The 97,200-nt window shown below is 35.6% G+C and carries 87 protein-coding genes, 1 other RNA gene, 2 pseudogenes and 1 other annotated feature; of the genes and pseudogenes, 73 read left to right on the top strand and 17 right to left on the bottom strand.

Annotated elements, in window-relative coordinates:
- The first annotated feature begins 56 nt into the window (after positions 1-56).
- From JZO69_RS11220 to JZO69_RS11190, 7 genes and pseudogenes are all read left to right on the top strand, one after another.
- Positions 57-905 carry a MetQ/NlpA family ABC transporter substrate-binding protein gene (locus JZO69_RS11220; protein WP_207112959.1) on the top strand — a complete coding sequence of 283 codons (849 nt, stop codon included), beginning with the start codon at positions 57-59 and terminating at the stop codon, positions 903-905.
- Positions 902-1,972: a methionine ABC transporter ATP-binding protein gene (locus JZO69_RS11215; protein ID WP_207112958.1), complete on the top strand. Its 1,071-nt coding sequence runs from the start codon at positions 902-904 to the stop codon at positions 1,970-1,972. The genes JZO69_RS11220 and JZO69_RS11215 overlap by 4 nt, the downstream gene beginning before the upstream one ends.
- 26 nt (positions 1,973-1,998) lie before the next feature.
- Positions 1,999-2,679: a methionine ABC transporter permease gene (locus JZO69_RS11210; RefSeq protein WP_207112957.1), complete on the top strand. Its 681-nt coding sequence runs from the start codon at positions 1,999-2,001 to the stop codon at positions 2,677-2,679.
- Between the two features lie 24 nt (positions 2,680-2,703).
- A complete protein-coding gene (locus tag JZO69_RS11205) occupies positions 2,704-3,537 on the top strand; it encodes a MetQ/NlpA family ABC transporter substrate-binding protein (protein WP_207112956.1) in 834 nt (277 codons plus the stop codon).
- Between the two features lie 15 nt (positions 3,538-3,552).
- A complete protein-coding gene (locus tag JZO69_RS11200; RefSeq protein WP_207112955.1) occupies positions 3,553-4,755 on the top strand; it encodes an amidohydrolase in 1,203 nt (400 codons plus the stop codon).
- 123 nt (positions 4,756-4,878) lie between these two features.
- Positions 4,879-5,346 (top strand): NUDIX hydrolase, encoded by a 468-nt coding sequence (locus JZO69_RS11195; protein ID WP_207112954.1) that lies wholly within the window; start codon positions 4,879-4,881, stop codon positions 5,344-5,346.
- Positions 5,347-5,874: 528 nt separating this feature from the next.
- Positions 5,875-7,413, top strand: a pseudogene (locus tag JZO69_RS11190) (ABC-F family ATP-binding cassette domain-containing protein).
- 46 nt (positions 7,414-7,459) lie between these two features.
- Here the strand turns inward: JZO69_RS11190 and efaA are convergent.
- From efaA to JZO69_RS11170, 4 genes are all read right to left on the bottom strand, one after another.
- A complete protein-coding gene (gene efaA, locus JZO69_RS11185; protein WP_207112953.1) occupies positions 7,460-8,389 on the bottom strand; it encodes an Mn/Fe ABC transporter substrate-binding lipoprotein EfaA in 930 nt (309 codons plus the stop codon).
- Positions 8,386-9,243: a metal ABC transporter permease gene (locus JZO69_RS11180; protein ID WP_207112952.1), complete on the bottom strand. Its 858-nt coding sequence runs from the start codon at positions 9,241-9,243 to the stop codon at positions 8,386-8,388. The genes efaA and JZO69_RS11180 overlap by 4 nt, the downstream gene beginning before the upstream one ends.
- The gene (locus JZO69_RS11175) at positions 9,240-9,995 is read right to left on the bottom strand and encodes a metal ABC transporter ATP-binding protein (protein WP_207112951.1); all 756 of its coding nucleotides are present in this window, start codon (positions 9,993-9,995) and stop codon (positions 9,240-9,242) included. Before JZO69_RS11175 ends, JZO69_RS11180 begins: the two co-directional genes overlap by 4 nt.
- A gap of 160 nt (positions 9,996-10,155) precedes the next feature.
- Positions 10,156-11,328, bottom strand: a complete 1,173-nt coding sequence (locus JZO69_RS11170) for a serine hydrolase domain-containing protein (RefSeq protein ID WP_207112950.1) — start codon at positions 11,326-11,328, stop codon at positions 10,156-10,158.
- Positions 11,329-11,570: 242 nt separating this feature from the next.
- Here JZO69_RS11170 and JZO69_RS11165 point away from each other — a divergent pair, with 242 nt between their 5' ends.
- The 5 genes from JZO69_RS11165 (at position 11,571) to mnmA (ending at position 16,547) form a co-directional block, all read left to right on the top strand.
- Complete coding sequence (locus JZO69_RS11165) at positions 11,571-12,536, top strand: ribose-phosphate diphosphokinase (protein WP_207112949.1); 966 nt, start codon at positions 11,571-11,573, stop codon at positions 12,534-12,536.
- A 133-nt stretch (positions 12,537-12,669) separates the two neighbouring features.
- Positions 12,670-13,566, top strand: a complete 897-nt coding sequence (gene rarD / locus JZO69_RS11160) for an EamA family transporter RarD (RefSeq protein ID WP_207112948.1) — start codon at positions 12,670-12,672, stop codon at positions 13,564-13,566.
- An 83-nt stretch (positions 13,567-13,649) separates the two neighbouring features.
- The gene (locus JZO69_RS11155) at positions 13,650-14,795 is read left to right on the top strand and encodes an aminotransferase class V-fold PLP-dependent enzyme (RefSeq protein WP_207112947.1); all 1,146 of its coding nucleotides are present in this window, start codon (positions 13,650-13,652) and stop codon (positions 14,793-14,795) included.
- Between the two features lie 82 nt (positions 14,796-14,877).
- Positions 14,878-15,219, top strand: a complete 342-nt coding sequence (locus JZO69_RS11150) for a DUF1831 domain-containing protein (RefSeq protein ID WP_207112946.1) — start codon at positions 14,878-14,880, stop codon at positions 15,217-15,219.
- Between the two features lie 203 nt (positions 15,220-15,422).
- Entirely contained in the window at positions 15,423-16,547 is a 1,125-nt protein-coding gene (gene mnmA, locus JZO69_RS11145; RefSeq protein WP_207112945.1) for a tRNA 2-thiouridine(34) synthase MnmA, read from the top strand.
- A gap of 66 nt (positions 16,548-16,613) precedes the next feature.
- Here mnmA and JZO69_RS11140 read toward each other — a convergent pair whose 3' ends face one another.
- Positions 16,614-17,006 (bottom strand): hypothetical protein, encoded by a 393-nt coding sequence (locus JZO69_RS11140; RefSeq protein ID WP_207112944.1) that lies wholly within the window; start codon positions 17,004-17,006, stop codon positions 16,614-16,616.
- A gap of 224 nt (positions 17,007-17,230) precedes the next feature.
- Here JZO69_RS11140 and JZO69_RS11135 point away from each other — a divergent pair, with 224 nt between their 5' ends.
- The gene (locus tag JZO69_RS11135; RefSeq protein ID WP_207112943.1) at positions 17,231-17,596 is read left to right on the top strand and encodes a DUF1033 family protein; all 366 of its coding nucleotides are present in this window, start codon (positions 17,231-17,233) and stop codon (positions 17,594-17,596) included.
- Between the two features lie 303 nt (positions 17,597-17,899).
- Here the strand turns inward: JZO69_RS11135 and JZO69_RS11130 are convergent, their stop codons facing one another.
- Both JZO69_RS11130 and JZO69_RS11125 read right to left on the bottom strand, forming a co-directional pair.
- On the bottom strand, positions 17,900-18,091 hold the full coding sequence (locus JZO69_RS11130) for a helix-turn-helix transcriptional regulator (protein WP_242586737.1): 192 nt from the start codon (positions 18,089-18,091) through the stop codon (positions 17,900-17,902).
- A 99-nt stretch (positions 18,092-18,190) separates the two neighbouring features.
- Positions 18,191-18,904, bottom strand: a complete 714-nt coding sequence (locus JZO69_RS11125; protein WP_207112942.1) for a DsbA family oxidoreductase — start codon at positions 18,902-18,904, stop codon at positions 18,191-18,193.
- Positions 18,905-19,092: 188 nt separating this feature from the next.
- Between JZO69_RS11125 and JZO69_RS11120 the strand changes: the two genes are divergently transcribed.
- From JZO69_RS11120 to cydC, 7 genes are all read left to right on the top strand, one after another.
- Positions 19,093-21,174, top strand: coding sequence for a DNA topoisomerase III (locus tag JZO69_RS11120; protein WP_207112941.1), 2,082 nt, complete (start codon positions 19,093-19,095; stop codon positions 21,172-21,174).
- 127 nt (positions 21,175-21,301) lie between these two features.
- Entirely contained in the window at positions 21,302-21,787 is a 486-nt protein-coding gene (locus tag JZO69_RS11115) for a nucleoside deaminase (RefSeq protein WP_207112940.1), read from the top strand.
- A gap of 413 nt (positions 21,788-22,200) precedes the next feature.
- Positions 22,201-26,553 carry an Ig-like domain-containing protein gene (locus JZO69_RS11110; protein ID WP_207112939.1) on the top strand — a complete coding sequence of 1,451 codons (4,353 nt, stop codon included), beginning with the start codon at positions 22,201-22,203 and terminating at the stop codon, positions 26,551-26,553.
- 582 nt (positions 26,554-27,135) lie between these two features.
- The gene (locus tag JZO69_RS11105; protein ID WP_207112938.1) at positions 27,136-28,554 is read left to right on the top strand and encodes a cytochrome ubiquinol oxidase subunit I; all 1,419 of its coding nucleotides are present in this window, start codon (positions 27,136-27,138) and stop codon (positions 28,552-28,554) included.
- Complete coding sequence (gene cydB / locus JZO69_RS11100) at positions 28,551-29,576, top strand: cytochrome d ubiquinol oxidase subunit II (RefSeq protein WP_207112937.1); 1,026 nt, start codon at positions 28,551-28,553, stop codon at positions 29,574-29,576. The genes JZO69_RS11105 and cydB overlap by 4 nt, the downstream gene beginning before the upstream one ends.
- Positions 29,573-31,303, top strand: coding sequence for a thiol reductant ABC exporter subunit CydD (gene cydD / locus JZO69_RS11095; protein ID WP_207112936.1), 1,731 nt, complete (start codon positions 29,573-29,575; stop codon positions 31,301-31,303). The genes cydB and cydD overlap by 4 nt, the downstream gene beginning before the upstream one ends.
- Positions 31,303-33,063, top strand: coding sequence for a thiol reductant ABC exporter subunit CydC (gene cydC, locus JZO69_RS11090; RefSeq protein ID WP_207112935.1), 1,761 nt, complete (start codon positions 31,303-31,305; stop codon positions 33,061-33,063). The genes cydD and cydC overlap by 1 nt, the downstream gene beginning before the upstream one ends.
- 95 nt (positions 33,064-33,158) lie before the next feature.
- Here cydC and JZO69_RS11085 read toward each other — a convergent pair whose 3' ends face one another.
- Positions 33,159-34,139, bottom strand: coding sequence for a polyprenyl synthetase family protein (locus JZO69_RS11085; RefSeq protein WP_207112934.1), 981 nt, complete (start codon positions 34,137-34,139; stop codon positions 33,159-33,161).
- A gap of 118 nt (positions 34,140-34,257) precedes the next feature.
- Between JZO69_RS11085 and JZO69_RS11080 the strand changes: the two genes are divergently transcribed.
- From JZO69_RS11080 to rlmN, 8 genes are all read left to right on the top strand, one after another.
- Entirely contained in the window at positions 34,258-35,163 is a 906-nt protein-coding gene (locus JZO69_RS11080) for a prenyltransferase (RefSeq protein ID WP_207112933.1), read from the top strand.
- 31 nt (positions 35,164-35,194) lie between these two features.
- Positions 35,195-36,406, top strand: a complete 1,212-nt coding sequence (locus JZO69_RS11075; protein ID WP_207112932.1) for an NAD(P)/FAD-dependent oxidoreductase — start codon at positions 35,195-35,197, stop codon at positions 36,404-36,406.
- A 327-nt stretch (positions 36,407-36,733) separates the two neighbouring features.
- Positions 36,734-38,122 carry a Na+/H+ antiporter NhaC gene (gene nhaC / locus JZO69_RS11070; protein ID WP_207112931.1) on the top strand — a complete coding sequence of 463 codons (1,389 nt, stop codon included), beginning with the start codon at positions 36,734-36,736 and terminating at the stop codon, positions 38,120-38,122.
- 110 nt (positions 38,123-38,232) lie between these two features.
- On the top strand, positions 38,233-40,617 hold the full coding sequence (locus JZO69_RS11065; RefSeq protein WP_207112930.1) for an FtsK/SpoIIIE family DNA translocase: 2,385 nt from the start codon (positions 38,233-38,235) through the stop codon (positions 40,615-40,617).
- 269 nt (positions 40,618-40,886) lie between these two features.
- Complete coding sequence (locus JZO69_RS11060; RefSeq protein WP_207112929.1) at positions 40,887-41,588, top strand: GntR family transcriptional regulator; 702 nt, start codon at positions 40,887-40,889, stop codon at positions 41,586-41,588.
- Between the two features lie 107 nt (positions 41,589-41,695).
- On the top strand, positions 41,696-42,445 hold the full coding sequence (locus JZO69_RS11055) for an ABC transporter ATP-binding protein (protein ID WP_207112928.1): 750 nt from the start codon (positions 41,696-41,698) through the stop codon (positions 42,443-42,445).
- The gene (locus JZO69_RS11050; RefSeq protein WP_207112927.1) at positions 42,435-44,258 is read left to right on the top strand and encodes an ABC transporter permease; all 1,824 of its coding nucleotides are present in this window, start codon (positions 42,435-42,437) and stop codon (positions 44,256-44,258) included. Before JZO69_RS11055 ends, JZO69_RS11050 begins: the two co-directional genes overlap by 11 nt.
- A 213-nt stretch (positions 44,259-44,471) precedes the next feature.
- Positions 44,472-45,542 (top strand): dual-specificity RNA methyltransferase RlmN, encoded by a 1,071-nt coding sequence (gene rlmN / locus JZO69_RS11045; RefSeq protein WP_207112926.1) that lies wholly within the window; start codon positions 44,472-44,474, stop codon positions 45,540-45,542.
- 145 nt (positions 45,543-45,687) lie between these two features.
- Here the strand turns inward: rlmN and JZO69_RS11040 are convergent, their stop codons facing one another.
- The 3 genes from JZO69_RS11040 to JZO69_RS11030 form a co-directional block, all read right to left on the bottom strand.
- Entirely contained in the window at positions 45,688-46,617 is a 930-nt protein-coding gene (locus tag JZO69_RS11040) for a LysR family transcriptional regulator (protein ID WP_207112925.1), read from the bottom strand.
- Positions 46,618-46,691: 74 nt separating this feature from the next.
- The gene (locus JZO69_RS11035; protein ID WP_207112924.1) at positions 46,692-47,459 is read right to left on the bottom strand and encodes a DeoR/GlpR family DNA-binding transcription regulator; all 768 of its coding nucleotides are present in this window, start codon (positions 47,457-47,459) and stop codon (positions 46,692-46,694) included.
- Between the two features lie 15 nt (positions 47,460-47,474).
- Positions 47,475-48,239, bottom strand: a complete 765-nt coding sequence (locus tag JZO69_RS11030) for a hypothetical protein (protein WP_207112923.1) — start codon at positions 48,237-48,239, stop codon at positions 47,475-47,477.
- 195 nt (positions 48,240-48,434) lie between these two features.
- Here JZO69_RS11030 and ulaG point away from each other — a divergent pair, with 195 nt between their 5' ends.
- The 17 genes from ulaG (at position 48,435) to JZO69_RS10945 (ending at position 62,533) form a co-directional block, all read left to right on the top strand.
- Positions 48,435-49,499, top strand: a complete 1,065-nt coding sequence (ulaG, locus tag JZO69_RS11025; RefSeq protein ID WP_207112922.1) for an L-ascorbate 6-phosphate lactonase — start codon at positions 48,435-48,437, stop codon at positions 49,497-49,499.
- 15 nt (positions 49,500-49,514) lie between these two features.
- Positions 49,515-49,973 (top strand): PTS sugar transporter subunit IIA, encoded by a 459-nt coding sequence (locus JZO69_RS11020; protein ID WP_207112921.1) that lies wholly within the window; start codon positions 49,515-49,517, stop codon positions 49,971-49,973.
- Positions 49,974-49,988: 15 nt separating this feature from the next.
- Positions 49,989-51,467: a PTS ascorbate transporter subunit IIC gene (ulaA, locus tag JZO69_RS11015; RefSeq protein ID WP_207112920.1), complete on the top strand. Its 1,479-nt coding sequence runs from the start codon at positions 49,989-49,991 to the stop codon at positions 51,465-51,467.
- A 139-nt stretch (positions 51,468-51,606) separates the two neighbouring features.
- A complete protein-coding gene (locus JZO69_RS11010) occupies positions 51,607-51,906 on the top strand; it encodes a PTS sugar transporter subunit IIB (protein ID WP_207112919.1) in 300 nt (99 codons plus the stop codon).
- A 155-nt stretch (positions 51,907-52,061) separates the two neighbouring features.
- Positions 52,062-52,700, top strand: coding sequence for a 3-keto-L-gulonate-6-phosphate decarboxylase UlaD (locus JZO69_RS11005; protein WP_207112918.1), 639 nt, complete (start codon positions 52,062-52,064; stop codon positions 52,698-52,700).
- A 4-nt stretch (positions 52,701-52,704) separates the two neighbouring features.
- Complete coding sequence (locus JZO69_RS11000; protein WP_207112917.1) at positions 52,705-53,565, top strand: L-ribulose-5-phosphate 3-epimerase; 861 nt, start codon at positions 52,705-52,707, stop codon at positions 53,563-53,565.
- Positions 53,555-54,265: an L-ribulose-5-phosphate 4-epimerase gene (locus JZO69_RS10995; protein ID WP_207112963.1), complete on the top strand. Its 711-nt coding sequence runs from the start codon at positions 53,555-53,557 to the stop codon at positions 54,263-54,265. Before JZO69_RS11000 ends, JZO69_RS10995 begins: the two co-directional genes overlap by 11 nt.
- Before the next feature lie 175 nt (positions 54,266-54,440).
- On the top strand, positions 54,441-55,760 hold the full coding sequence (locus JZO69_RS10990; RefSeq protein WP_207112916.1) for an APC family permease: 1,320 nt from the start codon (positions 54,441-54,443) through the stop codon (positions 55,758-55,760).
- A 528-nt stretch (positions 55,761-56,288) separates the two neighbouring features.
- A complete protein-coding gene (comGA, locus tag JZO69_RS10985) occupies positions 56,289-57,251 on the top strand; it encodes a competence type IV pilus ATPase ComGA (RefSeq protein ID WP_207112915.1) in 963 nt (320 codons plus the stop codon).
- On the top strand, positions 57,205-58,251 hold the full coding sequence (gene comGB / locus JZO69_RS10980; RefSeq protein WP_207112914.1) for a competence type IV pilus assembly protein ComGB: 1,047 nt from the start codon (positions 57,205-57,207) through the stop codon (positions 58,249-58,251). Before comGA ends, comGB begins: the two co-directional genes overlap by 47 nt.
- Positions 58,248-58,538 (top strand): competence type IV pilus major pilin ComGC, encoded by a 291-nt coding sequence (gene comGC, locus JZO69_RS10975; RefSeq protein WP_430733258.1) that lies wholly within the window; start codon positions 58,248-58,250, stop codon positions 58,536-58,538. The genes comGB and comGC overlap by 4 nt, the downstream gene beginning before the upstream one ends.
- Positions 58,539-58,541: 3 nt before the next feature.
- Positions 58,542-58,991: a competence type IV pilus minor pilin ComGD gene (gene comGD, locus JZO69_RS10970; RefSeq protein WP_242586736.1), complete on the top strand. Its 450-nt coding sequence runs from the start codon at positions 58,542-58,544 to the stop codon at positions 58,989-58,991.
- Positions 58,966-59,289: a competence type IV pilus minor pilin ComGE gene (gene comGE / locus JZO69_RS10965; protein WP_207112913.1), complete on the top strand. Its 324-nt coding sequence runs from the start codon at positions 58,966-58,968 to the stop codon at positions 59,287-59,289. The genes comGD and comGE overlap by 26 nt, the downstream gene beginning before the upstream one ends.
- The gene (gene comGF / locus JZO69_RS10960; RefSeq protein ID WP_207112912.1) at positions 59,255-59,737 is read left to right on the top strand and encodes a competence type IV pilus minor pilin ComGF; all 483 of its coding nucleotides are present in this window, start codon (positions 59,255-59,257) and stop codon (positions 59,735-59,737) included. The genes comGE and comGF overlap by 35 nt, the downstream gene beginning before the upstream one ends.
- Positions 59,721-60,077, top strand: coding sequence for a competence type IV pilus minor pilin ComGG (gene comGG / locus JZO69_RS10955; protein WP_207112911.1), 357 nt, complete (start codon positions 59,721-59,723; stop codon positions 60,075-60,077). The genes comGF and comGG overlap by 17 nt, the downstream gene beginning before the upstream one ends.
- A gap of 235 nt (positions 60,078-60,312) precedes the next feature.
- Positions 60,313-61,320, top strand: a complete 1,008-nt coding sequence (locus JZO69_RS10950; protein WP_207112910.1) for a class I SAM-dependent methyltransferase — start codon at positions 60,313-60,315, stop codon at positions 61,318-61,320.
- Between the two features lie 25 nt (positions 61,321-61,345).
- Entirely contained in the window at positions 61,346-62,533 is a 1,188-nt protein-coding gene (locus JZO69_RS10945) for an acetate kinase (RefSeq protein ID WP_207112909.1), read from the top strand.
- A 56-nt stretch (positions 62,534-62,589) separates the two neighbouring features.
- Here the strand turns inward: JZO69_RS10945 and JZO69_RS10940 are convergent, their stop codons facing one another.
- The 4 genes from JZO69_RS10940 to JZO69_RS10925 all read right to left on the bottom strand — a co-directional run bounded on the left by JZO69_RS10940 (position 62,590) and on the right by JZO69_RS10925 (position 65,057).
- The gene (locus JZO69_RS10940) at positions 62,590-63,066 is read right to left on the bottom strand and encodes a universal stress protein (protein ID WP_207112908.1); all 477 of its coding nucleotides are present in this window, start codon (positions 63,064-63,066) and stop codon (positions 62,590-62,592) included.
- A 97-nt stretch (positions 63,067-63,163) separates the two neighbouring features.
- Positions 63,164-63,442: a hypothetical protein gene (locus tag JZO69_RS10935; RefSeq protein ID WP_207112907.1), complete on the bottom strand. Its 279-nt coding sequence runs from the start codon at positions 63,440-63,442 to the stop codon at positions 63,164-63,166.
- A 69-nt stretch (positions 63,443-63,511) separates the two neighbouring features.
- Positions 63,512-63,705: non-coding RNA, 6S RNA (ssrS, locus tag JZO69_RS10930), on the bottom strand.
- Positions 63,706-63,767: 62 nt separating this feature from the next.
- Positions 63,768-65,057: a replication-associated recombination protein A gene (locus tag JZO69_RS10925; protein ID WP_207112906.1), complete on the bottom strand. Its 1,290-nt coding sequence runs from the start codon at positions 65,055-65,057 to the stop codon at positions 63,768-63,770.
- 422 nt (positions 65,058-65,479) lie between these two features.
- On the opposite strand from JZO69_RS10925, the pseudogene JZO69_RS10920 reads away from it, so the two are divergent.
- From JZO69_RS10920 to JZO69_RS10835, 18 genes and pseudogenes are all read left to right on the top strand, one after another.
- Positions 65,480-66,218 (top strand): annotated as a pseudogene (locus JZO69_RS10920) (DNA-3-methyladenine glycosylase).
- Positions 66,115-66,600, top strand: coding sequence for a DUF3013 family protein (locus JZO69_RS10915; RefSeq protein ID WP_207112904.1), 486 nt, complete (start codon positions 66,115-66,117; stop codon positions 66,598-66,600). The pseudogene JZO69_RS10920 and the gene JZO69_RS10915 overlap by 104 nt, the downstream one beginning before the upstream one ends.
- A 14-nt stretch (positions 66,601-66,614) precedes the next feature.
- The gene (gene prmA, locus JZO69_RS10910) at positions 66,615-67,562 is read left to right on the top strand and encodes a 50S ribosomal protein L11 methyltransferase (RefSeq protein ID WP_207112903.1); all 948 of its coding nucleotides are present in this window, start codon (positions 66,615-66,617) and stop codon (positions 67,560-67,562) included.
- Between the two features lies 1 nt (position 67,563).
- Positions 67,564-68,313, top strand: a complete 750-nt coding sequence (locus tag JZO69_RS10905) for a 16S rRNA (uracil(1498)-N(3))-methyltransferase (RefSeq protein WP_207112902.1) — start codon at positions 67,564-67,566, stop codon at positions 68,311-68,313.
- 17 nt (positions 68,314-68,330) lie between these two features.
- Positions 68,331-68,978 carry a deoxyribose-phosphate aldolase gene (locus JZO69_RS10900; protein WP_207112901.1) on the top strand — a complete coding sequence of 216 codons (648 nt, stop codon included), beginning with the start codon at positions 68,331-68,333 and terminating at the stop codon, positions 68,976-68,978.
- 226 nt (positions 68,979-69,204) lie between these two features.
- Positions 69,205-71,418 carry a RelA/SpoT family protein gene (locus tag JZO69_RS10895; RefSeq protein WP_207112900.1) on the top strand — a complete coding sequence of 738 codons (2,214 nt, stop codon included), beginning with the start codon at positions 69,205-69,207 and terminating at the stop codon, positions 71,416-71,418.
- 11 nt (positions 71,419-71,429) lie between these two features.
- The gene (dtd, locus tag JZO69_RS10890) at positions 71,430-71,876 is read left to right on the top strand and encodes a D-aminoacyl-tRNA deacylase (protein ID WP_207112899.1); all 447 of its coding nucleotides are present in this window, start codon (positions 71,430-71,432) and stop codon (positions 71,874-71,876) included.
- A gap of 220 nt (positions 71,877-72,096) precedes the next feature.
- Positions 72,097-73,857 (top strand): choline/carnitine O-acyltransferase, encoded by a 1,761-nt coding sequence (locus tag JZO69_RS10885; RefSeq protein ID WP_207112898.1) that lies wholly within the window; start codon positions 72,097-72,099, stop codon positions 73,855-73,857.
- A 217-nt stretch (positions 73,858-74,074) separates the two neighbouring features.
- Positions 74,075-74,779, top strand: a complete 705-nt coding sequence (locus tag JZO69_RS10880) for a metal-binding protein ZinT (protein WP_207112897.1) — start codon at positions 74,075-74,077, stop codon at positions 74,777-74,779.
- Positions 74,780-75,027: 248 nt separating this feature from the next.
- The gene (gene folB / locus JZO69_RS10875) at positions 75,028-75,393 is read left to right on the top strand and encodes a dihydroneopterin aldolase (protein ID WP_207112896.1); all 366 of its coding nucleotides are present in this window, start codon (positions 75,028-75,030) and stop codon (positions 75,391-75,393) included.
- The gene (gene folK / locus JZO69_RS10870) at positions 75,390-75,878 is read left to right on the top strand and encodes a 2-amino-4-hydroxy-6-hydroxymethyldihydropteridine diphosphokinase (protein ID WP_207112895.1); all 489 of its coding nucleotides are present in this window, start codon (positions 75,390-75,392) and stop codon (positions 75,876-75,878) included. Before folB ends, folK begins: the two co-directional genes overlap by 4 nt.
- 4 nt (positions 75,879-75,882) lie before the next feature.
- Positions 75,883-76,449 (top strand): GTP cyclohydrolase I FolE, encoded by a 567-nt coding sequence (gene folE, locus JZO69_RS10865; protein WP_207112894.1) that lies wholly within the window; start codon positions 75,883-75,885, stop codon positions 76,447-76,449.
- Positions 76,450-76,452: 3 nt separating this feature from the next.
- The gene (locus JZO69_RS10860; protein WP_242586735.1) at positions 76,453-77,055 is read left to right on the top strand and encodes a non-canonical purine NTP pyrophosphatase; all 603 of its coding nucleotides are present in this window, start codon (positions 76,453-76,455) and stop codon (positions 77,053-77,055) included.
- Positions 77,055-77,861 carry a dihydropteroate synthase gene (folP, locus tag JZO69_RS10855; RefSeq protein ID WP_207112893.1) on the top strand — a complete coding sequence of 269 codons (807 nt, stop codon included), beginning with the start codon at positions 77,055-77,057 and terminating at the stop codon, positions 77,859-77,861. The genes JZO69_RS10860 and folP overlap by 1 nt, the downstream gene beginning before the upstream one ends.
- A gap of 90 nt (positions 77,862-77,951) precedes the next feature.
- Positions 77,952-78,159, top strand: a binding site (T-box leader).
- A gap of 247 nt (positions 78,160-78,406) precedes the next feature.
- Positions 78,407-79,705 (top strand): histidine--tRNA ligase, encoded by a 1,299-nt coding sequence (gene hisS / locus JZO69_RS10850; protein ID WP_207112892.1) that lies wholly within the window; start codon positions 78,407-78,409, stop codon positions 79,703-79,705.
- Positions 79,706-79,738: 33 nt separating this feature from the next.
- Positions 79,739-81,508 carry an aspartate--tRNA ligase gene (gene aspS, locus JZO69_RS10845; RefSeq protein ID WP_207112891.1) on the top strand — a complete coding sequence of 590 codons (1,770 nt, stop codon included), beginning with the start codon at positions 79,739-79,741 and terminating at the stop codon, positions 81,506-81,508.
- A gap of 141 nt (positions 81,509-81,649) precedes the next feature.
- The gene (locus JZO69_RS10840; RefSeq protein ID WP_207112890.1) at positions 81,650-82,573 is read left to right on the top strand and encodes a VPS10 domain-containing protein; all 924 of its coding nucleotides are present in this window, start codon (positions 81,650-81,652) and stop codon (positions 82,571-82,573) included.
- A complete protein-coding gene (locus tag JZO69_RS10835; RefSeq protein ID WP_207112889.1) occupies positions 82,563-83,435 on the top strand; it encodes a hypothetical protein in 873 nt (290 codons plus the stop codon). The genes JZO69_RS10840 and JZO69_RS10835 overlap by 11 nt, the downstream gene beginning before the upstream one ends.
- A gap of 189 nt (positions 83,436-83,624) precedes the next feature.
- Here JZO69_RS10835 and JZO69_RS10830 read toward each other — a convergent pair whose 3' ends face one another.
- A complete protein-coding gene (locus JZO69_RS10830; protein WP_207112888.1) occupies positions 83,625-84,524 on the bottom strand; it encodes an ROK family protein in 900 nt (299 codons plus the stop codon).
- Between the two features lie 372 nt (positions 84,525-84,896).
- Here JZO69_RS10830 and JZO69_RS10825 point away from each other — a divergent pair, with 372 nt between their 5' ends.
- The 9 genes from JZO69_RS10825 (at position 84,897) to JZO69_RS10785 (ending at position 95,445) form a co-directional block, all read left to right on the top strand.
- The gene (locus JZO69_RS10825; RefSeq protein ID WP_207112887.1) at positions 84,897-85,694 is read left to right on the top strand and encodes an ankyrin repeat domain-containing protein; all 798 of its coding nucleotides are present in this window, start codon (positions 84,897-84,899) and stop codon (positions 85,692-85,694) included.
- A 215-nt stretch (positions 85,695-85,909) separates the two neighbouring features.
- On the top strand, positions 85,910-86,785 hold the full coding sequence (locus JZO69_RS10820; RefSeq protein ID WP_207112886.1) for a YitT family protein: 876 nt from the start codon (positions 85,910-85,912) through the stop codon (positions 86,783-86,785).
- A 450-nt stretch (positions 86,786-87,235) separates the two neighbouring features.
- Entirely contained in the window at positions 87,236-88,273 is a 1,038-nt protein-coding gene (locus tag JZO69_RS10815) for a sugar-binding transcriptional regulator (protein WP_207112885.1), read from the top strand.
- Between the two features lie 40 nt (positions 88,274-88,313).
- Positions 88,314-89,315, top strand: coding sequence for a type I glyceraldehyde-3-phosphate dehydrogenase (gene gap / locus JZO69_RS10810; protein WP_025872307.1), 1,002 nt, complete (start codon positions 88,314-88,316; stop codon positions 89,313-89,315).
- Between the two features lie 127 nt (positions 89,316-89,442).
- Entirely contained in the window at positions 89,443-90,636 is a 1,194-nt protein-coding gene (locus JZO69_RS10805; RefSeq protein ID WP_207112884.1) for a phosphoglycerate kinase, read from the top strand.
- A 157-nt stretch (positions 90,637-90,793) separates the two neighbouring features.
- Positions 90,794-91,549, top strand: a complete 756-nt coding sequence (tpiA, locus tag JZO69_RS10800; protein WP_010763067.1) for a triose-phosphate isomerase — start codon at positions 90,794-90,796, stop codon at positions 91,547-91,549.
- Positions 91,550-91,797: 248 nt separating this feature from the next.
- Positions 91,798-93,096 carry a phosphopyruvate hydratase gene (gene eno / locus JZO69_RS10795; RefSeq protein WP_010763068.1) on the top strand — a complete coding sequence of 433 codons (1,299 nt, stop codon included), beginning with the start codon at positions 91,798-91,800 and terminating at the stop codon, positions 93,094-93,096.
- Positions 93,097-93,266: 170 nt separating this feature from the next.
- Positions 93,267-93,986 carry a hypothetical protein gene (locus JZO69_RS10790; protein ID WP_207112883.1) on the top strand — a complete coding sequence of 240 codons (720 nt, stop codon included), beginning with the start codon at positions 93,267-93,269 and terminating at the stop codon, positions 93,984-93,986.
- Between the two features lie 73 nt (positions 93,987-94,059).
- A complete protein-coding gene (locus JZO69_RS10785) occupies positions 94,060-95,445 on the top strand; it encodes an aldehyde dehydrogenase family protein (protein WP_207112882.1) in 1,386 nt (461 codons plus the stop codon).
- Between the two features lie 192 nt (positions 95,446-95,637).
- On the opposite strand, the gene JZO69_RS10780 is transcribed toward JZO69_RS10785, so the two are convergent.
- Positions 95,638-96,123 (bottom strand): DUF3955 domain-containing protein, encoded by a 486-nt coding sequence (locus JZO69_RS10780; protein ID WP_207112881.1) that lies wholly within the window; start codon positions 96,121-96,123, stop codon positions 95,638-95,640.
- A 309-nt stretch (positions 96,124-96,432) separates the two neighbouring features.
- On the opposite strand from JZO69_RS10780, the gene JZO69_RS10775 reads away from it, so the two are divergent.
- Positions 96,433-97,140: a DUF975 family protein gene (locus JZO69_RS10775; protein WP_207112880.1), complete on the top strand. Its 708-nt coding sequence runs from the start codon at positions 96,433-96,435 to the stop codon at positions 97,138-97,140.
- The last annotated feature ends 60 nt before the right edge of the window (positions 97,141-97,200 follow it).

Below are 97,200 nucleotides of genomic sequence, written 5' to 3'. Positions count from 1 at the left end.
ATACATTTGAGGACGCTTTTTTCTTTTTATAAATAACGATAATGGAGGGATGGTTTATGAAGAAAAAGTTATTAAGTATAGCGTTGATAGTAACAGGAATTGTTGGAATTGCAGCATGTGCTAACAATGACAAGGCTGCCTCGGATAAAGGTAAAGAAACCAAAGTTATTCGAGTCGGAACATCGCCTGGTCCTTATAGCGAATTATTTTTAGAAGCAGTCAAACCTATTTTAGAAAAAAATGGTTATCAAATAAAACAAACTGAATTTACAGAATTGATCCAAGCAGATGTAGCATTAACTGAAGGTGCCATTGATTTAAATGTTGATCAACACACAGCTTATCTAAATAACTTTAATGAAAATAAAGGCACTCACTTAATTGGTATCACTCCGATTCCAACTGTTCCAGCAGGGCTATTTCCCGGGAAAAGCAGTAAATTGGCTGAGGTGAAAGCTGGAGATAAAATCGGTATTCCAGACGATGCTTCAAATACGGCGCGAGCCTTCAACCTTTTACAAAAGGCGGGCTGGATCAAATTAAAAACAGGAATCGATCCTGTAAAAGCAACTAAAGAAGATATTGAGAGTAATCCGAAAAATTTAGAACTTATACAAATGTCATCGGCTCAAATTCCTAGAAGTCTAGCTGATTTGGATTATGCAGTGATTCCAGGAAGTATTGTTTACAGCGCAAAACTCGAACCTAAAGACAGTTTACTTTCTGAAGATGTCTTAAAAGAGTATGAATTAGTTGCAACGGTAGATGAAAAAAATAAAGACAGCAAGTGGGCGCAAGATGTCGTTAAAGCCTATCACTCAGTTGAATTCAAAAAATATTTAGAAGAACATAACCAAGGAAATTACTGGTTTATACCAAAAGAATTACAGGAGGAACCAAAATGATTGAATTAAAAAATATAGATGTCACCTTTTTTCAAAAAAAACAACAAATCGATGCAGTAAAGGATGTTTCTATAACGATTGAAAAAGAAGATGTATTTGGCATCGTGGGTTATTCTGGCGCTGGAAAAAGTACTTTAGTTAGAGTCATTAATTTACTACAGCGACCAACATCAGGTGAAGTCATTATCAACAACAAAAATATTCTTGGTTTTTCTTCAAAAGAACTAAGAGCACAGCGTAAAAAAATTGGAATGATTTTCCAGCACTTCAATTTAATGAAAGAACGCTCAATTTTCGAGAATGTCGATTTTTCACTAAAATATTCTGGATTAAAAAAAGAACAGAGAAGAGAAAAAATTGAAAAGCTGCTTGATCTTGTAGGTCTTTCAGATAAAAAAGATGCCTATCCAAGCCAATTATCAGGTGGTCAAAAGCAGCGAGTTGCAATTGCCAGAGCGTTAGCAAATGATCCAGAAATATTATTGTGTGATGAAGCAACTAGTGCATTAGATCCGAAAACAACCATCCAAATTTTGGACTTACTAAAGAAATTAAATAAAGAACTAGGATTAACCATTGTTTTGATTACTCATGAAATGCAGGTCGTTAAAGAAATTTGCAATAAAGTAGCCGTGATGGAAGATGGACAGGTAATCGAACAAAATGATATTGTTTCGATTTTCAGTCAGCCGCAAGAAGCCTTGACGAAGGACTTTATTCGGACGGCAACACATATCGATCAAGCGTTAGAAACAATTATTCAACATCCTAGTTTGTCTGATTTAGGTGGAAATGAAGTGTTAGTAGAAATCTCTTATGTAGGGGAACAAACAAGTGAGCCTCTGATTGCTCAGTTATACAGCAAATATCACGTTGTTACGAATATCTTATATGGAAATGTTGAAATTTTGCAGCAAGTACCAATCGGTAATTTAATCGTGATTCTTTCGGGAGAAGAACATCAACGAGAAAAAGCCTTAGACTTTTTGCAAAAACAAGGAGTAAAAATAAACGTTTTAAAAATAAGCAAACCAGATAAAATAGTCGTACCATTACATGTTATCTAAACAAAATAAGAAGAGGAGTGGAATAAATGCAGGGATTTTTACAAAATTATTTTCCAAATGTTCTACAATTAAAACAGGAATTTTTAAATAGCACGATTGAAACACTTTATATGGTTTTTTGGACAGCGATCATCGCTGGAATACTTGGAACATTGCTTGGCGTTATTATGGTTGCTGTAGGACCAGAAGGGATTTTAAAAAATAGTATTATTTACAATATTTTAGAAAAAATCATTAATGTTTGTAGATCCATTCCTTTTATCATCATGCTGGCGCTGATTCAGCCGATCACTCGTTTTTTAACAGGAACAACGATTGGCACAACGGCTGCTTTAGTGCCGCTGGTGATAGGAGTAATTCCATTTTTTGCACGTCAAATCGAGAACGCCTTATTAGAAGTTGATCCAGGTGTGATCGAGGCAGCTGAATCAATGGGAACAAGTCCATTAGGAATTATTTTTAGAGTATATTTAGTTGAAGGATTGCCAAGTATTATTCGCGTTTCGTCTGTTACGATTATCAACTTAATTGGATTAACCGCAATGGCTGGTGCAATTGGTGCTGGTGGTTTAGGGAACTTAGCGATTACCAGAGGCTATAATCGATTTCAGACAGATGTAACGATCGTTGCAACCTTGATTATCTTAGTTTTAGTTTTTGCTAGCCAGTTTATTAGTAACACATTGATCAAAAAAACATCACATTAAAAAAACGAAAAGAGGAAATATAAAATGAAAAAAACAATCAAAATTATCGGATTAGCCTTAACAATTGGGTTTGTATTAGCTGGATGTTCTGCTGGAAGTGCTAAAAGTGAAAAGAATGAAGTCGTAAAATTAGGAGTAGTTGGCGCCAATAATGAAGTATTAGAATCGGTTAAAGAACGTTTGAAAGATGATGGAATTGATCTTCAATTAGTTGAATTTTCCGATTATACACAACCAAATGCAGCTTTAGCTGAAAAAGAAATCGATTTAAATTCATTCCAGCATCAGATTTTTTTAGATAACTACAATGCAGAACATAAAACAGACCTAGTTTCCATCGGTAATACTGTTAGCGCACCATTAGGGATTTATTCGTCTAAAATCAAAGAGGTTAAAGAACTGAAGAATGGTGCTGAAATCGCAATACCGAATGATGCAACAAATGGTGGACGCGCGTTGTTACTCTTACAAAGTGCTGGGCTGATCAAAGTAGATCCAGCTAAGAAGCAAACACCAACAGTAAGTGATGTTAAAGAAAATAAATTAAACTTAAAAATCACAGAATTAGATGCATCCCAAACAGCCAGAGCACTTCAAGATATCGATGCTTCTGTGATCAATAGTGGAATGGCTGTAGATGCTGGTTTTGTCCCAGCAAAAGATGCGATTTTCTTAGAACCAGTGGATGAAACATCTAAACCTTATGTTAATATCATTGTTGCTCGTAAGGCTGATGAAGAGAATAAAACATACAATAAAGTAGTCGACACGTATCAACAAGAAGCAACGAAAAAGGTTATCGAAGAGACATCAAAAGGTTCAAGCGTTCCAGCTTGGGAAACATTTGGCAGAAAATAAAAGGAGGCTACTAAAATGACTACATTAACAAAACAATCGATTCAAGAAGAAATTCAGCAAAATTCAGATGACGTGATTGCATTAAGACGTCATTTTCATCAATATCCCGAAGCTAGTTTAAAAGAATTTGAAACGATCAAACGAATCAAAGAAGAGTTGAATAAGTTAGCAATCCCATTTGAAGAAGTCGGTGAAACGGGTGTTTTAGCAACTATCGAAGGTAAAAAAGGATTGGGAAAAAACATTATTTTAAGAGCAGATATCGATGCTTTGGAATTAGAAGATGCAACGGGAAAAGAGTACCAATCTAAACATCCAGGTTTAAATCATGCTTGCGGACACGATGGACATGCAGCAGCATTGTTAGGAGCCGCTAAAGTTTTAAAAAATCACGAAGCTGATTTTGCTGGTACGATCAAATTAGCATTTCAACCGGCAGAAGAAATCGGAGCTGGAGCTTGTCAATTTGTAGACGGCGGTTTTGTAGAAAATATTGATCAGGTTTTTGGCATTCATTTAGATTCAAATGTACCCATCGGCAAGTTAGTAGCAACGAAAGGCGCAACAAATGCATCTTGTGATATCTTTAAAATTGAAGTTGAAGGATTGAGCAGTCATGTAGCTCAGCCCAATGTCGGACGGGATGCGGTTTTAGCGGCGGCAAGTATTGTGGTTGAGTTGCAGAAAATAGCAGCACGAGAAGTCAGTCCTCTAGATCCTGTTGTCGTTGGAATCGGTGTACTTGATGCTGGAACCAGATATAACATCGTAGCTAACCATGCAAGAATCGAAGGAACAGTTCGAGCATTCAGTCATGAAACGCGGGCCTTTGTTTTAAAGCGTGTAGAAGAAATTTCCCGGCAAATTGCTGAAGCTCATCGCACTAAAATTGCCTCATTTCATATTCATGATGCGGCAGGTCCGCTGATCAATGATGATACGGCAACAGAATTGGCTCAAAAAGTAGCCGCAGAAATTGTTGGAAGTGAAAATGTCGTCACAGATTATACTAAGAGTTTGGGTGCAGATGATTTTGCAGATTTCTTACTTAAGGCACCTGGTGTTTATGGTCGAGTTGGCACTAGAAATTTAGATAATCCGGACACGCAATACGGTCATCACCATGAAAAATTTGATATTGATGAAGCTGGATTGGCGTTGGCAACAGAATTTCATGTGCGTTATGCCCTGACGTATTTAAATTCAATTGAATCGTAATTTATAAAAGTATAATTATCGAAGTGTAGTGGACTTTAATAATTATACTTTTTGATTTCCATTTGGTAAGAGGAGAAAGGTCATTTATAATAAAAAAAAGGATACAGATAAGGAGTTGGAAAAATGGATTGTACATTTCAAACAAAAAAAGGCAGATTCAATTATCGTGTAGGTGCGATTATTATTAGTGACTTAGGGCTATTAGTAGTGTCTAATTCAAAAGAACCATACTTTTATTCTGTCGGTGGTCGAGTAAAAATGCATGAAGCGCTGGATGATGCTATTGAAAGAGAAGTTTTAGAAGAAACAGGTAGTCAGATTGGAGAGAAGACGTTAGGTTTTATTCATGAAAATTTTTTTACATCTGAGTTAACCGGAGAAGTCTATCACGAAATTTCATTTTATTATTATGTAGAACTTCAAAACAACGCAGTTTCGTGCCATTCGCATAATGAATTTGATGAGCAGGAACAATTGCATTGGTTATCTTTTGAACAACTTCCTCAAGCGGATATAAGACCAGCATTTTTAAAAGAGCTGACCAAAGATACAAGTAAAACAATACAACATATCGTTGAAAAAAGTGTGTGAGACAAAGGTAAAAAGCACGTTTGTTTCACACACTAACTACGAATAAACACTTCTGTTCCATCCTCAATATTCTTGCTTTTCAAAACAATTATGTTAAACTATTTTTGTAAAGAAAGGTGATTAAGAATGTTTTTTCTTTCAGATAAATTTGTGAAAAGAAGCAGCTCCCGACAAATGAATGTGATGAAGCATTGTTGTGGAGCCTAATAAAATGAATGCTTCATCGTCTAAATAAATACTGAATTTTTGAGACTAAGCGATAGTCTTATTTAGTGTTGCTTTTGACGATGATCATGATTTTATAACGCTGATTAAAGGACAACGTGTTTCGTGCGTTGTCCTTTGTTGATAAAACAAGGGATAAGATAGGAGAGCCTATTTGATCACTTGTTTTTTGTTTTGAAAAAGAAAGCCTTTCTAATAAAACGTACGAAATTCGATGTCTGGAGCAACTTAAGTTACTGAACAGACAAACAAGTACTTAATACAATTTACAAACAATGAAACAAATAGAAAAGAGGAAGAAATATGAGTTTACTAACAATCGAACACCTAACCCAGCGTTTTGGTGAAAAAATTCTTTATGAAGATGCATCTCTTCGGGTCAATAAGGGAGATCATATGGGATTAACAGGTCAAAACGGTGTAGGAAAATCAACCTTAGTTAAGATTTTGACAGGAGAAATATTAGCAGATGATGGGACGATCACTTGGCAAAATAATACGAAAATTGGTTATCTAGATCAGTATGTGGAAGTGGTTGGTAACAGTACGATCAGCGAGTTCTTACATCAAGCCTACAAACCACTTTATGAAATCGAAGAAAAAATCAATGATTTATACACGGAATTTGGTGAGACTGGTGAAGAAAAATTATTAGAACGAGCAGGAAACTTACAAACACAGCTAGATGAAAGTGATTTTTATCAAATTGATACGATCATTAATGATCTTGCTAATGGTTTAGGAATTGAAGCAATTGGATTAGATCGAGCAATGAATGAATTGAGCGGCGGACAACGATCTAAAGTGATTTTAGCCAAACTTCTTTTAGAAGAACCTGATGTTTTACTACTAGATGAACCAACAAACTATTTAGATGATACACATATTCAATGGTTGATCAATTATTTGAACAGTTTTAGCGGCACGTTTATTTTAGTTTCTCACGATTACCACTTCTTAAACGCTGTGACCAATTGCATTTGTGATATTGAATTTGGGAAATTGACACGTTATACAGGAAATGTGGAAAAATCTTTCGCTCAAAAAGAACAAAACAAAGAAAGTTACTTAAAACAATACCACGCCCAACAAGCAAAAATCGAAAAGGCCGAAGCATATATCCGTAAGTACAAAGCAGGAAATCGCGCAACGATGGCAAAAAGTCGTCAAAAGCAATTAGACCGAGTGGAACGCATGGCGCCGCCAGGTAGCTTGATGAAACCACAGATTCAATTTCCGTATCAACCAATTGTTGCAAGTTTGGCGTTGATCACAGATGAATTAGTGATTGGTTACACTGAACCATTATTAGCTCCGATCAATTAATCCGTTCATACTGGCGAAAAAGTCGCAATCAAAGGCTTTAATGGAATCGGAAAATCTACATTGATCAAAACGTTAACAGGTAAAATCAAACCAATCAGTGGTGAATATCAATATCCAGCAAACACTAAAATAGCCTATTTTTCTCAAGACTTAACTTGGGAAAATGATTATTTGACGCCATTAGCCTATTTAAGCAACTGTTTCCCGAAAAAAACAGTTAAAGAAATCCGAACTTATTTGGCGAAATGCGGATTACCTGATAAATTAGTGAATCAACAGTTACGTTTATTGAGTGGAGGAGAGCAGACGAAGGTGAAGCTTTGTGAACTAACAATGGATTCTAGTAATATTATTTTCTTAGATGAACCAACGAATCATATCGATGTAGCGGCAAAAGAGAGTTTACGTCAAGCCATTCAACAATTTCAAGGGACGATTGTGATCGTTTCTCATGAAGAAGAATTTTATGTAGATATTACAGATCGCGTGATCAATATTGAAGAAATGATAAAATAAAAAACAGCTTCTGGCATTATTTAAAATGTCAGAAGCTGTTTTTTATTTATTTCATCAATCCATCGTGGATCTTATCTAAATTCCATTTCATCATGGCATAATAACTATCGCCATCTTCACCTTTTTTAGCAATAGAATCAGTAAAAATTGTGCTATAAATTGGTAAATTAGTTTCTTTTGAGACTCTTTCCATGCTACGTTTATCTACACTTGTTTCAACGAATAGTGCTGGAACTTTTGTTTTGTGAATCTGATCAATAATTTGTTTCATTTGATCAGGTGTTCCTTGACTTTCTGTATTGATTTCCCAGATGTAAGCAGCGGTTAATCCATAAGCTTTAGAGAAATATTTAAAGGCACCTTCACTAGTAACTAAGAGTTTTTTGTTTTCTGGAATATCTGCAAATTTTTCTTTGGCTTCTTTGTCTAAAGCAGCAAGCTTTTCGATATATTCTTTTGCATTTTTTTCATAAGTTTCTTTGTTTTTTGGATCTTTTTCACTTAAAGTATCTCTGATAGATTCTACATACATGATCCCATTTTGAATGTCTAGCCATGCGTGAGGATCTTGTTCATTTTCTTGACCGGCACTTGTTAAGTACATTGGTTCAACTTTTTTACTTACGGAGAAGTAATCTTGATCTTCTTTTTTCTTGGCAGTTTCCATCAACTTACTGAACCAGCCATTTCCGCCAGTTTCTAAATTCAATCCATTGAAGAATAAAACATCTGCTTCTGACGCTTTGGCAACATCTTCTGGTAAAGGTTCATACTCATGTGGATCGGTGCCAACTGGGACAATGCTGTGTAAGTTGACTAAATTTTTCCCAACATTATCGACCATATCGGCAAGAATCGAGTTGGTAGCGACGACATTGATTTTATCTTTGTCTGCGCTGTTTTCTGATTTTGATTGGCAGGCAGCTAGCAGAAATAAACTAGCTAAAGCTGTGATAACAAGTATTTTTTTTCTCATAATGTAGGTTCCTCCGTTTTCTGTTTATTGACAAAAAATAGTCCTTTTTTAGGTGAAAATAGAAATGCTAAAATGAAAAAGGCTGCAGCAGTTAAAACAATTGTAGCGCCTGACGCTAAGTTATAAGAATAGCTAAAGAATAATCCAATGATCGAACTTAATATTCCAAAAAGGGAAGCTAAGGTAATCATTGTAGGTAAGTGATTCGTCAGCAAGTAAGCAGTAGCTGCTGGGGTGATCAACATTGCAATCACTAAAATCGTTCCAACGGTTTGTAAAGATGAAACAGCAACTAAAGTTAGTAAGAACATCAAAGCATAATGGAAAAATTGAACATTAAGCCCATAAGCTTGTGCCATTGTTGGATCAAAAGAGGTAATTTGTAATTCTTTATAAAAAAGACCAACAAAAATCAAAACAATGATTCCAACGATTGCAGTAATCAAAATATCAGAGTCACGAACAGCTAGAACATTTCCAAAGAGAATGTGATAAAGGTCGGTCGAGCTTTTTGCAAATGAGATCATAATGATTCCTAAAGCGAAAAATGAACTGAAAACGACACCGATGGCAGTATCATTTTTTAACTGACTTTTTTGTGTAATAAAGCCGATCAATAAGGCTGCCAAGATACCAAATATCGAAGCACCAAAGATATAATTGACACCAAACATATAAGAAGCTGCCACGCCAGGCAAGACTGCATGTGAAATCGCATCTCCCATCAAAGACATTCCCCGTAAAACGATAAATGAGCCAATGATTCCTGAAACCAAACCAACAATGATCGAAGTAATCAAAGCGTTTTGTAAAAACTGGTACCGAATCAAACCATCAATAAAATTTGCAATCATGCGTCAGCCACTCCTTTAATAATGATGTCACCCATTGTTTCACCATAAGCTAATTGAATATTTTTGTTCGTAAATGTTGTTGAAACAGGACCACAAGCAATCAATTGTTTCTTTAGGATGATCACATCATCAAAGTAATGAGCAACTTTGTGCAGATCATGATGAACGATCAAAATTGTTTTTCCAGCTTCTTTTAGTTGTTTTAGAATATCCATAATCACTTTTTCACTGGTCATGTCGATGCCTACGAAAGGTTCATCTAAAATGATAATATCCGCTTCTTGGGCAAGAACCCGAGCGATAAATACTCGCTGTAGTTGCCCGCCAGATAATTCACCAATTTGACGTTTGGCAAATTCTTCTAGCTGAACCGTTTTAAGTGCTGTTAATGCTTGTTCTTTTTCCTCTTTTTTAGGGCGTTTCATAAGTCCTAATTTTGGGTAGGTCCCTAAAAGAACGACTTCCATAACATTAATCGGAAAAGAAAGGTCTAATGCACTGCGTTGTTCTACATAAGCGATGCGTTTCTTTTGAGTATCGATCGATTGTTCACCAGCCAAAACAGTTCTGGAATCTGTTTTGATTAATCCTAGCAGTCCTTTTAGAAATGTGGATTTTCCTGCACCGTTAGGACCGATGATACCAGTGATTTTTCCTGCAGGTATTTGTAGAGAGATATCGTCTAAGGCTTTGTGGCCTTGATAACTAACAGTTAACTGTTTGATTGTAAGAGTATTATTATTTATAGACATGAAAAAACCTCCTTTTTAGGTTTGCCTTAAAATTAGTATATGATAAAATAAAATTAAAATCAATCCATTTTTTAGGGTTACCTAAAAATATGCAAAGAAATAGGCTGAGATACAACTATTAGAGTTATATCTTAGCCTTTTATGCTGTAATTATTTAATTTTAATAGGAACCTAACAAATCAAATATTTCTTTACCAAGCGCCGTATACGTTTGATTTTTAGGATTTTGATTTGTAAATAAGATCACTGCATTTTGTTTATCTTTTGAAATATAAGCATTTGGTTCAAAACCTTCTTCGACTCCATGACCGCGAATATAGTTTTTATAATTATAAATACCACCAGTATAATTTTCTTGTGTTTCAGGTGTCCATAGTGAATTGAGTGTGTCTTTGTCAACGATGTTTCCTGATAAAAGTGTTGAGAAAAATACGTATAGATCACCAACAGTCATGCCAATGCTACCAGTGCCAATTTCTTGTTTGAAAAGCAATGGTTTATCGGCAATTTCTGAACCATAATCTTTACCTTCGACTCTTTCATATGCGTATGTTCTTTCATTTGAGTTTAAGAAATCACTATAAAATAAAGTATGATTTAAATGTAGTTTTTGAATAAAGGTCTGATTAAATAAGGTGCAATAAGATGTTCCTGTTAATTGTTCTAAAATCCCAACTAAAAGATAGTAGTTGATTGCATCATATTTATATTGACCATAAGTACTCATTGTTGCATTAGAGATCGCAAATTGAAGAAAAGCATCGTCAGACATCATAATATTAGGTTTAATTTTTTGATATAATCCTGAATTCATTGAAAGTAATTGCCGGATCGTTATTTTTTGACTGTCTTGAACACTTGGGTAAAAACGATTCAATGTATCATCTAGTGAAAGCTTTTGAGCTTGAACTTGCTGTAGCACAAGTGCGGCTGTCAAAGCTTTTTGAATGGAGCCGATTTGAAAAAGTGACTGATAAGTATTTGGCTGACTTTTAGCAAAATTTGCATAACCAAAGCCTTTTTGTAGAATGATTTGTCCATTTTGTATCACTAAAGCAGTTCCGATAAACCGTTTATCTTCTAGTTTTTGGTTTATTTGTTTAGCCAAATCAGAAGAAGGAGAGACTTCTTGATTAAAATTGTCTGCTTGTTGTGCATCATGTGTAAGAGCTGGTGTTTCGATTTTTGATTGGGCTGTTTCTTTAGTAACAGGACTTGCATGATCATAAAAAAATAACAGATATGATTCCAATCCGACAAGAATGATCAAAAGTAAAATAACTACTGCGGGTATCCAAGGATTACTTTTTTTATGGTGTTTCCTGTGATGCATAATCGGTCACCTCCTATTTAATTTCCATTTTTACTCACCAGCTATCGAAAATCAAGCTGATCTTAATGGATTTCACGAACAATTTTGTAAGCGCACATTTTTTTCTATTAAAAGTCGTTAGAATTTCAAACATTTGTCACAAGAAAGAAAAAGATCCATGATTTTTTAATGAATCAATGTTAAAATAGAAAATGAAGTTTTCAAGTATAAGAAAAGAAAATATCTAGAACACGGAGGAAATCATGACCCAAAAATACAAGGATAAAACATTACGAATCTTTAGTTTGAATGCCAATCGCCCTTTAGCAGAGAAAATTGCTAAAGTTGTCGGGACTGAACTGGGAAAAAGTACGGTGCGCCAATTTAGTGATGGAGAGATTCAAATCAATATTGAAGAGAGTATTCGCGGGGACCATGTTTTTCTTGTTCAATCGACCAACCTTCCAGTGAATGATAATTTAATGGAATTGTTGATCATGATTGATGCATTAAAACGAGCAAGCGCCAAAACAATCAATGTGGTATTACCTTATTATGGGTATGCCAGACAAGATCGAACAGCCAAACCAAGAGAACCGATCACTGCAAAATTAGTTGCTAATTTATTAGAAGAAGCAGGCGCAACACGCGTATTAACACTTGACTTACATACAGTTCAAGTTCAAGGCTTCTTTGATATTCCTGTAGATAATTTATTCACGATGCCACTTTTTGCTCATAATTATCGTAAGCAACAATTAGTTGGAGAAGATATCGTTGTAGTCTCACCTAAAAATAGTGGTGTGCAGCGAGCAAGAAGCTTATCTGAATATCTAGATGCAACATTAGCGATTGTTGATCAAGACGAAGTTGATGGTGTACGTTCGGGTTATGTCATTGGTGAAGTTAAAGGGAAGACTTGTATTTTAGTAGATGATATTTTAAATACAGGTGGAACATTGGCTACAGCTGCAGAAATTTTAAAAGAAAATGGTGCAAAAAGTATTTATGCATGTGCGTCTCATGGTTTACTTTCAAAAGGAGCTAAGGCGACTTTAGATGAATCTCCGATTGAACAAATTTGTGTAACTGATTCAGTCTTTATTTCTGATGATCGCAAGCCAGAAGCACTAAATATTGTTTCTTGTGCTGAGTTGATGGGTGAAGCGGTAAAACGAATCCATGAAAACACACCGATGAGTCCGTTGTTTCGTTTAGAAGAAAAATAATAATCATAATCTGTTTAAATCAAGAAAGAAGTTCAGCTAGTGCTTTAGACTGGACTTCTTTTTAGTATTTTTCTTTAAATGATTAAAACATACTTATTAAAAATAATATGAGTAAAAGAAAGGGGTTAAACATATGAAAGAACAGAAAAAAGGCATTTTATTAGGATTTATTGCTTATGTATTTTGGGGTATTATTCCAATTTATTGGAAGTTGTTACCAACAGTTGATCCACTAGATATCTTATGTTATCGAATTGTCTGGTCATTTTTATTTATGATTGTTTATATTTTAGTTACTAAAAGATGGTCGTTATTTCTGGCGGAGGTCAAAACTGTCATACAAGATAAGAAAAAACTATTTGCTATTATTTGTGCCGCTATATTGATTTCTGTGAATTGGTTTACGTTTATTTATACAGTGAGTCAAGGACATGTTACCCAGGCTAGTTTAGGTTATTACATGAATCCTCTCGTGAATGTATTGTTAGCAACATTGATTTTGAAAGAAAAATTGAGTCGTTCAGGAATGATTGCTTGTGGACTAGCCCTGGCAGGTGTAATATTATTAACGATCCAAACAGGAGAAATTCCTATTGCACCGTTAGTTATGGCTGTGACGTTTAGTTTTTATGGCTTGATCAAAAAAGGTGTGACTGTAAGTTCATATACTGGTTTGACAATTGAGACATTTGTCATTTTTCCAGTTGCTCTGATTTATCTGGTATTCTTTTCACGACAAGGTTTTATGAATTATGAAGTATCAACTAATTTATTGTTGATGGGAGCAGGTATCGTTACAGCGATTCCGTTATTACTTTTTGCTCAAGCAGCAAAACAAATTTCTTATATTATTCTAGGATTCATTCAATATGTGGGACCAACATTAATGTTGATATCTGCACTATTTTTATATCATGAACCATATTCAGCAGATCAATTTATTGCATTTGGTTTTATTTGGGCAGGTATAGCTGTTTTTACGTATGGCAATATTTATACGTATCGCAAGGAAAAAAGGTTTTCCAAGTAAGAAACAAAGAATCAATCTTTGAGGAACATTTCTAGTTATGTTAAACTAATCCCATTAAAAAGGATTCAGAAAGGACGAGTTCAGTGGAACCCATTTATTTAGATCACGCAGCAACAACACCAGCACATCCAGCAGTTATTGAGATAATGACCAGTGAATTGGCCAATACGTTTGGTAATCCGTCTAGTATCCACACATTTGGTAGAAAAGCACATCGTACGTTAGAAGATATCCGCCAAGTGATTGCAGCAAGTCTCAAAGTGAACCCTCATGAGATCATCTTTAATAGCGGTGGTACTGAAGGTGATAATACAGCAATCATTGAAACGGCACTTTCTAGAAAAGATCAAGGAATGCATCTGATCACAACTGCAATCGAACATCCAGCTGTTTTGGAAACAATGAAGTATTTGGAAGGATTAGGGTTTGAAGTAACTTATCTGCCAGTTGATAAGCATGGAGAATTGGCAATTAAAGATCTTGAAAAGGCCTTACGAGAAGATACGACATTGGTTTCTGTAATGTATGGTAATAATGAAATCGGTAATTTACTTCCAATTAAAGAAATCGGAGCATTGCTAGAATCGCATCCAGCAGTTTTTCATACAGATGCTGTGCAAGCGTATGGTTCTGAGCGTATTTTGCCTCATGAATTGGGAATTGATTTACTAAGTATTTCTGCTCATAAAATCAATGGGCCAAAGGGTGTCGGTTTCTTATTCAAAAATGATAGGATTTCTTTGCCAGCATTTTTACATGGCGGAGAACAGGAAGAAAAACGCCGAGCGGGAACGGAAAATCTAGCTGGTATTGCAGGGATGGGCAAAGCAGTTGAGCTTTTAACTGACAGTGAAAAAGAAAAGCGACATGAAAAATACGCTAATTTTGAACGGATTATTTTAACGCAATTAGATAAAGCTCAGATTGATTATCAGATCAATGGCAATCCTGAAAATAAGCTGGCACATATTCTAAATTTACGATTTCTAGGCGTCGCAAGTGACTTATTATTGATGCACTTAGATCTTCAAGGTGTTGCAATATCAACAGGTTCAGCTTGTACGGCAGGAACGGTAGAACCTTCTCATGTTTTAGAAGCAATGTATGACAAGAATCATCCAGCTATTAAAGAATCAGTCAGAATCAGTTTTGGTTTAGGTAATGATGATGAACAAATCCAAAGATTTGTGACGATCTTGATTGAAATAATCCAAAAAATTAAGCAGTAATTTAAGAAAAGTAGGATTATAACTAGTAAAAAGAAAGCGTAACTACTATAATAAAAGAGACAATAAATAAAGAGGTGGAAAAATGGCATTTAAAGAAAAAGCAACAGTAGAAGGTTGTACAGTATTTTATAAAGTAAATGAGCAAGCCAAAAAATACACATTAAAAGATAACGGCTTCACTGAAACAAATTCTGGTAACTTTCAATTGATCCGTCCATTGGATGCAACACCCCAAAGTAAAGAAGGCTTTAAATTAAAAATTACGATTGCTGAAGATTTGAAAACACTGAAAATGTCTGTTACAACCGCTAACGGATTGAAATCAATGAACATCTTTAAAAGCGAATCTCATGCAATGAGTCAAGAAAAGTTCTATTTCTTGATGGATGGGATGATTAGTCGTGGTGTTTTAGAGAAAGCATAACCATTGAAAATAAGACAAGATCGAAAAAGATCGAGTCTTATTTTTTTATAGTCAAAATAAAGAAAAATTATGCTAAGAAAGAAGTTGTTGTCTCTTAATACCTTTACTTCTTCCAAAATACTAGTATAATAAGTATCACTGAAAAGTTACGACCTTCAAATCGTAGATGAGTTCAGAATCTAAATTGAAATGATGGTGATCAAATGACAGATAACAGCAAAACTCGTGTCGTTGTAGGCATGAGCGGAGGTGTAGATTCTTCTGTTACGGCGTTGCTTTTAAAAGAGCAAGGCTATGATGTCGTGGGTATCTTTATGAAAAATTGGGATGACACGGATGAGAATGGTGTGTGTACAGCCACCGAAGACTACAAAGACGTAGCAAAAGTTGCCGATCAAATAGGGATTCCTTATTATTCGGTAAATTTTGAAAAAGAATATTGGGATCGTGTATTCGAGTATTTCCTTGCCGAATATCGCGCAGGTCGCACGCCTAATCCTGATGTGATGTGTAACAAAGAAATCAAATTTAAAGCCTTTTTAGACTATGCAATGCAATTAGGTGCTGATTATGTCGCAACAGGGCATTATGCTCAAGTAGAACGAAAAGAAGACGGCACAGTACGCATGTTGCGTGGTATCGATAATAATAAAGATCAAACTTATTTTTTAAGTCAATTATCCCAAGCACAATTAGCAAAAACGATGTTTCCTTTAGGTGGTATGGAAAAACCAGAAGTTCGAGCAATTGCCGAAAGAGCTGATTTAGCAACAGCTAAGAAGAAAGACTCAACGGGTATCTGTTTTATTGGAGAAAAGAACTTTAAACAATTTTTAAGCAACTATTTACCTGCCAAAAAGGGGAATATGGTAACGTTAGATGGTGAGATCAAAGGACAACATGATGGTTTGATGTATTATACCATCGGCCAACGTCAAGGCTTAGGTATCGGCGGCGGCAAAGGCTCGCAAGAACCTTGGTTTGTAATAGGTAAAGATTTAACAACGAATACATTATATGTTGGACAAGGTTTCCATCATGAACAATTATATGCTACACATTTAGATGCAAGTGAGATTCATTTTACTGTTGATACACCAATGCCAAAAGAATTTGAATGTACGGCGAAATTCCGCTATCGTCAAGATGATATACCAGTCAAAGTTATCTTAACTGATGATGGCACAAAAGCCAAGGTGATTTTTTCAGAACCAGTTCGTGCAATCACTCCGGGACAAGCGGTTGTATTTTATGACGGCATGGAATGTCTTGGCGGCGGTTTAATCGACCAAGCGTATCAAGAAGAAAAAGTATTGCAATATATCTAAAAAAACTTGAGCTAGGAGTTAGTTTTGGTTCAATAATTCTAAAATAAAAACGAGTAGGATATTTTCCTACTCGTTTTTTTGATTACAGTTACGGAAATAAGCTCTTGATTCTGGTGAAACAACGAGATAAACCGTTGAAACCAACTCAACCACACGAAAAGCCAACATAATCATTTTAGGAAACATGCTAACCATCATCGGCGGATAAAAGTATATGATAAAAATAAATGGAATGAAGAGTATTGATAATAGATACCCTTTTTTTCCACCTGTCATTAACCCAGCAATCACAATGATATAAATAAGGAAAACAAAAATCTGATACCAAACATCCGATCCAAATGTTCCGTTTCCTTCAACCACAGCTTTTAACGCCATGATCAATGAAATAATGAGCAAAATATTATTATATAAGAGTAAATAAATAGCAATTGAGTTCCAAAATACAGGTTTTTTCATAATAACAAACGATCCTTTCTGTTCTTTCCATATTTTAGCAAATGCCTTTTCTATACGCAATGAAATAAATAGAAAATCAATTTTCTTCTTTTGTTACATAGGAGTTATGGTAAAATAAAAATAATGAACGTTTAAACAAAAACTATTTCACAAGCAGTTAAGTTGAAAGTTTTATACTAAGTGACTAGAATAGCTCTTGTATAAAGAATTGGAGTGATCGATCAATGTACCAAGTTGTTACCATGTACGGCGATAATGAGCCTTGGTGGTTTTTTGAAGACTGGCAAGAAGATATCGAAGAAAATAAAACATTTGATTGTTTAGAAGACGCAGAACGTTACTACATAAAAAAATGGCAAGAACTCTCTTCAACCTATGAATACATAAATACAAAAGTCAATTATCTAGCTGCTTTTTGGACTGAAGGGGATGAACGTTGGTGTGACGAATGTGATGAGGATCTGCAACAATATAAAGGACTAGCGTTGCTGAAAGATCTTCAAGCAGTTACCTTTGAAAGCGGCGATGATTTTCATGAACGCCATAATGATTGTGTGAAACCAAAATGTTGTAAGAGTAGTCTTGTATAAAATATAGAGACTAAGGAATAAAATGCTTATTCCTTAATCCCTATATTTTCTTTTTTTAAGAAAGTAAATAAATGAAAAAACAAGACAATCGAAAATGATAGCTTCAAAATGTACAGGTGAGTTACTTATCACACTGTTGAAGGGAATACCACTGGAAATGATAGGTCGGTAATGAAATTTATAAGGGCTAAGATTAGCTACGATTCCTAACACCAATTGAATTAGGTGTAAAATCAAAATGGTAATCATGGTATAAACCAAAGAATCTAAAATGATTTTTTTCTCACCGTTTATCCGGGCTCGTTATTCCTCCTCTAATTTAAAAATTTCTTCTACATGCATATCAAAATATTTTGCTATTTTTAAAGATAATTCTAAGCTTGGATTATACTTCGTTTTCTCAATCGCATTCATTGTTTGTCTAGAAACACCTAATTCAGTGGCCATTTGAATTTGGGGAATCTTTTTGCTTTCGCGTATTTTATGGACTGTCATAATGATAATCTCCTATTTAGGTAAAGATATCTTTACATTTTTTTGAAAAAAGCAAGCAAACATTTTTTAATGTTCACTCGCTTTTTTTGTCTAGCTGTATTAGTCCTTACAAACCCATTTACCATCTTCCATATTGCAAGAGCCATTTTCTGAATCGCTATTTTCAAGCACTTCAATAATGGGTTCTTCTTTTTCTTTAATTGTTTGAAGTGCTTGGAGAATTTGTTCCAAAGGCTGTGCGCCATTGATCAGATATTTTCCATTTACGATTAAGGCTGGTACTCCACTGAGCTGATAAGCATTTGCCACTCGAAAATCATCTTCTACCAATGCTAAAGTTGCCGGATTATTGAAGGCTTGTTGCCATTCTTGAAAATCAATAGAGCTGTTTTTGACAACTGATTCAACGACAGAAGGCTCATCAATATTTTGACTATGAACGAATAATGCTTCTTGTAAAGCATCAAAGAGCTCCCAATAACCAGTTTCACCTGCAACTACACCAGCGGCTTTTGCTGCAAGTAAGCCATTCATTGATGTTGGAAAAGGAAAGTCGGCTTTTTTCATGCCTTCAATGTTAAAACGGTGAAGATCGTCATTTTGATTCGCATGAACCCAATGAGATAAGATTTCATTTTTCGCATTTTCTCTAGAACCAAACATTTGAATATGATCCTCTTCATCTCTAGCTAACGCGAAAGAGCGGTGAATAATGTTTATTTCAGGCAATTCTTTTTGAACTTGTCTCATTCGATAAGACATCGGAAAACAAAAACTGCAGATAACATCGTGAAAAAATTCAATAGTAATCATGGTTTCTCCTTGCTAGGTAGTATTTTATACTTACAAATAGTAAGTATAAAGCTCTTTCTTTTACATTTCAATAAAAATGCTTCAAATAAAAGAGGTGAAGAATGGTGAGAATGTGGTAAAATCAACTTATTGACATTTTTTAAAACAATTCAATTTACATAAGGAAGTATAGAAAGCGAGTGGAATAAATGGCAAACAAACAACTGATTATTGCTGAAAAACCTAGTGTTGCCAAAGATTTAAGTAAAGTGCTAGGCGCAAATCAAAAAAATAAAAGCTATTATGAAGGACCAAATGTGATCGTAACCTGGGCATTAGGACACTTGTTGGGATTAAAAATGCCAGAAGATATCAACAAAGAATGGCAATCATGGCAGATGGAAACTTTGCCGATGGTACCGAAAAACCTAGGAATCAAACCATTACCAAAAACTGGTCATCAATTAAAAGCAATCAAACAATTAGCAAATAGAAAAGACGTTACAGAAGCGGTCATCGCAACAGATGCTGGACGTGAAGGAGAGCTAGTTGCTCGTTGGATCTTAGAATATGTTCATTTTAACAAGCCAGTCAAACGCTTATGGATCTCTTCTCAAACAGATAAAGCAATTAAAGATGGCTTTAAAAAATTAAGACCGGCCAAAGAATATGACAATTTATATTATTCAGCATTGGCTCGTGCAAAAGCTGACTGGCTAGTCGGTTTGAACGTTACTAGAGCGTTAACGGTGAAATATCAAGATAGTCTATCTGCTGGGCGAGTGCAAACTCCAACATTGTCATTAGTCCGTCAACAAGAAAAGAAAATCGAAAGCTTTAGACCACAAGCTTATTTTTCAGTGGATTTACAAGTTCAAAAAGAAAAGGCCAAACTGGTTCAAAGCAATCCATATGCATTTAAAGAGCGTAATGCTGTAGAAGCTTTTGTGAAAAAACTAAGTGAGGGCAAAGGTAAAGTAACCGACATTCAAGAAAAAAGTAAAACGGAACAAGCACCTCTGCCTTATGATTTAACAGAAATTCAAAGAGAAGCCAATCAACGTTACCAATTTTCAGCTAAGAAAACGTTATCTTTGGTTCAAAGTCTCTATGAATTCCATAAAATCGTAACCTATCCAAGAACAGATAGTAAATACTTAACTACTGATATGAAAGCAACGATGAAAGAAAGATTACAAGCAATCAGTGATTTCGCGCCAGAAGTCAAAACGTATATCAAAAACGGAGGACAAGTCAAGCTGACCAAAGTCTTCCAAAACGAAAAAGTAACCGATCACCATGCTTTGATCCCAACGGAACAACGCCCACGTTACGAAAAATTAAGTGGTGATGAACAAAAAATCTACAATATGATCGTTACTCGTTTCTTAGGGATGTTTGCTGAATCTCATCGTACAAAACAAACAAAAGTAACTGTAAGCTTTGGCAAAGAACAATTTATTTTCCGCCAAAGTAAAGTCGAAGTTGCTGGCTGGAAACAAGAAAAAGAAGAAGTAGCACCAAGTGTTGACTGGAAATTAGGCATGATCATTCCACCAAATTTCACTATCAACAAAGAACTAACCGCACCACCAAAACCATTGACCGAAGGAACATTGCTAGGTTTAATGGAAAAACATAGCTTAGGCACACCTGCTACACGTGCAGAAATCATTGAAAAACTAATCAAATCAGAATTAATGGAGCGCACGACTAACGGGTTAAGTGTCTCACCAAAAGGCAAACAATTACTTGAGTTGGTCAATCCATCATTAGTAACACCTGAATTAACAGAAAAATGGGAAAAAACGTTGGAAGCAATCGCCAAAGGCAAACAAAGCAGCACGGTTTTTCTAAAAGAAATTGAACAAGATACGAAAAAATTAGTCAACGAAATCAAACAAAGCGAAAGCAAATATCAAGATTTTTCAATCACACAAAAGAAATGTCCAGATTGTGGATCAAACTTACGTGAGAAAAATACCAAAGACGGTAAAATCTATGTTTGTTCTAATAAAGATTGTAGTTACCGTCGGAGAAAAGACCCGAAAGTATCCAATCACCGTTGTTCTCAATGCCACCGAAAAATGGAAATCATTGATGGCAAAAATGGTTCATATTTCAAATGTAAATATTGCTCGATCACTGAAAAAATGCAAGACAAAAAAGAGCGTAGTAAAAAATTAACAAAACATGAAGAACGCAAATTGATGAAAAAATATTCGCAAAAAGAAGAACCCGAAGAAAGTGCCTTAGCACAAGCATTGAAAGCGGCGATGAAACGAGACTGATTTTTAACTATGGACACTGGTCACCAAGAAGCTGGGTGATTGGTGTTTTTATTTATAAGTTAGCATGAAACCACTTACTTTCATGCTATAATTTAAACAAAATACTAATCAGAAAAGAGTGGGAAATATGGGAATTAGTAAAGAACAAGAACAATTAGACGAAAAATTCATGAAACAAGCACTAGAACTTGCCAAAGATGCTGCTAAAAATGAAAATGAACCCTTTGGCGCATTACTTGTAAAAGATAATAAAGTTGTTCTAACTGGTGAAAACCAAATCCATACAGAAAGTGACCCTACTTATCATGCAGAATTAGGCATTATTCGTGATTTTTGTTCTAGCCAAAAAATATCAGACTTGTCTGACTATACACTGTATACAAGTTGTGAACCATGTTGTATGTGTGCTGGAGCGATGGTTTGGAGTAGTCTAGGTAGGATGGTTTATAGTTTAGGTCATGATGAATTAGCTGAAATCGCAGGCTTTAATATCATGATTGGGAGCGAAGAAATTTTTCAAAAAAGTCCAAATAGACCTGAAGTTGCTAAAGGTGTATTACGAGAAATTGCAATGCCGATTTATATAAATTATTTTCAGGATACATTTATTTAATTTAATGCAATCAAGTCGTTAAATATATACTTGATTTCTATTTATATATTCAGATTCCTTTTGACTGGGGTGTAACTCGTAGAGTTATTCCCTAGTCTTTTTTTTGATAAAAAGATAGAGATTCAATTAAACAGGATTCAAGATATGCAAGCTGAAGTGTTTGAGTACTTATTTTCAATAGTTAACTTAGTGAAAGAGAAAGTCGTATTATGTTTGTTTTTATTATTTATTAGAGGTATCCAACCTTGTTTATATACATATTGTCGATATTTTTAGTACTAATTATAATTTTATATCTATATTATATCTTGTATATATCATATTTTGTTTCGAAATATATTTTTATATGATATATTAATTTTACGTGGATCGTTTAACATTCACAGTAAAATAAAAAAGGAGATTTATAATTTATGAAAAAATGTTTTAAGGCGTTGGTAGCTTTGCTGGGAGGTATGACATTTCTATCTGTTTTTTCGGTAGGTGGGTATGCAGTAGATTTACCTAAGGAGGTTGAATATTTTCCTTCGGAGCCAGATTCAGGAATTAAAGTAGAAATACCGAGGGATATTCCTGAGACTGAGTTATTCAAGAAAAAAAGACAACTATTTCCTGAAAAATTTGATTTCAGCAATGGAAATTTTGAAACTGTCATGAAGGATCAAGGCGAATTAGGCTTATGTTGGGCTTATTCTGGAACAGATACAATAGCTATTTCAGCAAAAAAGGAATTTGGTGAAGAGTATTATATTTCGCCAAACTATTTTAATTATTATTTCTCAAAAAATAGTTTTTCAGATATATTAAATCCACATCACATCGGGAGAACCTTGGATGGAGGCGGAAATGCAAACAGTATATTTACTCAAGGTGCATTGAACAATTTAGGGACGACCGAAACAATATTTCCAACACCTAAAATACGTGAAGTAAACCAGTCAATGGTATCAAGTGATTTTTATAACCAAACAAAAGAAAAATTACCAATGAGTATTGAGAAAGTGGTTAAAGTACCTGGAGTAAGTTATCAAACGGAATCACAAGAAAAGAAAGAAAAAAAAGTTGAAGATATCAAATCATTAATTTACACATATGGTGCGGCAACTTTTTATTATGACACTAAGTATAGCCATGATTCTAAATACTATAGTCATAAGACAAATTCTACTTATGTACCTGTTGAAGATGCTAAAGCAAACTTAATTTCAACCAATGGTGATTGGCTGACTGCTAACCATGGAATTATCATTGTTGGTTGGGATGACAATTATGATAAAGAAAACTTTGTAAAGAAACCCAAAAATAATGGTGCTTTTAAAATGAAAAACTCTTGGGGAGCACAAAATCATGATAAGGGTTATTTTTATATGAGCTATGAAGATGCGTACCTTTTGGCAGCAGAAAATATTGCAGCTGACACAACAAAAGAAACGTATGATCATGTAAACAGTTATATAAATGGGGAGCAATATTCTTATATTAATTTGGACTCTCAATCTAAAGATATTTATCTAGGTAATACTTTTACAACTTCTAAAAAGGCAGAATCATTAGAAGCAGTTTCAATTCTAACAAATCAATCGCATATAAATTATGAAATTTATTATCTGGGTAAAGCAATCGAAAAAAATAAAACATTTTCAGGGTTTGACGGTTTAGAAAAAATTGCTTCAGGGACCAAGGATGAACCAGGTTATGAATTACTTAAAACAAAAGAAGTAATGATAGATCCGAATACGGAATATTCAATTATAATAAAATATACCTATCCACAAGATGTATCAACAATGAATATTCCGCTGCAGCAAGTGAAAGATGTAACTAAGGGACAAACACCACATTTAGATGCTGGTCGTTCATTTTATAGTAATATGAACGAAAATGGTAAGAGGCATTGGCTCAGTGTATCTGATGGAAGTCTTTGGGGAATGGACAGACGCTATAACCTATGGGCTAATGCTTACACTAGAGATAGCCATGAAGAAATGACTATCAACATTTCACCCGAGACTGCGGAACTGACTGTTGGAGATGTAAAAAAATTAGACGCTATAGTAACACCCGAAAACGCAGTCAACAAAAAAATTAGTTGGAGTAGTTCAAATAAAGATATTGCAACTATATCTGAGACAGGAGAAGTTACAGCAAAAGCGGCTGGAAAAGTAACGATTACTGCAAAGACTGAAGTGGGAAATAAGATAGCGACTGCAGAAATCACTGTTATACCTAAGTATGTTTCAGTCATTGGTGTGACTGTTGAACCTAGTAATATTCAATTGAAAACTAAAGAAACGAAGCAGTTGAAAGCGACAATTAATCCAGAGAATGCAACCAATAAACTGGTTGCATGGAGCAGTTCTAATCCAGAGATTGTAACTGTTTCAAAAGATGGAGAAGTAACAGGAATATCAGCAGGTAAAGCGACTATAATTGTAAAAACTATTGATGGAAATAAAGAAGTGAAAAGTGTTGTTAATGTAATTGAAGAAGAAGTTGACGACCACGGAGATACAGGTGAAACAGCAACGAAAATTAAAGCCGGCGAACTAGTCAAAGGAAAAATCAATAGCTCAGGTGATATAGATGTTTTTGAAATGAACATAAAATCAGAAAAGAATCAAACGATCGTTTTAGAATCCCCAAATGGGTATGTACCAGAATGGACTGTCAAATTAGGCTCTTCCTGGTATGGCCCATATACGGGAGTAGAAGCTGGAATCGTCAAAGGGATGTATAGAACCACTTATTTTTCGAAAAATCCGTCAGACAACACCGTACGTTTTTATGTAGATAAACGTTTAGTTTCAGCAGGAAAAATGTATGAATTTACAGTTCGAGTTTTAAGTGAAGGAGAATCGTTAGAAGAAGGGGATGACCACGGAGATACGGGAGAAACAGCAACGAAAATTAAAGAAGGTGAACTAGTTAAAGGAAAAATCAATACAGATACAGACATAGATGTTTTTGAAATGGCATTACCTGAAGGTGCGGATAAAACAGTTGTGTTGGAATCACCAAATGGACAATCTGAAAAATTCTCGATCCAAAATGGTGCAGGTACATGGTTTCATCAATTTAAAGGAACGAAGGAACCAAAGAAACCAAATCAACCATTCCGTACTATGTATAATTCAGATCAACCAAAAGATAAATTGATCCGGTTTTACATCGATAAAACATTTGAAAAAGTCGGAACAACGTATGAATTTAAAGTAACTGTCCTACAAAAAGGACAAGAATTAGAGATAGACGACCACGGAGATACAGGCGAAACAGCAACGAAAATTAAAGCCGGCGAACTAGTCAAAGGAAAAATCAATAGCTCAAGTGATATAGATGTTTTTGAAATGAACATAAAATCAGAAAAGAATCAAACGATCGTTTTAGAATCCCCAAATGGGTATGTACCAGAATGGACTGTTAAAGTAGGCTCTTTCTGGTTTGGTCCATATACGGGAGCAGAAGCTGGAATTGCCAAAGGGATGTATAGAACCACCTATTTTTCCCAAAATCCGTCAGACAACGCCGTACGTTTTTATGTAGATAAACGTTTAGTTTCAGCAGGAAAAATGTATGAATTTACAGTTCGAGTTTTAAGTGAAGGAGAATCGTTAGAAGAAGTGGACGACCACGGAGATACAGGTGAAACAGCAACGAAAATTAAAGAAGGCGAACTAGTTAAAGGAAGAATCAATAGCTTAAGTGATATAGATGTTTTTGAAATGAATATAAAATCAGAAAAGAATCAAACGATCATTTTAGAATCCCCAAATGGGTATGTACCAGAATGGACTGTCAAATTAGGCTCTTCTTGGTATGGCCCATATACGGGAGTAAAATCTGGAATCGTCAAAGGGATGTATAGAACCACTTATTTTTCGAAAAATCCGTCAGACAACACCGTACGTTTTTATGTAGATAAACGTTTAGTTTCAGCAGGAAAAATGTATGAATTTACAGTTCGAGTTTTAAGTGAAGGAGAATCGTTAGAAGAAGTGGATGACCACGGAGATACAGGTGAAACAGCAACGAAAATTAAAGCTGGCGAACTAGTCAAAGGAAAAATCAATAGCTCAGGTGATATAGATGTTTTTGAAATGAACATAAAATCAGAAAAGAATCAAACGATTGTTTTAGAATCCCCAAATGGGTATGTACCAGAATGGACTGTTAAATTAGGCTATTCTTGGTATGGCCCATATACGGGAGCAGAAGCTGGAATCGTCAAAGGGATGTATAGAACCACTTATTTTTCGAAAAATCCGTCAGACAACACCGTACGTTTTTATGTAGATAGACGTTTAGTTTCAGCAGGAAAAATGTATGAATTTACAGTTCGAGTTTTAAGTGAAGGAGAATCGTTAGAAGAAGGGGATGACCACGGAGATACGGGAGAAACAGCAACGAAAATTAAAGAAGGCGAACTAGTCAAAGGAAAAATCAATACAGATACAGACATAGATGTTTTTGAAATGGCATTACCTGAAGGTGCAGATAAAACAGTTGTGTTGGAATCACCAAATGGACAATCTGAAAAATTCTCGATCCAAAATGGAGCAGGTACATGGTTTCATCAATTTAAAGGAACGAAGGAACCAAAGAAACCAAATCAACCATTCCGTACTATGTATAATTCAGATCAACCAAAAGATAAATTGATCCGGTTTTACATCGATAAAACATTTGAAAAAGTCGGAACAACGTATGAATTTAAAGTAACTGTTCTGCAAAAAGGACAAGAATTAGACATAAATGCTTATAAATAAAAGATGTAAACAATGAGGGAAAACAAACACTTCAATTTAAAATAATTGAATAGTGCCGTGATGAAGTTGACGTGTTCGTTAGACAAAGATAAAAAACAGGGAGAAAAATAATGGAAAGTATTAATTCTCTCTGTTTTTTATTATTCTTGAAAAGTGATATGTATTTTCAATACCTACATAGTATTTCAAAGATAGGTTATTCCTATTATTAAGATGAATTAATGACTGAAATCAATGCTCAAAAGTAAATTAGTCCAATTAAAATGCTTTCCAACTGATATCGATGTGTAACCCATGTTACTCTCTAAAACCACTTTTTTATTTTTCCACAAGAACAAAGGAATATTTTAATGAAAAAAAGGCAGAAAGATTTGTAATTTACAATAAAAGGAGTATACTCTAAATTGGAATCATTCTAAATTTAATAAAAAGAGTTTCCACACACATATTGTCTTTAGGTTTATTTTATTCTGGGTTTTGATTCATTTTGGCAGCACCAACCAACTGCGCAAATGAATAATTATGTTGAATGAAATCAGCTTATTCTTTTTGTGGAGACAGTAAAAACAAGGGGGATTATTGATGTTTGATATTGTAACATTAGCAAGATTCCAATTTGCAATGACAACCGTCTTTCATTACTTCTTCGTACCGTTTTCAATAGGATTAGCACTAGTTGTAGCAGTCATGGAAACAATGTATGTAGTGAAAAAAGATGAACGTTATCGCAAAATGGCGAAGTTTTGGGGCAACATTTTTCTATTAAGCTTTGCAGTAGGAGTCGTAACAGGAATTATTCAAGAATTTCAGTTCGGAATGAACTGGTCAGATTATTCACGCTTTGTTGGAGATATTTTTGGTGCTCCACTAGCAATTGAGGCTTTACTTGCATTCTTTTTAGAATCAACTTTCTTAGGTTTATGGATTTTTACTTGGGACAAAGTAAATCCTAAATTGCATTTAACATTTATTTGGTTGGTAGTATTTGGTTCAATGATGTCAGCTTTCTGGATTTTAGCAGCAAATAGCTTTATGCAACATCCAGTTGGGTATACATTAAACAATGGCCGTGCAGAGTTAATCGATTTTGGTGCAGTTATTGGGAATCCAAAAGTTTGGTATGAGTTTACCCATGTTCTGTCTGGTGCTATTGTGATGGGCGGAATGATCGTTGCAGGTCTTGCGGCGTTCCAAATTTTGAAAAAACGTGATATGACTTTCCACAAAACATCTATGCGCATTGGTTTATGGATTGCTTTATTTGGTTCATTGTCTGTTTTATTTACAGGTGATTTACAAATGAAAGCCTTGATCAATGATCAACCAATGAAATTTGCGGCAATGGAAGGGGATTACGAAGATTCAGGTGATCCGGCTGCTTGGACATTGATTGCTTGGGCAGATGAAGCTCAACACAAACAAGTATTTGGGATTCAAATTCCTTATATGTTAAGTATCCTTTCTTACAATAGCTTATCTGGTTCTGTAGATGGGATGGAAACTGTCAATGAACGCTTGAAAGAACAATATGGGGATGATAAAAGTTATTATCCACCAGTCAACACACTATTCTGGAGCTTTAGAGTCATGGCTGGATTTGGTGCATTGATGCTTCTAGTTTCAGCTTTAGGATTATTCTTTAGTCGTAAGAAAAAACCTTCACTTTATGAAAAACGCTGGATGGTTTGGATCGTGGCATTATGTACGTTTGCACCATTCTTAGCAAATACAACAGGTTGGTTGATCACTGAACTTGGTCGTTATCCATGGACTGTTTACGGTTTATTTACGATTGAAGATAGTGTGTCACCAAACGTATCAGTTGCTTCATTATTAACATCGAACATTATTTACTTTATTCTTTTTGCAGGTCTTGGTTCAGTAATGGTTTACTTAATTACTGTAGAGCTTAAAAAAGGCCCGGATTATGAAGAAAAGAAATTAGTAGAGGCGAACTCTACTGATGTAGATCCATTTGATAAGGAGGTCTTTGGCGAATGAGTACGTTGCAATTACTCTGGTTTGTACTAATTGGTATTTTATTCTCAGGCTTCTTCTTCTTAGAAGGTTTTGACTTTGGCGTGGGTATGTCGGTTCAAACATTAGCGCACGATGAAGAAGAAAAAGAACAGATCATCCAAACAATTGGACCGGTTTGGGATGGTAATGAAGTATGGTTACTAACAGCAGGTGGGGCGATGTTTGCTTCTTTCCCATACTGGTATGCTTCATTGTTTAGTGGTTTTTACTTGATTTTGTTTATTATTTTAGTAGGTTTGATCATTCGTGGGGTTTCATTTGAATTCCGTCACCGTATGCCAGATGGCAAACGTCGCAGAATGTGGAACTGGACATTATCGATTGGTAGTTTTATTGTGCCGTTTTTCTTTGGGATTTTATTCATTGATTTAGTTCAAGGAATGCCGCTTGATGTTGATGGTAATATGATGGCTTCGTTTACAGATTACATCAATGTATTTTCTGTTGTAGGTGGCGTTGCGTTGTCATTATTGTGCTACTTGCATGGGTTGAACTACATTGCACTTAAAACAGAAGGTCCAGTCAGAGAACGTGCACGTAATTATGCGTCATTCTTCTATTGGATTTTATATGTTGGCTTAGTTGTATTTGCAGCATTGTTGTACTTTAAAACAGATTTCTTTGATAATCATTTCGTCGTGACGTTATTATTAGTAGTAGGAATCGTTGTATTAACAGTTGTTGCCAATGTAAGTGTCTTTAAGAAAAAAGAAATGTTGGCTTTTCTTGCTAGTGGCTTAACATTGATTCTTTTAGTTGCTTTATTATTCAGTGGTTTATTCCCACGTGTGATGGTTGGTAGTGAAGGGTATTACGATATCTTGATCAAAGATGCTTCAAGTTCTCCTTATACATTGAAAACTATGACATGGTTATCATTAACGATTTTACCATTTGTATTAGCATATACAGGTTGGTCTTATTATGTCTTTAGAAAACGTATCAAACATCCAGCAATTGCTGCTGTGGGGTATGAAGGATGATCGATAAAGCCATCTTAAAAATGCCGAAAATCAAAAATATCATGATCTTGCTTGCAGGTTTTTCTTTCCTGCAAGCAGTATTTATTATAGGACAAGCATTTTATTTAGCGAAAGCCGTTGTTGGGTTATGGGAAGGTGGTCAATTACAAGATCAGCTGTTGAATATTTTGGTGTTCTTTTTGTTTTATACTGGCAGACACGTGGTAACGTATCTTCGTGAGAAAATGTTGGATACATTTAGTTATGATCGCTCTCGTGAATTAAGAGAAGCTTTGTTACAAAAAGTGTTTCGACTTGGACCGACTGTTGTTCAAAAAAATGGTACGGGAAATATGATCACAATGGCGCTGGAAGGAATCAGTCAAACGGAAAACTATCTGCATTTGATCTTGATGAAAATCATGAATATGATGATCATTCCGTGGATTATTTTGATTTTTGTTTTTACGTTGGATATTCGTTCGGGTGTTGTATTACTAGTTGTGTTTCCTATGATCATTATTTTTATGATCATTTTAGGGTATGCGGCTCAAAGTAAAGCAGATAAGCAATACAAAGCGTTTCAGATTTTATCAAATCATTTTATTGATTCGTTACGAGGATTAGATACACTAAAGTTATTTGGATTAAGCAAAAAATATGCAGGTAGTATTTATAATACCAGTGAACGATTTAGAGAAGCGACGATGAGTACACTGAAGATCGCAATTTTATCAACGTTTGCTTTGGACTTTTTTACAACATTATCTGTAGCGGTTGTGGCGGTGTTTTTAGGCTTGAGTTTGTTAGAAGGCGGGATTTTACTATTTCCGGCTTTGACGACATTGATTCTAGCACCAGAGTTCTTCTTACCAGTTCGTGATTTTGCCAGTGATTACCATGCGACATTAGATGGAAAAAATTCATTTCAAGCAATTCAAGCTGTCTTGGATTTACCAGAAATGACTGAAACGGATCGTCTTACTTTAGGTGATTGGACAGCGTTGAGTGAATTATCAGTTGATCAATTGACCTTCCAATATGAAGAAGCAACGCAATCTGCTTTAAAAGGCTTGGATTTTGCTGCAAAAGGGTATCAAAAAATCGGGATCATCGGCGCTAGTGGTTCGGGTAAATCTACTTTGATCAATGTATTAAGTGGCTTCTTAGAACCAGATGCTGAAACAACAAAAATCGAAGTCGATGGACAAGTGATTCCGCATTTTCTACAAAAAGAATGGCAGAAGCAAGTGCTTTATATTCCACAAGCACCTTATATTTTCCAAGATAAATTAGCGAACAATGTTCGTTTCTATACACCTGACGCAACAGATGAGCAAGTATTAGCTGCTATTCAGTTAGTAGGCTTAGAAACGCTTGTAGCAGGTCTTAGTGATGGTATAAACACTGTGATCGGTGAAAGTGGGAGAATGTTAAGTGGTGGACAAGCTCAGCGTGTAGCGCTTGCCAGAGCCTTTTTAGATCAAGACCGTCGAATTTTATTGTTTGATGAACCAACTGCTCACTTAGATATTGAAACGGAAGTTGAATTAAAGGAAAGAATGTTGCCGTTGATGGAAGACCATCTTGTCTTTTTTGCTACTCATAGATTACATTGGATGGCGGAAATGGATTATATTTTAGTGATGGACAAAGGTCAATTGGTTGAAGCAGGAACGCTAGCTGAATTGACTGAGAAAAATGGTTACTATGTGAAATTAGTGAATCAGATGAGGGGGACAGAATAATGGAAAATACCCCAACGAATAAAGAATTGTTCGAAAAAGATCAATGGGTCAAACCTTTTTTGAAAAAGTACAAAGGCTTGTTGTATCTCGCATTGATTTTAGGCTTTTTGACCTTCTTTAGTGCAGGAGCGTTGATGTTCAACTCAGGTTATTTAATTAGCCGAGCGGCATCACTTCCAGAAAATATTTTGATGATTTATATTCCAATTGTTTTAACACGGGCCTTTGGGATCAGTCGTCCAGTTTTTCGTTATATCGAGCGTTTAGTGAGTCATAATTGGGTCTTGAAAATGACGTCTGACTTACGTTTAAAGCTTTATATGGTTTTAGAGAAGGATGCGATTTTCTTTAAATCAAAATACCAAACGGGTGATATTTTAGGTTTATTGTCAGAAGATATCAATCACTTACAGAATTTGTATTTACGTACGATTTTCCCGACAGTGATCGCTTGGTTGTTATATATTTTTATTATTATTGGACTTGGTTTGTTTTCATGGTGGTTTGGTTTATGTATGCTGTTGATGTTAGGTGTCGTGATTTTTCTATTGCCTTTAATCTCAGTTTTAGTGAATGGTGCCAGACAAGAGAAGCAAAAAGTTTCTAAAAATGAATTATACAAAACATTGACAGACAATATTTTAGGCGTTTCTGATTGGGTATTTAGCCAACGTGGACAGGAATTTGTTCATTCTTATGAGAAGGAAGAAGCAAAATTACGTCAGTTGGACGAGCAGATTAAACGTTTTAATCGTTTTCGTGATTTTGTGCTGCAAGTTGTTTTCGGTGTGATCACTGTGGCAATTTTAGCTTGGACGAGTGTTCGTTTTCCAGGGAATCATGGCGGAGCAGCCAATTGGATCGCTGCATTTACACTAACTGTATTTCCTTTGATCGATGCGTTTGCCCCACTGCCTGACGCAGCACAAGAAACCAATATTTATAAAGATTCCATCAAACGTTTGAATGATTTACCAGAACCAGAAGAAGCCAAGGCTGCACCAAAAGAGTTGATCGTCACAAATACGGACATTAACATTAGTGATCTATCATTTTCTTATGAGGACACGGCTAAAAATGTTTTAGAAGACCTAAGTTTAACGATCCATGCTAAAGAAAAACTAGCGATTCTAGGCCGCAGCGGTTCGGGGAAAAGTACATTAGCTACGTTGATTCGTGGTGATTTACGGCCAGATAGAGGGACGATTACTTTAGGTGGAATACCAACGTATGAGTTTGGTGATCAAATCACGAAATCAATCGGTGTGATTCATCAAGCACCTTATTTATTCAGGACAACGATCTTAAATAATGTTCGCATCGGTCAGGAAGAAGCCTCTGAAGAAGAGGTGTGGCAAGTGTTGGACAAGGTTGGCTTGAAAGAAATGATTGAAGGATTACCTGAAGGTTTATTGACAATGGTAGATGAAGCAGGTTTGCGTTTTTCTGGTGGCGAACGTCATCGTTTGGCTTTGGCTCGGATTTTACTTCAGGACACTCCTGTTGTCTTATTGGATGAACCAACAACGGGGCTTGATCCGATTACAGAACAACAATTATTAGATACATTCTTTGATACGTTAAAAGATAAAACGATTATTTGGATCACCCATCATCTGCAAGGTGTTCATATGATGGATCGAGTAATTTTTATTGAAGATGGTCAATTGGAAATGAGTGGTTCACCGCAAGAGTTATTAGCGACAAATCAACATTATCAACAATTATATGCGATTGATCGAGGCATGAACAAGAATTGATTGGTTGACGAATCTACTTATTTACGAATAAAATAAAAAAGTTGAGGCAAAACTCTAGGAGCTTTGCCTCAAACTTTTAAAGACTGAGTAAGGAATTAGAATGACCGTTGTAGTAATAATTCTGTTAGTAAAGTTAGCTGTTCTTTACCTAAGCAATCAGGTAATTTTTCGATATCGGTCAAAGCTTTTTCAGTGACACGTTTCGCAAATGCTTTGGCATCATTGACTCCGCCTAGCTCGTGAACGAGTTTAGCTGTTTCAGCGGCTTGTACGTCTGTGATATCAGCGCCTTTTTCTAAATAAACGGCAAAGTGTTCTGGCGCTTTTTGCATCGCAAAGATCAAAGGCAGGGTGTAGACACCTTGTGCTAAATCTTCTAAAACGGGTTTTTTCAACGTTTTTACGTCAGCAGTGTAGTCTAAGATATCATCATACACTTGAAAAGCAATCCCGATATGGCGACCAATACGTCTTGCTAAACGTTGAACTTCAGAAGATGCATGACCAAAATGGGCACCTTCAAGACAGCTTAAAGAAAATAACTCAGCCGTTTTTCCATTGACACTGCGTAAGTAATCAGTAACAGTCATGTTCTTTTTATAACGTGTATGCATTTGATCTAATTCACCAAGTAGCAATCGTTTCATCGCTGTTGCATTCGTATGTAAGAAATCAGAACCATTCATCGTATCAGCAAGTAATTCAAAGAATTCTGTAAATAGTAAATCTCCAGTGTAAACAGCAATATCCTTACCATAGCGAGATTGGATTGTAACGGTTCCTCTACGAAGAGGAGAATCATCAATGATATCGTCATGTACAAGTGTTGCCATATGCAGAATTTCGATCGAAGCGGCGATCTTGATCAATTGTTTTTGATTTTGTTTTTGTTCATCTCCAATTTGGGTAAACAAAAAAAAGAATGCTGGGCGTAGTAATTTCCCACCTGAATAAGTCAGTTCGATCAAAGCTGCTTCAATTTCTTTGTTTCGTATTTTCACTTGATGTTTGATCAATTCACAAGTGTCATTCAATTGTTGTTGGATAATAGGAAATTCTTTCCAAAAATCATTCATAACCAATATTCCTTTCAGTAATTCAATACTATTGATTGTATACGAAGTAGGTAAAGAAACACAAGTAAATTATTCCGTGAGCATAAAACTAAATATTATAAGGAGAGAAGAGTATAATTTGAATAGAGAAGTATTTTTTGAATTAGTAGAGCTAAAAGCAAAGACAGCCAGTGTTTTACCCTTTCTTTTAGGAATTTGTTTTAGTTGGTATCATTATCAAAGTTTGCATTTATTGTATGTACTTATTTATTTTATTGCGATGTTTATTTTCAATATGGCTGTTGATATTTTAGACAATTATAATGATTACCATCATGCCAAAGAAGGGCATGATTATAAAGAGAAAACGAATATTATCGGGCGGGAGAATTTGTCTTTGTCGATGATTCGTCGATGGATCATCTGGATGATCGCTATTTCTGCGTTAATGGGGATTGGGCTGTCCATAGTTGTTGGTTGGCCTTTGTTGTGGCTAGGATTGTATTGTTACTTGATCGGAATCTTTTATTCTTCTGGACCCAAACCATTATCAAGCTTACCATTAGGTGAATTCTTTTCAGGATTTACGATGGGCTTCATGATTATGTTGATTTGTGTTTATATCAATACGTTTGATTCTTTTCAATGGACATTGAGCAATCTTGGTAGTATATTTTTAGTTTCATTGCCTAATACATGTTTGATCGCCAATTTGATGTTAGCTAATAATATTTGTGATTTAGAAGAAGATGAAACCAATCATCGTTTCACCTTGGTACATTATTTAGGTAAAAAGGCATCGATCGGTTTGTTCGTTAGTTTGATCGTGATTGCATTTGCTTCGATCATTGTGAGCGTATGTTTGGGCTTGACACCAATTACGATGCTATTAACTTTGTTGATTATCCCATTTATTTGGAAACAAACGAAGCTATTTTTACACGAACAAGTCAAAACAAAAACATTTATTTGCGCTGTAAGAATATTAGCTGTTGGCGCACTTGCACAAGTTGTATTTTTTGCCATAGGATTGTGGCTTAAATAATAAATAAAAAGGTTAAGAGGGGATTTTAAAAATGAGTAAGCACGTCGTTATTTTAGGCGCTGGCTATGCCGGTTTAAGAGCGCTACACGAATTACAAAAAGGCAACAATGATATAAAAATCACATTGGTGGATCAAAATGATTACCACTTTGAAGCAACAGATATCCACGAAGTTGCCGCAGGAATCCAAACATCAGAAAGAATCACTTACCCAATAAAAGATGTTGTAAAAACAGCTTGTACAACATTTGTACAGGGTAGAGTAGAGAAAATCGATAGTGAAAACCAACTCGTTCATTTAAAAGACCAAGAAGCCATCGCTTATGATTATTTGATCGTAGCATTAGGCTATGAATCAGAATCTTTCGGCATTCCTGGTGTAGAAGAATTTTCATTAAAAATGGTTGATATTCCAACGTCAGAAAAAGTGTATCAACATTTAACAGAACAAATGGAAGCTTATAAAGCAACCAAAGACGAAAACTGTCTAAAAATCGTTGTTTGCGGTGCTGGTTTTACTGGGATCGAATTATTGGGTTCTTTACATGAGGGCAAGAAAAAATTAGCTGCTATTGCTGGTGTTGAACCTGAAAAAATTCAATTATATTGTGTTGAAGCGGTAACTCGTTTATTGCCAATGTTTAGTGAGAAACTTGGTGGTTACGGCATCAATCATTTGAAAAAATGGGGCGTTAATTTCTTAGTTGGAAAACCAATCAAAGAAATCAAACAAGATACCGTTGTTTATTTAGATAATCAAGAAACAAACGAATTAAGTGAACTAAAAGCTAAAACAATCATCTGGACAACAGGTGTTAGTGGAAGTCACGTTGTTGGCGATTCTGGTTTTGCAGCGAAACGTGGTCGTGTGATGGTTCAAGCTGACTTAACAGATGCAGATCATAGTAATGTTTATATCATTGGTGATTGCTCAGCTGTGATGGACAAAGAATCAAACCGTCCATATCCAACAACTGCACAAATTTCTCTAAAAATGGGTGAACACGCCGGAAAAAATATCAAAGCACAATTAAAAGGTGAACCAACGAAAGAATTTACCTTTAAATCATTAGGTTCAGTTGCTTCAATTGGGAACAGCCATGCCTTTGGTGAAGTTGGAAAAATGGAAGTTAAAGGATATCCAGCTTCTGTTATCAAAAAAGCGATCATGGATCGTTCATTATTTGAAACAGGTGGAATCAAAGAAATGTTGGCTAAAGGCCGTTTTGATTTTTACCGTTAAAAATTAATAGATGCAAAAGCTACGAAGGATTCACAGTAGAGCGTTGTTTTGAAATGACAGAAAGTCAACGGCTGATGGAAGTTGACCAAAATAACGACTTGAATTACAAATCTGGAGCATAATATCATATTCGGGTGAGATCCGTTAGCGTCTTTTGAGTGGAGATTATGTTTAATTTCAACTATGGGTGGTACCGCGTGTATTTATGCGTAGGAGACAAAATAAAACTTTTGTTTCTGACGTTTATTCGTCCCTGACAGTCTATTTTGGATTGTCAGGGATTTTTTTGTTTTAAAAATTAATTTATAAGAAAAATGGGGAAAGTAAATGAATAAAAAATTAAGTGTTAAAGAAGCATTGATTGTATTTTTGTCGTTATTATTGATTATTAGTATTTGTGTGATTGGTGTCGGTATGAGTCCGATTTTTCCAGTCTTGTGCGCATTAGGCTTGTTGATTGGCTGGAGTAAATGGCGTGGAGCCTCTTGGGATAAAATCCATGAAGGAATCATTGAAGGGGTAAAAACTGGGATCGTTCCAATGATTATTTTCATTTTGATCGGTGCCTTGATTGCTGTGTGGATTGCCAGTGGTGTGATTCCGACAATGATGTATGCCGGATTTTCAGTTATTAGTATTAACATATTTTTACCCTCAGCGTTTGTTAGTTGTGCTGTTGTCGGTATTTCTATCGGAAGTGCTTTTACGACTGTTTCAACGATTGGTTTAGCATTGATGGGAATGGGGATCTCAATGGGATTTAACTCAGCAATATTAGCAGGTGCGATTATTTCAGGTGCAGTATTCGGCGATAAAATGTCTCCTCTTTCTGATACGACCAATTTAGCCTCAGCGGTTGCTGGAGCAGATTTATTCAAACATATTAGAAATATGATGTGGACGACAGTTCCAGCTTTTGTTATTTCATTTATTCTTTATGCGGTGATTGGATTTCAAACAAAGATCGGACAGACAGATTTAGAAACGAAACAGTTTTTAGAAGTTTTACAAGCAAATTTCTCCATTAGTTGGTGGGCAATTTTGCCGATTCTTTTATTAGTATTATGTTCAATCAAACGAGTGCCAGCGATTGCTTCTTTACTAGTAACAATTTTAGCTTCAAGTATTATGTATATGCTTCAAATAAAAACTGTTGATTTAAAACAATTAAGTACGATTTTAGAAAATGGCTTTGTGTCCGAAACAGGAATGGAGCAAATTGATGCTTTATTAACCAGAGGTGGGATCCAAAGTATGATGTGGTCAGTTTCACTAATTTTACTGACCTTATCATTAGGCGGTTTATTGATGAAAATGGATGTGATCAATGTTTTGATGGCACCACTTGCTCATAAATTGACGTCAACGGGTAGTCTTGTTGCAGCAACAGTTTTCAGTGGCGCTTTAGCTAATGTGATGATTGGTGAGCAATATCTTTCGATTATTCTCCCTGGACGTGCATTCAAAGAAAGCTATGATAAAGCTGGACTTGAGCCAGAAGTTTTATCTAGAGCTTTAGAAGATTCGGGTACGGTATTAAATTCATTGATTCCTTGGGGTGTAAGTGGTGTGTTTATGGCAAGTACATTACAAGTTTCAACATTGAGTTATGCACCGTTTAGTTTCTTTATTTTATTCTGTCCGATTTTGTCGATACTTTCAGGGATAACAGGCATTGGCATTCCTAAAAAAACATCAAGTGAGAACGCCAATTAACCGGCAGATTCTATTCAAAATCATTAAAATTTTAAAAGAAACAATGGGGGTACTTTTGTTCGGCTCGATTTTTAGGTATAATGGGTACTGATTGAAAAGAGGGATGTTACATGGCACAAAAAAGGAAAAGTGCAAAAAAGAAAAAGACAAAAAAACAGCAACAGCAGCAAGAACATCTTAATTTCATTTTTCTTGGTATCTTTTTTATCTTCTTCGGATTATTTGGACTTTTAAAATTAGGATTTCTTGGCACATTGATCGCCAATGGTTTACGTGTAGTTATAGGAAATACATTTTCAATAGCAGCTGTTTTACTTATGCTTTATGGGCTTTCCTTAGTTATTTTTGGGAAAGAATTTCCAATCAAAAAGAGCCGACCAATAATTGGTGGTGTAGTCGTTTACCTAGGGGTTTTATTGATTTTACATGCGTATATGTTTCGTAATGTAGGTACGCAAACACCAGATATTCTTGGAACAACATGGGAGTTTCTGAGAATGGATCTAAAGGCAAGTACTGTGGTGCAAAATGTCGGTGGGGGAATGATTGGAGCTGCACTGTATAGTTTGACTTTCTTTTTAGTGGCTCAGTTTGGTAGCTATCTGATTGCATTATTTTTGATATTGATCGGTGTATTTTTAATGAGTATGCTTGATTTTCAGCAAGTCATGAATGGGTTGCAGATCGTTCGGGAAAAACTTAGTGGTTTAACAGCTAAAAGTGAAGAACGTCAAGCTGAAAAAGAAGCCAAGCGCGCAGAAAAACAGGCAGCTAAACAAGCAAAAATAGAGAAAATGGCTCAAGAACGTTTAAAAAATGATGTACGGGAATTAACGCCTGGTGAAAAATTGGCTCAAGAAGCTTTGAAACAGGAAGAAAAAGAAAGTCAAGAACCAGAACAGTTGACCCTAGTTCCTATTGACAGTTTTCAAAGTCAAGCAGAAATGCAGCCCGCACAATCTAGACAGGCACAACCAATACAAGATGCAGAGCCAGAAATGGATGAAGGCGGCGAATTGGATTTTGAAATCTCAGAAGAAGCGGAAGACCGTGATTATGAATTGCCGCCATCAACCTTATTAGATTCGATTCCATCTGCAGATCAAAGCGGAGAATATCAAAAAATCGAAAAAAATATTGGTGTACTAGAGCAAACCTTCAAAAGCTTTGGAGTAGATGCCAAAGTTGTAAAAGCAAGCCTTGGACCTGCCGTAACGAAATTTGAGATTCAGCCAGCAGTTGGAGTCAAAGTTAGTAAAGTCGTGAGTTTGACTGATGATATTGCTTTAGCATTGGCTGCCAAAGATGTGCGGATGGAAGCGCCGATTCCAGGGAAATCTTTGATTGGGATCGAAGTACCGAACAGCACAGTCAGCACTGTTTCATTTAGAGATATTATCGAAGCACAACCAAGCCACCCAGATAAATTGCTGGAAGTGCCGCTTGGACGAGATATTTCTGGGATGGTCCAGACAGCGGATTTGGCTAAAATGCCTCACTTGCTGATTGCCGGATCAACTGGTAGTGGGAAGTCTGTTGCAATCAACGGAATTATTTCTAGTATTTTAATGAGAGCAAAACCTCATGAAGTTAAACTAATGATGATCGATCCAAAAATGGTGGAGTTGAATGTTTATAATGGTATTCCTCACTTATTGACACCGGTTGTTACTAATCCGCGGAAAGCCGCACAAGCGTTGCAAAAAGTCGTACAAGAAATGGAATTCCGTTATGAAAAATTTGCAGCAACTGGGGTTCGTAATATTTCTGGATACAATGAACTAGTGATTCAAAAGAATTTAGAAGATGGTGAAAATCGTCCTATATTACCATTTATTGTAGTTATTGTTGATGAGTTAGCTGACTTGATGATGGTTGCTAGTAATGAAGTAGAAGATGCGATCATTCGTTTAGCACAAATGGCGCGTGCAGCTGGAATTCATATGATTTTAGCAACGCAACGTCCGAGTGTGGATGTCATTACAGGGATCATCAAAGCAAATGTTCCTTCACGGATGGCTTTTGCTGTTTCTAGTGGAACGGATTCTCGGACGATCATTGATAGTAATGGCGCTGAAAAGCTTTTAGGTCGTGGTGATATGCTGTTTTTACCAATGGGTGAGAATAAACCGATTCGTGTTCAAGGAGCCTTTATCTCAGATCATGAAGTCGAACGTGTCGTAGCTTTTGTAACTGAACAGCAAGAAGCTGATTATCAAGAAAGCATGATGCCGACAGAAGAAGTGACAGGATCAAGCGGAGAAGCACCGCAAGATGAATTGTATGAAGAAGCAAAAGCTTTAGTTGTAGAAATGCAAACGGCTAGTATATCTTTACTACAAAGACGCTTTAGAATCGGTTATAATCGTGCAGCACGTTTAGTTGATGAATTAGAAGAACATGGCGTAATTGGACCTTCTGAAGGGAGTAAGCCAAGAAAAGTTTTTCTTGAGCCAGTACCAGAAGAAGGCCCATTGGATCAAGGTTCAGAGTGAAAAATGAGTGGGATGTGACTCAAAGAGTTATGTCCTACTCGTTTTTTTATTGATTGAGTAATCGTTTGATTTTATCTGGATTTCTTTGCTAAATAAGTGTTCCCAAAGTGTAATTTTTGAACTAGTATCCGAAAAGATGTAAGAACTGGCCAAAGGAAAGTTGAATTAAATCTTAAATACGATTAGAATTAGAGTAATCTAACTCAAGGATCACTAAATGAAACGAAAATAAAAACACTACACAAAATGAAAAAGTAAGGATGGATAATATGAGAAGAAAAAGCGTATTGTATCTGGAGGTTGCAGAACAGATCAAGGCAGATATTATGAATGGTACATATCCTGTAGGCACCTTATTGCCAACAGAAGCAGAACTTGAGCAGTTGTTTGATGTAAGTAAAATAACGGTCCGTCGTGCAATTGAGTTATTGTCATCAGAAGAATTAGTTGAGAAAAAAAGCGGTAAAGGAACGACTGTTTTAAGTAATCGTCCATACAATAAATTATCAAAAGCAGGCACATTTACAGAATATCTAAACGATTCAGGACAAAAAGTAGCGAAAAAAATCTTGAATTTAGAAGAAGTAACCTTACTATCAGATTCTCCCATCTATGCTTGTCTTGGTGAAAAAGCTATAAAAGTATCACGTTTATATACATTGGATGATCAACCTTATATTTATTTTAATTATTATTTACCAATTACGATGGCAGATGTTCCTTTAGAAGATTTTGAAAAAGAATCTTTATATCGTTTGATGGATCAGCATGGAATCGAAATCATTAAATTTGAAGATAGCTTTCAAACGGTTGAATTGACTGAAGAAGAGCAAGGAATCTTAACTACTTCAGAAAAAAATGGTCTAAAAAGAATTCGAAAATCACTTGGTTTATCTGGAAAATATGTTGAATTTTCTGAAGCAATTTATAATACAGCGCTTTATCCATACGTCATTGAATACGAATCTTAAAAGAATAACAGGGCACTTACAAAAATGTAAGTACTCTGTTATTTTTTTCTATGGTGCGTTTATTGTAATTAGATTAGACTAAAAAAGTAGAGAAAAGGAGAGATAAAATGTTACAAGTAGAAAATTTATCTAAAATATATGGAGAAGAAATCAAATATGAAGCATTGAAAGGTTTAAATTTAATCGTTAATGATAGTGAATTTATTGGTATTATGGGACCTTCAGGAAGCGGAAAAAGTACTTTTTTGAATCTTTTAGCAACGATCGACCAGCCAACTTCAGGGCATATTTTAATGAACGGGAAAGATCCAAATCAGTTAAACCAAGAAGAAATTGCTAAATTTAGACGGAGAGAGTTAGGTTTTATTTTCCAAAGCTTTAACTTAATGCCGACGTTAACAGTTGAAGAAAATATTATTTTGCCATTAACTTTAGATGGTGAAAAGATTTCGGTCATGAAAAAACAGTTAAACCTTTTAGCTGATCGATTAGGAATTGCTAGTTTGTTAAAAAAACGAATCGCAGAAATTTCTGGTGGGCAGGCTCAACGTGTAGCCGTCGCCCGTGCGATGATCCACCAGCCGCAATTACTATTAGCCGATGAACCTACAGGAAATTTAGATACAAAATCGTCAAAAGATGTTATGCAGCTATTACAGCAATTAAATGAAGAAGAAAAAGCTACGATCTTAATGGTTACTCATGATCCCTTAGCTGCAAGTTACTGCAAGCGAATCGTCTTCATCAAAGATGGAGAATTAGTTGACGAGATCCATCACAATGGCAATCAAAAAATGTTTTATGATGAAATTATGATAAAGCTATCTGAGATTGAAGGTGTCGATAATGAATTTTAGTCAATTTGTCATTCGAAATACCTTAAGAAATAAGCATCTGTATATGGCTTATTTCTTAAGTACGCTATTTTCGGTAATGGTGTTTTTCACGTTTACAGTCTTTGCGTTTCATCCAGCTTTAGCCAATGGGTTAAATCAAAAGGCTCAGATAGGGATGTTAGCAGCTGCGATCATCATTTATGGCTTTGCATTTTTCTTTGTTCTGTATTCGATGGACGTTTTTATTCAGTCTAGGAAAAAAGAATTTGGACTGTTGATGATTCAAGGAATGAGTCCTAAGCAATTGAAAAAAATGGTTTTTATTGAAAATTTAGTTATTGGCTTTTTTGCTACGATTATTGGTGCGATTGCAGGAATTGGTTTTTCGCAAGTGATTTTATGGCTAAGTAATAAATTGATGCATGTGAAGTTTGGTTTTTATTTCCCAATACAAGCATTGGGCTTAACGATTATTTCTTTTGCTATTTTATTTTTAGCTATTTCCTTTTTCATTCGATACCGTTTGCCAAAATTAAGCTTACAAGAATTACTAAAAGCGGGTGAATTAGGCAAAGGGACACTTAAAAGTTCTCGTTTGAAAACTGTTTTGGCAGTTGTTTTGATTGGACTAGGTTATGCAGTAGCTTTATTGGTCAAAGGAATGCTGGTTCCAATGGTTATGATTCCAGTAATTTTATTAGTAGTTACTGGGACACGCTTTTTATTTAATCAGCTAAGTGTTTCGATCATTGAGCGTTTGAAAAAGAAACAATCTATTTTTTGGAAAAAAACAAATATGGTTGTATTTTCAGATTTAGCATTCCGCATGAAGGACAACGCACGCTCATTTTTCTTAGTTTCAATTATTTCAACAGTCGCTTTTGCAGCGATCGGCACGTTATATGGTTTCCAAAATATGATTTTAAATGCGATGAATCAAGTTCCTTATGAATTTCAAATCACAGGAACTGCTGATGAGACAGCACAAATCAAACAAGATTTTACGAAATTATTAGCAGATAAAGGTATCGAAGTAGATGAAGGTGAGTTAACAACCTATACGGATACGAACCAAGTCAGCTTTGTTAAAGAGTCACAGTTCAACCATTTGGCTGAACTAGCTAAACAACCAACGATTCAAACACAAGGTCAAGCAGTTCAATTACTATCAAATAATAATATTGGTATGAAAGAAACTATAATACATGAAGTGAAACTGCCCGATGGCGCAACATTGTCGGTGAATAAAGCAGCAAAAACAGGAGTAGTTTCAGCTTATGGTACGATAATATTAGTACCTGACGACACTCAATTACAAAATAGTGAAAGTACAACAACGACTGTTTGGCAGCCCAAAAATGTTGGGTATGATGAATTAGTATCGATTGGTAAAACACAAGAAAAAAATATGTCATTTATGGCAAGAACTTTTTCAAAACAGACAATCACAGATGAATTTGCCCCATTTTTATTTGTCGGAATATTTATCGGAATCGTCTTCTTTGTTTCAGCTGGAAGCTTCTTATATTTCAGACTGTACAGTGACATGGACGTAGATGTAGAAAAATTCAAGATGATTTATAAAATGGGTCTAGCTAAAAAAGAATTAAAGAAAATGATTTATCAGCAAGTGGGAATTTTGTTCTTTACACCGATTATTGTTTCTGTAATTCATGGAGCAGTAGCGTTAACTGCGATGTATCATATGTTTGATCAAGGGATGCAAATGGCAGGATGGCAAGTTTTAGGTATGTTTATTTTGATTCAGATTGCTTATTACCTGATTGCACGTGTCTTTTATTTCAAGAAAGTATATCGTTTAGTTCAAGCATAAAAATAGAAGTCCGTAGAGGAAAGACAAAAGCGCTTATTCGCAAAGTGCTACATCTGTCACATCCTCTTCGGGCTTTAAATTTTGAATTAAGAGAAAAAGTACATCAGCTAGCTAAGGATGATAGTTGTGATTCACTAGATAGCTTATGGACAAATCGAGTACAATAAGTTATAGTATGAAGCGAATGTTTAGAAGAAATGAGGAAGAAAACTAGTGGAAAAAGCGTCCATTTATGGTTTAACAAAAGAAGAACTGATCGCATGGTTTATAGAACATGACGAAAGAAAGTTTCGAGCTACTCAAGTATGGGAATGGCTCTATATCAAACGTGTCATGGCATTTAATGAAATGACTAATTTATCAAAAGATGTCATTGATTTATTGGAAGAAAACTTTATTATCAATCCATTGCGTCAAGTAATCATTCAAGAAGCGAAAGATGGTACAGTGAAATATCTTTTTGAGTTACCTGATAAAAATATGATCGAAACAGTCTTGATGCGTCAAGAATATGGTATGTCTGTTTGTGTGACAACGCAAGTAGGTTGTAATATTGGCTGTACCTTCTGTGCAAGTGGTTTACTTAAAAAACAACGTGATTTAACAGCAGGAGAAATCGTTGCCCAAATCATGCTCGTTCAACATTATTTTGATGAACGTGGCGAAGGTGAACGCGTAAGTCATATTGTTGTGATGGGAATCGGTGAGCCGTTTGATAATTACGATAATTTAATGAATTTCCTACATACGATCAACGATCCAAAAGGTTTGGCTATTGGGGCTCGCCACATTACGGTTTCAACAAGTGGTTTAGTACCAAAAATCAAAGAATTTGCGAATAATGGTCTACAAGTCAATTTAGCGATTTCTTTACATGCACCAAATAATGACGTTCGGACATCAATCATGCGTATCAACCGTAGCTTCCCAATTGAGAAGTTAATGGAAGCTGTAGATGAGTATTTGGAAAAAACGAATCGTCGAATTACGTTTGAATATATTATGTTGAGTCATGTGAACGATCTTCCAGAACATGCCCAACAATTGGCAGATTTATTGAAGGACAAGAAGAAATTAACCTTCGTCAACTTGATTCCTTATAATCCAGTTAGCGAGCATGATCAATATAGCCGTAGTGAAAAAGCGGATGTGTTGAAATTCTATGATATTTTGAAGAAAAACGGCGTCAACTGTGTGATTAGAAAAGAATACGGCACAGATATCGATGCGGCTTGTGGACAATTAAGAAGTAAGCAAATTAAAAAAGCGGAGAAAACTCGCTAATAGGTAAAAAAAGAAGCTGAATAAACGGTGTGAAAAAGTCAGGTTCTTCGACAATTTCCTAAAAACCGCACAATGCGTTTTATGCATTGTGCGGTTTTTAGTCCAATTGCACGAATCTAAAGGATTTTTGTCACATCCTCCTTCATTACTCTTCTTTAAAAACTGTGAATCCGTAATCAATAATGTGTTCCTTTAGGTAACGCAAATATTCTTCTCCCATGGGTGATAAAGGCAGTTGAGCATGATGAATCCAGCCAATTTCCATTGTTTCATCAACATCCAATGGCAAAGCAACAATATTTTCATCATTTAGCTCACGGCTTAAAACTCCTGAACTGATCGTATAACCATCAAGACCAATCAGAAAATTAAATAACGTTGCTCGATCACTGACACGAATGCTTTTTTTATGGTAAAGTGTGCTTAAAATTTCTTCAGAAAAGTGAAAAGAATTTAATTGTCCTTGTTCAAACGAAAGATAAGGAAAATTTTCTAAATCGGATAAAGTCACTGATTTTTTTCCTACTAAAGGATTTTTTTTACTCACAAAAACATGAGGATGAGCGATAAACAAAGGATAAAAAGTTAACTGTTTTTCTTTTAATAATTTACGAATCACTTTTTCGTTGAATGCGTTTAAGTATAAAATACCAAGTTCACTTTGAAACGTACTCACATCTTCAATGATATTGTTCGTTTGTGTTTCTCGAAAGGTAAATTCATATTCATTTTGTTCATAAGATTTAATTAGCTGAACATATGCGTGTACCGCAAAAGCGTAATGCTGCGCTGAAACAGAGAACAGTCTTCGTCTAGTTTCAGTACCTTTATATTTTTCCTCCATCAAATCTACTTGTTCTAAAATTTGTCGAGCATAAGATAAAAATTCTGTTCCTTCATTTGTTAGAATCATCCCTTTTTGCGTCCGTTGAAAAATTTGGATGCCCATTTCTTGTTCAAGTTCTTTAACAGCAGTTGAAAGACTTGGTTGAGTGATGAAGAGATGTTTCGCCGCTTCATTAACTGATCCTAATTCAACGATTTTTACGATGTAATCCAATTGTTTGATCCGCAAAATACCATCCCTCCATATTAAAAATGTAGCTAAGCATAGAAGCTATACTTTTTTTTAATAAAATTCTTTGTATTTCATATTTCAACCTGAATTACTTGTACACCTTGTTTTTCGATTTCGCGAATAACTTCTGGTGAGGCAAATGTATCAGTAATCAAATAATTGATGTCTTTGATATTGCCGCTGGTAAAATTAGATGAAAAACCAATTTTTCGATAATCTGCAACAACGATTACTAAACCGTTTGTACGTTCGATGATCAGTGAATTGATTTTTGATTCATGTAAAACAGGAGTTGTAATGCCATTTTCAAGACTAAGACCGGAGCAACCGATAATTGAAATATCAGAAGACATTTTTGAAAATGAGTCGATAGCAATATCGCCAACTAATGCTTCTTTAGGAAAACGGATCTCGCCACCAGATAAAATAACAGTCGAATTTGGATTATGATCAAGATTCGCTACTTTTACATTATTAGTGACGATCGTTACACGTTTGTTTTCTAAATTTTTTAAAGAGGATAAAGCGGTGGAACCAGTATTGATAAATAATGTATTTCCTTCTTTCACAAATTCTGCCGCTCTTTTAGCGATCGCATTTTTCAATACTTCAATTTCTTCATTATAATCTTCAGTACCAGTTTTTTGAACAATTTGAGCTTTTCCATGTGCACGTTGTACTAACCCCATTTTTTCTAAAGCGGTTAAATCTCTGCGAACTGTTATTTCAGATACAGCAAGTTCATGGCTGATGTCTTTAACTAGCAAACTTGTTTGGGTATTTAATAGCTTGAGCAATTTATCTCGACGTTCTTTAATTGTTTTGTGTGAGCTTTTCATTCATCTTCCTCCACTCTAAATCACTTGGACAACCGCAAGTGTATTTCCCAGCTCTTTGGCTTCTTTTAATAAACGATAACCTTCAGATGGTTGATTTAATCGAAGTAAACATTGACCTTTTAGATATAAAATATAAGTCAATTCTCGATTATTCAAACGATTTTTATCAACCAAATCTAATTCATTCAGACATTTTTTATTTCTATTTTGATAGAAGTATTTCATTCCAGTAATTTCATGCCATGAAAATAAACCACGCATCTGTTTCTTTTTAACATGTTTTAATTTAGACAGTTGATCTAAAGTGGTATTTAAATTTTCTTCATCTTTTAAAAAAGAATAGCAATACATTTGCGTATGATAATAAATGAAGAGGTAATCCAAAGTGGAATGGAAAAATTGTCTATTTTTATTTAAATGTTCCAAACAAGCGACATAATTTCCTTCGTCTAATAAAAGTAAGCTGTCAAAAATAATAATAGACTGTTTAAAGCCATTAAACAAATCTTTTCTCTGCAATTTAGATTTTAACTCAGCTGTTTTTCTTAAATCACAATCAACAGTTAAAGCGTAAATCATTTTTTCATATATATTTTTCAAATATTCAAAAAGTAATACGATACTTAGAACGATACATCCAATTCCCCCAAAAATGAACTTGGTTCCTAACTCTTGGGAATTAGTAACTAAATAGTAGATATATCCAGCGAACAACATGTAAACAACCCATAAAAGTCCCTTTTTTCCAAAGTAAATACTTTTCCAAATAAATTTTTTCATATTCATCACCTCCACGCCACTATATCATAAAAATGTTTATATGAACATAAAAAGTGATGGTATAGAATGTATTTTATTTATAAATGATGAAAACGTTCCTAAAAATTATAAATGATCATATAAAAGGATTGAAAACGGTTTAAAATATTGTAGAATAAAAGTGTAATCGAGATTGAGATACTATGGAGGGATCATATGGCAACAATTCATGATGTAACAAAAGAAAGTTGGATTTTAAGTACGTTTCCAGAATGGGGAACTTACTTGAATGAAGAGATCGAGCAAGAAGAAGTAAAAGCAGGAACGGTTTCTATGTGGTGGTTAGGCTGTACTGGAATTTGGATAAAGTCACATGAAGGCACGAATATTTTATGTGATTTGTGGTGCGGTACAGGAAAAAGAACGCATGGAAATGGCAAGATGAAGAAAGGTCATCAAATGATGCGAATGAGCGGTTGTGAGAATATGCAGCCTAATCTTAGAACACAGCCTTTTGTGATTGATCCGTTCGCAGTGAAAAATGTTGATGCGCTAGTTGTTACCCATATTCATTCTGATCATTTGGATATCAATACTGCAGCGGCTGTTTATCAAAATTGCCCGGATGCTCGTTTTATTGGACCGAAAGAAGTTGTTGAAACATGGTTGAAGTGGGGTATCCCAAAAGAGAATACCACCATTGTAAAACCTGGAGATAGTGTTCCAATCAAAGATATAAAAATCGTTGCTTTAGAAGCTTTTGACAGAACTGCATTAGTTACTTGTGAAGATCCAGAAGTAACATTAAAAGGGAAAGTCCCACAAGATATGGATGAAATTGCAGTGAACTATTTATTTGAAACAAGTGGCGGAAATATTTATCATGCCGGAGATTCTCACTATTCTAACATGTTTGCTAAACACGGCAACGAACACAAAATCGATGTTTGTTTAGGGGCATATGGAGAAAATCCAAGGGGAATCACAGATAAAGTTACTTCTGTCGATATGTTGCGAATGGCTGAATCGCTAAATGCGAAGGTAGTTATTCCTGTTCATTATGATATTTGGGCAAACTTTATGGCGGACCCTAAAGAAATTACCGAAATCTGGAAATTCAAAAAAGATCGTTTAGATTATCAATTTAAACCATTCATTTGGCAAGTTGGCGGGAAATTTACGTATCCAAATGACAAAGACAAACTAGAATTTAATTTTTATCGGGGATTTGATGATGTCTTTACAACGGATAATGACACGCCATTTCCATCATTTTTATAAGAAAGGAGAAATTCAATGCTAAAGTATTTTTATGATAATGACTTAATAAATTTTTGTGAAAAAACTCCTTCAAACTGGGAAGATGCGGTCATTCTTAGTTGTCAAACATTGTTGGAAAAAGGCATCATTGCCCAGCAATACGTTGATGAAATCGTAGAATGTGTTCAAAAATACGGACCGTATATTGTAATTGTTCCTGGCGTTGCTATGCCGCATTCTTCAGAAGACAGTCAAGGTGTGTTAGGAACAGCGATCTCATTTACAAAGATGAGTCAAGAGGTTGTTTTTGAAGAAGGAAATCCTGAAAAAAATGCTCGTTTATTTTTCACCTTAGCTGCTAAAAATAATGAGGAACATGTAGAAAATATTTCCAAATTATCTGAAATGCTAATGACTGACGGGTTGATCGAAGCATTGATGACAGTGGAAACGATGGAGGATTACCAAAAAGTAATGGCTACTTTTGATGTATAGAAAGAAGGGGAATTAATGACACAAGTGTTAGATTTTCTAATGGGAATTTGGGATTATTTTGCTGCAAATATCTTGACACAGCCAGCATTTTTAATTGGGTTTATCGTTCTTTTAGGGTATGTTTTACTGAAAAAACCGTTATATGAAAGTATTGCGGGTTTTTTGAAAGCGACTGTAGGTTATTTGATTTTAACTGTTGGTTCAGGAGGATTGGTCAATAACTTTCGTCCGATTTTAGTTGGATTAAAAGAGCGCTTTGATTTAAATGCAATGGTCATTGATCCTTATTTTGGTCAAAATGCCGTAACAGCAGGAATCGAAGAAACATTTGGTCGGACATTCAGTGATACGATGATTTTACTGTTGATTGCCTTTGTTATGAATATTTTATTGGTTCGTTTTAAAAAATATACGAAACTACGCGCAGTCTTTACGACTGGTAATGTTCAAATACAGCAAGCAGCAACTGCTTTTTGGATTTTATTATTTTGCTTTCCTGATTTAGGACAGATTCAAATTTTATTGATTATGGGTCTGATTTTAGGTTGTTATTGGGCAGTAGGTTCTAACTTAACTGTTGATATTACTCAAGATCTTACTGAAGGAGCTGGCTTTGCGATTGCTCATCAACAGATGTTTGGGGTTTATATTTTTGCTCGATTAGCTGAAAAAATGAAGAAAGATAAGAACAATAGAAAACTAGAAGATGTACAACTCCCTGGTTTTTTATCGATTTTCAATGAAAATATGGTAGCGACTTCAATTTTAATGCTCTTTTTCTTTGGAATCATTTTAGTTGTATTAGGACCTGCTTATTTGATTGAATCTGGTTTTATGGTGGAAGGACAAAGTTTCTTCTTCTATATTTTAGAAACGGCGTTATACTTTGCTGTTTATTTAGCTATTTTACAACTAGGTGTTCGGACATTTGTTTCTGAATTAACAGAATCATTTCAAGGAATTTCAAATACCTTATTACCAGGAGCCGTGCCAGGGATCGATGTAGCTGCGACATTTGGTTTTGGATCACCTAATGCTGTAACGATAGGTTTCTTGTTTGGTGCTTTGGGACAATTTATCACGATTGGTTTATTGATTCTATTTAAATCGCCGGTCATTGTTATCGCTGGATTCATTCCATTATTCTTTGATAATGCCGTGATCGCTGTTTATGCGAATAACCGCGGTGGATTTAAAGCTGCTTGTATCTTCCCATTCATATCAGGAGTGATACAAGTATTAGGATCTGCGTTGATCGCTGCATTTATCGGGCTATCTCAGTACGGTGGATATATCGGTATGTTTGATTGGGCGACAGTTTGGCCTGTGATGACGATATTGATGAAATATTTAGGGTATTTCGGTGTTGCATTAGTCGTAATTCTATTGCTGGCAATCCCGCAATTACAATATCGAGCTAATCCAGAAGGTTATTTCTTGATTGCAGAAGATTATGATGAATATGTAAAAAAAATGACAGCTAAACGTGCTTAACATTATCTAGCTTAAGAGCTAATCTTTAGGGAAAAAGATAAAAAATAAATGAGATAAAGAACGTCTCAGTTATTTTTTCCTATTTTCCTATCAAGGTTGAACGAGCTCTTTCAGCTTTTAAATTTAGGAGGAAATTAAAATGAGAGTATTAGTATCATGTGCAAATGGATCAGGAACAAGTTTGATGATGAAAAAAAGTGTTGAAAAAGCCTTGAAAGAATTAGGCTTTAATATTACGAACATTCACCATTGTGCAATTTCAGAAGGAAAAAGTACTGCTGGACAATATGATGTGGTTTTTTGTCCAATGAATTTTTTAAATATGTTTGAGGATGCGAAGAAAAAAGGGATCACTGTTGTCGGCGTAAAAAATGTTATGTCAGCCAAAGAGATCAGTGAGCGAGTACAAGAAACAGAATTGGCGGCAAAATTCAAATAATCCGAGCAGATTATGTAGTATAGAAAACGTGTGTGAAACAAAAGTGAAAATCACTTTTGTTTCACACAATAAATTCGAATAAATAATGGAATCAGAAGCAAACATTACTATCCCATCCTCGATCATTATTATATTTAATAAAGGAGAGCAAATAAATGAGTAGACCTAATTTACAGGTAGCTTTAGATCATTCTGATTTATCTAGCGCAATCAAAGATGTGGTTGCGGTTGGTGAAATTGTTGATATTGTAGAAGTTGGCACAATTCTGTGCTTACAAGCTGGCGTTGAAGCTGTTCGGTGTATTCGTGCATTATACCCTGAAAAAAAAGTAGTTGCAGATACTAAATGTGCGGATGCAGGCGGAACTGTAGCCAAAAATTGTCGAGAAGCCGGTGCAGATTGGATGACTGTGATTTGCTGTGCAACGATTCCCACAATGAAAGCTGCAGCTAAAGAAGTCGCGGAAGTCCAAGTTGAATTATATGGAGACTGGACCTATGAACAAGCTCAAAAATGGTTGGATGCAGGTATTACTCAAGTGATTTATCATCAAAGTCGAGATGCACTTTTAGCAGGTGAGACTTGGGGCGAAAAAGATTTGAAAAAAGTTAAAAAACTAATTGAAATGGGTTTTAGAGTTTCTGTAACTGGCGGACTTGCTATAGAGACACTTAAATTATTTAAAGATATTGATGTTTATACATTTATTACTGGGCGAGGCATTACAGCTGCGGCAGATCCTAAAAAAGCTGCTCAAGATTTTCAAGCTGAAATCAAACGTATTTGGGGGTAATCGGATGACGACTATAGGAATTTATGAGAAGGCACTCCCTAAAAATATTAGTTGGAAAGAACGCTTGTTACTGGCAAAAAAAATGAATTTTGATTTTATCGAGATGTCGATCGACGAAACAGATGATCGCCTTCAACGTTTGGACTGGACGACTGACGAGCGAAAAGAGGTCAGAGAAGCAATCCATGAGACCGGGGTAAAAATATTATCGATTTGTTTGAGTGGACATCGCCGATTTCCATTTGGTTCTGAAGATTTGGAGAAACAAAAGATTGCTATGGTTTTGATGGAAAAAGCAATAAATTTAGCTTCTGACTTAGGTGTACGTACGATTCAGTTAGCGGGTTATGATGTTTATTATGAAGCCAAAACCGTAAGATCTAGAGAATACTTTATTCAAAATTTAAAAAAAGCAGTAGCATTGGCTGCGGCTAGTGAGATCGTTTTATCAATAGAAATTATGGACGATCCTTTTATTAATTCGATTTCTAAATATTTGAAAATCAAAGAGCAAATTCGTTCTCCTTATTTACAAGTGTATCCTGACGTCGGTAATTTATCAGCGTGGCCGAGTAATGATGTTGGTTATGAATTGGAAATTGGAATCGATCAGATTTCTGCCATTCATTTAAAAGACACACTTGCTGTAACGGAAGAGTTTCCTGGAAAATTTAAAGAAGTTCCTTTTGGTGAAGGCTGTGTCGATTTTTTAGGATGTCTTAAAACATTAAAGCGTTTGGAATACAATGGCCCTTTTTTAATCGAAATGTGGAGTGAAAATAGCGATACACCTGAAAAAGAAATCGAGCAAGCAAAAGCGTTTCTCTTTCCTTATTTAAAGGAGGCTGGATATGATGTTAAATAAAGTATTGATAGATGAGATGAAAGAACGGGTTTTTTCTGCGAACTTAGCTTTACCAGAAGCTGGCTTGGTAAAACTTACTTGGGGGAATGTCAGTGAGATCGATCGTGAAGCAGGAGTGATCGTAATCAAGCCGAGTGGTGTGCCGTATAGCACAATGGAAGCTTGTCATATGGTGGTGACCGATTTAGATGGAGAAGTGTTGGAAGCTGGCTTGAAGCCGTCATCTGATTTAGCAACGCATGTCCAATTGTATAAAGCATTTAAAGAAATCAATGCTGTAGTGCATACGCATTCCAAACATGCAGTAATGTGGGCGCAGTCTGGTCGAGAAATTCCAGCTTATGGTACCACTCATGCGGATACTTTTTACGGTGTTGTTCCTTGTACACGTCAGTTAACATCTGAAGAGGTAGCATCTGCATATGAGCTAGAGACAGGAAAGGTAATTGTTGAGGCTTTTAGTGAAAAAAGTATTGATCCCTTAGCTGTTCCAGGAGTTCTGGTTTATGGTCACGGGCCATTTACATGGGGCGAGACACCTCAAAAAGCAGTAGAAAATAGTATTGTGCTGGATGAAATAGCAGAGATGGCGTGTGTGACAGAAATTGTGAACGATAGAATCCAGCCAATTCCTCAATATCTTTTAGATAAACATTTTTTTAGAAAACACGGAACGAATGCTTATTATGGGCAAACGTAAAAATTATGAACTGAATTTATTAAATTTAATTGTGTAGATAAGTCGAGTAATGACTTTATCTACACTTTTTTTATTTTTATAAGTGGATAGTTTATTAGTTTTATAAAATACTTGAATTTACACGCAAAAAAGCTATACTAGAAAAATAACTTAAAAAGAGAGAACGAGGACAGTTATGGAGGAAAATCAGTTAAAAAGGGAAATTTCGTTATTTGGTGCCTTTTCAACAGTCATGGGAACTGTGATTGGTGCGGGTGTATTTTTTAAAACAGCAAGTGTTGTAAGCTTCGCTCAATCATCAAGTTTGACGATTTTTGCTTGGGTATTAGGTGGTATTTTGACTTTATGTGCTGGATTGACGAGTGCTGAATTAGCAACTGCCATTCCAAAAACTGGAGGAGCAGTCAAATACATTGAATACACATATGGAAAGTTGCCAGGATTTTTATTAGGCTGGGCGCAAAGTGTGATTTATTTTCCAGCCAATATTGCAGCTTTGTCGATTATTTTTAGTACACAATTTATACACTTATTTCATTTATCAAGCGATATTCTTTTACCGATAGCACTAGTTACTGGTTTAAGTGTGACAATCATCAACTTATTAGGTACTAAAGCTGCTTCTAATTTTCAATCATTTACGTTAGTCATAAAGATGGTTCCAATTGCTTTAATTGTACTAGTTGGATTTTTTATGCCAGCTAATGTGGAGATTTCGTTATTTCCTGTCAGAGCTGGTGGAGATAGTGGTTTTATCCAAGCGTTAAGCGGTTCTTTATTAGCTACGATGTTCGCTTATGATGGCTGGTTGGGTGTTGGTGCAGTAGCAGGTGAAATGAAACGACCAGAAAAAGATTTACCTAAGGCGATTTTTTTAGGGTTAACATTTATCACGATTGTTTATGTGTTGATCAATTTTGTTTTTCTTAAAACATTACCGATCGAACAGCTTTCTGGAAATTTAAATGCAGCTTCAGAAGCATCAAATCAAATTTTTGGTTCGATTGGTGGTAAATTAGTGACGATCGGTATTTTGATTTCTGTTTATGGCGCATTAAATGGATATACCATGACTGGGATTCGAGTACCGTATGCTTTAGCATTGGAAGATATGCTTCCTTTTAGTCAGCAGTTTAAAAAACTATCAAAAAGATTTCTGGTTCCTTATGTAGCTGGGATTTTTCAATTTAGCGTTGCAGCGTTGATGATGGTTTTAGGTAGTTTTGATTTATTAACTGATATGCTAGTTTTTGTAATGTGGCTCTTTAGTTTGTTGATTTTTTTAGCTGTGTTTATTTTAAGAAAAAAAGAACCAGAATTGAATCGTCCTTATAAAGTTCCTTTTTATCCTGTAATTCCTACAATAGCGATTTTGGGTGGTTTGTTTATTTTGATTACTACTTTGATTATTCAACCACTTTTAGCAAGCATTGGTATTGGAATTACACTATTGGGAATTCCAGTATATTGGATAAATAGAAAATTAAAAAACTAAAAAATAAATAAATTTCATTTATTGTCATTAATTCATCACTTTTTAGTGGATATTGAGAGAATTTATGAAGTTTTTTTGGTATAATAGATATGATCTAAGTCTTTGTCATTTATGATAAAGCAATAACTCCTGCTTACCCCTTTTAAGCAGGAGTTACTTTTTCTCAAAAATTTCAATAAAATTCACAATTTCTGAAAATTATTCTGGTCATTTTTTTAGTATAATGAGTATATCAAAACGATAAACTATTTTGGGGAAGATAGTGCATCAGAACTCTTAATAGAGGTTAAACTGTTGATTTGTCAGCAGTTTAACCTCTGTTTTTTTTGTTTTAAAAGACAAATAGTTAGTCAAAGTAAATCACTATAAGGTTTTAGTTCTGTCATCCAAATATATTGTAATAGCTTCTTTTACATCTATAATTATTCAGTTTTAAAGAATGAGATAAAACTAGTTTTAGTTTTATTTCATTCTTTTTTTTAATAATTTTTCATTTAACTGCGTATATTATTGTAAGGAGGGAAAACAATGGATATTAAAGAATTTTCTCTGGAACTAATAAAATGGGGCGTAACAGAATCTCTACAGGATATTCATATATTACCTGTTGGGAACAAGATTCAAATCTCTACTAAGAAAGGAAAAAAGCAAGTAATATTCAAAGAATTAAATGAAGGTGAGGGAGAAAAATTAATTTTTCATTTTAAGTTTATTGGGAGTATGGATGTTGGTGAAAGGCGCAAAGCACAAGTTGGCGCTGTAACGTATACGATTGGTAATACTGAGATACGATTACGTTTATCGACAGTTGGCGATTTTAGACAAAGGGAAAGTTTAGTTATCCGTTTTTTACATGTTTTTGGAGCTAGTAGTGAGAATTATTTTTTACCACAACAATTAAGAGAAATTCGAAAGCTTGTTAAACAGCGTGGCTTGCATTTATTCTGTGGTCCAGTTGGTTCTGGGAAAACGACTTTGATGTACAAATTAGCCAAAGAGACAGATCGATTTCAACAAGTTATTACTATAGAGGATCCAGTAGAAATTGAAGAAGCAACATTTCTTCAATTGCAAACAAATACCAAAATTGATTTGACTTATGATGCTTTGATTAAGGCTTGTTTGCGTCATCGACCGGATATTTTAATTATAGGAGAGATTAGAGATGGCCTCACTGCTCAAGCTGCAATTAGAGCGGCACTTACAGGCCATACCGTATTTGCAACAATTCATGCTAGAAGTATTAGCGGTGTATATGAACGATTAGCTGAATTAGGTGTTCAGCAAAGAGAAATTGCGGAATGTGTGGGTGGTATTATTTACCAACGATTGTTACCTTTTTCCACTACAAAAGATGAAGAAATCAGCGGGTTACTAATGGATTATGACTTTTCTAGGAAAATGAATTCTAGGTGGCTGCAAGAATTAAGGAAGGTTTGGGCGTATGGATTTATCGATGATCAAACATTTGAAGAAGAAAAAGAGCATTAAATTATCCAAACATCATCAACAATTATTTATTCATTTACTTGCGGATTTATTAACGAATGGTTTTACAATTCAAGAAAGTCTTCAATTTATGAAAAAGTCTCGTTCAATTTCTGAACCGGCAATCAATTATATGATCGAGTTTATGGAACAAGGAGATCCAATCCATGGCGGTTTAACTAGGCTTGGATTTAAGATGATGATCATTACACAAATTGAATTTGCGCAAACTCACGGAAATTTAGCAGGAACCTTGAAAAAAATTAAGAAACACATGGGAATTGTAGATGAGCAGCAGCAAAAGTTTTATAAAGTCATTAGTTATCCTGTATTGCTCTTACTATTTTTGACCGTTGTTTTGATTAGTATTCGGCAAGTTTTACTGCCTCAACTTATGACAAATGGAGCGGTTCAAGCAGATAATATTGGGATTCAATTTATCCAGAAAAGTCCATATTATTTGCTCGTATTTCTGGCAAGTATGGCATGTTTATTTATTCTGATCCGTTGGTATTTAAGCAAAAAAACTTTTTTACAAAGAGCTGTATTTTTTTCTAAGGTACCTATTGTTGGTTCTCTATATAAAGAATATAGCTCAGCGTTTTTTGCACTTGAATGGGGGAAATTATTTTCTCAAGGATTGGAAATCAAAACAGTTATCCAATTGATGAAAACAACCAATCAACAGTCATTAATGAGTGAATTGGCTGAGATTATAGAAGAGCAATCGATATTGGGACAGACTTTTTATGACCAGTTACCTACATTTACTTTTTTTTCTCCTGAACTATCTTTGATTATTCAGCAAGGTGAGGTGAAAGGAAATTTAGGTAAGGAGCTGGTATTGTATAGCGAATTATGTTGGCAGCGTTTTTTTAAGCGAATAGAGAAAATGATTCAATGGATTCAACCAATTATTTTCTTAGTGGTGGCGTTATTGGTCGTTAGTATTTATGCTGCAATGCTATTGCCGATTTATGGCGGAATGGAGGGATTCGTGTGAACAGAATCAAGAAAAAAAAGAAAATAAATTATTCTGGTTTTACTTTATTAGAGATGTTAGTGGTACTACTGATTATTTCCGTTTTGGTTTTATTATTTGTTCCAAATCTTTCTAAACATAAAGAGGGAGTTGATAAAAAAGGAAATGAAGCGATTGTTAAAATAGTAGAAACCCAGATCGATCTGTACATTATGGAAAAAAATCAAACGCCAACGATGGATCAATTAGTTAAAGAACAGTATATTACGCAAGAACAGTATGACAAGTATCAAGCAAGTAAGAAATAAAACATGGCGGATATGAAAGGTTTTACGCTAATAGAGTCGATGATCGTTTTGTTGATTTGTACGATGTTTCTGTTATTGCCAACACTTGCTATTAATAAATGGAAGCAAGTGCTAGAAGTTGAACAGTTTTTATCGACTTTTGAAAAACATCTGCTGTACACACAGCAGATGGCGATTGTAAATACAGTTGATACACAAATCATATTCTTTGAACAAAGCCAGCAAATCAATTTTATGATTCCTAACAATGGGCAGTATTTAGAAGAAGAACCATTAAAAATCCCAGCATCATTAAAAGGTTTCGGTCCAAATAAAATCACCTTTAAAAAAGGCTCAGGAAATAATGGAAGGTTATCCAAATTTTCTTTTTCATGGTTAGAAAAAAAGCAATTAATCGAATTCCAGTTTCAACTAGGGAGCGGGCGCTATGTTAAAAAGATCGAAAAATTATAAAGGATATATTTTGCTGGAAAGTCTCATTGCATTAGGCTTGATGTGTTTAATAATGGGGAGCTATATTTCATTTAATACCTATCTATTAAAAAAGAATAAACAAGCAACTGACAAAATGTTGATGCATAGAATTTTATATGAAGAGGTGAAACGTTATGAAAATTACGGGGGACAGCCTTTCCAAGAAGTACATCTCGAAAAAAATAATTACCAGTTACACTTTCAAAAAATAGACAATAAATTGAGTGAAGTGGAGATTACAGATGGAAAAGAAATTTTCACCGTTAAGAAAAAGTAAATCAAAAAATAATTTTGGAGGATTTACTTTAATCGAATGCCTGCTTGCTCTGCTTTTACTCTCTATTATTTGTATGCTTTTTTCCACATCGATTAATCATATAGCTGTTGTCAGAAGGCATTTGGAAAGTGAACGAGAAAAGGAATGGCATATATTTGTGATCCAATTAGAAAATGAAATAAAAGATTGTCGGTATGAAAAAACGCAGGAAAACAAAATGATCCTTAAAAATAAGAAAAACAATAAACCAGTTTGGATTGAATACAAATTAGGCAAGATCGTCAAAGTTGAAAATGGTGGATATCAGCCTCTTTTAACAGAAGTAAAGCAGGCAAATTTTATAGAGGAAAATAAATCAGTTACAATAGATGTCAGTTTTGAAAATAACAAAAATTTTACGGCAAAATGGATCATTCCTAAGGAGCAAGAAAATGAAGAAAAGACATAGAGGTGGTGTTTTACTTACTGCATTACTTTTTATATTTTTATTCAGTTTTATTTTTATACTTGTTTTGGAGGATTTTCAGCTGACACAGCGATTTTCACAAAAGACTAGAGACTATTATATTGCTAGAACAATGAGTAGCATGTTTTTTTTCGATGTTAAGCAAGAACAACGAACACTCGACAAAACTGGTTACCAGAAATTTTCAACAGGAATACTCTATTATGAATATGATCAAAAAACTATAAAATTTACAGTCCGACTAGACCAAGAAACCTATAAATTTCAAGAAGAGTATCAAAAAAATTCAAACAAAATAACAATTGATCAAGAAGAAAAATAAGTAGCAATTAAAAATTTGTGAAACGTGTATCAAACTTGTAACAAAAAAAACTAATACAGAAGCTCATTTTTGAAAGAAAATTCGTATTAACGATTATATTATTTTTGTAAAAATGAGAGTTGTTTAGTGTTTTACAATAATTGTTAGGAAATTGATTGATTATTGTCAGCTTTTTCGTTAAAATAGAACAGGTATGAAAATTGTTATATTATAGATGGAAATTGAGGTGTTTCGTTTGTTCCCTGAGAAAATAGAAAAGGCTTTCGATTTAATGGAACAGTCTATCCAATTGATTCAACGATCTTTAGATACTTCTTTTCTAGATGCATATACTGAAAATGGTGAAAATATCATTGATAATTATCAAGTACGTGTGTTGGATGGAGTTCCGGATGAGCAAACTGTTCAAAAACTTGAAACCATTTATCAACAACTACAAGCAATCGAATTGGAACCAGAAGAAATTAGACGTTTGTCTCAGTTGATTTTACTTAAAGGGAATAAAGCAGAGTCCTTACAGGCAAATCATCAACTAACGCCAGATAGCATCGGTTTCTTATTTGTTTATTTGATTGAGCAGCTCTACGGACCTGAACAACCACTAAAAATATTAGATATCGCAAATGGTATGGGCAATCTGTTGTTAACGATCATTCTTAACTTGAACATAGCGAAATATTCTGTTCAAGGATTTGGTGTGGATATCGATGATACATTGCTTTCGGTTTCAGCGACTAATACGGAGTGGACAAAGGCTGCAATACAATTATTCCATCAAGATGGTTTGCAGGACTTACTTGTTGACCCTGTCGATGTAGCAGTCAGCGACTTGCCGATCGGTTATTATCCAAACGATGACAAAGCCAAAGAATTTGATTCAGCAGCACAAGAAGGTCATAGCTATGCGCATCATTTATTGATGGAGCAAGCAATGAAGTTTGTTAAACCTGATGGCTATGGATTATTTTTAGTACCAACTAATATTTTAGAGACAGAACAGAGTTCGTACTTCAAAAATTGGTTGCAAAACAATGTTTATCTTCAAGGCATGATTCAGTTGCCAGATGAGCTTTTCAAATCAGTTCAATCAAGAAAAAGCATTTTGTTCGTACAAAATAAAGGTGAGCATAGCGCGCAGGTAAAAGAAGTTCTTGTAGCAAAATTAGGTTCATTGAAAGATCCTGCGAAAGTTACACAATTTTTTCAACAATTTGAGGCTTGGAAGTCTTCAAATTTAAAATAAAACAACCGATAAAGAGGAGAGTATTATGTCTAAAACAATTGCAATCAATGCAGGTAGTTCAAGTTTAAAATGGCAATTATATCAAATGCCAAATGAAGAAGTTATCGCTAAAGGGATCGTGGAACGAATTGGTTTAAATGATTCAATCTTTACAATTAAACATGGTAATGACGAAAAATATGAAGAAATCATCGACATCAATGATCATGATGTTGCTGTTAAAATGTTGTTAGATAAATTAACTGAATTGAACATCTTAGCTTCTTATGATGAAATTACAGGTGTTGGTCACCGTGTAGTTGCAGGTGGAGAAGACTTTAAAGATTCTGTTGTTATCGATGATGAAGTTTTAGCAAAAATTGAAAAATTGGCAGAGCTTGCTCCATTACACAATCCAGCGAATGCAATGGGAATCAAAGCATTCAAAAAAATCTTACCTAATATTATCAGCGTTGCTGTTTTTGATACATCTTTCCATACAACAATGCCAAAACACAATTTCTTATACAGTATTCCAACTGAATACTATGAAAAATTTGCTGCTCGTAAATATGGTGCGCATGGAACAAGCCACAAATTTGTTGCGGAACGTGCAGCAGAAATGCTTGATCGCCCAATCGAAGAGTTAAAAATCATTACTTGTCACTTAGGTAACGGAGCATCAATCACAGCGGTTGATGGTGGTAAATCTGTAGATACATCAATGGGCTTCACACCACTTGCAGGTGTAACAATGGGAACTCGTTCTGGTGATATTGATCCTTCTTTACTAGCTTACCTAATGGAAAAACTTGAATTGACAGATATCAAAGATATGATTGATATCTTAAATAAAAAATCAGGTCTACTTGGTTTAACAGGTATTTCAAGTGATATGCGTGATTTAGAAGCAAACATGGATAACGAAGCTGTTCAAGTAGCATACGATATCTTTACAGATCGCATCCGTAAATACATTGGTAGTTACGTAACTGTTTTAAATGGCGTTGATGCAATTGTCTTTACTGCCGGAATTGGTGAAAATGATTCACACGTTCGTAGCGAAGTAATCAAAGGGATGACCTGGTTTGGTTGTGAATTAGACGATGAGAAAAACAATGTTCGTGGAAAAGAATCAGTAATTTCTACAGATGATTCTAAAGTTAAAGTACTATTGATTCCAACTGATGAAGAATTAATGATTGCTCGTGATGTTGAGCGTTTAAGAAAATAATAAGCAAAAAAAGAAGCAACTCGACAAAAAAATCGGGTTGCTTTTTATTTATAAAACTATTCTTCATCTTGTAAAACAGGAATTTTGTTGTCTAAATCAGTTCTTACCACTAATACATCACAAGCGGCGTTGCGGATAACATATTCAGAAACTGATCCAATAAATAATCGTTCAACAGCATTCAGTCCTGTTGCACCTAGCATGATCAAATCAATTTCTTGATCTTGCGGTAATTGTTTTGCAATCAAGGGTTTTGGAGAACCATATTCAATAATACTAGATACCTTTTCACAACCATGTTCTTTTGCTTGTTTTTTATAGCCTTCAAGTGTTTGTTTTGCCATTTCTGTTGCTTGCTCTGCTAAGACACCATCAAACGAAGAAACTGATTGAAATGCTCGCGTATCGATAACGTGAGCCAGTAGTAATTCTGCATCATTTCTCATAGCAACATTCATTGCTTTTTGAAAAGCTAATTCTGCCTCAGACGACCCATCAACAGCAACCATGATTTTACGATAATTTTGTAACATTGTGACCACTCCTTCCAAATAGTTGAAATTACATAGCTCTTGATACTTTAATTGTAGAACAAAACCGTAAAAAAGGAAAATAAAAAAGAAGATACTGTTATAGAATCTTTTTGGCGAACATAACACTGAATACAGTTGAAATTACAAGCAAGCTAAAAATATAGAACAACGAGAAAAACTTTAGATTAAAGATTCCAACTAAAATCCCAATAGCAGCTAAGATCAGATAAAAAACACCAAACTGGTGTAAAAACTGCTTATTTTCATCAAGCTCACCGTTGTGCATCAAGGGCAAAAAAACTGTTGTCTTTTTCAATAAATAAATGCCAATAATAACTAATAAAGCTACAGATACAAAAATAAGTATGCGAATCATGCATTGAACCTCCATCAAATAAAAAACAATTTGCGTTTTGCAAATTGTTAGCTAATCAAAATAAAAATGGTAAAATCCGTCGATGCCGTTATTCGTCCTATAGTATTGAACCCGCAAACAAAGCAGGTGGGTTCCACGACTGACAGCTTCGAACTACCAAATGATAAGGCATGTTACCAGCTTAGGTACCAGAAGGATCCCTAGATATCAATAAAATGTTCGGTCAACACACAAAAAAGACAACGCGTACATCACAGATTTACCATCTTTATAATAGCACAATCTAGAGCAAACAGCAATGAGGGTGCTTGAATTTGAAAGCGGATTATTTTTTTGATTTCTTTTCTTTCTTCCACTCTTGGATTCGTTGATATTGTTGGTGCAATGCTTGTTCATATTTGCCAGTATCGATCGGTTCATAATAATGAGCATTTTTTATTTTATCAGGAAGATATTGTTGATCGACCCAAGCATGTTCAAAGTTATGAGGATATTGGTAACCAATCCCACGATTTAGCTCTTTTGCACCAGAATAATGACTATCACGCAAATGATCAGGCACATCGCCCGCTTTTCCTTCTCGAATATCTGCTAAGGCAGCATCGATTGCACTGATGGCGGAATTCGATTTTGGTGATAGACATAAATCGATCACAACACTAGCAAGAGGAATACGAGCTTCAGGGAAGCCCAATTTTTCTGCGGCTTGAACAGCAGTTATCGTGCGAGCGGCAGCAGGTGGATTCCCTAGACCAATATCTTCGTAAGCAATTACCATTAGGCGGCGGCAAATAATCGGTAAATCGCCCGCTTCAACTAATCTGGCTAGATAATGCAGTGCAGCATCAACATCACTACCGCGGATCGATTTTTGAAATGCGGAAATAACATCATAATGGGCATCACCATTTTTATCGTGAGTCAATGCTTTACGTTGTACACATTCTTCAATGATAGAAAGTGTAATCACGATTTTTTTGTCTTCATTTTCAGGTGTTGATTTTACAGCCAATTCCAGTCCGTTTAGCGCACTACGCAAGTCGCCATTTGTTGCACGGGACAAATGTTGTAGTGCTTTTTCTTCCAAGAAAACGGGAAATTCTCCTAAACCACGTTCTTTATCAGTTAAAGCTTCTTTGATAGCTTTTTGAATATCTAACTCAGTTAATGGTTTTACTTCAAAAATTTGGGTTCGACTCCGAATCGCAGGATTGATCGTAATATAAGGATTCTCAGTTGTTGCTCCGATCATAATGATTCGACCGCTTTCAAGATGCGGCAGTAGAAAATCTTGTTTTGTTTTATCTAGGCGATGGACCTCATCTAAGAGAAGGATCACAGTGCCGCTCATTTTTGCTTCTTCTGCTACGATTTGCAAGTCTTTTTTAGTGTCTGTTGCAGCATTCAACAAGCGAAAAGCGTAGTTTGTAGAGCCGGCGATCGCACTAGCAATACTGGTTTTACCAGTGCCTGGGGGACCGTATAAAATCATGGAAGAAAGCATACGTGCTTCGACCATTCTACGAATGATTTTCCCTGGTCCAACCAGTTGCTGTTGCCCCACGACCTCATCTAAATTTCGTGGTCGCATACGATAAGCTAAAGGTTGTTGCATTGTTGAACCTCCTTATTTTAAAAGCGTAGCAGGCTCGTCCTCCCTTGACAGAAAAATAGGAAAATATGAGGGTGGTGTTTTTTACCACAATCAGATTTTATCTTTTTTCCGAGAGGTAAGCCTGCGAAGCTAGATAGTATAAAAGTTTAACAGCCTCGTCCTACCTTGACAGAAAAATAGGAAAATATGAGGGTGGAGTTTTTTGCCACAATCAGATTTTATCTTTTTTCCGAGAGGTAAGCCCGCATAGCTAGAGAACAAATTCTTTATCTAGCTATTATACCACAAAGAACGTACGTTTGTATTTGTAGTAGGTTTTACTTGATAAAATAACAAAAAAGCAGTATTTTCAATACCAAATGTTTGCTATTTCAATGGATAATAGGCATGGTTTCGTGTATGATAGAAGGTGGTGAAAAAGAATGAATAAAACGATAAATTATTTTAATACAAGGTCAACCGAAGAAATCGCTCAGTTCCTATTAGGAATGTACTTAGAGCATGAGACCGAAACAGGTATACTGGCAGGATATATCGTTGATACAGAAGCCTATTTAGGTCCTGAAGACGAAGCAGCTCATAGTTTTGGATTGCGAAATACGCCAAGGCTAAAAGCGATGTATGAAAAACCTGGAACCATTTATCTATATACGATGCATACACACTTGATATTAAACATGGTGACACAAGAAAAAGGCCAGCCGCAAGGAGTAATGATTCGTGCGATCGAACCTGTTGAAGGCATTAAAGAAATGGAAGAAAATCGTAATGGTCGCAAAGGAATAGAATTATCAAATGGACCAGGAAAGCTGGTAGCCGCTTTAGGAATTGACACAGAGTTGTATGGTCAATCGATTTTTGACAGTAGATTACGCATTGTTCCTGAAAAACGAAAAACACCAACGAAAATCATCTCACTTCCTCGAATTGGAATCCCGAATAAAGGTATCTGGACAGAATTGCCTTTAAGATATGTTGTTTCTGGAAATCCATATATTTCAAAACAAAGAAGAAGTGACATCGATCAAAAAACTTTTGGCTGGAAGGAAGATAATAAATGAAAAAAGCAACAATGTTAACATACTTAGATCAACAAATGACAAAAAAAATTACAGAATACGACGTAGCCCTAGATTGGAATACAAAAAATCATTCAATTGAAGTAGTCTTCCGATTATTCGCTGAAAATATGGCTCATGAACAAATTGATGATGCACAAGGAACCGTTTCAGAAGAAGAGATCATTGAATTTGAAGATGGTATTTTATTTTATAATCCTGAAAAAACATCTGTAGATGAAGAAGAATATTTAGCAGTAATTCCTTATGAAGGGAAAAAAGGAATCAAACAATCTGTATTAGACGGTTTTGTAGACTATTTAAATGAAGTATTGACGGAAGGTCAAAGTGATTTATTAGACTTTTTGACTGATGAAGAACAAGAAGTATTTGAGTTGAAATGGTCAAACGAAGCTTTTGAAGAGGCTACTAAAAAATATCAAACAGCAGATGGCGAAACCTATATCGCTTATCCTAGCTATTAAAAGAGGTGATTAATATGAAGTGGACAGAAGTAAAAGTTGAAACAGCTAGTGAAGCAGTCGAAGCAATTTCGAACATTATGATGGAAGCCGGAGCGAGTGGTGTTGCCATTGAAGATTCCTTAGATGTCGAAAATTTCCAAAGTGATCTTTACGGCGAATTGTTGGATAAAGAACAATTCACTCATATCAAAGATGGCGCGTTAGTGATGGCATATTTTCCTGAAACAACCTTTTTGCCGGAAATTTTGCCATTTATCAAAGAAAGCATCACACGTTTACCAGAATTTGGATTAGCTATTGGAAAAAATGAAGTAAGTGTAAGTGAAGTAGCAGAAAGTGATTGGGCAACGGCGTGGAAAAAATATTATCATCCAGTTCGTGTGACTCGTTTTCTAACAATTGTTCCAAGTTGGGAAAAATATGAAGCGCAAGATACATTTGAAAAAATTATTACGTTAGATCCTGGAATGGCGTTTGGCACAGGAACGCATCCAACTACTCGTTTGACCTTACAAGCGCTGGAGACTGTTTTGCGTGGTGGTGAAACTTTGCTTGATGTGGGAACTGGTTCAGGTGTCTTAAGTATTGCGAGTAGATATTTAGGTGCAAAAGAAGTTTATGCCTATGATTTAGATGAAGTTGCTGTAACTGCAGCTAAAGAAAATATGGATATGAATCCAATTGCTAGCGATGTTCATGTTTCAGCGAATGATTTATTGAAAGGTGTAAGGATTGAGGCAGATGTAATTGTAGCAAATATTTTAGCGGATATCATTACATTGATGATCGAAGATGCTTGGCGTTTACTGAAAGAGGACGGAACGTTGATTGTTTCCGGTATTATTCATGATAAAAAAGCAATGATCCTAGAAAAAATGACAGAAATGGGCTTTCTTGTCGATCAGATTTTCCAACAAGGTGATTGGTATGCAATTATTTTAAAGAAATCAGAGGAAGAGTAAGATGCAACGCTATTTTCTAACTGAACCTTATGAAACAAAAGATCGTTATATGATCACTGGGGAAAACTATCATCATATCGTACGTGTGATGCGAATGGAGCCGTCACAACAAGTGTATCTGGCTTTTAGTGATCGGTTGGCAATCATTGCTGAAATCACCGATATTACAGAAGAGGCTGTTTATTTAAAAGAAATCAGTAAAGAACAAGCTGAAAAAGAGCTGCCAGTCAATGTAACGATTGCTTGCGGTTATCCAAAAGGTGATAAACTGGAATGGGTTGTTCAAAAAGGAACAGAACTTGGCAGCCATAAATTTATTGGATTTCCAGCTAAAACATCTGTTGTAAAATGGGATTACAAAAAGTTAGGTAAAAAAACAGATCGTTTGAAAAAAATTGCTACAGAAGCAGCTGAGCAATCTCATCGACAGTTTGCGCCAGATATTTTATTATTGGAAACAGAGCAAGCATTGATCGACTTTTTTTCTAGTTATGACAAAGTATTGATTGCTTATGAAGAGTCTGCGAAAGTTGGGGAACGCAGTCGCTTTGCAACCGTACTTTCGGAACTAGCTATTGGGGGCTCGCTTCTGGTTGTTTTTGGTCCGGAAGGTGGATTTTCACCAGCTGAAATAGATGTATTCCAAGAAAACGGCGCTATTCTTTGTGGTCTGGGACCACGTATTTTACGAGCAGAGACGGCACCGTTATATGTGTTGAGTGCCATTAGTTATCAATTTGAATTAGTGTAAGTTATAGGGGGCTATTTATGGAGTTAAAGTTGCAAAAACTTTCAATTATGTTGTTGGATCCATCGTTTACAGATCAACAGTTCACAGAGGAAATCCTTTTTTTAAAAGAATTCCCAGTTCGTTCGATTTTTGTTTTACCATATAATGTTGCAAGAGCAAAACAATTATTAACAGGGACGATGATTCAAGTAGGCAGTTTCGTTGATTTTCCGTTAGGGGGCGGAACTTTAGCAAAAAAAGCGTTTGAAACAGGACAATTGTATAGAGACGGTGCAGCGGATGTTTTTGTGACTATGGCGCCTGAACAGTTGAATATTCATGGAAATCACAGTTATCAAGCTTTAGAACAGTTATCATTTGGTCGTAATCCTTTAGGTTTTTTTATAGATAGCAGCAAATTAACGAATTATCAAAAACAAGTGTTAACGATGGATATTGCAGAGTTAAATGTTAACGCCATTTCTTTAGGGGTGAATTTAACGATGGAACAAGCCATTTACGATATGAGTATTTTTCGAACAGGAAAAAGACAACAAACAAATTTTCAAGTAAATGTAAAAGCACCAACCTTACTTGAGATCGAACTTCTTTTTCAAGCGGGCGTCTCTCAAATCGGGATTAGCAATGGTCGGGAGATTTTGCCATTGATTTCAAAGTGGAATTAAAACGCGAGGAATTGAAAATCAAGAAAAATGTTAGTATAATAAAAGATGTTGGAAGTGCTACTGTTTCAAGTGGTGCTTTTCTTTTTTTAAAGGAATATAAATAAGTGATATAGTTTATGTTCGTCTAATTAAATACAGTTACTAGAATTACTTTATACATAAATCTCTATTTTAAATGTTAAGCAACAGAGAAACATTGCTGACTAGGGACAAAGGAGTGATAACAATGCCAAAAGAGGAAATTATGACCGGTCCAGGAGTCATTAAACTTGTATCAAAATATATGGCGCCACAACATGTTGCATTTGTTCAAAAAGCGTGCGATTACGCTGAACAAGCCCATGTTGGTCAAGTCAGAAAATCCGGAGAGCCTTATTTTATTCATCCGATTCAAGTTGCCGGAATTTTAGCTGAACTACGGATGGATCCACATACAGTTGCAACAGGGTTTCTGCACGATGTAGTAGAAGATACAGATGTCACGTTGGAAGATCTGAAGAATGAGTTTGGAGCAGATGTTGCCATGTTAGTTGATGGTGTGACTAAGCTTGGAAAAATAAAATATAAATCTCATGAAGAACAATTAGCTGAAAATCATCGGAAAATGTTACTGGCAATGGCTCAAGATTTACGCGTGATCATGGTGAAATTAGCTGACCGCTTGCATAATATGCGGACACTAAAACATTTACGTGAAGATAAACAGCGTAGGATTGCACAAGAAACAATTGAAATCTATGCACCGCTTGCCCATCGCTTAGGGATCAGCCGTATCAAGTGGGAGTTGGAAGATACAGCGTTACGCTATATCAACCCAAACCAATATTATCGAATCGTGAATCTGATGCAAAGTAAAAGAGATGAACGTGAAGCCTACGTTGAAGAAGCCGTAGAAGATATTCGTTTAGCAACGGAAGATTTAGATATTTATGCTGAAATTTATGGACGTCCAAAACACATTTACTCTATCTACCGAAAAATGAAAGACCAAAAAAAGCAATTCAATGAAATTTACGACTTACTGGCAATTCGGGTTATCGTAGATTCAATCAAAGATTGTTATGCGGTTTTAGGTGCAATTCATACAAAATGGACGCCTATGCCAGGTCGTTTCAAAGATTATATTGCTATGCCTAAAGCAAATATGTATCAGTCCATCCATACAACAGTCATTGGACCAAAAGGCAACCCAGTTGAAGTGCAGATCAGAACGCACGAAATGCATCAAATCGCTGAATTCGGGGTGGCCGCTCACTGGGCCTATAAAGAAGGCAAGACTGAAAAAGTGGATGAAGATACGGATACCAAACAATTAAGTTGGTTCCGTGAAATTCTTGAGTTGCAAGATGAAAGTTATGACGCCTCTGAGTTTATGGAAAGTGTTAAAGGCGACATTTTCAGTGATAAAGTTTATGTTTTTACGCCTACTGGTGAAGTAACTGAATTACCAAAAGGCTCTGGTCCGCTAGATTTTGCTTACAGTGTGCATACCGAAATCGGTAATAAAACAACTGGTGCTAAAGTGAATGGAAAAATGGTTCAATTAGATTACACATTGAAAAATGGTGACATCATTGAAGTGTTAACCTCACCAAATTCCTTTGGGCCAAGCCGAGACTGGCTAAAAATGGTTGCAACGAGTAAAGCTAGAAATAAAATCAAACGATTCTTTAAAGTCCAAGATCGTGAAGTTAATATTATCAAAGGTCATGATGGAATCAGTAAATATTTGATTGAACATGGTTTTGCGCCGAAAGAGTTTTTAGGTAAAGCTAAGATGGCGGAAGCCTTGGAGCGTTTTAATTTTCAAACAGAAGATGATTTATTTGCTGCTGTAGGTTATGGCGAAATCAGTGCTCAAGTAGTCTTCAATCGGTTAACTGAAAAAGAACGTAAAGAACAAGAGATGGAGCGTCAAAAACAAGAAGCTGAAGAATTGATGACACAACCTGTCAAAAAAGAATCAGACAAAATGAAGGTTCGTCATGAAGGCGGCATTGTGATCCAAGGCGTTGAGAACTTACTTGTTCGAATCAGCCGTTGTTGTAATCCTGTTCCAGGAGATGAAATTGTCGGCTACATTACTAAAGGTCGTGGTGTTTCGATCCATCGAGCAGATTGTCCTAATGTGCAGCATCAGGAAGAACTTGCTCAGCGTTTAATTGAAGTTGAATGGGAAGATACCGATAATCTTAATAAAGAATATGATGCAGATTTAGAAATTTATGGTTATAATCGCAGCGGCTTGCTGAATGATGTACTGCAAGTCATCAGTTCAATGACTAAAAATCTAGTCAGCGTGGAAGCCAAACCAACGAAAAATAAAATGGCGATGATCCATGTTACTGTAAAAATTCAAAATTTGGCACATTTAAAAACAATCGTAGATAAAATCAAAAATATACCGGATGTCTACAATGTCCGTCGTACTAACGGCTAGGAGGAATAAATATGAGAGCAGTCATCCAGCGAGTGAGTCAAGCGGAAGTTGTGATCGACCAAAAAAGTGTTGGTAAAATTGAACAAGGTTTCATGATTTTACTAGGAATCCATGAAGCAGATACAACGGAAGATGTTGCTTATTTAGTTCGTAAAATTAGTAAACTTCGGGTATTTGAAGATGATGGTGGCAAGATGAATTTAAGCATTCAAGAGATCCAAGGGAGTATTTTAAGTGTCTCTCAATTTACCTTATATGCAGATACTAAGAAGGGGAACCGCCCAAGTTTTATTGAAGCGGCTCGACCAGAAGCAGCAATTCCTTTATATGAAGCATTCAATCAGCAATTGAAAGAGCTAGATATACCTGTGGAAACAGGAGAATTTGGTGCAGATATGGCTGTCTCATTGATCAATGACGGTCCAGTAACGATTATTATTGATACAAAAGATAAATAATTAGGATGAGACAAAAAGCGTTTAACTCCGAGAAATAAGCCGAAGGAGTTGCCTTTTTCTCACCGTTTATTCTGATTTAGAGCCCGGAACAAAACTGATTTTAGTTTTGTTCCGGGCTCTTAACAACTTGTTGAAAAAAGACATATAAACAATCAATGCTTGGTATAATAAATACAAAGGAATCTTGAAATAAAAAATAAAGAGAGTATTGAGGTGTAAAATGGAAAAATACAAAGAGCAATTATTACCAAAGTTAGAAAAACTGCCTGTACCAGACTTACAAGAAACCATAACTTCATTAAGTCAATGGCTAGAACCTTTGATTACAAACGAGCAATTACTCGACTTTCAAAAGAGTGCTATGGATTTTAGCAGCTCTGATGGTCTATTGTTGCAAAAAGATTTAATTAATTACGCAGAAAAAACAGCTGGAAGCTGGTTAGCACCATTTTGGGAAGAAAGTTATCTAGAAAGCCGAGGGCATTTACAAAGTGAGTCGAACTTCGCTTTGGTAATTGATCCAACTTACTATGAGCAATTACAATCGAAAGAAGTTAAAGCTGCTCAGTTGATCTATCAGTTAACAAAAATTTATCTAAGTCTAACTGACGGAACATACCCAATCGACTATACTAAAAATAATCAACATTTGGATATGTCATTTTATGTAAATTTTTTCAAAAGCTGTAGAATTCCTGGGAGCAAAATCGACTCTTTTTACAGAGGAAACGAGCAAAAAGAAGATAATTATGTGGTCATTTTTGCAAGCGGTACATATTTTCGTTTAAATGTGACTGATGTTTCAGGAGAGATTTATTCTATGGAACAATTAGTGGAGAATATGCATTATATTTTATCGTTGGAACATTCGTCAGAGCAAAAAGAAGAGTTGATTCCTTATTTGACGAGCATAAAAAGAGAGCAGTCAGCCCTAATTTATGAACAATTAAAATTAAATGAAACTAACCAGAATAATCTAAAACAGATCGAAGAAGCATTATTTATTTTAAGCTTTTCGCCAGGCAATGATCATACTGAAAGTGAACGGATCAATGATATTTTATTGAATACAAGCCATCAATTTTTAGCTAAAACAACACAGGCAATAATCACTAAACATGGCTATATTGGCTTCAATATGGAGCATACAGCGATCGATGGTGTCCCAACATTGAATATGTTAACTAAAGCATTTGAATCCTTCAACGAGAAACCTCAAGTACTTAGTGGAAAAAGTTCTTCTTCCTTAGTGCAAAAATTTGAGTGGGTGCTATCAAATGAATTGATTTGTACTTTAGAAAAGGCTAAAAAGTATGCAGAACTAGAAAATGCATCTTATGTCATCAAGTATCAATTGATTTCTGAAATTGGCAAAGAACGAATGAAAAAAGCCAAAGTCAGTCCAGATGCATTCTTCCATATTGCCTTGGCAATGGCACAGCAAAAGGTGTTTGGGACGCTAAAATCAGTGTATGAGCCAGTTGCTATGCGGATGTTTTATGAAGGTCGGACAGAATGTGCTCGCTCGATCAGTCAAGAGAAAAAAGATTTTGTAACTGCTTTTTATAAAGCTGATGGAGTAGATTCTACAGAAGAAGTATTGGCATTATTTCTAAAAGCAGCGACAGCTCATTCAAAACGAATCAATCAATGTCAACGTGGTCAAGGAATAGAACGACATCTTTTTGGACTTCAAAAAATGACACCTAACTCAGCGAATGAAACGACTTTCTTCTCATCAGAAGCGCTTAAAATATTAGGGGATGATTTTATTTCAACAACAGGCATTCCTTATGACTTATTAGAATCATTTAGTTTTGGTCCAGTCAATAAAGCTGGATTTGGTATTTATTACGGTATTCTTGATGATAAAGTGATAGTGACTGTTTCAGCAAAAAAATCCAATGAAAATAATGCCACACAAATGCTTGAAGCAATCCAAGAGGCGCTACTTTCTTTAACAACTCTGTTAGATATTTAAGCTAAAACAAATGAGATACTGCAGGTAATGAACAGGAGCAATCTGGCTGCCTATTTGTTACCTGTGTTTTTTTTGGATTTCTATTGTTTTTTTTCATCTGTTAGTATAAAATAGCTTGATTAAATCGTAATCATTACGTTTCGTGTGGCGTAAAACAGAAAGGAGAAAGTAGATACTGTTGGGTTTAGTCAATAAAAATAGAAATCGAGGGCTAAATATGGAAAAGAAAAATAAAACATTGTTAAAAAAAATTGGGGTTCTTTTATTGGGACTATTAGTCGTTAGTGGCTGTACAAAAACAAATAACATAAAAACAGCTGAAACAAAAGCAACAACTAGTCAAACGTCAAAAGAAAAACATACCCATAATCATAAGCACACTCATAGTCAAGATGGAGAGTTTAATGATGAAGAAGTTCAAGATAGAACTTTGAACGATTGGGCAGGTGACTGGCAATCAGTTTATCCATATTTGCTTGACGGAACCTTAGATGAAGTTCTTGAACATAAGGCAAACGAAAAAAAAGATAAAACGTTTGATGAGTATAAAGACTATTATACGACTGGTTATAAAACAGATACGGATCGCATCGTTATCAAAGAGAATACAGTCGAATTTTTCAAAGGCGATACTTCGCAAAAAGCAGAGTACCAATACGAGGGTTATAGAATTTTGACCTATGAATCTGGAAAAAGAGGGGTGCGTTACTTATTTCGCTCACTTGACGAAAATAGCGCTGCACCAAAGCACATTCAATTTAGCGATCATAATATAAAAGCAACGAAAGCTGAACATTTTCATTTGTATTTTGGTGACAATAGTCAAGAAGACCTCTTGAAAGAATTAGAAAACTGGCCAACCTATTATAAGGCTGATTTATCTGGATCTGATATTGTTCATGATATGCTTTATCATCATTAAAAAGATGAGCCTATGACAAAACTAATTTTTAGTTTTTGCCATAGGCTCTAATTTTGAATAAACGAAGGGAAAATCAATTTACACGGGTTGCCTTTTTCAATGATAGAATTAAAATACTCACCTTAAAAATCAGCATTTTGTAACAAAATAACGTAAAAAGCAGAAAGCTAAAGGCTTTTGCGGTTCTATAGTATAATAATTGTAACTGAGCGTATCAGGGAAAAAATGGATCAAAGGTGGGAGTAAATTTGGGAAAGATTAGAATCAATAACATGAAATTTTACACTAAAAATGGTGTATTACCGCAAGAACGTATTTTAGGTCAGCAGTTGGAAGTGGATGTCGAGTTAAGATTGCCATTAGATCAAGCTGGTAAAACAGATGATGTAAATGACACCGTTAGTTATGCTGAAGTGAATGATCAAATTGCACAACGACTGGCTAATCATTCATATAACTTGATCGAAGCTGTAGCTTCAGCTATTTTAGACGATATTGAAGCGGAACATGGTAAAAAATTAGACAGTGCTCTAATCCGTATTAGAAAATATAGCGTACCTATGCCTGGTGTGTTTGATAACATTGAAATCGAAATGGAAAGAGAATTCGTATGAGGATTGCTTATTTAGCTTTGGGCAGTAATTTAGGTGATCGCTTGGAAACGTTACATAAAGCGGTTGAATTATTGAATCAAGAAAAAGATATTCAAGTGTTAAAAAAATCAAAATTATATGAAACGTTACCCTATGGCGATGTTCCGCAAGAGAATTATTATAATGCAGTGATTCAAATCAAAACAACTTGTGAACCAATCCAACTATTGGAAAAAACACAAGCGATTGAAAAAATCTTGGGTAGAGAACGGTTGATTCATTGGGGACCACGGACATTAGATATCGATATCTTATTGATGGATGATAAAAAAGTAACAACTGAACGTTTAGTTGTGCCTCATCAAGAGATGCTGAAACGGTCATTTGTACTGATTCCATTAAAAGATGTCTATCCGGAGAATGTTTTTTGTGGGAAGTCGTTTGATGAGTGGATAGAAGCTACAGGGAATCAATCAGAAGTTTGGATCAGCAAAGAAAGTTGGTAAGAAGATGAATGATGAACAACAAGTGATGATCGAACAAGCAGTCAAACAAATTTTAACAGCGATTGGGGAAGACCCTGAGCGAGTGGGTGTCAAAGATACACCGACACGTGTAGCAAAGATGTATAAGGAAGTCTTTTCTTCTTTAACAGCACCAGAATTTAATGATTATGCGTTATTTGATAGTTTGAACGAAGATGATATGGTGTTAGTCAAAGATATTCAATTTTATTCTATGTGTGAACATCATTTACTGCCATTTTACGGAAAAGCTCATATTGCTTATGTGCCTGATGAAAACAAAGTTTTAGGGTTGAGCAAGTTGCCGCGTTTAGTAGAATACTGTGCAAAACGACCTAGCGTACAAGAAGATTTAACGATTATGATTGCAAACAAACTTGTAGAGCATGTGCCGGTTAAAGGTGTTGCGGTATCGATTGAAGCTGAGCATATGTGTATGACGATGCGTGGAGTCAAATCACCAAATAGTGTAACCAAGACGTTTCATTATCAAGGAGTGTTTAAAAACGACCACGACCGAAAAGACGACTTTTTAAGAGCAATCGAGGCATAAGGAATGAGCAAAATGACAATGATTGTCGGTACAAATAATCAAGGGAAACTACAGGAGATACAATCTGCCTATCCTGTTGATCAGGTTAGTTTTTTTCCATACACGGACTTTACCCAAAAGACTTGTGAGGTCGCAGAAACTGGTCAAACCTATACAGAAAATGCCTTGATCAAGGCACAGTTTTATGCAAAAATAATCGGTCAACCTGTTTTGGCTGACGATGGCGGGTTAGAAATTGAGGCTTTTCCAGAGATTCTAGGAGTTCAAACTGCTCGTTTTTTTAAATCAAATATGACAGCCTCTGAAAAAAATCAACAGTTGCTTCGGTTATTTGAATCGCAAGAAGCATTATCTCGAAAAATCACACTGCATGCTGTATTAGCCTATGCTTGGCCAAATGGTGAATGTCTTATTTCTGCTCAAGAACTTCATGGCGAATTAACAAGAAAAGAAATCGGAACACTAGGCTATGGCTTTGATAAGATTTTTTATTTGCCTGAAAAACAAAAAACACTTGCACAGCTGCCAACTATTCAACGAAATCTGTTAAGTCCTAGAGTGACAGCACTGAAAGAATTGATTGAAAAGATAAAGGAGCAACAGTGATGAAAGAAAAGGACTATTTTAAGAAAACTAAAACGCAAATCATGGGTATCTTGAATGTGACGCCAGATTCTTTTTCAGACGGCGGACAATATAACGATCTAGACAAAGCCTTAATCCAATGTGAAGTGATGTTAGCTGCTGATGTTGACATAATCGATATCGGCGGGCAATCAACACGACCTCATTATCAGGAAATTTCAGCAGCAGAAGAAAAAGCTAGAATCTTACCGATTGTGCAGGCTGTTAGAAAAAGAACGGACAAGCCGATTTCCATCGATACATATTTTCCTGAAGTTGCTGATGCGGCTTTAGCAGCAGGCGCTACGATCATCAATGATATCAAAGGATTGGATACAAATGGTATGGTTGAAATTGCTCAAAAGTATCCTGAGTGTGGCCTGATAATCATGCATTCTCGTCCTAGAAAGAGAGAATTGACTGTAGTCGAAGATATCCAACAATTTTATGAAGAAAAATTAGCGCTTTGTCAAAGACATGAGATTGCTCCAAATCGAATTTGCTTTGATCCAGGGATCGGTTTTGGTAAAACACAGGAAGAAAATATTGAAATCCTCAAACATCCTGAGTCCTTTCGCTATAAGAATTTTCCGTTATTATATGGCGTATCGAGAAAAAGAACGATTGCTGCAATGACAAAAGAAGCGGATCCTTCCGCTCGTGATTTTGGTTCAATAACAGCTTCGTTGTTTGCAGCGAACCAAGGCGTAGAAATCGTCCGTGTTCATCAGGTTAAAGGTATGCGTGATGCGTTAAATGTTTGGCAGACGTTGAGCAGTAAAAACTAACGGCATCCTTTGATCAGCCTAAACATTATGAAACCTTCTAAAATTCTGCTTGACTTTACTTACAATCTCTAGTAATTTATAGATACTATAGAAAAATCAATGAAGGAACGAGTAGATTTTAAACTGATCGTATAAGAGAGAGTTGTCCTGGCTGAAAACAACTCCATTAGAAAAATCGAAAGACATTCTGGAGATGAACGGAGGAAAAGCCGTTCCGTTACGAGCGTTAATCGTTGGAGGAAAGAGCAATCTTTCGAACTTAGGTGGTACCGCGTGTGTCTATTCACTCGCCCTTGTATTTATACAAGGGCGAGTTTTTTTGTTCATCATCCTACCATCGTAGACGATGAACAAAACTTGACGAGCGAAGTGAGAGAAGTTACCGTACTAGGAATCACCCAACACTATGATCCTAATCAAATAGTGCTGATCAGCGAATGAAAAGTACGATCTAATCTTACAAGTAGCTATAGAGCTGTTCTAAACCTAACCAATCTTTACTAAAATACAGTACAAACAATGAACTTTAAATAGGAGATGAGAAAATGAGTTATCAAAAACCAAAAGGAACCAATGACTTATTGCCAGGAGTTTCAGAAAAATGGCAGTTTGTGGAAGAAACAGCTCGCTTGATTTTCCGTGATTATCAATATGAAGAAATTCGTACACCCATTTTTGAACACTATGAAGTGATTTCACGCAGTGTAGGTGATACGACTGATATCGTTTCAAAAGAAATGTATGACTTTTATGATAAGGGCAATCGTCATGTAACCTTACGTCCAGAAGGAACAGCGCCAATCGTCCGTTCATTCGTTGAAAATAAATTGTTTGGTCCAGAATTTGCAAAACCATATAAGACTTATTACATGGGACCAATGTTTCGCTACGAACGTCCTCAAGCAGGTCGGTTGAGACAATTCCACCAAATCGGAGCAGAAGCATTTGGTAGTGTGAATCCAGCAGTGGATGTCGAAAGTATGGCCATGGCATTAGACTTTTTCAAACAATTAGGGATCAATCAAATTCGATTAGTCATCAATTCTTTAGGTGATAAAGCAACAAGAGCCGCCTATCGTCAAGCCTTGATCGATTATTTAGAACCGAAATCAGCTGAATTAAGTGAGGATTCAAAACGTCGTTTACATGAAAATCCTTTACGGGTTTTAGATAGTAAAGATAAAAAAGACAAAGCGATTGTGGCTGATGCCCCTTCGATTCTAGATTATTTAAGCGAGTCTTCTAAAGAACATTTTGAAACGGTTCAAACAATGTTGAATGAATTAAACATCCCGTTTGAAGTGGACAGTAATATGGTTCGCGGTTTAGATTATTACACGGATACCATTTTTGAAGTAATGAGTGAAGCGCCTGGTATGGGAGCTCAAGCAACGATTTGTGCCGGCGGTCGTTATGATGGATTAGTGGAAGAACTTGGCGGTCCTGCAACTCCTGGTTTTGGTTTTGCAATGGGAATTGAACGTGTATTGATCACGATGGAAGCTGAAGGCGTGGTTGTTCCAGTAATCAATGAAATCGATGCTTATGTGGTTGGGATAGGTGAACAAACGAATATCGAATCATTAAAACTTGTTCAAGCAATTCGTAACTTTGGTTTTTCAGCGGATCGTGACTTTATGAATCGAAAAGCAAAAGCACAATTTAAAACAGCCGCTAAACTCAATGCTAAGCTTGCCTTGACTTTAGGTGAAACTGAATTGGCGCAAGGCGTTGTAAATGTAAAATCAATGGCTAATCGTAACGAAAAAGCATTTCCACTTTCAGATATTTACGAAAGATTTGATGAAGTCTATGACGAAATGATGACAGTGATGTTTGATTAATAAATAGTAAAAAATGAAGAGGAGCAAAGACCAATGACAAAAAGAACAGTATACTGCGGAGAAGTTTCAGCAGATTTAGTAGGACAGGTTATTACATTAAAAGGATGGGTACAAAAGCGTCGTGACTTAGGCGGAGTTATTTTTATTGATCTACGTGACCGAGAAGGGATTGCACAAGTTGTGTTCAATCCAGCTCATTCAAAAGACGCATGGGAAATTGCAGATAAATGCCGTAGCGAATACGTAATTGAGATCACTGGAGAATTGACTTACCGTGATAAAGAAGCGATCAACCCTAAAATGAAAACTGGTGAATTTGAAGTGATGGCAACAGATATCACAATTTTAAATACAGCTAAAACACCACCATTTTTAATCGAAGATGAAAATAATGTCGGCGATGAAATTCGTATGAAATATCGTTATTTAGACTTACGTCGTCCACACATGACCGCAAACTTAAAATTACGTCATGAAGTGACAAAATCAATCCGTCATTATCTAGACGACACTGATTTTATTGATATCGAAACACCTTATTTTGGTAAATCAACACCAGAAGGCGCTCGTGATTACTTAGTACCTTCACGTGTACATGCAGGTCATTTTTATGCCTTACCACAATCACCACAAATTTTTAAACAATTATTGATGAATGCTGGTTTCGATCGTTATTATCAAATCGTTCGTTGTTTCCGTGATGAAGACTTACGTGGTGACCGTCAACCAGAATTTACCCAAGTGGATATCGAAACAACCTTCTTATCTCCAGAAGAAATCCAAACAATGACTGAAGAAATGTTAGCGAAAGTGATGCGTGAAACAAAAGGAATCGAAGTCACATTACCTTTTCCTCGTATTAGTTATGATGAAGCAATGGCACGTTACGGAAGTGACAAACCAGACACACGTTTCGATATGGAATTGATCGATATCGCAGATGTGGTCAAAGATGTTGATTTCAAAGTTTTCCAAATGGCTCTAGAAAATGGCGGACATGTGAAAGCCTTGAATGCTAAAGGTGCAGCAGATAAATATTCAAGAAAAGATATGGATAATCTAGGTACTTATGTAAGTCAATTTGGTGCCAAAGGTTTAGCTTGGTTAAAAGTAGAAGAAGATGGGCTAAAAGGTCCAATCGCAAAATTCTTAACAGAGGTTTCTGACGAGTTGATCAAAGCGACAAATGCAGAAGTTGGCGATATCTTGATGTTTGGTGCAGATAAACCAGAAATCGTTGCAGCTGCTTTAGGTGCTGTTCGTTCTCGTTTAGGGAAAGAATTAGGTTTGATCGATGAATCTAAATTTAACTTCCTATGGGTTGTTGATTGGCCATTATTTGAATATGATGAAGAAGCAGGTCGTTATGTTTCTGCCCATCATCCGTTCACACAACCTAAAGAATCTGATATTGAATTGCTTTCAACAGATCCAGCGAAAGTTTATGCTGAAGCGTATGATATCGTCTTAAATGGCTATGAGCTAGGTGGTGGTTCATTGCGTATCCACAAACGCGACTTACAAGAAAAAATGTTTGAAACACTAGGATTCACGAAAGAATCAGCACAAGAACAGTTTGGTTTCTTATTAGATGCCTTAGACTACGGATTCCCTCCACACGGCGGAATTGCTTTAGGGTTAGACCGTTTAGTGATGCTATTAGCGGGTGAAAATAATATTCGCGAAGTGATTGCTTTCCCTAAAAACGGAAAAGCTGCTGATCCGATGACAAGTGCTCCAAGCGTGGTTTCACCATTACAATTATTCGAATTAAACATTGATGTAACAGCGATTGATGAATAATATTTGACTTAGTCAAAGTAAAAACAAGTTTTCAGTAAACTGCTATAGTTTATTGGATACTTGTTTTTTCTATAAGAAAAAAAGCCCTTTCAATAAAAGAAAAGTTCATCTATAATTTAAATAGGAAACTTGATTAAAGGAGTGAGTAAACTGAAAAAAGAAAATTGGGTACGTTTTTTGATTATTGTTGTTGTATTAATAAGCTTAGCGGCTTTTTTTCGTTACGCAACAGGTCCAACAAGCGTCGAAACCTATGATAAAAAAATCGAGGGATTGCAAGAAGCTGAGCAAAGCTATCAGAATGATCAAAAAAAACCACCTCAAACAACTACTCAGAATCAAACTGATGTATTGGTTAAAGGTGAAATGTTATACGTTACCTACGATTCAGGTGAGCATTGGGTAGAAGTTCCTGAAAGCTTGGAAAAAATTCAATTTGGCGAGTATACGCCATCTTATGATAATAACTTGATGGAGGAAAGCTATTTTTTAACAAAAGAAAACACTTCATTTCTCTATGAAAATTTAGGTTTAAAGCTCCTGCAAACATTAGACCAAGGGAAAACGTGGCAAAAATATGAAATTTCTCAAGAAAATGCCGGTATTCGTTTTAGAAAGATCGACTTTTTAAGCAAAGATTTTGGCTATGTGATTTATTCTGGCGGTCGAGTTGCTCGTCAAGAAGGAACTATAGCGTATTTGACCCATGATGGCGGGAAAACTTGGAAGGAAACAGCAAGTACAAATCAAACATCATTAGTTCAAGATGGTGGCTTTATTGATGAAAATACAGGCTTTTTGTCTTTCGGAGCAGCACCTAATTTACAAGTCACAAAAGATGGCGGAGTTAGCTGGAAAGCTGCAACGATTCAAGTGCCAGAAAAGTATAAAGCTATCTTTTTAGTAGCTGAAATGCCATCTAAAGCTGGGGATCAGTTAGAACTTTTGCTAAATCAAGGAGAAGTCGGTGATTACAGAGGTGGTTTAGTAAAAGGAAAATTTATTTCAAAAGATAATGGTGAAAATTGGGTGTTTGATCGTGAGGTAGAGTCAGATGAAGAGTAAAAAGATAGTAAAAAAAGTTAGTGGAGTCATTTTTTTGATTTTGACGATTCTGTGTCTTATGTTTTTGGGCGGATTTATGCTTGCTTCTTCAAGAGGCGTCGATTTAATTAGTGATTGGCTTCTTTTAGCTGCACTAATAGGTAGTCTTTTGTTTTTAGGATTGACGCTGTTGTTTTTGATGGATCTAGACAAAAAAAGAAAAATTCGTATAATTGGCGTTCAGATTGTAGCAATCATAGCCGTAAGTGCTCTATTTAGTTTAGTAAAGCCAAAAGAACAAACAATTTTAAGTCTTTCACCTGATGCCAAACATGTCTTTTTAATCAAGGAAACAGGTGACGATCATGGATTGTACTATTTCAATAATTATTATCTGATTTTTGCTCGTTTAAAAGAAAAACTACCTGTTAAAGGAATCACTGACTACCAACTAACTTGGGTAACGAATGAGACTTGTGTTTTGACATATCTGTCAAAAGATCAAGCAATGCATCAATATATTGGCACTTATGGTGGTCGAAAGATAGCCTATTCTTATGTTTTATCTAATTTGACAGGCGGCGTTTGGGAATCCAAAGATGGAAGAACAAGTCTAACATCTAGCGGTTCAACAGGTATTGTTATCCGAACGGATGGGGAGATAGAAGAATATCCATTTGAGCAAGCTGTGCAATTTGGGACAACAGCTTTAGCCGTAAACGATGAGAAGAATACGAAATGGTCAATTAGCTTAGATTCGGAAAATGAGTATGATGATCAAGATGAGTTAATCAAAAACTCTCAGACAAAAATTATTCTATTAAAAGCAGGACTTGATGACCCGCAAAAGATTGAGTTGTATTTTAAGCAAACAAGTGACTAAAAAAATGAGGACGGGACAGAAGTGTTTAACCTCGAGAAATAAGAGGGAATTCACGAAAATTTCTTTTCAAATTTTTGTGAATTTCAGCTTATTTCCGAAGAGGTTGCTTCTGTTTCCGCCGTTTATTCGTAGTTAGTGTGTGAAACAAAAGTGCTTTTTACTTTTGTTCCACACACATTTTTTTTACAATTAACTATCATATCTTTGTACATAATTAAAATAAGCACCAATCAAGCTTGCATCATTTCCTAATGAACTTAAAACAACAGAAGGAGAAATAATTTGAGTAACTGGACTGATAGCTAAGCTATCTATGATTTTTTGTAAATCTTGTTTTAAATAATCAAGTAAAATAGTCTGACTACTGATGCCGCCACCGATCACAATTTTTTCTGGATCTAAAATTGTTTGCAGATTCCAGAGTTGAAGGGCCAAAGAATCGCAATAGGTATGTAAAATACTTTGTGCAACCTGATTGCCCATTTTTACAGCTTCAAAAAAAAGTTCACCGTTGACTTCACTCGTTTTTTTGTTGAGAGATTTAGCAAAAGGTTTTAAGAGGCTGTAGACACTATTTTTTACAGCAAAAAAATCGCTCGTAGCCATTGATGAATTCGTTTGGACGAATGACAATTCACCAGCGGATTGATTTGCTCCTCTAACAATTTGACCATTTACAAGTAGACCGCCACCGACGCCTGTACCGAGCACGATCATAATAGCATCGTTTACCCCTTGTAACTGACCCAAATTCATCTCGCCGATAATAGCACATCTAGCATCATTATCTATAGCAACAGGGCAGTCAAAAATGGATTGGAAAAATTCAAGCATATTCATTTGCCTGATAAACTCAAGTGAGCCGCCATGGACAGCGAAGCCAGTATCCGCATTGATGATTCCTGGCATGGAAATAGAGACCCCATCAACAGTTTCTACAAATTCATTGTATATCTGTGTTAAACATTTTTTTAAAGCGTCGTTTGTTTTAGGCGTTGCTTGTTTTTGAACGAGCCCTAGTTTTCCTTCAGTAATCAATCCATATTTGATAAATGTGCCGCCGATATCTAATACGAGAATTTTTTTCATTGGACGTTACCTCCTAAATTTTTAAATAAACAAACTGAATTCGCTTACTTTACTTATACAAATAGCTCTACTATAATATACACATAAATTTTAACATAAGTAGGTCAAGCCAAGGCTATAAAAAATATCAGATGCCAAACAGTTATCTGATACCGATAGAATAGGGAAAAATTATATTTTTAGAAAATAGAAACTATTTCTGCCTTATGTGCTAGATAAATTGCTGCTTAAATACCAATGGTTGCATTGATTGAATATTTAGTCGCTTTTTGTTTTAACAAAAAATAATTATGGTTGAACCTGATTTATTTATAGTTTGTTTATATTTATGTTTTATACTGAATTTAGAAGCTGGCTAAAGGAGGAGTAAACATGACTAAAAAACAAAATATACTAAAGGTATCGTCGATATTTTTACTTTTAATTATTTTTTCAGCCTGCCAAACCAAACAAATGGATACAAAGCAACCAGTAAAGGAGAGTACGCTCATGACAACTGAAAAAAATAGTGTAAACCAATCAAGTGAATCAAAGGATTCGCAGCCAGTCAATAAGCCCGAGGCGTCTAGCCTAGTATTTCCAGCAGGTTCTCTGCTTCAAACGGTGAATGAGAATGATGTAGCTAAAGTAGAAAAAATACTTCAAGATAAAAATTACGCAATCGATGAAGTTAATGCTCAAGGTGAAACACCGCTCTTGATTGCAACGCATCAAAACTTCATCGAAATTGCAAAATTATTGATCGATGCTAATGCTGACATCAATGTGCAAGATCAAATTTCCGATAGTCCCTATCTTTATGCCGGAGCTCAAGGGAAAACTGAAATTTTGACTTATATGTTGGAAAAACAAGTTCCAGATCAGCAGAAATTCAATCGTTTCGGTGGCAATGCCTTGATTCCAGCAGCTGAAAAAGGGCACCTTGAAAACGTCAAACTTTTATTAAAAGACGGACGAGTAAATATCGATCACCAGAATAATTATGGTTATACAGCCTTGATCGAAGCTGTGGCATTAAGAGATGGTTCTTCGATCTATCAACAAATCGTCAAAACTTTGTTAGCTGGCGGTGCGGATAAAACATTGAGAGATAATACTGGACGAAATGCCGAAGATTATGCTAGAAGTCTAGGTTATTCAGAAATGTTGAATATACTTAGCACTTACTAAAAATAGATCAAGCAGCAAGGAATCAAGATTATAGAAAAAAATATATATAAGCGCTTATCGTGCATGTGCAACACGTTGCAAGATGATGAAATGCGAAGTATAAATGAAAAAATAGCAATACTTTTCTTCTATTTTAAGTAATTGAGCTTTTTTTCTTCCTCTAAAGCACGTATAATGGGAAGCAAATGAATCAAGCAAAGTGAGGCTGCTTCCACATGAAAAAATTCTTTGAAGGCTTACCTGTCCATGATTACACAACAAAACTTTCTGTGTCGATTGTTTATGCTATTTTGGCATCTGTTGCGATGAACTTCTTTTATCAACCAGGAAATATTTATTCTAGCGGGATTACAGGTTTAGCTCAGATATTAACGACATTATCAACGAAAGTCATTGGGTTTAAAGTACCCGTTTCGATTACTTTATATGCATTGAATGTTCCTTTGTTTTTTGTTGCATGGCGTAAAATAGGGAAGAAGTTTACTGTATTTACGTTTTTAACTGTTACGTTGACTTCTATTTTTATGCAGATAGTTCCCCAAACAAGTTTGTCTAATGATCCAATTATTTGTGCGATTTTTGGGGGAGCGGTGATGGGATCTGGGATTGGTTTTGCTCTCAAAAATGGTCTCTCTTCTGGGGGATTGGATATTTTTAGTATCACGATTCGTAAGAAAACGGGACGTTCTGTAGGATCGATTTCGATGTACTTTAACGGATTGATTATCTTTGTTGCAGGCTACTTATTTGGCTGGCAATATATGTTTTATAGTGCATTATCAATTTTTGTGAGTGGGAAAGTGACGGACGCTGTTTATACGAAGCAAAAGAAGATGCAGGTAATGATCATTACAAAAAATCCAGATGCCGTTATTGATGGGATTCAACAGAAAATGAGACGAGGAATCACAATTATTCATGAAGCAGAAGGTGCCTATCGACATGATAAACAAACCTTGTTATTGACTGTTGTGACCCGATTTGAGTTACCTTCCTTAGAAGCAGCAATGAAAGAATCTGATCCATCAGCGTTTGTGAGTATTTCAGATAATGTAAAAATTCTTGGGCGGTTTTATGAAGAGGATTTGTAAATATAGTAGGAAGAAAAAGAGGCTGGACAGAAGCGCTAAACTTCGAGAAGTAATATGAAGTTGCTTTTGTTCCCGCCATTTATCAGAATTTTAGGTGACTAGGATAAAGCTCGCAGAGTTATGTCCTAGTCTTTTTTTAGCTAAAATGAATTTGAGTATTTACATTAATAAATGATAAAAACAATGTAGGTTTACTTTATATAGTGATAGGCAGAGACACAGATCTAATTTATTTTCAAAAAGTAGATTGAACAATTTCAAAAAAATAATCTCTTTTTCTTGAAAAGAAAGATGAAAACTGTTAAACTAAGTTTGTAAGATTGATGGACGCTTTTAAGACTGTTAAAGAACTTAACAATGAAAAAGAAGAACGTCAATCCTATTTTTTTAAAGTTCATAGGTCGTTTTAAGTCTTACTTGGACGTATTTTGACCAACGAAGGAGCGCATCATGCTAGATGAATTGAAAATGATTGAAGCAGTTGCTCCAGATTTGCTCGACGTAATACAGGAAAGATTTCATATCCTTCGAAATATTTACTGGATGCAACCTATTGGACGTAGAAGTCTATCTGATAGTATGGGAATTACAGAACGTGTCTTGAGAACCGAGACTGATTTTCTGAAAAATTTACAGCTGATAGAAACTTCTAAAAGCGGAATGACCTTAACTGATAAAGGCTTAGAGATTTACCAAGGACTTGAGACAGTCATGAATCAATTGCTTGGCATGCACCAAGTCGAAAAAGAAATTAGTCAATATTTTGGGATTCAACGTTGTATCGTTGTCGCTGGCAATAGCGACAATCAGGAGAAAGTCCTTTATGAATTCGGCGATATTTTGACCGATTCACTAGATTTGCTTTTACCTGATGGCGATAATATCATTGCAGTCATGGGCGGCACAACAATGGCGCTGACAGCTGAGCATATGGGAACGTTGGAAACGGAAAAACGACATAATTTGTTTGTTCCAGCTAGAGGTGGAATCGGGGAGGCAATGACCGTCCAAGCTAACTCAGTTAGTGCGGTAATGGCAAGCAAAACCGGAGGACACCACAGAGCGTTGTACGTACCGGAACAACTAAGTTCTGAAACCTATAAATCTCTGTTACAGGAACCATCGATTCAAGAAGTATTGACACTGATCGAACAAAGCAATTGCGTGGTTCATAGTATTGGTCGTGCGCTACATATGGCTGCACGTCGTAAAATGTCAGATGACGAAATGGTCATGTTGAAGCAGAATAATGCTGTAGCAGAATCTTTCGGATATTTCTTTGATGAAGAAGGCGAAGTGGTTTATAAAATCCCTAGAATTGGACTTCAGTTGAAGGATGTACAAAAAATTAGCAATGTGGTTGCGATCGCAGGCGGTAAGACAAAAGCCAAAGCAATCCGCGCTTATATGAAAAATGCACCAAAACAAACGTGGCTCATCACTGATGAAGCTGCTGCCAATGAGATTTTAAAAGGGGCAACCCTTTAAAATAAAAAAATTTTTGATTTTCATAAGGAGGAAATCTTTAATGACAGTTAAAGTAGGTATTAATGGATTTGGACGTATCGGACGCTTAGCATTCCGTCGTATCCAAGATGTAGCAGGAATCGAAGTAGTAGCAATCAACGACTTAACAGATGCTAAAATGTTGGCTCACTTGTTAAAATATGACACAACTCAAGGACGTTTCAACGGAACTGTTGAAGTTCATGATGGATCTTTCAACGTTAACGGTAAAGAAGTTAAAGTTCTTGCTAACCGCAACCCAGAAGAATTACCATGGGGCGACTTAGGCGTAGATATCGTTCTTGAATGTACTGGATTCTTCACTTCAAAAGAAAAAGCTGAATTACACTTAAAAGCTGGTGCTAAACGTGTTGTTATCTCTGCTCCAGGCGGGAATGACGTACCAACAATCGTTTATAACACTAACCACGATATCTTAACAGGTAAAGAAACAGTTATCTCAGGTGCTTCATGTACGACTAACTGTTTAGCTCCTATGGCTAAAGCTTTACAAGATAACTTTGGTGTTGTTGAAGGTCTTATGACTACAATCCACGCTTACACAGGTGACCAAATGACTCTTGATGGACCACATCCTGGTGGAGACTTCCGTCGTGCACGTGCTGCAGCAGAAAACATCGTACCTAACACAACTGGTGCTGCTAAAGCAATCGGCCTAGTTATCCCTGAATTAAACGGTAAACTAGACGGAGCTGCTCAACGTGTTCCTGTAGCAACTGGTTCATTAACTGAATTAGTAACAGTTCTTGACAAAAAAGTAACTGTTGAAGAAGTAAACGAAGTTATGGCTAAAGCTGCTAACGAATCTTACGGATACAACGAAGATCAAATCGTATCTTCTGATATCGTAGGTATGACTTTCGGTTCATTATTCGATGCTACTCAAACAAAAGTAATGACTGTTGGCGATCAACAATTAGTGAAAACTGTTGCTTGGTATGACAACGAAATGTCTTATACTGCACAATTAGTTCGTACTTTAGAGTACTTCGCTAACTTATAAGATTCATTCTTATCATTAGTGAAATTTGAACAACTGTGAAATAATAAGCGGGGAAGCAGCGCGCTTCTCCGTTTTTATTATTTTGTTTAAAAATACCTAAAACTTTTTATAGAAGGAGTACTCCACAATGGCTAAAAAGACAATCAAAGATGTAGATTTAAAAGATAAAAAAGTACTTGTCCGTGTTGACTTTAACGTGCCTTTGAAAGATGGCGTGATCACTAACGATAACCGTATCGTAGCGGCACTTCCAACAATCAAATACGTAATCGAAAATGGCGGAAAAGCGATTCTATTTTCTCACCTAGGACGTGTGAAAACAGAAGAAGATAAAGCTGGCAAATCATTAAAACCAGTTGCTGAGCGTTTAGGCGAATTATTGGGCAAACCTGTAACTTTCGTTCCTGAAACTCGCGGAACTGAATTAGAAACAGCTGTCAACAACATGAAAGACGGCGACGTCTTAGTCTTTGAAAACACTCGTTTTGAAGATATCGACGGTAAAAAAGAAAGCGGAAATGACGCTGAATTAGGTAAATACTGGGCTTCTTTAGGCGATGTATTTGTTAATGATGCATTTGGTACGGCTCACCGTGCGCACGCTTCAAACGTAGGAATTGCTTCAACTGGTATTCCAACTGTTGCTGGATTCTTAATGGAAAAAGAAATCAAATTCGTTGGTGAAGCAGTAACTGCACCAAAACGTCCTTTCGTAGCTATCTTAGGTGGCGCAAAAGTTTCTGACAAAATCGGTGTTATCGAAAACTTGATCTCTAAAGCAGATAAGATTCTTATCGGTGGCGGAATGACTTATACATTCTACAAAGCAAAAGGTATCGAAATCGGTAACTCACTTGTTGAAGAAGATAAAGTTGCTTTAGCAAAAGAATTGATCGAAAAAGCTGGTGACAAACTAGTATTACCAATCGATTCAGTATGTGCTAATGAATTCAGCAATGATGTTGAAACAGTTATCACTGATGGCGAAGCTGTACCAGAAGGTTACATGGGCTTAGACATTGGACCTAAATCAATCGAATTATTCTCTAAAGAATTAGCAGGCGCTAAAACAGTTGTCTGGAACGGACCAATGGGCGTATTCGAAATGAGCAACTTTGCTAAAGGTACAATCGGTGTATGTGAAGCAATCGCTAACTTAGAAGATGCAACAACAATCATCGGTGGCGGAGACTCTGCTGCAGCTGCAATCCAATTAGGTTTTGCTGACAAATTCACTCACATCTCAACTGGTGGGGGCGCAAGCTTAGAATTATTAGAAGGTAAAGAATTACCTGGTCTAGCAGCAATTAACGATAAATAAAGAGATTGTGAAAAAGGCGTTTAAACTTGAATAATTGGACTGAACCTGAGGGACTTCAAGTATTGAAGTTCATCTGGTGAGAGCAATTATCAAACGTTTGCCTTTTGAACACCGTTTAATCAATCCATACCATAATAAGAAAAGGATGTGCTTTTCCATGCGTAAACCAATTATCGCTGGTAACTGGAAAATGAACAAAACTGCTTCAGAAGCGAAAGCTTTTGCAGAAGCAGTAAAAACAAAAATTCCTGCCAATAGTGCTGTTGATTCAGTAATCGGTTCTCCTGCTTTATTCTTACAAGAATTAGTAGAAGCAGCTAAAGGAACTGAATTAAAAATCTCTGCACAAAACTGCTACTGGGAAAACTCAGGTGCATTCACTGGTGAAACTTCTCCAGCAGCACTTGCTGATCTAGGCGTTGACTATGTAATCATCGGTCACTCTGAACGTCGTGAGTACTTCCACGAGACAGACGAAGACATCAACAAAAAAGCCAAAGCAATCTTTGCAAACAACATGACACCAATCTTCTGTTGTGGCGAATCTTTAGAAACATATGAAGCAGGCAAAACTGCTGAGTGGATCGAAGGACAAATCACAAACGGTTTAGTTGGTTTATCAAATGAGCAAGTATCTTCAATGGTTATCGCTTATGAACCAATCTGGGCAATCGGAACTGGTAAATCTGCTGATGCTAACATCGCTGATGAAATCTGTGGCGTTGTACGTTCAACAGTTGAAAAATTATACGGTAAAGAAGTTTCAGAAGCTGTACGTATTCAATACGGCGGTTCTGTAAAACCTGAAAACATTGCTGAATATATGGCAAAAGAAAACGTTGATGGTGCTTTAGTCGGCGGAGCGAGTCTTGAAGCTGACTCATTCTTAGCTTTGTTAGATGCAGTTAAATAATTTTGATAAACGGTGGGATCAGAAGCAACTCCTTCGGAAATAAGCTGAAACACACAAAAATTTGAAGAACAATTTTCATGAATTTCTTCTTATTTCTCGGAGTTAAAAACTTCTGCCCCAACCTCAATCATTGAATAATCTATGAATTATGCAAAAAATGTTTGCATAGCGCGCGTTTATTCACTACAATCATAATTAAGGGACTCGAATCCCCTTAGTATAAAACAAACTCAAAGGAGAGACAAAACATGTCAATTATTACTGATGTTTATGCACGCGAAGTCTTAGACTCACGCGGTAACCCAACAATCGAAGTAGAAGTATACACTGAAAGCGGAGCTTTTGGTCGCGGAATGGTTCCATCTGGAGCTTCAACTGGTGAATACGAAGCCGTTGAATTACGTGATGGCGACAAATCACGTTACTTAGGTAAAGGGGTTGTTAAAGCAGTTGACAACGTGAATAACATCATCGCTGAAGCAATCATTGGCTACGATGTACGTGACCAAATGGCAATTGATAAAGCAATGATCGATTTAGATGGAACTCCTAACAAAGGTAAATTAGGTGCAAACGCTATTCTTGGTGTTTCAATCGCTGTAGCTCGTGCTGCTGCTGATTACCTAGAAGTACCTTTATACCACTACTTAGGCGGATTCAATACAAAAGTATTGCCAACTCCAATGATGAACATCATCAATGGTGGATCTCATGCTGATAACAGTATCGACTTCCAAGAATTCATGATCATGCCTGTAGGCGCTCCTACATTCAAAGAAGCTTTACGTTATGGTGCTGAAGTATTCCACGCATTAGCTGGAATCTTAAAAGCTCGTGGCTTAGCTACTTCTGTAGGTGACGAAGGTGGTTTCGCTCCTAACCTTGGTTCAAACGAAGAAGGGTTTGAAGTAATCATCGAAGCAATCGAAAAAGCTGGCTATGTACCTGGTAAAGATATCGTTCTTGCTATGGATGCTGCTTCTTCTGAATTCTACGACAAAGAAAAAGGTGTTTACGTTTTAGCTGATTCAGGCGAAGGCGAAAAAACAACTGAAGAAATGATCGCATTCTACGAAGAATTATGCGCGAAATACCCAATCATCTCAATCGAAGATGGATTAGATGAAAATGACTGGGATGGTTTCAAAAAATTAACTGTTGCTTTAGGTGACAAAGTTCAATTAGTTGGTGACGATTTATTCGTAACAAACACAACTAAATTAGCTGAAGGTATCGAAAAAGGTATCGCTAACTCAATCCTAATCAAAGTTAACCAAATCGGTACTTTAACAGAAACATTTGAAGCAATCGAAATGGCTAAAGAAGCTGGCTACACTGCAGTTGTATCTCACCGTTCTGGTGAAACAGAAGATTCTACAATCTCTGATATCGCTGTTGCAACAAACGCTGGTCAAATCAAAACTGGTTCATTAAGCCGTACTGACCGTATTGCTAAATACAACCAATTATTAAGAATTGAAGACCAATTAGGCGAAGTTGCTGAATACAAAGGTTTGAAATCTTTCTACAACTTAAAAAACAAATAATTTTAGTTGATTATAAAGCAAAAAGGGACAACTGATCATTCGATTTTTTCTCCTTATACTCATACGTAAAACCTCCTCTTGCGAAAGTAAGGGGAGGTTTTTTACATATTTATTAAACGAATTCGTTAGGTTATACTTAATTTACGCTATAGTTTAAAGGAGGTAATGAGATGGAAAAATATTTAAGGGTTGTATTTTTAGTTTCCGTTTTAATAATAATAGCTTCATGTGCAGCCAAAAAAGTAAAAACAGAGGACACAAAGAAAGATATTGATAAAAAGTTAGTCCATACTTTAGTTGGTTCATGGTTTGCGGATAGTTATGATTATGGAAACTATGAAATCACATATGATGACAAAAATTTGAATTTTAATTCAACTCAACTAGAGATTGACTATACAGAAGATAATAGAGTATTTACACATCAAAAGGAAGATAAAAAACTTCATTACATTTTTGAAGTGAAAGAAGAAGTAGTGATCGTTTATCCTAGTTATGAAGTCGAGCAGAGTGGTGATGAACTAGTTGTAGGTGGAGATTTAGCACCTATCCAATTGAAAAAGGCCCCTGAGATATCCCAAGAACGCATTTTAGGACGATGGAAGTCAACGGAATCTGACTATCCAGCATTTATTCAAGTAAGAGCAACTTTCGATCCTAATAAAGTAGAATTATTGATAGCACAAGAGGAAAATTCGAAGGAATTTGAACTGATTTCGTTAACTTTTGAAAATGGGGGAACAGAGTTAAATTATTTAAATGATACTAAAACGATCAGGTACAGATTTTCTATTTATGAAGATGGGAGGATGATGATTAATTCTTCTACAACTCAGGAAGGCGTCGAAGGAACTGCAAGGCCGTGGATTTTAGAAAGAGCTGTTGATTAACAATGAAACAAGGTTCTATTATCCAAAAGAAAAAATCGGTGCTATACTAAAAAGAAAACGAGGAGGGTGCAAAATGAATCAATCAGATTTCCAAATGATCTTGAAAAAACAACGCAATTTTTTTAACTCAAATCAAACAAAATCAATTTCTTTCAGAAAAGAGCAACTGGAAAAACTATTAGTAAATGTAAAAAAACACGAAGAAGATTTCTATTGGGCTTTTGAAAAGGACCTTAAAAAGCCCAAAGCTGAAGTTTATGCGACAGAATTTGGTTTAGTTCTTTCTGCAATCAAAGATATGCTAAAAAACCTTGATAAATGGACTAAACCTATAAACAAACCAAGAGCTATTTCATCTTTACTAAATAAAAATACTGTTTTTCTAGAACCTTATGGAACAGTCTACATTATTGGACCGTTTAATTATCCGCTTCAATTGACCTTAGTTCCCTTGGTCGGTTCCCTTGCAGCTGGTAATTGTGCAATTGTAAAGCCATCCTCAAGAACACCGAATGTCGCTGCTGTGATTGGTGCTATTCTTGGTGAAACGTTCAACGAAGAGTATGTGAAAGTACTCTCGCCTAATTCGATCGATAATGCGACTGTTTTAAAAGAACGAATGGATTTTATCTTCTTCACAGGAAGTACAAAAGTCGGGAAAATCGTGATGGAAGCAGCAGCAAAACATTTGACGCCAGTTGTCTTAGAGCTAGGCGGTAAAAGTCCTGCAATCGTTACTGAACAAGCCGATATAGAGTTGGCTGCTGAACGAATTATCTGGAGCAAACTTCTAAATACTGGTCAAACGTGTATTGCAACGGATTATGTTTTGGTTGACGAAAAAGTTAAAAACCAATTGATCGTCACATTAAAAGAAAAAATCACTGAGTTTTATGGAAAAAGTATTCAAGATAATCCTGATTATGGTCGAATCGTTCAAGGATCAGCGATCGATAAGTTTATCCAACTAATCGATGAAAATCGCCAATTCCTAATTCATGGAGGCGAATATGATCGAGAAACAAGATTTGTTGCGCCTAGTCTTTTTAATATTGATTTAAGTCGAGAGAATAGTTTGATGCAAGAAGAATTATTTGGACCACTTTTACCAATTTGTACGTATCAACAGTTGGACGATGCGATTAGCTTTGTTAAAGCAGGTGAGAAACCACTGGCTTTATATTTATTTTCCGATGATAGAGAAGTTCAAAAACAGATTTTACACGAAATTTCTTTTGGTGGTGGCGGAATCAATCAGACGATTCTTCATGTAGCTAATGATGATTTGCCATTTGGAGGAGTAGGATTTTCTGGTATGGGTAATTATCATGGGAAGTATAGTATTAAAACTTTTTCTCATGAAAAAGCAATTGTATATGGGAGAAAAGATTCTATGGCGAAGTTAATTTATCCTCCGTATGATCAGAAGAAATTTGAGTGGTTAAAACGATTATTATAAAAGAGCGATTTAATTGATTAAGATCTGTGAGTTTTATTAACGTTACTAAAAATACAAATAAATGGTGTGAAAAAGTCAGGTTCTTCGGCAATTCCCTAAAAACCGCACAATGCGTTTTATGCATTGTGCGGTTTTTAGTCCAATTGCTTGAACCTAAACAACTTTTGCCACATCCTCTTGAAGTGGTTGTCTTTATAACTCTTTTCTTTCACGATTGACTTCAATTAAAAATTTGATTCCCGTAACAAGAAATACGATTATTCCTGCAAAAATAAAGAAGAATCCTATAGGTAAAAGATAAAAATTTTCATGCAGAATCCCTGCTTCATCCACATATTCTACTGAATTAGCTTTTATAAAGAAACAAGCAAATCCGAAAAGTAATAGAAAAGCTCCCATCAACGTTGTCACCATATTCAATTTTGCCTGTCTTGTTTTGCTGCCATCTTTGATTAATTTTTCGGTCATATTATTCACATTACTTCCTCCTAGAATCAATTCATCAAGCGAAATATGAAAAATACTAGAAATCAGGATCAACAGTTCAAGGTCTGGAAGATTACGGTTATTTTCCCAGTTGGATACCGCTTGTCTCGTTACATTTAAACGGATCGCAAATTTTTCCTGTGTAAGGTTATTTTTTGTTCTGAGTTCTTTGATTTTGTCTCCAAATTCCATCGTATATTTTCCTTTCGTTGATGTATCTTAAGCATAAACAAGGGGCTAGTTCTTTTCAAGAAAGCAGTGCTTGCAGGCGTTCGAAACAAGGGAAGCAATACTTGCTTCATAATTTTCCCCTGATTTTCATGTGGTTAAATTATAGCATCCATTATTTATAAATAGAAATGTAACTGATATTTTTAGTTAATTAAAATGAAAATCTATAGAGTCTTGTATTATAAAATAATGCTTTCAAACGCATATGCTTTTTTCAAAGGCGATTTATTTGTTATACTAAATGTATTGAAATGAAAGGAGGAAAATTTTATGAAAACAAGAGCTGAATTAAAAAGTGAAGCTAAAGGAATTTTACGTGGGCGTTGGAAAGACAGTGTGCTGATGTGTTTGGTACCGACATTGATCTCAATTGCTATCGGACTTCTTTTATTCTTTTTACTAGTCTTACCCACTATTGCATTTGTTCAAAGTAACTCAGATATAGTGAACAGCACTGCAAGTTACGATGGAAACTCTGGAGGAGGTAGCGGAGGTTTTATCGGTGGTATCTTAGGAGCATTGTTCAGTGCCGGTATCTCTTGGACATTCCTTGATCTTTACAGAGGAAAAAGACAAGAAATTCAACCATTCTCAGACGCTTTTCGTGGATTTGCAGGACCTATAGTTTTAGGATTAATTGGTGTGTATGTATTAATGACGGTGTTTATTACTTTATGGTTATTACTATTAGTTATCCCAGGAATTATCAAAGGTTATTCTTATTCGCAAACGTATTTTGTTTATTACGACGCCTATGAAGAAACGGGTGTACGCCCAGGACTTCTAAATTCTATTACGCGAAGCAGACAGCTGATGAAAGGCTATAAAGGTCAGTTGTTCTTATTGGACTTGAGCTTTATTGGCTGGCACATCCTAGCAATTTTAACACTAGGAATCGGCTATCTATGGTTAACACCATACATCACTGCAACTAAAGCAGCATTTTATGAAAATTTACCAAAAACAGCAACGATTTAATTACAGATGAAGAGCCCAAAACAAAACTAACACTCAGTTTTGAGGTGACCCCCAAAAGTT

Source organism: Candidatus Enterococcus ikei, from assembly GCF_017316105.1.
GTDB lineage: Bacteria > Bacillota > Bacilli > Lactobacillales > Enterococcaceae > Enterococcus_L > Enterococcus_L ikei.
Note: the sequence above shows the minus strand (reverse complement) of the source record. Positions and strands in the feature narration are given on the sequence as shown.

Excerpts from the sequence above, each read along its gene's own strand:
- dtd (WP_207112899.1), top strand. The coding sequence starts at position 71,430 with ATGAGAGCAGTCATCCAGCGAGTGAGTCAAGCGGAAGTTGTGATCGAC.
- JZO69_RS11180 (WP_207112952.1), bottom strand. The coding sequence starts at position 9,243 with ATGATTGCAAATTTTATTGATGGTTTGATTCGGTACCAGTTTTTACAA.
- JZO69_RS10905 (WP_207112902.1), top strand. The coding sequence starts at position 67,564 with ATGCAACGCTATTTTCTAACTGAACCTTATGAAACAAAAGATCGTTAT.
- JZO69_RS10860 (WP_242586735.1), top strand. The coding sequence starts at position 76,453 with ATGAGCAAAATGACAATGATTGTCGGTACAAATAATCAAGGGAAACTA.
- JZO69_RS11010 (WP_207112919.1), top strand. The coding sequence starts at position 51,607 with ATGAGAGTATTAGTATCATGTGCAAATGGATCAGGAACAAGTTTGATG.
- cydC (WP_207112935.1), top strand. The coding sequence starts at position 31,303 with ATGGAAAATACCCCAACGAATAAAGAATTGTTCGAAAAAGATCAATGG.
- JZO69_RS10945 (WP_207112909.1), top strand. The coding sequence starts at position 61,346 with ATGTCTAAAACAATTGCAATCAATGCAGGTAGTTCAAGTTTAAAATGG.
- JZO69_RS11120 (WP_207112941.1), top strand. The coding sequence starts at position 19,093 with ATGGCAAACAAACAACTGATTATTGCTGAAAAACCTAGTGTTGCCAAA.
- JZO69_RS11110 (WP_207112939.1), top strand. The coding sequence starts at position 22,201 with ATGAAAAAATGTTTTAAGGCGTTGGTAGCTTTGCTGGGAGGTATGACA.
- JZO69_RS11060 (WP_207112929.1), top strand. The coding sequence starts at position 40,887 with ATGAGAAGAAAAAGCGTATTGTATCTGGAGGTTGCAGAACAGATCAAG.
- cydD (WP_207112936.1), top strand. The coding sequence starts at position 29,573 with ATGATCGATAAAGCCATCTTAAAAATGCCGAAAATCAAAAATATCATG.
- JZO69_RS11000 (WP_207112917.1), top strand. The coding sequence starts at position 52,705 with ATGACGACTATAGGAATTTATGAGAAGGCACTCCCTAAAAATATTAGT.
- folP (WP_207112893.1), top strand. The coding sequence starts at position 77,055 with ATGAAAGAAAAGGACTATTTTAAGAAAACTAAAACGCAAATCATGGGT.
- JZO69_RS10940 (WP_207112908.1), bottom strand. The coding sequence starts at position 63,066 with ATGTTACAAAATTATCGTAAAATCATGGTTGCTGTTGATGGGTCGTCT.
- JZO69_RS10785 (WP_207112882.1), top strand. The coding sequence starts at position 94,060 with ATGAATCAATCAGATTTCCAAATGATCTTGAAAAAACAACGCAATTTT.
- JZO69_RS11195 (WP_207112954.1), top strand. The coding sequence starts at position 4,879 with ATGGATTGTACATTTCAAACAAAAAAAGGCAGATTCAATTATCGTGTA.
- JZO69_RS11210 (WP_207112957.1), top strand. The coding sequence starts at position 1,999 with ATGCAGGGATTTTTACAAAATTATTTTCCAAATGTTCTACAATTAAAA.
- JZO69_RS11150 (WP_207112946.1), top strand. The coding sequence starts at position 14,878 with ATGGCATTTAAAGAAAAAGCAACAGTAGAAGGTTGTACAGTATTTTAT.
- tpiA (WP_010763067.1), top strand. The coding sequence starts at position 90,794 with ATGCGTAAACCAATTATCGCTGGTAACTGGAAAATGAACAAAACTGCT.
- JZO69_RS10935 (WP_207112907.1), bottom strand. The coding sequence starts at position 63,442 with ATGATTCGCATACTTATTTTTGTATCTGTAGCTTTATTAGTTATTATT.
- comGF (WP_207112912.1), top strand. The coding sequence starts at position 59,255 with ATGGAAAAGAAATTTTCACCGTTAAGAAAAAGTAAATCAAAAAATAAT.
- JZO69_RS10895 (WP_207112900.1), top strand. The coding sequence starts at position 69,205 with ATGCCAAAAGAGGAAATTATGACCGGTCCAGGAGTCATTAAACTTGTA.
- mnmA (WP_207112945.1), top strand. The coding sequence starts at position 15,423 with ATGACAGATAACAGCAAAACTCGTGTCGTTGTAGGCATGAGCGGAGGT.
- gap (WP_025872307.1), top strand. The coding sequence starts at position 88,314 with ATGACAGTTAAAGTAGGTATTAATGGATTTGGACGTATCGGACGCTTA.
- JZO69_RS10830 (WP_207112888.1), bottom strand. The coding sequence starts at position 84,524 with ATGAAAAAAATTCTCGTATTAGATATCGGCGGCACATTTATCAAATAT.
- JZO69_RS10885 (WP_207112898.1), top strand. The coding sequence starts at position 72,097 with ATGGAAAAATACAAAGAGCAATTATTACCAAAGTTAGAAAAACTGCCT.
- comGB (WP_207112914.1), top strand. The coding sequence starts at position 57,205 with ATGGATTTATCGATGATCAAACATTTGAAGAAGAAAAAGAGCATTAAA.
- efaA (WP_207112953.1), bottom strand. The coding sequence starts at position 8,389 with ATGAGAAAAAAAATACTTGTTATCACAGCTTTAGCTAGTTTATTTCTG.
- JZO69_RS11075 (WP_207112932.1), top strand. The coding sequence starts at position 35,195 with ATGAGTAAGCACGTCGTTATTTTAGGCGCTGGCTATGCCGGTTTAAGA.
- JZO69_RS10815 (WP_207112885.1), top strand. The coding sequence starts at position 87,236 with ATGCTAGATGAATTGAAAATGATTGAAGCAGTTGCTCCAGATTTGCTC.
- comGE (WP_207112913.1), top strand. The coding sequence starts at position 58,966 with ATGTTAAAAAGATCGAAAAATTATAAAGGATATATTTTGCTGGAAAGT.
- JZO69_RS10805 (WP_207112884.1), top strand. The coding sequence starts at position 89,443 with ATGGCTAAAAAGACAATCAAAGATGTAGATTTAAAAGATAAAAAAGTA.
- JZO69_RS11105 (WP_207112938.1), top strand. The coding sequence starts at position 27,136 with ATGTTTGATATTGTAACATTAGCAAGATTCCAATTTGCAATGACAACC.
- aspS (WP_207112891.1), top strand. The coding sequence starts at position 79,739 with ATGACAAAAAGAACAGTATACTGCGGAGAAGTTTCAGCAGATTTAGTA.
- JZO69_RS10900 (WP_207112901.1), top strand. The coding sequence starts at position 68,331 with ATGGAGTTAAAGTTGCAAAAACTTTCAATTATGTTGTTGGATCCATCG.
- folK (WP_207112895.1), top strand. The coding sequence starts at position 75,390 with ATGAGGATTGCTTATTTAGCTTTGGGCAGTAATTTAGGTGATCGCTTG.
- JZO69_RS11050 (WP_207112927.1), top strand. The coding sequence starts at position 42,435 with ATGAATTTTAGTCAATTTGTCATTCGAAATACCTTAAGAAATAAGCAT.
- nhaC (WP_207112931.1), top strand. The coding sequence starts at position 36,734 with ATGAATAAAAAATTAAGTGTTAAAGAAGCATTGATTGTATTTTTGTCG.
- JZO69_RS10925 (WP_207112906.1), bottom strand. The coding sequence starts at position 65,057 with ATGCAACAACCTTTAGCTTATCGTATGCGACCACGAAATTTAGATGAG.
- JZO69_RS11065 (WP_207112930.1), top strand. The coding sequence starts at position 38,233 with ATGGCACAAAAAAGGAAAAGTGCAAAAAAGAAAAAGACAAAAAAACAG.
- JZO69_RS11135 (WP_207112943.1), top strand. The coding sequence starts at position 17,231 with ATGTACCAAGTTGTTACCATGTACGGCGATAATGAGCCTTGGTGGTTT.
- comGG (WP_207112911.1), top strand. The coding sequence starts at position 59,721 with ATGAAGAAAAGACATAGAGGTGGTGTTTTACTTACTGCATTACTTTTT.
- JZO69_RS11030 (WP_207112923.1), bottom strand. The coding sequence starts at position 48,239 with ATGAAAAAATTTATTTGGAAAAGTATTTACTTTGGAAAAAAGGGACTT.
- JZO69_RS11205 (WP_207112956.1), top strand. The coding sequence starts at position 2,704 with ATGAAAAAAACAATCAAAATTATCGGATTAGCCTTAACAATTGGGTTT.
- cydB (WP_207112937.1), top strand. The coding sequence starts at position 28,551 with ATGAGTACGTTGCAATTACTCTGGTTTGTACTAATTGGTATTTTATTC.
- folE (WP_207112894.1), top strand. The coding sequence starts at position 75,883 with ATGAATGATGAACAACAAGTGATGATCGAACAAGCAGTCAAACAAATT.
- JZO69_RS10820 (WP_207112886.1), top strand. The coding sequence starts at position 85,910 with ATGAAAAAATTCTTTGAAGGCTTACCTGTCCATGATTACACAACAAAA.
- JZO69_RS11130 (WP_242586737.1), bottom strand. The coding sequence starts at position 18,091 with ATGACAGTCCATAAAATACGCGAAAGCAAAAAGATTCCCCAAATTCAA.
- JZO69_RS11175 (WP_207112951.1), bottom strand. The coding sequence starts at position 9,995 with ATGTCTATAAATAATAATACTCTTACAATCAAACAGTTAACTGTTAGT.
- JZO69_RS10915 (WP_207112904.1), top strand. The coding sequence starts at position 66,115 with ATGAAAAAAGCAACAATGTTAACATACTTAGATCAACAAATGACAAAA.
- JZO69_RS11055 (WP_207112928.1), top strand. The coding sequence starts at position 41,696 with ATGTTACAAGTAGAAAATTTATCTAAAATATATGGAGAAGAAATCAAA.
- JZO69_RS10775 (WP_207112880.1), top strand. The coding sequence starts at position 96,433 with ATGAAAACAAGAGCTGAATTAAAAAGTGAAGCTAAAGGAATTTTACGT.
- JZO69_RS10835 (WP_207112889.1), top strand. The coding sequence starts at position 82,563 with ATGAAGAGTAAAAAGATAGTAAAAAAAGTTAGTGGAGTCATTTTTTTG.
- prmA (WP_207112903.1), top strand. The coding sequence starts at position 66,615 with ATGAAGTGGACAGAAGTAAAAGTTGAAACAGCTAGTGAAGCAGTCGAA.
- JZO69_RS11035 (WP_207112924.1), bottom strand. The coding sequence starts at position 47,459 with ATGAAAAGCTCACACAAAACAATTAAAGAACGTCGAGATAAATTGCTC.
- JZO69_RS10995 (WP_207112963.1), top strand. The coding sequence starts at position 53,555 with ATGTTAAATAAAGTATTGATAGATGAGATGAAAGAACGGGTTTTTTCT.
- JZO69_RS10780 (WP_207112881.1), bottom strand. The coding sequence starts at position 96,123 with ATGGAATTTGGAGACAAAATCAAAGAACTCAGAACAAAAAATAACCTT.
- JZO69_RS11085 (WP_207112934.1), bottom strand. The coding sequence starts at position 34,139 with ATGAATGATTTTTGGAAAGAATTTCCTATTATCCAACAACAATTGAAT.
- JZO69_RS11215 (WP_207112958.1), top strand. The coding sequence starts at position 902 with ATGATTGAATTAAAAAATATAGATGTCACCTTTTTTCAAAAAAAACAA.
- JZO69_RS11140 (WP_207112944.1), bottom strand. The coding sequence starts at position 17,006 with ATGAAAAAACCTGTATTTTGGAACTCAATTGCTATTTATTTACTCTTA.
- JZO69_RS11165 (WP_207112949.1), top strand. The coding sequence starts at position 11,571 with ATGACCCAAAAATACAAGGATAAAACATTACGAATCTTTAGTTTGAAT.
- JZO69_RS11125 (WP_207112942.1), bottom strand. The coding sequence starts at position 18,904 with ATGATTACTATTGAATTTTTTCACGATGTTATCTGCAGTTTTTGTTTT.
- JZO69_RS11200 (WP_207112955.1), top strand. The coding sequence starts at position 3,553 with ATGACTACATTAACAAAACAATCGATTCAAGAAGAAATTCAGCAAAAT.
- JZO69_RS11115 (WP_207112940.1), top strand. The coding sequence starts at position 21,302 with ATGGGAATTAGTAAAGAACAAGAACAATTAGACGAAAAATTCATGAAA.
- JZO69_RS10825 (WP_207112887.1), top strand. The coding sequence starts at position 84,897 with ATGACTAAAAAACAAAATATACTAAAGGTATCGTCGATATTTTTACTT.
- JZO69_RS10990 (WP_207112916.1), top strand. The coding sequence starts at position 54,441 with ATGGAGGAAAATCAGTTAAAAAGGGAAATTTCGTTATTTGGTGCCTTT.
- JZO69_RS10880 (WP_207112897.1), top strand. The coding sequence starts at position 74,075 with ATGGAAAAGAAAAATAAAACATTGTTAAAAAAAATTGGGGTTCTTTTA.
- ulaA (WP_207112920.1), top strand. The coding sequence starts at position 49,989 with ATGACACAAGTGTTAGATTTTCTAATGGGAATTTGGGATTATTTTGCT.
- ulaG (WP_207112922.1), top strand. The coding sequence starts at position 48,435 with ATGGCAACAATTCATGATGTAACAAAAGAAAGTTGGATTTTAAGTACG.
- JZO69_RS11170 (WP_207112950.1), bottom strand. The coding sequence starts at position 11,328 with ATGCATCACAGGAAACACCATAAAAAAAGTAATCCTTGGATACCCGCA.
- JZO69_RS11220 (WP_207112959.1), top strand. The coding sequence starts at position 57 with ATGAAGAAAAAGTTATTAAGTATAGCGTTGATAGTAACAGGAATTGTT.
- comGD (WP_242586736.1), top strand. The coding sequence starts at position 58,542 with ATGGCGGATATGAAAGGTTTTACGCTAATAGAGTCGATGATCGTTTTG.
- JZO69_RS11020 (WP_207112921.1), top strand. The coding sequence starts at position 49,515 with ATGCTAAAGTATTTTTATGATAATGACTTAATAAATTTTTGTGAAAAA.
- hisS (WP_207112892.1), top strand. The coding sequence starts at position 78,407 with ATGAGTTATCAAAAACCAAAAGGAACCAATGACTTATTGCCAGGAGTT.
- JZO69_RS10790 (WP_207112883.1), top strand. The coding sequence starts at position 93,267 with ATGGAAAAATATTTAAGGGTTGTATTTTTAGTTTCCGTTTTAATAATA.
- comGA (WP_207112915.1), top strand. The coding sequence starts at position 56,289 with ATGGATATTAAAGAATTTTCTCTGGAACTAATAAAATGGGGCGTAACA.
- eno (WP_010763068.1), top strand. The coding sequence starts at position 91,798 with ATGTCAATTATTACTGATGTTTATGCACGCGAAGTCTTAGACTCACGC.
- JZO69_RS11005 (WP_207112918.1), top strand. The coding sequence starts at position 52,062 with ATGAGTAGACCTAATTTACAGGTAGCTTTAGATCATTCTGATTTATCT.
- rarD (WP_207112948.1), top strand. The coding sequence starts at position 12,670 with ATGAAAGAACAGAAAAAAGGCATTTTATTAGGATTTATTGCTTATGTA.